Source organism: Paraburkholderia hiiakae, from assembly GCF_904848665.1.
Taxonomy (GTDB): domain Bacteria; phylum Pseudomonadota; class Gammaproteobacteria; order Burkholderiales; family Burkholderiaceae; genus Paraburkholderia; species Paraburkholderia hiiakae.
This window is the reverse complement of sequence record NZ_CAJHCQ010000025.1, coordinates 1-115,343: the sequence shown is the minus strand read 5'-3', so window position 1 is coordinate 115,343 and position 115,343 is coordinate 1. Positions and strand designations below refer to the sequence as shown.

The following is a 115,343-nucleotide window of genomic DNA, read 5'->3' as shown; positions in this document are numbered from 1 at the left end:
CATTGCCAAACTCCAGCTGAACCTTGTGATGACGCCCGTCGACGCTCGCATCCACGTTGAGGCGGTACGGCAGTGCGCGCGACGGCCGCGCCTTGCGCGCCTGCTGCGGCATGGTCTGCATGCCGGGCTGGGGCACTGGTACGGGCTTGAGGGCATTCTGTTGCTTGTTCAACGCGTCGGCGTCGGCTTTCGTCGGTGCGGAAAACGTCTGTACCGGCTTTTCGTTCGGTGTGCTGAAGTTGAATGCCGAGGTGAGATCACCGAATACGGCACGCCGCCACGGGCTGATGTTCGGCTCGCGCACGCCGAAGCGCATTTCGATGAAGCGCAGCACCGACGTGTGATCGAAGACTTCGGAGTTCACATAGCCGCCCGTGCTCCACGGCGAGACGACGATCATCGGCACGCGCGGCCCGGGCCCGAACGGCAAGCCGTCTGGCTTGACCGGCTTGCCGTCGCCGGGAGGGTTCGGCATGGTGAAGTATTCGTGGCGCGTACTGGCGGTGGATTTGCCCGCGTATTCGCCGTCCTTGATGGGCGAGGGCGGGCAGGGCGGCGGCATGTGATCGAAGAAGCAATCGTTCTCGTCGTAGTTCACGAAGAGCACGGTCTTGCTCCAGATGTCCGGGTTGCGCGTGAGCGCTTCGAGCAGCTTCTGGATGTAGTAGGCGCCCTGGCCCGGCGTCGAAACGGCGGGGTGTTCGGAATAGGCCGGCGGTGCGATGATCCAGCTCACCTGAGGCAACTGGTTCGCCGCGATGTCGTCATTGAGCGCCCGCAGGAAGCCGCCATCGGGCATCGTATTGCCGACACCCTTATACAGGGGCTCGCGCGCGTCGAGCGCCTGGGTCCACGGCACGTTGGGCGAGCCTTCGATTGCTTCGAGAACCTTGCGATAGCTCGCAAACCCCACGAGCGGATTGTCCGTGTAGTTGTCGGGCTGATTCTCATACACCTTCCACGTGACACCTGCGGCCTGCAAGCGTTCCGGATACGTGGTCCATTTCAGGCCCGTGGCCGGCGCGGCGATGTTGTCCCAGCCATTGTTGTCGACCACGGCATAAGGCGAGGCCGTGGGGCCATTGGTGCCGGTGAACAGAAAGAGCCGGTTCGAGTTGGTGCCGCCGTGCAGCGAGCAATAGTAGGCGTCGCAGATCGTGAAGGCGTTGGCCAGGGCGAAATGAAACGGCAGGTCGGAGGCCTGAAAATAGCCCATCGAGGCGTCGCCCTTGAACTTGGGCCAGTGCGTCATGCGGCCATGGTCCCACGCCGCGTGGGCGTCGGCCCAGTTGTGCGCGCCACCCGCGAGCAACGCGTTGCCCTTGCGGCTGTCCAGGTAGAACGGCAGCAGCGTACGCGAGCCGTCGCTCTGCTGCCAGACATTGGCGCCGTCGGGCAGGGGAATCGTGATGCGGTCCGAGAAGCCGCGCACACCGGGCAGCGTGCCGAAATAGTGGTCGAACGCGCGGTTTTCCTGCATGAAGACGACGATATGCTGCACGTCTTCGATCGTACCGGTTGCGTTGTTGGCGGGAATGGCCAGCGCCCGCTGGATGGCGGGCGAAGCGAGGCTAAGCGTCGCGCCCGCGGCGGCGGCGCGAAGGAAATCACGGCGGTCCATTGAAGTCATGGTGTGTTCGCGTTGTTGTCGTTGTACTCGCGAGCATTAGCATGACACGTTGGCGCCGCCGCGGGCGCTCGATGAACGTTTGTGTGTGCGCGTGCGCGCGCGTCAGAGCTTCACGCCGCCGGCTTCCGGCGGCTCGCGCCCCGGCTCGTCAAGCGGCAGGCTCGCGGCGTCGTCGCCCCAGTACGGCTCGCGGCCGTAGTACTGATGCACGGAACTGGCCCAGGTGCGATCGGCCATCGAGGGCCACTCGCCTTTGTCGAAGCCCGGTGCGTTCTTCACGCGCTCGGAGTTGAGTGCGATCACGAAGCATTTGCGTGCCGCGTCGAGCGTGAGGGCATTCCACGGCACCGCGAGCAGCTTGTCGCCGATGCCGAGAAAGCCGCCGCTCGACATCACCATGTAGGCAATGCGGCCGCTTTCCACGTCGAGCATGATCTCCTTGACCTTGCCGACTTCGTCGCCGTCCGAGCTCAGCACGCGGTCGCTGTCCAGCGTACTGGCCGCCATCACGTCGGGGCCGGGGCCAGGCGTCGCCGAGCGATCGCGGCCGACAATACGTGCGCCGTCGCCGCCGCGCGGCGCCGAACCGATTGGGGTTTGCGAGTAGGCCATGATGCTCTCCTTGTTCATGATGAAACGCGCACGCCGGTGGTCTCCCGTGCGCGGCGCGCGCCGGTTATCCAGCAGGTTGCGCAAGGTGAGGGCGCAACGATGTGTCCTGACGGTTGTAGCGGCGTGAAGAGGGATTCAGTCGCTCTTGCCGCCGCCGTCCAGGCCCGCGCCTTTGCGCCACACTTCCTTGCCTTGCTCCGAAAGCTCGCCGCTGCTGTGAGTGGCGTCCGGCTCGGTGCCGTGCACGGCCATATCGCCGCCTGGCGGCTCCGTGGCGCCCTTTTTCTGGCGCTTACGTTGCGCTACGCGCTCGTCGTGCGAGCGGCCTGCGTATTCGCTCATTTCGACCTCCCTTGGGTTATGCACATCGCATCACGACGCGATGCGGCTTGAGGGTTCGATCCCCTGCCGGCCCGGAATGGACTGGCCACGTCGATTCCACAGCATCGGTCATGCCGTGGCGCGCCAGCGCAGGCTATCGATCAGGAACCCGAATCAAGGAAGGCCGCGCGAGTCGGCGACTCGTGCGCTGGTGCGCCGCTGCGCCGCGTAAGCCGCTACAACGGTGATGTAAATCGTTCATGCCGTGCACGAGGCACGAACGTGTCAGGGCGCGGCGAACCGGTGGAGGATGTCGAGCAATTGCGCAACCGCGAAGGGCGTGCGCAGGAAGCCCGCGACGTCGGCGTCCGGGGGCGGGGTGACGAGTGCGGAGACGAGCACGAGCGGCACGCGCGCCAGCTTGCTGCTGCGCCTCATTTCGCGCATGAGGGAGAGACCGTCCATGCGCGGCATCATGCAGTCGGAGATCACGACATCGGGAGGGTCGTCGAGCGCGCTTTGCAGCGCATCCGCGCCGTCTGCGGCGGTTCGCACCCGATAGCCTTCCTGCCCGACCAGTTCCTTCAGCGCATCGAGCGCGTTGGTGTCGTCGTCGACTAGTAATACGGTAGTCATACGTTTCTTGCGTGAGCGGCCCGGCCGATCATGGCGGCTGTGCCTTTGTTCTTCGCGATCGCGTCGCGGCGGGCCGAAGGCTTCCGGCGCCCCACTGTAGTGCGCAATTTTCGTTCCCGCGCCGCGCGGGCGGGATCATTTTCGGCTTCGTTCGTCACCCTTGCGGCGCCGCGCCCCGGTGAGCGGTGGATTCACGCGCGCGCAGTTGCCCCGCGACGATGAGTGCCGAAACCTCGGCAAAGCTGCCGAACGCCTCGTCGGGCAACTGGTGAAGGGCTTCGACCACGTCGCTCGGCGCGCCGCTGCGCTCGGCGCTTTCGATCAGCGTGGCGGGGTGCGCGGGCCAGGTGACGCATTCGAGCGCGCGCAGCACGCGCCCGGTCAGCGCCTCGGCGTTCGAGCGCGCCTGGTCGGGGGTGTCAGCTCGTGTTGCCTCGCAAGCGGAAGCAGGCTTCATCAGCGTCTCCTTCGAAGAACGCGATGCTTCCCGCAGATGCCATTCCTGGCACCTTTTTACCTGTGCGCGCCCTTTTTTTTCGGACGTGGAAAGGGTGGGGCGCGCTGGCCACGGCGGACAATCTGGAAGGCGTTCAGGCGGGAAGTTTGTCGGCAAGCACATCGGCGTGGCGAATCTGCGGCGGTGCGGCCAGCAGCTCGCCCGCGCGTGCCATCAACGCCGCCGCCACCTGGCCGTTCAGATGCGCGTCGCGGCCGGCTTCGTCGTCGAATGCGTCGAAGATTGCAAACGTCGCTTTGTCGAAGCGCACGCCGAACCAGGCGCGCGTGGCGGGTTCGGCGTCGACCAGTGGCTTCGCACTCGCGAGAAATGCCGCCAGTTCCTCTTCCTTGCCGGGCTGCGCATGCAGCTCGACGTACAACGCATGTTGGGTCATGACATGGCTCCTGTTACGTCGGGGTGTCTCAGGTATGGTCGCGGTGCTTCGGGGCGTTCGTCAAGCGTTGGGACGGTGCGGCCGGTTTTCTTGGGTTACACGTAAGGATTATGGTTTGGACTCCAAATGGAATCGACAAGATCCATGGTTTTTTCTCGTCGAGGCGAGTCACAGCCGCGCTTCGCCCGGCTGGGCCATCCGGTTTCGAATAAACCCTCTACACGGGGCCAGGGCGAATGTTTTTCAAATTGATGCCGTAAACTCAAACATATCTTCAGACCACGCCGTACATGCTAGATCCGGTCAATATTCTTCTTGTGACGGTGCTTTCGAGCATCATGAGCCTGGCCATTCTCGGCTCACTGCGGCCTGCGGGTATTCCCGGTGTCGGGCGGTGGATCGGCGCCTATTTGATGGCAAGCGTCGCGCTCCTGCTCGCGGGCCTGCAACGGCTTGGCTTGCCCATCCTTACCGTCTTCGTTTCGAATACGTTGCTGGCACTAGCTGTGGTGCGCATGCTCGAGGGCTGCCGCCAGTTCTTCGGGCTCAAGCCGCGTGTGCCGCTCGCTTACGCCGGAACCGTTGCGCTCGCAACGGGCATTGTGTGGTGGTACTGGGTGACGCCCAGTCTCGGCGCGCGCGTGGCTGTCGTCTCCGCGTTTCATGGGGCCATTTACACGTCGATCGGCTGGCTCGCATGGCGTTGCCGGCCGCCCGCGCGTCCTGTCTATAGCTACCGGTTCGTTACGCTGGCGGCCTGGCTGGGTGCGTTCGCGCACGCGCTGCGCGGGGCGATGTACGGCAGCGGCATCGTGAAGCAATACGGGCTGCTCGACTTCACGCCGCTCAACGTGGCATGGCTTGCACTCGGCATTCTCGTGTTGCCTGCGCTTTCGATCGGGATGGTTCTGCTCGCGCACGACCGCATGGCCGAGCGGCTCGAACGCCTCGCGAACCACGACGAGCTGACCGGCGCGCTCACGCGCCGCGCGTTTCTAGCCCAGGCGAACGCGTCGCTCGAAGCCGCGCGCGAGACGGGCCAGCGGGTCACGTTCGCGATTGTCGACATCGATCACTTCAAGTCGATCAACGACCGCTACGGACACGCCACAGGTGACCGCGTGCTCGCGCAGTTCTGCCGCGTCGTGAAGGGTGGTGTGCGCGTGGAGGACGTGTTTGGCCGCCTGGGCGGCGAAGAATTCGCGTTGCTCTTCGTCGGGATGGCCCGCGACGACGCCGTGAGGCGTCTCGACGAATTGCGCGTGTTGACCCTCGCCGTGCGCCGCAGCGCCGACGCCCACGCTCGTGAATCCGCGCACGAGGCGCACGACGGCCTCACCTTCAGTGCGGGCGTGGATGAAGTCGAGGCGCAAGACTCGCTCGCCACCTTGATGGCGCGCGCCGACGCCGCGCTCTATGTCGCCAAGTCACGCGGACGCGACCGCGTCGTGGCCATCTGACGATTCTGTCGGTCTCCTTCGCGCAATTTATGCGTTGTGAATCAATGCTCGCGCCCTTTCGCGGCGCGACGCGCAATCCTTATCGAAACTCCATGCGCAACGCATAGTTGCGCTCCGCGAAAGTCTTAACAGCGCTGTTTTTAAACGATAATTATCAATGGCGCGACTGACGTTGCGTGCAGCGTGAAGGCGCTTTCGCTGCATGACGTGCATGGTCCAGGTGGCCTGCGTGGCGCGCCTCAAGAATTTTCGGGCGGGCGTTTCTTCCCTTGTAACCAGTGGCGATCACGCGATGCGGGATTCGTGCGGATATGAAGACGCCTGCTCCCGGCGCTCCGCGCCCGCATTGGTTTTCGAATTCGCTCCGCATTCAAGCGCGCTCTGGCGCCGCCGGCCTGGGCCGCTCCTGCGCTCCCCGCCGCGCGCCGCGACTCACGCGCTCGCCAGTCATTGCATCACCCACATTCAAAAGTCCGCTGACGGAACGCGCACGTCGTGCCTCATCGCGCGTGTCGTTTCGCTGCGGGCACACTACGGGCCTGCCTCCCGGTATCCAACCTGACCAGACAAGTCGCCTCCGGGGAGCGGCCTTTAACCACAAGGAGCCTGAGATGAAAGTTGGCAGCAACTGGCGTAACGCACATAACAACGACGCGGCATTGCCCGCATTCCTCGCAGCACGTGTCGATCGCTACTACACCGAGCGCGTGCAGGAAAGCTGGGCCGGGGGCCACATCATGAAGGGTCGTGTTGCCGATGCTGATGCCTTGCACCTTTCGAGTAACGACTACCTTTCGATTGCGCGCCACCCCGAGATTCTCGATGCAATGTGCATGAGCATCCGATCGGAGGGCAATGGGCTTTTGATGTCGGGTGTGTTCCTGCACGGCGACGACTGCCCGCAACTCGCGCTAGAAGACCGCTTCGCGTCATACATGGGCGCCGAAGCGAGTGTGTTGTGCCAGTCGGGTTTTGCCGCGAATACGGGGCTGATTCAGTCGATCGCCAACGCGCAAACGCCGGTGTACGTCGACATGATGGCGCATATGTCGCTCTGGGAAGGCATCCGCAGCGCCGGTGCGCGCGCGATTAGTTTCTTCCACAACGATGTCGATCACCTCGAACAGCGTATTCAGCGCTACGGGGCCGGGATCGTGATCGTCGATTCCGTGTACAGCACGAACGGCAGCGTGGCGCCGCTCGCGGCGATTGCCGAGGTGTGCGCCGAGCACGACTGCGTGCTGGTCGTCGACGAGTCGCACTCGCTCGGCACGCACGGCCCGCACGGCGCGGGCATGGTGGCCGAACTCGGGCTGATCGACCGCGTGCATTTCCGTACGGCCAGTCTCGCAAAGGCGTTTGCTGGGCGCGCGGGCATTATCAGTTGTTCGCGGCGCTTCCAGGAGTATTTCAAGTGCGAAGCGCTCCCGGCTATTTTCAGCTCGACGCTGCTGCCGCATGAAACGGCGGGCCTCGCGGCGACACTTGACGTGATCGAGCGTGAAGACTGGCGGCGCACGCGTGTCGCGGCCAACGCGCGTTACGTACGCGGGCGGCTTGCCGAACTGGGCTACAACCTGAACGGCAGCGAAACGCAGATCATCGCGCTCGAAGCCGGGCCGGAGCCGCAGACGATCGTGTTGCGCGACGCGCTTGAAGCGCGCGGCATCTTTGGTTCGGTGTTCTGTGCTCCCGCCACGGCGCAGAACCGCTCGCTCGTGCGGATCTCGCTCAACGCGGCGCTGTGCGAGGAGGAACTGGAGCGACTCGTGGATGTGTGCGCGGAGATTCGCGATGAGGTGCAGATGTGGAACTGGCCGTCCACGCGCCGCAACGAGCGCAACGCGGGCCGTGCGCGCGTGCGTCTGCCGCAGGCTGTGGTGAGCATGCCGGCGGTGGCCGTGGCGGCTTGAGCTGGCGTGGAGCGAGGCGGCGAGGCAGCGATAGCGTGAGGGTGCACCCGATTTACGGCCTGCGGAAAACGGATCGCAAATCAGTGCCGTAAATCAGGGTGAGTCCCACGCTGCCTGGATCTCGCGGTCCAGTTGGTCGAGATGCCGGTCGTAGGGCAGCACGTTGTCGAGCGCAAGCCCCGCCGGCTTCTTCACCACTGCGTAGAGATAGCGGCGGTCGCCGTGAAATTCCGATGCGGGATGCATATACGGCTGCCATTCCACGCACTGCGCCGGGTAATAGCCTTCTGTGCGCCAGAAATAGGGCAGGCTGCGACGGCTGTCGAGTTCCGCGAGAAAGCTTATTGGCGCACCTTGTTCGACGGCGATTTCGCGCACGCCGCGCAGCGATTCGTCGGTGTGAATGACGAGCAGGTACGCGGTGCCGACACCGTCGAACATCAGGAGTCCGTGCGGTTGGTACGAGAGATAGTGCTCGACGATGCCCAATGAATCGGCAATGCCTTTCACGTGCGCGGCGAGCGCATGATCCTTGAGGAAGGCATATTCGGAAACGGCGAGTGCGTCGAGCACCGTGCTGCAGCAGCGGTCGAAATACGCGCGCTGCATATCGCCGATCGCCTGGTTCAGCGTTTCCACTGCATCGACTTCATGCTTGCGGATGAAGCGATCGATCAGCCCTTCGTTGAAGCTCTTCACCGCCACGTGCTCGTCGGCTTTGCCAGTCAGGACGATTTTCCTGATCGACGGGTCGGTAATGCGGCGGCAAAACTCCATGCCGTTGAGTTCGGGCATGTCGTAATCGACGACCACGACCGAAACCGACTCGAAGCGCGACGCGTTATGTACGAGACTACGTATCGCATCGACGCGCATGGCGATGACCTGGTGCGCATCGTTTTCTTCGGTGCGGTCCAGATACGGGCTGAAGATGGGCTCCGCGGCCCGGTCTGGCCCGGCGCGGCCATTGAGAAACTTCAGCGCCTCGCCGGGCGAGCTGAACAGGCGGAAGGCCAGGTCGGGGTCGAGTTGCAGGCTCAGGTTCGAAAGGAACGCGGCGCTGTCGTCGACGAATGCGACGGTGGTCGGATAGGAGAACGGCTGGATGGCTTTCGTCATGGCGCGGGGAATGTCAAAACGAACTCGGTGTATTCGCCTTTTACGGAAGAGCAGGTAATTGCTCCACCCATCGCTTGCATGACATCGCGGCAGAATGCCAGCCCGATTCCTGCTCCGAGCGTCACGTCATCGGTGGCGGTTGTCGAAGTATAAAAGCGCGTGAAGATGTGCGGCAATACCTCAGGGGAAATACCGGTGCCCGTGTCGCTGAAAATCAGGCGATTGGCCCGTTGCCCTGATTCAAGACGAATCGAAATCTGCGCGCCTTCGATGCTGCCCATATGCCGGAAGGCATTTTTGAGCAGATTGAAGAGCACGTGAACGGTCAGCATTTCAGATCCGTGAAATTCGAAATCGGGGCGCAGATTGCAGATTACCCGACGTCGGTCGCCTTCGCGAAACGGAAAACGCGCGAGCGCGGCTTCCACGCAATGCACGATCGAGCACGTCGTTGCGTTTTGCATGTTGCCGCCCGTGAAGCGCGCCGTGGCGAGCAGCATGTCGATGATCGCATTCGAATGCAGGGCTTCTTGTTCAATGCGGCCAACCACGCCTTGCAGGGAATGCAGATGCGCCACGCGTATTTTTGGCACGGGCAAGCGGCTGCGCTGGGCGAGCTGATAGGTGTCGAGCAGCGCAGGCAAATAGCGCATGAGCCCTGCCGCGCCCACGCGTATCGCCACGAGCGGGGTGCGCAGTTCGTGCGCCACGCTGCCCGCGGTAGCCAGCATGGCGCGCTCCTGTTCGATCTGAATGCGGTCCTGGTCGTAATTGGCCACCGCGCCGATCGCCACCGCAAACGAAAAGATCGCCAGATGGGTGAAGTAGTTCGGCCCGAGCACGATGGGGTACGTGGTGAGGCAATACGCGATCACGGCAAGGCTGATGCCCACGAGGAACTGCAGCACGAGCATGAGCCAGTCGAGCAGCAGCACCATCACGAACGCCGCGATCAGCGCGCTTTCGACCCACACTTCGTTGCCGTTGTTCTTGAGCAGCATGAACGTGAAAAAAAACGGCAATGCGTAGAGCGTGGCGAAGTACCAGTACCACGGCAGCAGCTTTTTCAGCGCTGCGGGCCAGCGCTCGAACGCCAGAATCGGCACGAACAGAAGCGAGCCGATCAGGCGCAGCGTGAGATTTTCATACGGCTGAGGAAAGAGGTCTTTCCAGACGTAGTAGTAAAGCGGGAAGCCCACGCTCGCCACGACCGCGAGCGGGCGCATGCGGCGCTTCACGTATTGCAGGTTGCGCAGCGCGGGCGCGAAGGCGCGCACGAAGCGCGGACGCATCGACGCCCAGGCTCGTCTCAGTCGCACCGAGGTTCTTGAAACGTTCATCAGGATGGAATCGCTCATCGTTCTGGCCGGCGCGCGCGGTCCGCCGGTCTTCTTGCGTCTCGCTTTTTGGGTTCCCCGTGCTTCTTGCTTTCCTGCCGGCGGTCTCGCGTGGTCGGACCCCGTCTCCACCCGGCAAAGAAAGACAATATCACCAAAGGATTGCAGCGATGAGGCGTGTTGGGTCCCTGAATGGGCTCCGGTGCTGTACTTGAGGAGGAGTTTTATGCGAAGCGCATCGATTCGCTCCTTTTTGGGAGGCATTCGACGGGTGCCGGCGGGGCTTGCGGGGGCTCGGCCGTGCCTGTGTGCGGCCTTCAGGCCGCGGACTTGCGTTGCGCGGAAATGAATTGCTCGATAGCGTCGTCCAGCGGCTGCGGCGCGTCGCGATGTGGAGAATGGCCGCCGTGTGCGAGCGCGTGGACGCGCGCGTGCGGCACGGCCGCGCCAATCGCTTCGACTTGCGCCATGGTGCCGTAATGGTCGTCCACGGCCTGCACGGCGAGCAACGGCGCACGAATCGACGGCAGATCGCCGACGATGTTCCACGCCCGGAACGCGGGATCGAGCCAGATGTCGTTCCAGCCGTAGAACGCGGAATCGACATCGTCGTGATAGCGCGCGAGCTTTTCGCGCAGACGGGTCGTTTCGTACGCAACCTTCGCCTCGCCAATGCTTTCGATGGAGACGTCTTCGACGAACACGTGCGGCGCAATCGCCACTGCGCCATCGAGTGCTTCGGGAAAAGCGGCGGCGTAGAGCAGCGCGATGGATGCGCCATCGCTATGACCGATCAGCCACATGCGCGTGCGTTCGGCCGCGCTTACGCCGAGTGCGTCGAGGAGAGCGGGCAAGACCTCGCGCGCCTGCCCGGCCATGAAATCGACGGGCCATTTCACGCCAGGCGCGCGCGGTGTGGAGCGCCCGTAACCCGGACGCGAATAAACGAGCCCGCGCATGCCGAGGCGCGCGCAAAGCGCGGCGGGCCAATCCTTCCACATCGCGATCGAGCCTAGACCCTCGTGCAGGAATACGGCGAGCGGCGCTTCACCGTCTGCCGCGCCGATCCAGCGATATTCGATGCGCAACGCATCGTGCGCGTCCGTGGCGGGCAGGTCGGCGAATTTGCTTTCGTTCATGGCGCTTATCCCTGTCACGACTGAAACTGCTGACGCAGCCGGAAACGCTGGATTTTACCGGTCGCCGTTTTCGGCAGATCGTCGACGAACAGAATGTCGCGCGGATACTTGTGCGGCGCGAGCCGCGTTTTGACGAACGCCTTCAACTGCTCGGCCAGCGCGTCGTGCGAGGTGTCCGCGGTCGCCTGCTTGAGCACCACGAACGCGCAGGTCTTCACGAGCCCGCCCTGATCGACGCCGATCACGGCGGCTTCGAGCACCGCGTCGTGCTGCATGAGCACCATTTCGACTTCGATGGGCGAAACATACTGCCCGCTCACCTTGAGCATGTCGTCGCTGCGGCCCGCATAGACATAGGCGCCGCCCGGCACACGCCGGTACTTGTCGCCGCTCCTCACCCAGTCGCCGAGGAAGGTCGCGCGCGACTTTTCGCGATTGCACCAGTACATCACGGCCGCGCTCGGCCCGCGGATGAAGAGGTCGCCGATCTCGCCGTCGGCCACGAGCGCGCCGGTCTCGTCGCGCAGTTCGATTTCGTAGCCGGGCACGGGGTGACCCGTGGTGCCGTATTCGACGGCGCCTGGCCGGTTCGAGAGGAAGATGTGCAGCATTTCCGTGGAACCGAGGCCGTCGAGAATGTCGCTGCCGAAGTGCTCCCTGAAGCGCTCGCCCAGTTCGCGCGGCAGCGCTTCGCCCGCGGAGGTGCACACGCGCAGCGCGACATCGATGCGCGCAGGAATGTTGGGCGAGGCCATCATGCTCGCGTAGAGCGTGGGCACGCCGTAGAACACCGTGGGCCGATGCTGCACGAGGCGCGCGAATACGGCGTGGGCGGTGGGGCGTTCGGCCATCAGGATCGTGGTCGCGCCTACCGACAGTGGAAACGAAAGAGCGTTGCCGAGACCATAGGCGAAGAACAGCTTGGCCGCCGAAAACACGATGTCGCTTTCGCGTATGCCGAGAATGGGCTTCGCGTAAGTTTCGACGGTCCAGTAGAGATTGGCGTGCGTATGCACCGTGCCTTTGGGTTTTCCCGTCGATCCCGAGGAGTAGAGCCAGAACGCGATATCGTCGCAGGCCGTTTGCGCGGCGCGCGTCGCGGGCTCGGCGCGCGCGATCAGATCGGCGAGAACGGGTCGTGGTTCAGGTGAGACAGGCTGTGAAACGGGCCGTGAAGCGATTAACTGGCAGTCCTCACATTGTGCTTCGGCCAGCGCTGCGTTCACCGCGGGCAGCACCGCTCCCGACGCGATCACCACGCGCGCGCGGCTGTGCGTGAGCATATACACATAGTCGGCCGGCGTGAGCAGCGTGTTGACGACCACCGGGACGATTCCCGCATAGAGTGCGCCGAGAAATGCAATGGGCAGCTCGACGGTGTCGAGCATCACGAGCAGCACGCGTTCTTCCGTGTGGACGCCGAGCGCGCGCATGGCGGCCGCGAAGCGGCGGGCCTGCGTTTCGAGTTCGCCGTAGTTCAGCGTGTGCGTGTCGTCGATATAAGCGGGCTTCGCAGCGCGCGCAGCATTGAGCGAGAACAGGTGCGTGGCGAAGTTGAATTGCGCGGGCGGCGGCACGGCCGCGGCGTGTTCTGGCGATGCCTCGATTTGCACGGTGTTGTCTCCGCTCTGTCTGCTACCGCGATCGGATTTGTCGTCGATCGACCTTTTCGCGGAAAATTAGCGGTTAGCAAAATGCATGTCAAGCACTATAGTACATAAAGACGGATTCAGAGATTCCATAAGATGAAGCAAACTTACATTGCCGAGCTTCCAGCGGAAGCCGCCGACGACGCCGCGCGCGGCGAGCGCGCCGAACGCGATCCGTTCCTGACCGCCATGGGCGAGCGCGTGCGCATGCTGCGCGCGCGGCGCGGCATGACGCGCAAGACGCTGGCTGCGGAAACCGGGCTCTCGGAGCGGCATCTGGCGAACCTGGAATCCGGGGTGGGGAATGCTTCCGTGCTGGTGTTGCGGCAGATTGCGAACACGCTGAACTGCCCGCTCGCCGAGGTCATCGGCGACGTCACGACCTCGTCGGCGGAATGGCTCTTGATCCGGGAGCTGCTGCAGGGGCGTGATCCAGCTGCCTTGCAACGCGCGCGCGTGGCGCTCGCCGAGATGTTCTCGCAAACCAGCGCCGATCCGCATCGCAACGAGCGTATCGCGCTCATCGGCCTGCGCGGGGCCGGCAAGTCCACTCTGGGGCGCATGCTCGCGCAGGAGCTGAAGGTGCCGTTTGTCGAACTGACTCGGGTGATCGAACAGCTGGCGGGTTGTCCGCCGTCGGAGATTCATTCGCTGTATGGCGCAAGCGCGTATCGCCGGTATGAGCATCGGGCGCTGGAGGCCGTGGTCGCGGAGCACCCGCGCGCCGTGATCGCCTCGCCGGGCGGCCTCGTTTCCGAGCCGGCCACCTTCAATGTGCTGCTCGCGCATTGCTTCACCGTCTGGCTACAGGCCGCGCCTGAGGAGCACATGCGCCGCGTCGTGGCGCAGGGCGACCTGCGCCCCATGTCGGGCAACTCAGGCAATAGCGAGGCGATGGACGACCTCAAACGGATCCTCGCGGGCCGCAGCGAACTGTATGGTCGCGCCGACATGACCTTCGATACCAGCGAAAAGACGCTCGCCGACGCCTACCTGCAACTGCGCGACCGGCTCGCCGCGCGCCTCGCCGCTGAGGCGCCCCGCATCGAATAACGGGCGGCCGCGTACGGCGGCATTGCGGGTTTACACCTGACATGCACTAAAATGCACTAATGTGCTTTACATGAGTATTCCATTGCACTATCGTTGTTTGAAACGAAGTGCAGAAAGGAGACGCTCATGGCCGCAGTCGAAACCGCCGTCGCCCCGCAGCGGGTCGATTACCGCACCGAACCTTCGCAGTACCGGCACTGGAAGCTAACGTTCGACGGCGCCGTGGCGACGCTCGGCATGGATATCGCCGAGGATGGCGGCATTCGCGACGGCTACAAGCTGAAGCTGAATTCATACGACCTCGGCGTCGATATCGAACTGCACGATGCACTCCAGCGCATCCGCTTCGAGCATCCGGAAGTGCGCACCGTCGTGCTGACCAGCCTGAAGGACCGCGTGTTCTGCTCGGGCGCCAATATTTTCATGCTCGGCCTCTCCACCCACGCGTGGAAGGTCAACTTCTGCAAGTTCACCAACGAGACGCGCAACGGCATGGAAGATTCGTCGCGCCATTCAGGCCTGAAGTTCATTGCGGCCGTGAACGGCTCCTGTGCCGGCGGCGGCTATGAACTGGCGCTCGCCTGCGACGAGATCATGCTCGTGGACGACCGGTCCTCCTCGGTCGCGTTGCCGGAAGTGCCGCTGCTCGGCGTGCTGCCGGGCACGGGTGGCCTCACGCGCCTCACGGATAAGCGCAAGGTGCGCCACGACCGCGCCGACATCTTCTGCACCGTGGTGGAAGGCATTCGCGGCGAACGCGCGAAAGCCTGGCGCCTCGTGGATGAGGTCGTGAAGCCGAATCAGTTTGGCCAGGCCGTGCAGGCGCGTGCGCTCGAACTAGCGGCCGCGAGTGATCGGCCAGTTGTCGCGAAAGGCATTGCGCTCACCCGCATCGCACGCGTGGAGAGCGACGGCGGCCTGAGCTACGCAACCGTCGACGTCACGATCGACCGCGCGAAGCGCACCGCGACGTTCGCGGCGAAAGCGCCGACCGAAGCACCTGCTTCGGAGATCGAATCAATCGTCGCCGCCGGCGCGTCATGGTGGCCGCTGCAGTTCGCGCGCGAGCTGGACGACGCGATTCTCTGCATGCGCACGAACGAACTCGACATCGGCACGTGGATCCTCAAGACCGAAGGCGACACGCGCACCGTACTCGCCGCCGACGCCGCGCTGCTCGCGCACCGCGACCACTGGTTCGTGCGCGAGACCATCGGCATGCTGCGCCGCACGCTGGCGCGCATCGATGTCTCTTCGCGTTCGCTGTTCGCGCTGATCGAACCGGGCTCGTGCTTCGCCGGGACCTTCGCCGAACTCGCGTTCGCGGCTGACCGCACGTATATGGCCGCGCTTCCCTCGAACGAAGACGAGGAACCAGCCATCACGCTCTCCGAAGCGAATTTCGGCCTCTATCCGATGGTTACGCATCAATCGCGCCTCGCGCGGCGTTTCTATGAGGAGACCGAACCGCTCGATGCCGTGCGCGCAAAGATAGGCCAGGCGGTCAAGCCGGTCGAGGCGGAGCGTCTTGGCCTCGTGACGGCCTCGCCCGACGACATCGACTGGCCCGACGAAATCCGTCTCGCGCTGGAAGAACGCGCGGTCATGTCGCCCGACGCGCTCACCGGCCTCGAAGCGAACCTTCGCTTCAACGGCCCGGAGACGATGGAAACGCGCATCTTCGGGCGGCTCTCCGCGTGGCAGAACTGGATCTTCAACCGGCCCAACGCCGTGGGCGAGAAGGGCGCGCTCAAGGTGTACGGCAAGGGCAGCAAGGCGCAGTTCGACGTCGCCCGCGTCTGATATCCGTATCCGCCGCCGCATTTGGCGCGTGCGTCGAATTTGCCGCAAGGAACCGCAATGTCCACGATCAACTACAGCGAAAAGATCCCGAACAACGTCAACCTCGCCGACGACCGCGCGCTGCAGCGCGCCCTCGAACAGTGGCAGCCCAACTTCCTCTCGTGGTGGGGCGACATGGGCCCCGACGGTTCGCACGGCTATGACGTCTATCTGCGCACGGCGGTGAGCGTCGACGCGGGCGGCTGGGCGCACTTCGACCATGTGAAAATGCCCGACTATCGGTGGGGTATCTTCCTGACGCCCGGCGACGCGGATCGCAAGATCCATTTCGGCGCGCACAAGGGCGAGGCCGCATGGCAGGACGTGCCGGGCGAGCACCGCGCGAATCTGCGCCGCATCATCGTCACGCAGGGAGACACGGAGCCCGCTTCCGTCGAGCAGCAGCGTCATCTCGGCCTAACCGCCCCCTCCATGTACGACCTGCGCAACCTGTTCCAGGTGAACGTGGAAGAAGGGCGGCACCTGTGGGCGATGGTGTATCTGCTGCATCGCTACTTCGGCCGCGACGGTCGTGAGGAAGCCGAAGCATTGCTGGATCGCCGTTCGGGTGACGACGACAACCCGCGCATTCTCGGCGCGTTCAACGAGAAAACGCCCGACTGGCTGGCGTTCTTCATGTTCACGTATTTCACCGACCGCGACGGCAAGTTCCAGCTTTCGGCGCTTTCCGAATCCGGCTTCGACCCGCTCGCGCGCACGACGAAATTCATGCTGACCGAAGAAGCGCATCACATGTTCGTCGGCGAATCGGGCATCTCGCGTGTCGTGCAACGCACCGCGCAGGTCATGAACGAACTGAAGACCGACGACGTGAACCGCCTGCGCGCCGCGGGCGTGATCGACCTCGAAACGATTCAGCGCTACCTGAATTTCCACTATTCCGTGACGATCGATCTGTTCGGCGCCGACCACTCGTCGAATGCCGCGACCTTCTACAGCTCGGGCCTGAAGGGCCGCTATGAAGAGACCAAACGAGACGACGACCACCAGCTCGAAGGCCAGCAATACCGCTTGCTCGACGTGCAGGACGGCAAGCTCGTGGAGCGCGAAGTACCGATGCTCAATGCCATGAACGAAGTGCTGCGCGACGACTACATCAAGGATTCGATTGCGGGCGTGAACCGCTGGAACAAGGTGCTGGAAAAGGCTGGCATCGATGCCCGGCTCACGGTGCCGCACAAGGCGTTCAATCGCCAGATCGGCACCTTCGCGGGCGTGCGGGTTTCGCCGGACGGCCGCGTGATCGGCGAGGCGGAATGGGCCGCGAACGAGGCGAAATGGCTGCCCACCGCGGAAGACCGGGCCTACGTGGCCTCGCTCATGGGGCGCGTGATCGAACCGGGCAAGTTCGCCAACTGGATCGCGCCGCCGGCCATGGGCATCAATCGGCAGCCAATCGATTTCGAATACGTGCGCTTTAACTGAGGGGAGCGGCGGCGCGAAGCGACGAGTTCGCGCGCCGCGGTGGGAGACAATCATGAACGGTCCGCTACCCGTGGAAATTCTCAGGCAACACCTGATCGACCCTGAAATCTGCATACGCTGCAATACGTGCGAGGAAACCTGTCCCATCGACGCGATTACGCACGATGGCACCAACTATGTCGTGAAGGCCGATGTCTGCAACGCTTGCATGGCCTGCGTGCCACCATGCCCGACCGGCGCGATCGATAACTGGCGCAACGTGCTCAAGGCCGAGGCGTTCACCATTGACCAGCAGTTCACGTGGGACGAACTGCCCGCACAGAATCCGTCGGTCGCAGCGCCGGTCGTCGCGCAAGCATCGAGCGATGGGCCCAGCGAAGCACAAGCGGCACCGAATGCCTCCGATGCACCCGTCGGCGGCTCCGACATGGTGCGCGGCTCGACCGTGCCGCCGTGGTCGGCGGCGCGGCCCTATGTCCAGCTCTACACGCACAAGGCGCCCACCACGGCGAGCGTGGTCGGCAACTATCGCCTCACCGGCGACGCCACCGAAAGCGACATCCATCACATCGTGCTCGACTTCGGTGCCATGCCGTTCCCGGTGCTGGAAGGCCAGTCGATCGGCATCCTGCCGCCGGGCGCGACCGCGGAAGGCCGGGCCCATCATGCGCGCCAGTATTCGATTGCGAGCCCGCGCGACGGCGAGCGTCCCGGCTACAACAACGTCTCGCTCACGGTGAAGCGCGTGACGCGCGATCACAGCGGCAACGCAACCGATGGCGTGTGCTCGAACTATCTCTGCGACCTGAAGAAGGGCGACGTGGTGACCGTGATCGGGCCGTTCGGCAATACCTTCCTCATGCCGAACCATCCGAATTCGCATCTGCTGATGATCTGCACGGGCACTGGTTCGGCGCCCATGCGCGCGATGACCGAATATCGCCGCCGCCGCAGGCTCAAGGGCGCGACCGGCAAGCTCATGCTATTTTTCGGCGCGCGCACGCAGCAGGAATTGCCATACTTCGGACCCCTGATGAATCTACCGAAGGATTTCATCGACACGAATCTCGCCTTCTCACGCACGCCGGGTCAGCCTAAGCGTTATGTCCAGGACGCGATGCGCGAGCGCGCCGTGGACGTTGCGCAGTTGCTCAAGGACGGCAACACGCATGTCTATGTCTGCGGGTTGAAGGGCATGGAGGATGGCGTGCTGCAGGCGCTTCAGGAGATCGCCGAGACGCATGGCATGGGCTGGGAGGCCTTGTGGGACCGTCTCAAACGGGAAGGGCGGCTGCATCTGGAGACGTATTGAAACGTCTGGATGCAATGAATCGAGGCCTGAATCGAAACGCGTGAGAAGCCCGCGATAATTTAAGCACGATCGTTCTAAAGGCGTTACGATGGCGAATCGCAAAGGCGCGCGCGGTGGCGCGTCAAACGTTGGAGTCGCCTCGATGAATCTCGTTGCTGAAATGCCCGCTGGCCTGACCGGCGTCGAACAGTTGCAGCACATGCTGCATGGGAGCCGTGGCCCGGCCATTGGCGAAACGCTCGGCTTCAGACTTGTCGAAGTCGAGGAGGGGCGCGCCGTGTTCGAAGGCACGCCCGGTCTGCACGTGTACAACCCCATCGGCACGGTGCACGGCGGGTATGCCGCTACGCTGCTCGATTCCGCGTGCGGTTGCGCCGCGCACTCGCGGCTCGGCCCGAATCAGGGCTACACCACGCTTGAGTTGAAGGTCGCGTACCACCGGCCCATGACCGCCGATACAGGCGTTGTGCGCGCGGAAGGGCGCGTGCTCAGCATTGGCCGCCGCGCGGCCTTCACGGAGGCCAGCATCACGGATGCGCAGGGCAAGCTCTACGCATCCGCTACTTCGACCCTGCTCGTGTTCGACCGCTGACGCATGGAGACCGGCGCGTGACCGGCGCGCGAGCTAGATCGCCGCGCGCGCCTTGTCCTCGATGAGCCGTACAAGCGTTTGCAGCATGCGGTTCGCAGGCGTGGGTACGCCAAGCGCCGCGCCGCGTTTCACGACGTAGCCATTGAGGTGATCGATCTCGCTGAGTTTGCCGCGCGCGAGATCCTGCGCCGTGGACGAATACTGGCCCGGCATGGTCTGCGCGATGCGTGTCACCGCGCTGTCCATGTCCGGCGGCAGCGTCACGCCGTCGGCCTGCGCGACGGCCACGCATTCGCCGACGATGTCGTGCATCGTCTCGCTCACGCCCGAGCCTTTCACGAGACGCCCATAAGGCAATTGCGTGATCGCCGAGAGCGCGTTGTACGCGCAGTTCACGATCAGCTTCGCCCAAAGCGCGCCGCGCACATTGGGCGAGATTTCCGTGGGCACGCCCGCGTCGATGAGCGTGCGCGCGGTGGCCTCGCTCGCGCGTGAAGGTTCGATCACCAACTCGCCGCGCCCGTGATGGCGCACGTGGCCGGGCCCCGCCATCTCCGTGGCGACATACACCACCGCGGCCGCCACATCTTGCGCGATCACGGTGCGCAGGCGCTCCGCGTTATCCGCGCCATTCTGCAGCGTGAGCACGAGAGTCTCGGCGCCGAGATACGGTTTGATCGCGGCACCCGCGCCTTCGGTGTCGGTCGACTTCACGCAGAACAGCACGAGGTCCGCGCCCGCCACGGCAGAGGTTTCGGTGCTGGCCGTGAGATGTGGCGCACCGATGCGCTCGTCGAACTGCTGCGCTTCGAGGCGCAGCCCGTCGCGCGTAATGGCCTCGACGTGCTGGGGCCGGCCGATCAAGACCACATCGTGTCCCGCGCGCGCGAGCATGCCGCCGAAAAAGCAGCCTACTGCGCCTGCGCCCATGACGGCGACTTTCATTTGCGTTTCTCCTGTGTGGCGTGCGGCTTTCGTTGCCTGCAACGTTACCTGTGAGATTCAGCGGCGTGCCGGTGCGTTCAGCGCAACTCGAAGCCGAGCGCGCTCAGCGCGTCGCGCAAGCGGTCGCGGCCGTGCAGCGACTCGCGGCTGCGCCAGCGCGCGAGCGAGCGCACGGTCCAGCCCGCTGCGCTCAATCCCTGGGCGGTCTGGAAGCCGCCCATCACTTCGTCATACTGTGCAATCGCCGCCGCTTGCGAGGGCGCGTCGTATTGTTCGCGGTGGAGCACGACCTCTTGCGGCAAGCGCGGTTTCACATCCGCGGGGCGCGTTTCGTCGGGATAGCCCACGCACAGGCCGAACACGGGGAGCACGCGCGGCGGCAGGCCCAGTTCCGCGGCCACCTGCTCAGGCTGATTGCGGATGCCGCCGATATACACGGCGCTCATGCCGAGCGATTCGAGCGCGACCACGGCGTTTTGCGCGGCAAGCGCCGCGTCGATCATGCCGACGACCAGCGTCTCCATATAGTGCAGACCTTCGACGCTTGCCCCGCTGCGCGCGCCAGCCGCTTCGAGGCGCGAGAGGTCCGCGAGCCACACGAGAAAGAGGGGCGCTGCGCGAACATGCGACTGGCCGCCCGCAAGCTCGGCGAGGCGCGCGCGGCGCTCGGGGTTCTCGATGGCAATGACGCTCCACGTCTGCAGGTTCGACGAGGTCGAAGCCGATTGCGCCGCTGCGATCAGCGTTTCGAGCGTGCCCTCAGGCAGTGGACGATCCGCGTAATTGCGCACCGAGCGATGCGCGAGCAGCGTGTCGAGCGTATCGTTCCAGGCCGGCAGCGGCGCGGACCACGGCGTGCCATAGCGCGCTTCGAGGGCGCGCATGGCATCGGCGATTTCGGCAGCGGGGTTTGCGGGCGTGGTGACGGTGGACATCGGGTTTCTTCTCCGGCAGGTGACTGTTGTATCGAGGCGCGCGGAAATCGATCGCTGCGCCAAGCGCCGTATGGTACATGGGTCGGACGATTGGCGCAGGTGTTCATCGGCACAGGTTCACGGGCGCGTCAGCAGAGTTCGTGCGTGACCGGTATCATCGGAACCTGCGCATGCGTTCGCTCCGGGCGGCGGCGCCATCTTCTGCTTTCCCCCTGTCTTCGGCAGCCTTGTCTGCCCCTTCTTCCGGGAGGCTATCCCATGTCCGTTGATTCCCAGAATACTTCGCCGGTCTGGTTCGTGACCGGCTGTTCGACCGGCTTTGGCCGCGAGCTTGCCCGTGCCGTGCTCGCGCGTGGCTGGCGCTGTGTGGCAAGCGCGCGCAACAAGGCGTCGCTCGACGATCTCGCGCCCGAGGCCAGCGATCGCCTGCTGCCCGTCTCGCTCGACGTGACCGATGCCACGCAAATCGACGCCGCCGTCGCGGCTGCACAAAAGCAGTTCGGCGCGATCGACGTGCTCGTCAACAACGCGGGCTACGGCTATCAAAGTTCGATCGAAGAGGGCGAGGAACACGAGATCCGCGCGCAGTTCGACGCCAACGCATTCGGTCTGTTCGCGCTCACGCGCGCGGTGCTGCCGGGCATGCGCGCGCGCCGCAAGGGACATGTCATCAACATTACGTCGGTGGCGGGGCTCGCGGGTTTTCCGGGTTCCGGCTACTACGCGGCCTCAAAACACGCCGTGGAGGGATTTTCCGATTCGCTGCTGGCGGAAGTCGGCCCGCTCGGCATCAAGGTGACCTGCGTGGAGCCGGGGCCGTTTCGCACGGACTGGGCAGGCCGCTCGCTCGTGCAGACGCCGAGCCATATCGACGACTATGCCGAAACGGCGGGCGCGCGCATGAAGCGCACGGCCGAGGGCAGCGGGCATCAGCCGGGCGATCCGGTGCGCGCGGCGCAGGCGATGATACACATCGCGGAAGCAGAAAAGCCGCCGCGGCATCTCGTGCTGGGCGCATTCGGCGTGGATGCGGTGGCGAACCGCTTGCGCGCGGCGCTTGCCGATATCGAGGCGTGGCGCGAGTTGAGCCTTGGCACCGATTATCCGGCAGGGAGCTGACTCAGCGGCTCACGCGGTCGCGATCATCAACGTGCCTGTCGCCACGAGCGCCCCGCGCCAGAGCCAGTCGAAATTGATCCAGCCGCGCCGCAGCACGCCAAGGCCGAGATACTCGTAGGCGAGCAGCGCGATTGCCGCCGTGGTGGCGAGCGTCGTGATCGTATGCAGTGCGGTGAACGCAAACGAAAGCGCAAGCGGGTTCGCAAGGCCCGCAGCGCCCCCTGCGCCACCGCACAGCGGCAGCATGGCGGGCATCAGCATGAGCCCCGCGCCGTGCAACGTGGCCATCAACGCGGACCACGCTGCAAGCCCGACAAAGCCCACAGTCATCCCCACGCGCACGCGGTGCCGGTGCCCATACGCGTGCTGCCAGGCGGCCCACGCGATCAGCAGTGCACCCAGCCCCCAATGCAGCGCGGTGGCTGGCAGGTGCGCGCCCAGCGCTGCCGTGGAGCTCGTGAACAGCAGAATGGACGCGGCATGACCGAGGGCAATGGGCGGCAACGCGAACAGCAACGCCGTACGGCTTCCGCGCTGCAAGCCGAGGGCGGTCGCGAAAAGCCAACCCATTGCCGGGTTCACGCCGTGAAAGACGCCGCTGCCCACCACGGCTGCCCAGGCGCCCCAGTGCGCGCCGAAGACTTCCTCCATACGATGCTCCGCGATTATGGGTAGCAGTACGAATCAGATGAGCAATCGCCGCCTTCGAGCCGGATCTGGTGCGGCCGGTGCGACTTCGGCCATTCGACAAAGAAGCGCTCGTCGAACTCGAGGCCGCCTTCGGGCGCGGCGTCGAGTTTCACCATCCAGCCATCGATGCCTTCGGGATAGAACTGCGCGTCGATCGCACCATAAAGCGAGTTGCTGAAATAGACGCGCCGGCCGTCACGGCTCACTTCCACCATTTGCGGGCCGCCGTTCAGCTTGCGCGCGGGCGCAAAGGGATGCGCCGCGCCCGCCGCAATGCCGCCGATGCGCACGCAACCCGTCAGGCGCGCATTCTCGGGGTCCGACACATCGTACTGCCGCAAATCCCCCGTGCCCCAGCACGCCGCGTAGAGGAAACGGTCGTCGAGCGAGAGCGCGATATCGGTGACGAGCGGCGGCACGGCCGCAAAGCCCTTGAGCATGGGCGGCAGATGCTCGGGATCGGCTGGCTCAGCCGGAATTTCGATGATCTTGCGTGCGGCCCACTGGTCGCCGTCGAGATACCACTGCCAGATCGACGCCGAGAGATCCTTCAGGCTGATCACGGAATTCACGAAGCCATAGGGCCGCGTGGGGTTGTGCGCGGGGCGCAGCTCGAACACGAGCTGGTTTTCCGCGCCGAAGTCGAGCACTTGTTTGTGCTGGCGCGTGTGCAGATCCCAGAAGTGCAGGCGATGGCCATACTGGCCGCCTAGCAAAACTTCGGGCACGAGGCCGTTCTCGAAGGTCGCGGGCAGGCCCCATTCGCTCGTCACGAGCGTGTCATAGCCCAGGTGCCACCAGCCGTCGTAGGCGAGTTGTTGCGGGCCGCGATCGATCTCCCACTGGCCGAGAATGTCGAAACTCTCGTGGTCCATCAGGAAGACGCCGCCGGGCGCTTCGCCCTGCGCGTTCGCAAGCGACGTCACATAAATGCCATCCGGCCCGCAATGCACGGTGTGGGGGCGCGTGTAGCCCGCGCGCTGCGCAACGCTCTCGGGTTCGTGCACGCGCGTGATATGGGGGCGGCGCGCGTCGGGCTTCGTGTCGACGATATGAATGCGCGAGGAGCGCAGCCCGGGCACGACGAGATAGCGGCGCTCGGTATGCGCGTGTGGAGCGTTGGGGCACAGACACGAACTGCAGGCATTCCAGCCAAAGTGATGGAGCTCGTCGCCGACGTTGGGCATGGCCAGCCGGTGCACGATGCGCCCGAATTCCGGCGAGCGCGGGTCCAGATCGACCACGTCGAGCGAATCGGGCACGCGGCTCGTGGGGTCGAAGCTGGCGACGTACGCCAGTGTCTCCGGCGGGGCGCCGCCTGCCAGGCGCGCAGACGGATAGAAGGTCGGGTCCGGTTGCCACGTCGCCATTGCTGCCCCCTCATCGAAGACTCGGAAGAGCTCCTATCATGCATCAGAGTGGAACAGTGCGTTGCACATATGCTCCATATTCCATCCGGATAGAAGCTTATGCACTTCGAGCAATGAAAGCGGATTATCAGCTCTGCGAGAATAGTAAATTCGCATTTGCGGCATTTATTCGCAAGGCTAACGTTCCTAGACTTGTACTCAACGGATGCAGACAAGCAACTGCGCCGATTCGATCAAGTTACTGGAGGTTAGTCATGAGAACACTTATCAAGGCCATTGCGATCGCTGCCGTGCTTGCAGTGCCGGCCATTTCATTCGCACAGTCGCAAGGCAGTAATGGTCCTGTGACGCGTGCTCAGGTGCGCGGTGAACTCGTGCAACTCGAAGCCGCGGGTTATCGTCCTTCGGTGAACGATCTGTATTATCCCGACGATCTGCAACGAGCCCAGGCACGCGTGAACGCGCAAAACGGCGGTGCCGCTGCGCAGGCTACCGGCTACGGCCCGGCCACGAGCGGCTCTTCGGAAAGCGGCTCGCGTACCGATGGCGCGGTGAGCAGCTATTCGCCGCCGGTGTATAACGCGCATTGAGTTTGACGCCGGTACGAAGTCGATTCGTGCCGCACAGTGAATATCAGCCCGCGACGGCGCGAAAGCGTACCGCGGGCTGATTTATTTCCCGCCTGCTCACACAGCACATTCAGCCGCCACTCTCAGTTTTGTGGCGCTTCACGCTCGCCAATCCAGGCGCGTGTGGACGTGAGGATCTCGTTCGATAGCGCGGGATCGTCGCACAGCCGCGCAAGCACGACCGCACCCACCATCGCGGCCCAGCCGCCAATCGCCGCCTGACGCGCCGCTGCGGCGCCTGCGCCATGCATGCCCGCACTCAAGCGTTCGATTTGTCGCTCGAGTCCGGCCGCCATGATGGCGCGCGCCTCGGGTGTTTGCCGCGCCGTTTCAGCGGCGAGCGCCGCGGTCGGACAGCCGCCCGCCACGTTGTCGCGATGCTCGGCAGAGAGGTAGCGCGATGCATAGCGCGCCAGATCGGAATCGCCACCTTCGCCCTGTGCAAAGACGTGGGTCAGCGTTTGCGCGATCAACTCGTCTTTCGACTTGAAATAGCCGTAGAACCCGCCGTGCGTGAGCCCGGCTGCGCTCATCACGTCCGCGACGGTCACCGCATCGTAGCCGTGCTCGCGAAAGAGCCGGCCGGCGGCTTCCAGGATCTGCTGGCGGTTCATCTCCACCTGTTCGCGACTGACCCTCATTGTTCTCTCCCGTTTCCTTCGATCGATGCTTGACATTATACATGATGATCATCATGATTCAATTTACATGACGTTCATCATGTAAACGGAATTCATAAGGAGAAGTTTCGATGTCTGCTAAACCTGCTGTCCTGATCACTGGCGCATCCACGGGCATCGGCGCCGTGTATGCCGACCGTTTTGCCAAGCGCGGTCATGACCTCGTGCTGGTGGCGCGCGATCGCGCCCGCATGGAAGACCTCGCGGCGCGCCTGCGCGAGCGCGATGGCGTGAATGTGGAAATCGTTCGCGCCGATCTGGCTTCGCATGCCGATCTTGCGCTGCTGGAGTCGCGCCTCGCTGAAGACTCACGCATCGGCGTGCTGATCAATAACGCCGGTGCGAGCCTGCCGGGCACGTTCGTCGAGCAGGGCCCGGATGCAGTGGGCGGCCTCATCGGTCTGAATGTCACGGCACTTGCGCGCCTCGCGGCGGCGGTCGCGCCGCGTCTTGCGCGTGAAGGCAAGGGGGCGATCGTGAATATCGGCTCCGTCATTGGACTCGCGCCCGAATTCCGCTCGAGCGTGTACGGTGCGACGAAGGCGTTCGTGCTGTATTTTTCGCAGTCGCTGAATCTGGAACTCGGCGCGAAGGGCGTGTACGTGCAGGCCGTCGTGCCCGGCGCCACCCGCACCGAAATCTGGGAGCGCTCCGGAAAGGACGTGAACGCATTGCCGGCCGTGATGGAAGTGGACGATCTCGTCGACGCGGCACTCGTGGGCTATGACCGGCGCGAGGCGGTGACGATCCCGCCGCTGCACGACGCGCAGCAGTGGGCCGATTACGAAGCCGCCCGGTCTGCAATGTTCGCGAACTTCGGCCAGTCGCAGCCGGCGGCGCGGTATCGCGAAGCCGCGTAGTTCGATCACATAGTGCGATGTATTGCGAGCGGCCACCGGCCGCTCGCGTTGCATGACGAGCCGCGAGGCGTGGGAGCCGTCACAGCGCGCCTTCACTACGCACCGTCGCCATGTCTTCACACCATCTCTCACCGGCTAGCGTTCGCAAGCCGCACTAGCGTATTCCCCGCGGTCCTCCCTTCGCATTAGCGCGTTCGCAAATTCAGCGGTTTCCGATATCGCCGGTTGCCAGGTCGCGGCATGCTGCGCGCGGGCGCTCACGTTCGGCGCGAGCCCCCCCGCGCGAGCGCGTGGCCGGCCATCTCCGGCGCGCGAGCGCGCGGCGCCCTGTACCATTCACCGCACGCCGCACGGCAATGGCCGCGCGGCGTGCGCGCAAACGAGGACCGGTCGATGCAACGAATAACACGAAAAACTGGCGGGTGGTGGACGTTGGCGCTAGCCCTGATGCTGGGCTTATGCATGGTCTGGGCATGGCGCGCCTATGCCGCGCGCGCGGTGAGCGTATCGCCGCAGGGGACCGTGGCGCAGGTGCGCCAGGTGGTGGTGAAGTTCGACGAGGCCATAGTGACGTTCGGCGCACCCGATGCGAAGGACCCCGTGCGTCTTCAGTGCAGCAACACGGCGGCCAGAGCGGGCCAGGGCCGCTGGATCGACGGCAAGACGTGGGCCTACGATTTCGCCGCCGATCTGCCGCCCGACGTGCAATGCAGCGTCACGCTCGCCGATGGGCTCAAATCGCAGGCGGGCAACGCAGTGACGGGCGCGCGGCGCTTCACGTTCTCGACGGGCGGACCGTTTCCGGTGAGCGTGCGTCCCTACGGTGGCGAAATAGAGGAAAACCAGGTATTCGTGCTGAAGCTCAATGGCCCCGCCACGCCGGCTTCCGTGCGCGAACACGTATGGTGTGAGTCCGGTGGACTCGGCAACCGCATTCCGGTGCAGCCTGTCGATGCGCCCACGCGCGCGGCGCTCCTCAAACATTTCCGGCTCGAAAAGGACAGCGCGAGCGTGCTCACACTCGCCTGCCAGCAAACGCTGCCCTCCAGCGCGAAGATGCAACTCGTGTACGGAAAGGGCGTACTGGGACCGAACGGCACGCCCAACGACGTGGAGCGCCGCTTCGATTTCACGGTGCGCGCGCCATTCACCGCGAGCATGAGCTGCGAGCGCGAGAATGCGAAGGCTCCATGCACGCCGCTGCGGCCCGTGCGCGTCGATCTGAGCGCACCCATTACGCGCGCCGACGCGCAGAAATTCCGCCTGCAAGGGCCGAAGGGCGAAGTCGCGCCGACCTTTCGTGCAGACGACAAGGACAACGAAGTGAGTTCGATCTCATTCGCCGCGCCCTTGCCCGATCACGCGACGCTCACGATCACCGCGCCCGCGGGCCTCAAGGACGTAAGCGGGCGAGCGCTCGCGAATGCCGATCTGTTCCCGCTGCATACGGCGACCGCGCCGATGCCGCCGCTCGCGAAATTTCCGTCTTCGACCTTCGGCATCATCGAGCGCTATGCGGAGCCGGGCACGCCGCCGCTCGTGCCGGTCACGCTGCGCAACGTCGAGGCCGACCTGCACGTGCAGGGGCTCAACGCGAACGAGGCGAAGTTCGCAAAACTCGCGGTGCAGTCCGATTCCGATATGCGCCGCTGGATGCGTCTCGTCGATCAATTCGACAACTTCGGCATGAGCGAAACGTCGATCGACAAGCTGATGCCGGGGCTGCTCGCGCGTGCGAAGTCGCCCGTGATGATTCCGCGCACGACCGGTGAGGGCGACGACGACGCGAAGGCGCGCATCATCGACGTGCGCTCGCTCTCGCTGCTCGAAGGGCAGCCGGGCGTGCAGACGCTCACGCTGCCCAAGGCCGATCCCAAGGCGCTGCGGCCGTTCGAAGTGGTGGGCATTCCCGTGCCGAAGCCGGGCTTCTACGTGATCGAGCTCGCTTCGCCAACGCTCGGAACCTCCTTGCTCGGCAAGCCCGCGCCCATGTACGTGCGCACGACCGTGCTCATCACCAATCTGGGCGTTCACTTCAAGCAGGGCCGCGAGAACAGTCTGGTGTGGGTCACATCGCTCGACAAGGGCGAGCCGGTAGCGGGCGCCGATGTGCACGTATCGGATTGCAACGGCGAGACCCTCGCCACGGGCAAGACGGATTCTCACGGACTGCTGACGATCGACGGGCCGCTTTCGAACCGCCGCGACTGCGGCGAAAACAGCTATAGCGGGCTGTTCGTTTCGGCGCGTATCGACGACCCGAAAACGGGTCCCGACATGGCGTTTGTGCAGTCGGACTGGAATCGCGGCATCGAGTCGTGGCGCTTCAATGTGCCGACCGACACGAGCATTCAGCCCACGGTGCGGGCGCATACCGTGTTCGACCGCACGCTGCTGCGCGCGGGCGAGACGGTGTCGATGAAGCATTTCATCCGTGCACAGACGATGCGGGGTTTCGCGTTCCCGCAGCATTACCCCACGCGCGTGACGATACGGCATGCCGGCAGCGGGCAGACGTGGCACCTGCCGCTCAAGTGGGCCGCCGACCATACGGCTGATTCGACCTTTGCGTTGCCGCCCGAAGCGAAGCTCGGCGAATACGACGTTTCGCTCGACGACGGCGACGCGAACGCGGGCACGGCTGACGAGGGCAACGAAGAAGCCGACAACAGCGCGGACGCCATTCACATGAGCTACGACAGCGGCAGCTTCCGCGTGGAGGCATTCCGCTTGCCGGTGCTCAAGGGCACGATAGCCGTGCAAAACGAGAAGACTTCGCCGCTCGTTGCCGCCACGCAGGCCGGCGTCGCGGTGCAGATCGATTATGTATCGGGCGGCGCGGCGTCGAATCTTCCCGTGCAGGTCTCGGCGCTCGTGAAGGACACGACGCCGTCATTCGCTAGCACGTACAGCGATTTCAGTTTCACACCGTATGTGAGCGCAAGCGCGGCCGATAACACATCTGAAGACGAAGACAGTGGCCCACAGGAGGACAACGAAGTCGCGAAGCTGGTGGCCGACAAGGAGCCGCTCACGCTCGACCGCAACGGCGCGGGCACGCTGGTGCTGAAGAACCTGCCGAGCGTGGATGCGCCGAGGCGCCTTGCGCTCGAAGCGACCTTCGCGGACCCGAACGGCGAGGTGCAGACCATCAGCGGCGCGGCCACGCTTTGGCCAGCGGCCGTGGTGGCGGGCGTCAAGTCGGGGCATTGGGTTTCCGTGGGCAAGACGGTTCCGGTAACGGCGATTGCGCTCGACCTGCAAGGCAAGCCTCACGCGGGCGTGAAGCTAGAAGTGCGTGGCGTCGCGAAGATCACGACCACGTCGCGCAAGCGCATGGTGGGCGGTTTCTACGCCTACGACAACCACACGGAGACTCGCGATCTCGGCACGCTGTGCAGCGGCACGAGCGACGATCATGGCTTGCTGACGTGCGACGCGAAGCTCAAGGAAGCGGGCAACATCCAGCTCGTGGCCACGGCGCGCGACGGCGACGGCCATGCGTCCACGGCGACGACGTCGGTCTGGGTCACGCGCGAGGACGAACTCTGGTTCGGCAGCGAGAACACGGACCGCATCGACGTGTTGCCGGAAAAGACGAGCTACGAACCCGGCGAGACCGCGCGCTTCCAGGTGCGCATGCCATTTCGCTTCGCGACGGCGCTCGTGGCCGTGGAGCGCGAAGGCATCATCGAAACGCACGTGGTACAGCTCGACGGGCGCGACCCGACGGTCGAGTTGAAGGTGAGCGACACGTGGGGGCCGAACGTCTACGTTTCGGTGCTCGCGCTGCGCGGGCGTATTCACGAAGTGCCGTGGTATTCGTTCTTCACCTGGGGCTGGAAAGCGCCGCTCGAATGGGCGCGCGCGTTCTGGTACGAAGGCCGCCAGTACGAGGCGCCCACGCCGCTCGTCGATCTTTCCAAGCCCGCTTTCCGTTACGGCCTCGCGCAAATCCGTGTGGGCGACGCGGCGCACCGCCTGGCGGTGAGCGTGACGCCCGATGCGAAACGCTATGCGGTTCGCGCAACGTCGCACGTCCAGTTGCGCGTGCAACTTCCGGGCGGGCAGCCGGTGCCGGCGGGTACGCAGATCGCCGTGGCGGCCGTGGACGAAGCGTTGCTCGAACTCATGCCCAACCGCAGCTGGGACCTGCTCGATGCCATGCTGCAGCAACGCGCGTACGGCGTGGAAACGGCCACGGCGCAGATGGAGATCGTCGGGCGTCGTCACTTCGGGCGTAAAGCGGTGCCGGCGGGCGGTGGCGGTGGCCATGGCGCGACGCGCGAACTCTTCGACACGCTGCTCTACTGGAACCCGCGCGTCACCCTCGACGCGAAGGGGGCGGCGCAAGTGGATGTGCCGCTCAATGACTCGATCACGCGCTTTCGCATTGTTGCGATCGCGGCGAGCGGGGTGGCGCGCTTCGGCACCGGCAGCGCGACGATCGAGAGCACGCAGGACTTGCAACTGATCTCGGGCCTGCCGCCGCAAGTGCGCGAAGGCGACACCTTCCGCGCGCAATTTACGCTGCGCAATACGACCCCGCGGGCGATGAAAGTGCTGGTCACGCCGAACGTGGCGCCGCTCGCGCTTGCTGCGCAGACGGTAGACCTCGCGCCCAATTCGTCGCGCGAGATCGCGTGGACAGCCACGGTTCCCGACGATCTCGCCGAGGCCGAGCGGCCCGCGCTCGTCTGGAACGTGAGCGCGGCGGAGCAGGGCGGTGCGCATGCGGCGGACGCGGTGAAGCTCGCGCAGCAGGTGAGCGCGGCGATACCTGTCACGGTGCAGCAGGCCACGCTCGCGCAAGTGGACGGCACGCTCTCGATTCCCGTTGCGCCGCCGGCCAATGCGAGCGTGACGCATGCAGGCGTGGTGCGAGGCGGCATCGCGGTGTCGCTGCAGCCGAAGCTCGCGGATGGCTTGCCCGGCGTGCGCCGCTGGTTCTCGCGCTATCCGTATTCCTGCCTCGAGCAGCAAACGTCGATTGCGATCGGCCTGCGGGACCCCGCGCGCTGGCAGGCGGAGCTTGCGCGCATGCCCGTGTATCTGGATCGCGACGGCCTCGCGAACTACTTCCCGCCCACTGACGACAGCGCGAGCCATGGCAGCACCGCGCTCACCGCGTATCTGCTCACGGTGAGCGACGAGGCGTCGAAGCTCGATGCGCGCTTCGCGCTTCCCGATGCCTTGCGCAGCAAGATGGTGGAGGGCCTTACGCGCTTCGTGGAAGGCCGCATCGAGCGCAATGCATGGGCGCCGCGCCGCGACCTCGATCTGCGCAAGCTCGCGGCCATCGATGCGCTCTCGCGCTACGGCGCGGCGAACGCGCGCCAGTTCGGCTCGATCGAGATCGCGCCGAACCAGTGGCCCACATCGGCGGTGATCGACTACGCGGAAAGTCTCTCGCGCATGCGTGACGTGCCGGATCGCACGGAGAAGCTGGCGCAGCTCGAGCAGTTCCTGCGCTCGCGTCTCACGTGGCAGGGCACGCAGCTTACGTTCTCCACAGCTGCCGAAGACGATCTGTGGTGGCTCATGACGGGCACGGAGGTCAACGCGGCGCGCCTCGCGCTGGCGTATGCCGACAACCCGGCGTGGAAGGATGAGATGCCGCGGCTCGTGGCGGGCCTGCTCGCGTTGCAACGCAACGGCGCATGGAGCACGACGACGGCGAACGCATACGGTTCACTTGCGGTCGAGCGCTTCTCGCGCGTGTTCGAGCGCGATCCGGTGACGGGCGCGACGAAGATCCAGCTCGGCGATACGTCTCGCGTCGTCGACTGGAACGCGGCGTCGCAAGCCGCTGCGCAAGCGGCATCGAGCGCCAGCGGGGCCACCGCGGCGACGCGAAACGCGCCCGCGCGCAGCACGCTTCTCGCATGGCCCAAGCAGAACGCGGCGGCGACCCTCACGCTGACTCAGGAAGGAACCGGCAAGCCCTGGGCCACGGTGGAAAGCCTCGCGGCGGTCGCGTTGCGCGCGCCGTTCGCGGCGGGCTATCGCATCACGAAGACCATCACGCCGGTGAGCGCCGCGGTGAAGGGCGTGTACACGCGCGGCGACATCGTGCGCGTGCGCCTCGATATCGACGCGCAGACCGACATGACGTGGGTCGTCGTGAATGACCCGATCCCCGCGGGCGCGACGATCCTCGGCTCAGGGCTCGGGCGCGATTCGGCCGTGGCGACGCAAGGCGAGAAGCAGGACGAGAACGGTCCGTGGCCGGCATTCATCGAGCGCGGCTTCGACGGCTATCGTGCCTACTACGAGTTCTTGCCGAAGGGGAAGGTTTCGGTGGAGTACACAGTGCGGCTGAACAACGTCGGCGCGTTCGGAATGCCGCCCACGCGCGTCGAGGCGCTTTATGCGCCCGCGACGTTCGGCGTCGCGCCGAATGCGCCGGTGGTCGTGAAGGCGGCGCAATGAGCCGCTCACTCGCGCCACGGCACCGCTCCACGAGGGCACTTGGCGTTGCCGTGCTGTGCGTCGTGCTGGTGCCGTTGCCCGCGTTCGCACTGCCGACTTTCGATGACGTGCGCGACCAGTGGCAAAGCTCCGACTGGGTGCTGCTCGCGCGCGACGGGACACCGCTGCAGCGCACGCGCGTGGAGCACACCGCGCGGCGCGGCGACTGGATCGCGCTCGCCGACGTTTCGCCGGCGTTGCGCGAGGCGATCGTCGTTTCGGAGGACAAACGATTCTACGAGCACAGCGGCGTGGACTGGCGCGGCGCGGCGGCCGCCGCGTGGGCGAACCTGTGGAATACGCGCACACGCGGGGCCTCCACGGTCACGATGCAGCTCACGGGCCTGCTCGACGACGACCCGAAGCACTCGGGCCAGCGCTCGCTCGCGCAAAAGGCCGTGCAAGCGGTGGACGCGCTGCGGCTCGAACGCAGTTGGCGCAAGGACCAGATTCTCGAAGCGTATTTGAATCTCGTGCCGTTCCGTGGCGAGTCCGTGGGGCTTTCGGCACTTTCGCAAACGTTGTTCGGCAAGGCGCCATCGGGGCTCGACGAACGCGAATCGGCCGTGGCCGCCGCGCTGATCCGGGCACCCAATGCGCCGTATGCGAAGGTCGCCACGCGCGCGTGCCGCATTCTGCGCGACATGCGCGCCGCGAGCGTCGATAGCGGCTGCCCGAATCTCGGTGCCTTCGTGCAGATGGCCTTCGCCCGCCCGTCCATTGCCGCCGATGATCCCTCGTTCGACGGCCGCAGCGAAAACTCGCCGCAGCTTGCGCCGCACTTTGCACGCCAGATCGCGAACGCCGTCCACCCCGCGCCCGGCATGCGCGTGCGCTCGACGCTCGACGCGAACCTGCAACGCTATGCGCGCGACACGCTCACGCGCACGCTCATCGAACTCAACGCGCGCGCGCATCCGCGCAACGTGCAGGACGGCGCGGTGGTCGTGCTCGACAATGCGACGGGCGAAGTGCTCGTCTGGGTCGGGTCATCAGGAGGCCTATCGAAGGCGCGCGAGGTCGACGCTGCGCTTGCGCTGCGCCAGGCGGGCTCGACGCTCAAGCCTTTTCTCTACGCGGAGGCCATCGACGAGCGCCGCGTGACGACCGCTTCGTTGCTCGACGACGCACCGCTCGATCTTGCGGCGGGCGGCGGCCTCTACATGCCGCAGAACTACGACAAGGGCTTTAAAGGTTGGGTGAGCGTGCGCACCGCGCTCGGTTCGTCGCTGAACGTGCCGGCCGTGCGCACGCTCGTGATGGTCACGCCACACCGCTTCGCGAAGACGCTCACGTCGCTCGGCCTGCCGCTCACGCAGGCCGGCGACTACTACGGCTTCAGCCTCGCGCTGGGGAGCGCGGACGTGAGCCTCGTCACGCTCACGAATGCGTATCGTGCGTTGGCTAATGGCGGCGTCACGAGCCCGATCGCCGAATTGCCTGCGCCTGCGAAGACCGCGTCAAATAGCGCGTCAAAGCGCGTATTCAGCCGCGAGTCCGCGTTCATCGTCACCGACGTCCTCGCCGACAACAACGCGCGCACGCGTACCTTCGATTTCGACAGCCCGCTGGATACGCGCATGTTTTCCGCAGTCAAGACGGGCACGAGCAAGGACATGCGCGACAACTGGACCGTGGGCTTCACGTCGCGCTATACGGTGGGCGTGTGGGTCGGCAACGCGGACGGCTCGCCCATGTGGGACGTTTCGGGCGTGAGCGGCGCGGCGCCGGTATGGGCGGCCATCGTCGGCTATCTGCATCGGCGCGTGCCGAGTGTCGCGCCTGCCGCGCCGCCTGGCGTCGAACGCGTGCGCGTGCAGTTCGCCGATGCCGTGGAGCCGTCGCGCAACGAGTGGTTCATCGCCGGCACGTCTACGCCGCTAGTGGGCCTCGCCTCGAACGCCGCGGATCTCGCGCGCGGCCCGGCGCAGATCGGTAGCCCCGTGGACGGCACGATTTTCGCGCTCGATCCCGACATTCCCGCGCCGCGTCAGCGCGTCTGGTTCGAGCGCGCGACGGGCTCGAGCGCGCGCGTGAGCTGGCGCCTGGACGGCAAGGCGTTGGGCGGCGCCGCGCGCGTGGCGTGGCTGCCCTGGCCTGGCAAGCACACGCTCGAACTCGTCGATGCGCGAGGGCAGGTGACCGATACCGTGCGCTTCGAGGTACGCGGCGCGCTTGCCAGGCCGCAGAAGTCGATGCACGCCGACGCCGCGCAAGGCAGCGTGGCGCGCCCAAGGGCAGGCGAGCGCCTTTAGTTCGCGGGCGTGGGCGAAGTCGCCGCGGCCGCTGCCGGCGCGCTTTGGGCTCCCTGCGCACCTTGCTGCTGCAGCGTTTGCCGATTGCCTTCCCAGCCGCCGCCAAGCGCGAGGAACAAGCGTACCTGGTCGAGCGCAACCTGGCCTTCGGCCGCCGCGACCTGCGCATGCACGCTGGTCAGGGTGCGCGTGGCGTCCAGATCGGAGAGGAACGCCTGGCGGCCCGCCGCATAGAGGCGATGCGTTTCGTCCGCCGACTGCTGCGCGGACGTGTAGGCCGTGCGCAGCGAATCGGCGCGCTGGTCGTCGGCGGCGTAGGTCGCGAGGCTCGACTGCGTTTCGCGCAGCGCGTTGAGCACCACGCCGTCGAAGTGCGCGAGCGCGCCGCCCGTCGCGGCCTCTGCGGCGCGCACGCGGTCGCGTTGGCCATTGACCGGGAAGGTCCAGTTGATCAGGGGGCCGAATGACCACGCATTGGTCGCGGGGGTGAACAGATCGCCGGTCACGCCGATCGTGCCCACGCCCGCGCCAAACGTGATGTCGGGGTACATCTCGGCGATCGCCACGCCAATGCGCGCCGTCGATGCCGCAAGCTGGCGCTCGGCCTCGCGCACGTCGGGCCGGCGCTTGAGGAGCGCGGCGCCGTCGCCCACGGGAATCGGCTGCTTGAGCCTGGGCAGGCGGTTGCACGCGAGCGCGGCGGGCGGCAGATCCTTGGGCGCGCGGGCGAGCAGCATGGCGAGCTGATACTGGGCCACGCGGCGGCGTCCCTCGAAGCGCGGGATATCGGCGGCGAGTGTGTCGACCTGAGTCTGCCCGCTCGTCACGTCGGGTTGGTTGCCGCGGCCCGCGTCGCGTAGGCGCTTCGTGAGCGCCACGCGCTCTTTCTGCAGCTTGAGCGATTCCTGCGCGACCCCCAGTTCCTCGGCTGCCGAGCACGATTCCACGTAAGCCTGCGCCACGCTGGCGACCACGGTGATGCGCGCGAGATCGGCGGCGGCTTCCACGGCCGCGTCGTCGGCGCGCGCGGCTTCCACCCCGCGCCTGAGCTTGCCGAACAGGTCGAATTCGTACGATACGTTGATACCAAGGTCACCCAGGGTCGCAACGGGCACTTTTTCGAACAGGAGGTACTGTTCGCCCGACACCTGCGCGCGCTCGACGGTGGCATGCGCGCCGCCCGAGAAACCGCCCTGTGCGTTGGCGACATCGACCACCGCACGCGAGCGCGCGAGGTTCGCAGCCGCCACGCGCAGGTCCGTGTTCGACTTCAGCGCTTCCTGCACGAGCTCGTTGAGCGTGGGGTCGTCGTAAAGCTGCCACCAGTTGGCGGGCACGCCCAGTTGCGAGACGGGCGCATGGTCCGCGCCTTCGATCGGCCCTTGCGCAAGCGGCGAATTGACCGCGGCTTCCTGCGGCACGTGGTAGTTGGGGCCGAGCGTGATGCACGCGCCCAGTGCCAGCGTGAGCGGCGCGAGCGCGAGGTTGGGCCAGAAGCGGCGGCGCCAGAGACTGCGGCGTGTCATTGCGAAGCTCCGGCGGCCTGTGAAGTGGGCTGTGAAGCGGGCCGTGAAGCGGCAGGGGCGCTCGCAAGCGCAGCGGGCTGCGAGGCGACGGCGCCGCTTGCGTTGCTCGCGCCTGCGGTCTGGCGGTCGTTGCTCGCCTCCGTGCGCACGGCCACCGTTGCCGTGCGGCCCGCGATCATGCGGAAATCGGCGGGCACTTCGTCGAGCGCCACGCGTACCGGAATGCGCTGCGCGAGCCGCACCCAGCTGAACGCCGGATTCACGTTGGGCAGCAGGTTCGGCGTCGCCTGGCGGTCGCGGTCCTCGATTGCCGCGACGATGCTCTGCACATGACCCCGTAGCGGGCGCGACTCGCCCATCACCGTGATCTCCACGGGTTGGCCGATCTGAATGCCGTGCAGGCGCGTTTCCTCGAAGTAGCCATCCACGCGGAACGAATGCATGTCCACGACGGCGACCACGGCGCGGCCCGCCGTGACGTATTCGCCGACACGCGGCGCGCGGTCGTTCAAATAGCCGTCCACGGGGCTCACGATCGTCGTGCGCTGAAGATTGAGCTTGGCGGTGTCGACCTGGACCTGCGCGTCGGCTGCGGCGGCTTCGTCCTGATCGACACGCGTGCGGCTTTCCTCGAGCGTTTCCGCCGCGACGAGATTGCCGAGCGCAATGTTGCGCGCGTATTCGCGCTTTGCCTGCGCGAGCGTGGCCTTGCGCTGCTCGAGCGTGGCCTGGGCCAGGCGCAGCGCGAGCGCGTAGCGCGCCTCGTCGATCACGAACAGCACCTGGCCTTGCTTGACCTGCTGGTTGTCGACCACATCGACGCCGGTGATGAGGCCGCCTACGTCGGGCGCGACCTGGATCACGTCGGCGCGCACGCGGCCGTCGCGCGTCCACGGCGAGAACATGTAGTAGTTGACGATGCGCCACAGCACGAGGGCGGCGACCACGACGACGATGAGCGTCAGCAGGATCTGTCCTGCGGAGAACCAGGTTTTTTTCACGTTAACGTTATTTCACGAAGCGATGCGACACGATGACGACGGCAGCCAGCACAAAGACATAAATGCCGAGATCGAAAATGGAACGATGCCACACGAGCCGGTAAAAGCCCACGCGCGTGAGCACCTTGCCGATCACGACATTGATGAGGTACGCGATCAGCATCAACACAAGCACGGCGGGCACGAACACGCCAAAGATATCGATTTCGCCGATCATGATGCGGGTTTCGAAAAAGGATAAGAGGAATGCGCGCTCATACCGTGGCGTCCGGGTTGGAAGGCGACTGCGCCGACGAAGCCGGGTAGAGCGCGAGCCGCATGCCCACGAGCGCATGCAGCGTGTTGCTCAACCAGCGCTGCGAGACGAGCGCGCGCGGCGCGCTCTGGGCATCCGCGTCGGCCGCGGTGGCGCCCGGCAGTTGCGCGCGGGCGTGGGCCGCGACGCGGCGCATGGCGTCGTCGATGTTCGCCATCAGTGCGGGCGGCGCGCTCTGGCGCTCGCTTTCGCGCGCGCAACTTGCGTAGTGGTCGCTCACGCCAGCGAGTACGCGGTCGATCGCATCGGTCACGTCTGTGTCGAGCTTGCGCAGCGAGCGGCGCAGATCGAGCGCATTGAGCGCGATGCGCAGATCGCGAAAGCTCTCGACCGACGGATGGCGATGGTCGTCGGAGGCCGCGAGACGCGGAATGAGCTGCATCAACCGGTCGAGCATGCGCGAAGTGAGGTTGCGCTGATCCGCGATGGCCGTGTGCGAGGCCGAGAGCGCGACGTCGCTCCAGCTCGAGCGCAACAGGCGCCGCGCCGCGAGTTCGGCGCCGAATGGGCGCGTGGCGCGCGTCCACAAGTAGGCGAACAGCAGGCCCGCCACGCCCGCGATATTGCTGTTGAGGAACACGAGGAAGTCGGCCTCGTAGGCGCTCTGCACACTGATGAAGGTCGCCGTGTTCACGGCCACGAGCATCGTCACCATATTGAAAGCCGGGCGCGGAATCAGCGTGCCGATCAGGATGAACGGCCCCGCGAACAGCAGCACGAGCATGGCGAAGTCATGCACGTTGGGCAGCGCGACGAACAGGTACAGACCCGCGAACACCACGCTCGCCGCCGTGGCGAGGAAGAAGCGGAACACCATGGGCGCGGGCTCGTCGAGCGCCGCGAAGAAGCAGCAGGCCACGGCCGCGAGCGTCACCGCGCCCGCGCCGTCGTGCCAGCCCGAACTCACCCACAGCCAGCAGGCCACGAGGATCGCGCTCACAGGCACTAAACATGAGAACAGCATGAGGCCGCGGTCGTAGAAGCGCTCGGTGCCGCCAAGCCGCCAGTGTCGATAGCGCGGCCGCCATGTGCTGCTCGTTTCGTGCGCGATGAGCGCGCGCAGCGCGCGGCAGTCCTGCCAGACATCGATCACCTGGCCGAGGCGCCAGAGCGCATTGGAGAGCAGCGCGCCTTGCCAGCTCGCGAGCGCGTCGCGCGGGGGCTGCAGCGCAGCGATGCGTTTGCGCAGGCTTTCCGCGGTCGCGTCGCCTGCGTCGTCGTGCATGTCGGCGGCGCGCGTGGGCAACGGCTCCTCGAACCAGCGGGCCGCATCGTCCAGCAGACTGTCGAGGCCTTCGGGCCACACGTGCAGATCGCGGCGCAGCGCGATGAGCGGGTCGGCGAGCGCGGAAATCATCGGCAGAAAGAGCAGCATGCGCCCGCGCAGCGACTCGGTGCGCGCGAGGATTTCCGGGCGCGTGTGGTCGTAGCTCAACTGGCTCAGCAGGAATTCGAGCTGGTTCACCGTGGCCGCCATGCGCTGGCGGCAGGCCGAAAGCGCGTTGCCCGCAACATGGCCCGAGAGCGTTTCGCTGCCGTACCAGGCGGCGTCGCGGAACCACGCGTCGGCGCGTTCGATCAGCGTGGGCGCAAGGCGGCTCGGCAGAATGTTGCTGCCCACCACGCTCGCGCAAATGATGCCGAGCGTGATTTCTTGCGTCCGCGCGATGGCCACGTCGAAGATCGTGGTGGGATCGGTCACGGTGGGCAGCGCGATGAGCGGCATGGTGTAGCCCGCGAGCATGAACACATAACTGCGCGCGGTACGGTCCGAGATCGCCAGGTAGAGCAACGTGCCGGTCCACGTGGCGACGATCACGCTGAAAAGCAGCGGCGTTTCGACGAAGGGCGGCACGAGCAGGATTGCCGCGCCCGCGCCGAGCGCCGTGCCGAGCGCGCGGTAAAGCGCCTTCGAGCGCGTGGCGCCCACGAAGGGGTTCGAGACGATGTACACGCTCGCCATCGCCCAGTAGGGACGCGGCAACTGGAATACGAGCGCGATATAGAGCGCGAGCTGCGACGCGGCGAAGGTCTTGACCGAAAAGAGCCAGTCGCGGATGGAGGGGTAGGTCATGGGTCCGCTTTCTGCTTTCAGTCGTGTAAGGCTCGGTCAGCCTGGTCTGCGGCGGGCGCTGCATTGAAGGCGTTGAGCACGCGCAGCGTCGCTTCGAGGTCGGCGCGGCTCACCCCCTTGAGCACACGCGCACGCAGCGAGCGCAGTTCGTCCTCCATACGCTCGGTCACGGCGCGGCCTTCGCTCGTTAGCGAGATCGTTTTTGCGCGGCGGTCGTCGGGGTCTTCGTCGCGGCGCACGAGGCCCGCGGCGCAGAGCTGGTCGAGCAGGCGCACGAGCGAAGGGCCTTCAATGCCCACGTGCTCGGCGAGCGTCACCTGGCGCACGGCTTCGCCAAGGCGCCCGGCGGTGAGAAGCGGCGCGGCGCACGCTTCGGAGACGTTGTATGCGGTGAGGGCGCCGTGCGTCGTGCGCCGCCATTTGCGTGCCGCCACAACAAGCGTGCTACTAACCGCAAGGCGTAAGGTATGAAGATTCGACATCGGCGGATGATAGCCCAAAGCGATTCGATAGCAAACTATCTTATTCTTTCGCAGCGCCACGACTCGGATGGTATGCGACTCGTGGGCGGGCTGCTTTCTATGTGATGCGCGGTGATGCGTGGGGCCAACAATGCGGGAAGTGTGCGGCTGTTGGCCGTTTTTTATACGCGCTTAACGATTTGACCAGCCGGCAAGCAGGGCGGGAAGCTGCACCATGTCGGTGAACACGTGCGCAACGCCCGCCTCGAGCAGTGCCTGTGCGCTGCTGTGGCCGGGCTCGGGCGGGCTGTAGCCGAACACGATGGCGCCTGCGGCGAGGCCCGCGCGCGCGCCCGTGACCGTGTCCTCGATCACGGCGCAGCGCTTGGCCACCGCGCCGAGACCTGCCGCCGCCGCGAGATAGACGTCCGGATGCGGCTTGCTGCGCGGCGTTTCGTGGCCGCTGTAGATGTGACCTTCGAAACAGTCGAGCAGGTTCACCTTGCGCAGTTGCAACTCGACCTTGCGCCGGTCCGCACCCGAGGCAACGGCGATGCGCCCGTTCATTGCCGCGTGCACCGCGCGCACAGTCGCGGGCGCGCCCGGAATCTCGACGAGATCGCGCTCGAGCGCCTCGTTGCGGCGCGCGCGAAAGCCTTCGAGCCAGGCATCCGTAATCGTGAAGCCCGTATGCGCCTCGATGCGCGCGGCTTCGTCTTTCACGGCCTTGCCGACGAAGATCCGCATGGCTTCGTCCACGGAGAGCGTCCAGCCGAGTTCGCCCAGCATCTGCGTGAGCACAACGTGCGTAATGCGTTCTGAGTCGACGAGAACGCCGTCACAGTCGAAAAGGATGGCGTCGAAAGGGATGGGGGACATCGTTTGCCTGCGGTTGCGGTTGCGTCATGCGGCGCGCATCGGAATCGCATTCGGAGGACGGAAAGCGGGATCGCGCACGCAAGAGCGCGATGATAACCGGGGTCGCGTTTGCGTGGGATTTTCGCGGGCAAATGACCGAGGCGGGCGAGGGGCGCGCCAGCGCGGCACGCCCTGCGGGTTGGGGTATCAGCGGTACTGGCCAGCGTATTTTTCGACGAGCGCCACGTTGCTGCGCGTGACGAAGCCGGGTCCTGTATCGACGCCCTCGGGCGTAAAGCGCGGGGTCAGGCCGTACATCTTGATGCGCTGCTGAAATTGCGCGTTGGCCTGCAAGGCCGCGACGGCCCGGTGGATGTCATGCGCCTTGTCCTGCTTCATGATCGCCAGCAGCGCGACCGGGATATAGCCTTGCAGGTAGGGCTGTTGATCGATCGCGAAGGCGACTGTGCCCGCCTCGATCCCCTTGTCGACCTCGGGCGTGAGGTCGAACGTCGCGAAGAAGATCTTGTTGGTGAGCCCGAGCTTGGCGATCGCGCGCATGGCGGGCACCGCCGACGTAGGTCCGAGCGCGAGCACGGCCTGCGTGCCCGGACGCTGGCGCAGCGCGGCGAAGACCTTGTTCTCGACTTCGGTCGGATCGTTGCCGGAGTCGAGCATCGATTCCTTCGCGTTGGCGCCGATCGCCTCGGCAAACCCGCGGCAGCGCTCGAACGACAGGGGATTGGTCACGTTGTTGTTCACGCACAGAAACGACTTGATGCCTGCGGCCCGTGCGCGCAAGCCGGCTTCCTTACCCGCTTCGTATTCCGGCTGGCCTATGTGCAGCAGCGCGCCGAGCGCGGCGTTTTGCTGCGAGGTCCCCGAGTTGAATGTGATGACGGGAATGCCCTTGTTCACGATGGTTTTGACGCGGCTTTGAACCACATCGAAGTCGGCGATCGTCGTCGCCACGCCGTCGTAGTTGTGGGCGGCGGCCTGCTCGAGCAGGCGCACCATGTCAGAGAGGTCGCCGTTCGGCGGATTGCGATAGTCGACCGTGACGCCGAAGTCCTTCTGGGCGTCGGCGATGCCGTTTTTCACGACGTTCCAGAACGGATCCGCGTCGGGTGCATGCGATATCACCACGAATTTGCCGTTCGCCGCCAGTGCGCCCGCACTGATTGCCACGAGCGCCATTGCGGCGATCGCGCGCGCCACTCGCTGTGTCAGTCGTCTCATGCTCGTCTCCATTGATGTTTTTAACGCCCGATCAAGCGGTCCGGGCGTATCTGCATCGTAGGGCTGAGCGGCGCCAGCGCCCTGGCGCGAAAGTGTCCAGTCTGGTTATTTCCCGCTACATCAACAGAGTTCGATGACGATGCGGCGCCAGCCGCCCACGCGTTCGTCCGTGACGATGCGCCCTGCGGCCATAGCCACGCCGCGCGCTTCGCTGGCGGGCAAGCGGATTTCCACGGACGCAGGCGTGCGCGGCATAGACCCGGTCGCTTCGACGGCGAGCGTGAGGGTGCTCGCGTCGCCTTGCGCGCAGACGCTCCACTCCCCGAACGCCCCATGCCGCCACGCCTCGGATTCGCCGTCGTCCTCTACATAGCGGCGGCAAGCGCGTTTGCCGTCCGCGAAAGGCACCACGATGAATGCGCGCTGGTCGCCGCGATGCCCGAACTGCTGCCCGGCGACGTTCAGCGCAATCACGCTCCCTTCGCGCACCAGCATGACGGGCCGGTCCCACGGCGCGGGCAGCGTCACGCTCTGTCCGCCCTCGAACTGTTCGCCGCTCCAGTAGCAGGTCCAGCGTACACCGGTTGGGAGCCACACTTCGCGCTGCGTTTGGCCGGGCTCGACCACGGGCGCCGCGAGCAGCGAAGCGCCGACCATCATGTCGTCGGATTCGGCGTAGCAGCGCGCGTCGTCGGGAAATTCGGCGAAGGTCGGGCGCAGCACGGGGTCGTAGTGCATCGTCGAGTCCCAGAGCAACTGATACAGATAAGGCAGCAGCCGGTAGCGCAGTTTGAGCAGTGCCGAAACCTGGGGCGTGAGCGACGGGTACATCCACGGCTCGTTGACCGTGCCGTCGTCGTTCCACGAGTGAATGGAAAAGCGCGGCATCCACACGCCGAACTGTATCCAGCGGATGAACAGTTCCGGCTCGGGCGCGGGCCCAGAAAAGCCGCCGATATCGTGGCCGATGTTCGACACGCCCGAAAGCGCCAGTCCCAAGCCCATTTTCAGGTTGTAGCGCAAGGTTTCCCATGAGGTGGAGTTGTCGCCCGACCAGGTCTGCACGTAGCGATGCATGCCCACGCCGCCGGAGCGCGAAACGAGGAAGGGGCGCTTGTCGGGCGCGTGCTCGCGCTGCGCGTCGCGCGAGGCGCGCATCATCAGCAGCGTTTGCAGGACCTTCGCTTCACGCGCGGGCCACGGCGTGCCGAAGCCGTGGGCCATGGCCTGGGGCGACCAGATCTCGAACTCGTTGTTGTCGTTCCAGGTGGCGGCGATGCCATAACGCAGCAGCGCGTCTTTCACGTGCTCCTTCCACCAGAGAGCGGCCGCGGGGTTCGTGAAGTCGATATACGCGCCTACGTCGTCCCAAAACTGCACCCACGCCGGTTCGCCGTTGCGGTCTTCGATCAGCAAGCCGTCGCGCGCGGTTTGTTCGAACTCCGGATGATCGCGCAGCAAGCACGGCTTGATATTCGCGCACAGCTTGACGCCATTTTCCAGGTAATCCTGAACGAAGCGCGTTATGTCGGGAAACTTCTCGTGATTCCAGTTGAACACATAGCGCTTCGCGCCGATCGACGTATAGCCCGACGACAGATGAAACGAGTCGCAAAGCATATCGTGCTCGCGGCAACGCTCGAGGAATTCGCCCATGCGGCGCTGCGCGTCGGGCGCATCGGTGTAGCTCATCGTCGAGCCGGAGTAGCCGAGGCCCCACTTCGGCATGAGCGCCGGCCGGCCCGTGAGCCATGTGAAGCGCCGCACGGCCGCAAGCGGCGTTTGCGGCGAGGCGATGAAGTAGTAGTCGAGATCGCCGTGGTCGGCGACGAAGTGGCGGTAGGGGCCGTGGTAGTTGTCCAGCTCGCGGCCCATGTCGAAGGTGCAGTCCGCGAGCGTGTCGTAAAAGAGGCCAAAACCGAGCCGCGTATCGCGTTGCCAGGTCAGGTAGAACGGGATGTGCTTGTAGAGCGGGTCGGTCGTTTTCGCGCTGTAGCCCATCGCGTCGACATTGGTCATGCGATAGCTCTGGTTCGCGCGGTCGAGCGAGCCGGCGCGTTCGCCGAGACCCAGATACATCTCGCCCGGCTGGCGGCGCACGTAATGGTAGATACGCTCGTCCCACCAGCCGAAGTTGTAGGCTTGCGTCGCGCGGTCCTGCAGCACGCAGTGCCAGCCGCCGTCGCGACGCATCTCCCACGCGCAGTGGCCACCGGCCAGAGCGATGGTGAGCCGGATCTGCGAGGTCTCGACGCGGATCTCATCCGGATTCGAAAGGATACCGAACGAAGGCAGTGTGAAGCCGGTCGCATCGAGCCGGTCGCGGCCTTCATACGGAACGTCGTCGAGCCCTGGCGCGATGGCCCACGTGCGCGGCCCATGCGCACGGCCGTCTGGCAACACGCGTACGCGCACGATGTCTTCTTCGAGCACGAACACGTCGATCGTGGCGCCCTGCGCGCTTTCGAGGCGCAAGTGATGCCCGTCGTGTTTCGCGAGCGCGAACCTGGGGGGATGGAGGAGCGTCGTCATGGGTATGCCTTGTTTGTCTTGCCGGGCGCTGTCATGCATGCGCCAGCTTGTAATCGCTGCGGGATTGCCCGCGGATGAGCCACACGAGGAGCGCGGCGCCGATCAGGTCGAATGCGCCCAGGCTCGCGAACAGCGGGCCGTAGCCCACCTTGTCGGCGAGCGCGCCGACCACGAGCGAGAAGCTCAGGCCGCCGGTCCATGCGGCCATGCCCGCGAAGCCGCTTGCCGTGCCCACTTCGCGCGGATCGAATACGTCGGCGGCGAGCGTGTTGACGAGTGCGGAGATCATCTGGTGGGCGAAGCCGCCGACGCAAAAGAGCGCGATGGCCATATACGTCGAGGCGACGAACCCAATGCACGCGGGCCCGATCATCATGAACGCGCCGAGCACTACGCCCGCCACGCGTGACCACAGCAGCGGCAAACGGAAATGGCGCATCAGAAAGGGCGAGAGATAGCCACCCAGAATGCCGCCCAGATCCGCGGCGACGAAGGGCAGCCATGCGAACGCGGCGATCTGCTTGAGGTCCATATGGCGTTCCGTGGCCAGATAGAGCGGGATCCAGAAGCTGAAGGTCTGCCAGGCCGGTTCCGCGAAGAAGCGCGGCAGGGCAATCGCCCAGAAGCGCCGCGAGGTCACGACCTCGCGCGTGCTCGCCTTGCCACGCGCCACCGGGCGGTGTTGCCCTTCCATGATGAACGCGCGCTCGCCCTCGCTAATGCGCGGGTGAGCGCCGGGCGCGCGATAGAGCGCGTACCAGGCGGCCGCCCAGATGAATCCGACCGCGCCCGTCACGATAAAAGCCGTTTGCCAGCCAAAGCGCAGTGAAAAGAAAATGACCACGGGCGGCGCGAGCACGGCGCCCAGCGACGTGCCCGCGTTGAAGTACCCGACTGCCACCGACTTTTGCCGGTCGGGAAACCATTCCGCAACGGCTTTCATGCCCGAGGGAATGGCGGCGGCTTCGAACAGGCCGAGCAGACCGCGCATGGCGCCAAGCGTTAGCCAGCCCGTGGCGAAGCCGTGCATGACGCCCGCTGCGGACCACAACGCGGCGAACAGCGTGAAGCCGATGCGCAGCCCGAGCAGGTCGACGATGATGCCGCACACCGGCTGCATGATGGTGTAGCCAATCTGAAAGGCGGCGACGATGTACGAATATTGTTGCGTGCTGAAGTTCAGCACGTGCCGGAGCTCGGGCGCGAGCACCGCCAACGAATTGCGCGCGAGGTAGTTCAGGATGGTGCCCGCGCAAACGAGGGCAATGATCCACCAACGCAGGTTTTTGACTGTCTTCAAGTTTTGTCTCCTCCTGTTTTTCGGGCGCAGTGGCGCGTTGCGCTTCGAAATCAGTTCACAGTACTAATTAAATACGGATTTGCATGTAGGCGCTCAATGTCGCGCACGCCAGGTTGTGTTCGTTATTAGTTATACGACAACGCACATCTATGTGTTCGTTGATGCTAAGTTTGCCGCTGGCGAGTGTCAAGATACGCAGGCCGGGCAGGTAACGTCACCACAAGCTTCAAGCGCTTTATATTTCGCCAGTTTGAGCGAAATCACATCTTTGTTATAAAGGCTCACGTGTCGCGGGAGGTGCGCTTGACGGCAGGCAGCCGCAAATCTACGATGACTTCGCCTTTTTGCGATGTCAGTTGTCGGATGACATAGCGGATCATCCACTTCATTCGGCTGGCCAGTCCGTTCAATAACATAAGGAGACCTGATGAAAACACACGCTACGCTGCGCGCCTTTCTGCTTGCGGCTGCAATCTGCGAGGTGGCGCCCGTTCAAGCGCAATCGAACGTGACGCTATACGGCGTCGTTGACGATGCGATCAGCTACGTCAACAACCAGAACGGCAGCTCAAACGTCTATCTGCGGCAGGGAAACCTCTACGCCTCCAAGTTCGGACTTCGCGGCAACGAGGATCTGGGCGGCGGCACCCGCGCGTTCTTCGATCTTCAGGCAGGCTTCGACGCGAACACGGGCGCAGCATCGTCGGCCGGATTGCTATTCAATCGCCAGGCCTACGTGGGCCTCGCCAACGACACCTACGGCACCCTGACGATGGGCCGCCAGTACACCCCTTATATGCTCTTCGTCGGGCCGCTCGCTTCCAGCAACTGGCTCACGGGCGCAACGGGCGCGCATCCCGGCGACTACGACAGCCTCGACACGACGGTGCGCATCAACAATGCGCTCACCTATACGTCGCGGGTGTTCAAGGGTGTGAGCGCGAGCGTGCTGTACGGGTTCAGCGGCATAGCCGGCAGCCCGGGCGCGGGGCAGAGCCTCAGCGCCGCGCTGCGCTACACGGGAGGCCCGCTGAGCCTCGCGGCCGGTTATCTGCGCTTGAATAACACGGGCCGCACGCAGAACTTCGACCCGAACGCGTCGGGCTCGTTTGCCGTTTCGGCGGTCAATCGCGGTTATGCGTCGGCGCGCGCGGTGCAGAACATCGCCGCCGCCGGCAATTACACACTGGGCGATTTCACTTTCGGCTTGAACTACACCAACGTGCAGTATCTGGCGGGCGGCACCGCGGCGTTCGCGAATACGGCCGTGTTCAATACGTATGGCGCCCTGGCGGCATGGCGCGCGACGCCGGCGGTCGATTTCGCGGGCGCGTTCTCGTACACCATGGCCGCGAAGGCGAACGGCATCGCGAACGCGGCGCGCTACCAGCAATATTCGCTGCGCGAGTCGTGGCATCTTTCGAAGCGCACCACGCTCTATGCGTTGCAGGCGTATCAGCGCGCGAGCGGTCAGACGCTCGGCGCCGCAGGCGCGATCGCCGGCGCTGTGGCGACCGTGGGTGACTCGCAGAACGCGACGCCTTCGTCGACGAACGCACAGGTCGTCGGCATGGCGGGTATTTCGGTGCTGTTCTAGGCTGGCCCGGTAGGTCCGGCCGGGTAGGTCCGGCCAGGTGCGGCATTGGTCTGCCGGTGCGAAACGATGGACAATAGCGTACCCAACCGCCATCCAGCCGCTCTCATGTCCACCGACGACAAAAACTCCACCCCAGCGTCCAACGAACTTCCCGGCCGCGCCAGCTACACGCAGTTCGCGCAACGCTACGCCGAGCAGGCTCCCGTCAAGCCGCACAACGCGCTCTACGAGCGGCCTGCCACTCGCTCGCTGCTAGGCGCGGTGGCGGGGCTCGACGTGCTCGACGCGGGCTGCGGGCCCGGCATCGTGAGCGCGGAGCTGGCGGGCGACGGCGCGCGCGTGCAAGCCTTCGACGTCACGCCTGCGATGGTTGAACTGGCGAAGACCCGTTGCGCGGGCCTCGCAGTCGACATCGTGCAGGGCGATCTCGCGCGCCCGCTCGAATGGCTCGCGAGTGCTTCGGTCGACCGCATCGTGTGCTCGCTCGCGCTCGATTACGTCGAGCACCTCACGCCGACGTTTCAGGAGTTTCACCGTGTGGCGCGCCCCGGCGCACTGCTGGTGTTTTCGATGTCCCATCCCATGCGCGACTGGATCGATACGCGCACGCGCGGTTCGCGCACCTACTTCGAGACGACACGGTTCGGCCTGCATTGGGGCGGCTTCGGCGAGCCGAAGCCTTGGGTGGAAGCATTCAGGCGCCCGCTTGCCGATATCTTCAACGCGCTCATGGAAACGGGTTGGGCCATCGACCGCGTGCTCGAGCCCGTGCCACAACCGGAAATGAAGGCGGTATCGCCAGCGCTGCACGCGGAACTGGTGCAGGCGCCGGCGTTCATCTGCGTGCGCGCGCGGCGCGTTTGAGTTTTCGAGCGGCCGCGTGGCGCTGTAAGCGCTTAACGTCGCGCTTCGCGCGAGCCGGCCGAAAGCGACTCCTCGAGCGCGGCAACCCCAGCGGGCAGATCGACTTTCACGCCGAGGTCGCTCATCGTGCGGCCAAGCGCGTGCACCGTGCGAAAGAGATTGTGCTCGCGGCACTGCTCGCCCATCTGCCCGATGCGAACGATCGGGAGACCGAACGATCCGGCAATCTCCACCTGGTATTGCTGCGAGATATGGTTGCACACCGCGCGCGCGGTCGCGCCCTCGGGCAGCTCGATGCCGACCACGGAATTCAGGCGGCACGTCTGCGGCGTATAGAGCGCGAGGCCCAGCGCAGTCACGCCGCTTTGCAGCGCGAGCGAGCAGCGCTGATGGCGCGCAAAGCGCTTTTCGAGCGTTTCCGTGCACACGAGGCGCAGCGCCTCGTGCAGCGCCAGCACGCCCGAGACGGGCGCGGTGTAGTGGTAACCGGCGTTGTGCCAGAAGTTTTCGGCGAGCATGGCGTCGAGGCACCAGTGCGTGTTCGGCACGGTGCGCGTGCGCACGCGCTCCCATGCGGCGTCCGAGAAGGCAATGAGCGAAACGCCGGGGATCGACGAAAGGCCCTTTTGGCCGCCCGTGATCACGACGTCGATGCCCCAGGCGTCCATTTCCAGCGGCATGGTGCTCAGCGTGCACACGGCGTCCACCACCACGAGCGCACCGGCGGCCTTGGCGATCTGCACGATTTCCTTGAGTTCGCGGTTCCAGACCGTGTTGGACGTTTCGCCGTGCACGATCGTGACGACGGCCGGTCGCGTGCGTTCGATGGCCTGCGCCACGGCTTCGAGCGAGGCGATTTCGCGGTTGGCCACGTCGAGCGTGGTGACTTCGGCGCCCACACGGCCCGCCATTTCGGCCATACGCTGGCTGAAGAAGCCGTTAACGATGGAGAGCACGCGGGTGCCGGGCCAAGCGAGGTTCGAGATCGCCATTTCCATCGCCGCCGAGCCCGGGCCGGCCACGCCGAGCACCCAGTTCGAGCGCGTCTGGAACACGTAGCGCGCCATCGTCTTCACCTGTTGAATGACGCGCGCCATGGTGTCGCCGAGGTGATTGATGACGACCGTATTGGCCTTGGCCACGGCGTCGGGAATCGGCACGGGGCCCGCACCCATCATGAGGAGCGGTTCCTCGGGCAGGATGCGATCGAGCGTATCGACAGTGGGGCAAGGCACGGGCGCGGCCCCGGCCGCCGCCGCCGCCGCCGAAGTGCGCGAAGTGGTCAGCGGATCGGAGTGGAGCGCGTTGTCGTTCATCTTGGGTACCTTGATTTGCCGGGAAGTGGGTTGCGTGAGAGGCGCGGTTGGGGCGCCTTCAGCCAGTGTTGTGCGGCGCGGCAGCGCTGGCCATGTACAGTTGCGCGGAAATTCGCTGAACAGTCGTTCGGGCGGCGTTGCTGCGCTGCGGCCTTTGTACAGCCACCCTATAATCAATCGCATCGCCAGATAATGCAAGGAAGACCGTGTATGTCGCAATTCGCCGTGGACAATCCGTTTCTTGAAACGCTCGGTGTGAGCGTCGCGCAGTGGCGCGACGGTTACGCGGAGCTTGTCATGCCCATCGACGCCTCGAAGCTCAATCGCCAGGGCGTGCTGCAAGGCGGCGCGATTGCCACACTGCTCGACGCCGCGGCCGGCTATGCGGGGTTGTTCTCGCCGGTTGGCGACCCTGCGCGCCATGGCTTCACGCTCTCGCTCACAACCAACTACCTCGACAAGGGCCTTGGGCAGTTCGTGCGGGCGAAGGGGTTTCTGGAGCGTGGCGGCCGCTCGATCTTCTTTGCGCGCGCCGAGGCGTGGGTGGACGATCGGTTGCTGATCGCGAGCGCGCAGGGGACATTCAAGTATTCGTACTCGAAGAAGGCCTGAACGATGGTCGTGCCGGTTTGAACCGGTTTCCAGACGCGAGGGGGCTGCGATGCTATTCATCGTTCAGTGGTCCGGTCCCGCTATCGTGAGAAAAGCCGCGGTCGAACGCTTTAAGCGTCATGTCGACCGTTCTGACCAGTTCGGCATGCTAAGTATTGTCGGCGATGTCACCGGCGATCAAGGGAGCGAACCGGTCGGCGAGTGAGGCGTTGCGCTAGATCCATTTCGCGGCCTCGTCATAACGGTGTGCTGCGAACAACTGGGCCCACGCGCACAGGGTCGCGAGTATGCGTCTGCGCTAACTATGCGTCGGTAATTGCTTCGCTATCCGGATCGAATGCAGTCCCGAGAAACAGCCCGGAAAAAGGAGCGCAAGCCTACCGTTTTCGCTTCCCGCATTCGTTGATATCGCTTAACTATCGCGCCGATGGACAGGCATGCGCGCCTGGATGGACCGCGATCGTCCCTGAGCGTGCGTGCGGGTTTCCTGATTTATCTCAAAATTGACAACCGTCAAGTTTTTGCGGCTGGCGGCGTCTTATGCTTGTCACCCAGTTAGCCCGGAATGACACAGCCGGGAAGCGGGCGCAGTGCGGAGCACTCGCGTCGGAAGCATGGCGAAGACATGCAATTACTTAGTTATCCATATAAATATACCGTTACTCAATGCCTTGCTGTTCACGTTGCTCATTGGCTCGACTCTGCATTCCCGTTGGTATGAACCGCGATGAAATACCGATGCTCGACCTCGAAATCCACGATCGTCTTCGCATTCGCAAAGGCCAGGTGCTGTATCGGCAAGGCGACGCGCTGACGTCCGTGTACGCGATCCGCTCCGGGACGATGAAGTCGCATACCAGCACGGAGGACGGCAGGGTCCACGTTACGGGGTTTCACCTGCAAGGCGACGTGATCGGACTCGACAGCCTCGACGAGCGTCGCCACGCATCGGATGCGACCGCGCTCGAGGACACCGACGTCTGTGTCCTTCCCATGGACAATCTCGCGCTGATGGCGGCGCGCACACCGTCCTTGCAGAACCAGTTGCTCAGGATGACGAGCCGCGAGGTCAAAAAAGACCACGCCATGATGCTCACGCTTGGCTCGATGAATGCTGAAGAGCGACTTGCCGCCTTCCTGCTGAGCATGTCGGAGCGGCTATCCGCGAGGGGCTATTCCGGCAGCGAGTTTTACTTGCGCATGACGCGCGAGGACATTGGCAATCACCTGGGCATCAAGCTCGAAACGGTGAGCCGCCTGCTCTCGAAACTCATGGATCAGAAGCTGATTCACGTTCGCTATCGTTACGTGAAGCTGCTGGATCTGGCCGGATTGAAGGCGCTGAGTCAGTACCGGGGGGAAGCCGATCGCAGAATGTTTGCGATCGTGCCGGCATGCGACTGTCCCGAGCAAGACCGGTGAGGGGGCGAAAAAAAGCGCGCACAGGCGGGGAACCATGGCGCGCGAAACGATGGAAGCGCGGGGATCCATCGTGCGGTCTGGCGAGGGTCAGACCGTTGGCTGGATTATTCCCCGTGGGCAGCGCTTTGAGCGCGACGCCCGCCCCGTGTTTTTGACAAAATCCAATGTTTGATAACGCAGGCGTTCCGCATGATTGACAGCTATTTGTAGGGATTGGCCTACACGAGATCTGAAAAGTCTTATAGAAACTGGCGCCACGCGCCGATTTCGCACCGGCGCATCCTGATCCACACTCCAAGGCTGTCATACGACCGCACGGAGTTTGCGATGTTCTACCAGGCGCCGCCTGAGGCGGCCACGCCATCTTTCTTTCGCAGCGGGCTGCCACTGCCGATGCTCACCGAAGCGGGTTCGGGCGCGATGAAGCGCACCATGGCGCGCTGCTCGGGTTGCGCGAGGCGCTCCGTGTGCATGCCCCTCGATCTCTCCGCCGCGCAAATCTCGCGGCTCGACACATTCGTGCGCGAAACACGCCCCGTTAGCCGTGGTCAGCCGCTCTATCTCGCGGGCGACCGCTTCCAGAACTTCTACGCGATCCGCACGGGCTCGTTCAAGTTCGTGACCGTGAATCGCGATGGCCTCGAGCAGATCAGCAGCTTCTTCGTGGCGGGCGAGACGCTAGGCCTCGACGGCGTCAGCAGCGGCAGTCATGCTGGCGAAGCGGTCGCGCTCGAAGATAGTTCGGCTTGCGTCATCCCGTTCGCCGCGCTGGAAGCGTTCTGCGCGGAAAGCCGCGCGATGCAGCGCCACCTGCATCGCTTGATGAGCGAGGAAATCGTGCGGCAAGCGGCGCTCGTCATGTTGCTCGGCACGATGAAGGCCGAGCAGCGCGTCGCGGCCTTTTTGCTGAACCTCTCCGAGCGGGTGGGCCGCCAGGGTTACCCGCGCTCGGAACTGGCGCTGCGCATGAGCCGCGAGGAGATCGGCAACTATCTCGGGCTCAAGCTGGAGACGGTCAGCCGCATGCTCTCGAAGCTCACGCGTCAAGGACTCGTGGAGATTCGCGCCAAGCGCATCCGTATCGTCGATTTCGGCGCGCTTGCGCGGGTGTGAGGTAAGCGCTTCCCGGCGCGGCAGTGCCGGGCGCTGGCCGGCAGTCCGACCCGGACGCTCGGGACGCTCGGGACGACCCGGGCGAACCGCAACGCTGCAACGCAGCACACCTGCGCCGGCAGGGCGGTGCGCAGCATGCGGTTGCGCCCCGAGATGCAGTGGTAGCATATTCGTTGCACCGCGACTGCTTTGGGAGGCGTGCGTGAACAGCACTGCACCACAACAGTCGGTGCTCAGCGAAGCACAACTGATGAGCATCGTCAGTTCGGCCCAGGAAGCGATTATCACGATCGATCAGTCCCAGCGCATCGTTCTCTTCAACCCGGCCGCCGAGCGCATTTTCGGTTGCCCGGCCGCAAGCGCCATCGGCGAATCCCTCTCCCGCTTCATCCCCGAGCGCTTTCGCGCGGCGCACATCGAGCACGTCGCGCGTTTCGGCTCGACGCTCGCAGGCAAACGCCCGATGGGCCCGCAGCGTCTGCTGTTCGGGCTGCGTGCCGACGGCGCCGAGTTCCCCATCGAGGCGTCGATCTCCAGCGCGCACGACGGTGCAGGCAAGTTGCTCACGGTCGTACTGCGCGATGCGACGGCGTTCGTTGCCGCGCAAGAGGCGCTGCTGCGCTCCCACGAAGCGCTGCGCAATCTCTCGGCTAATCTCCAGCAGGTGCGCGAGGAGGAGCAGATGCGCATCGCGCGCGAACTGCATGACGACCTCGGCCAGCAACTCACGGCGCTCAAAATGGACGTGTCGTTCATCGAGCAGGCGCTCGTGGCGTATCCGGACGCAGCCGAACTGCGTGGCCGCGCACACGCGATGCGGCGGCTCATCGACGCGACGGTGGCGTCCGTGCGGCGCATCGCAGCCGATCTGCGCCCGACGCTGCTCGACGATCTCGGCCTCGTCTCCGCGATCGACTGGCTGCTCAATGACTTCGCGAGGCGCTACGGTATCGCAGTCGAGAGCACGATCGAAGTCGATGACGATCACTTTTCGAACTGCGCCGCAACGGCGCTGTTTCGCATCGTCCAGGAGGCGCTGACGAACGTGGCGAGGCACGCGCAAGCGAGCGCCATTACGCTGCAGCTCTACCGGCGAGGCGAGCGATGCGTGCTGCGCATCCAGGACAACGGGCGCGGAAGAGACACGTCGGCCGAACCGGGCCAGCGATCGTTCGGTCTGCTTGGCATACGTGAACGGGCGCATGGTCTCGGCGGCGAGGTGACGATCGAGAGCGCAGCAGGACAGGGTTTCGCCATCGAAGCCGTCTTTCCCGAAGCGTCGCTCGTTGGCGGGGAGGCATCACGATGACAAGAGTGCTGATCGCCGACGACCACGAACTGGTGCGCGAGGGCCTGCGGCAGATTTTCCAGCGCTCACAGCGATTCGAGGTGGTGGGCGAAGCCGCCGACACGCCCGCCACGATGGCGCTCGTGCGTTCGACGCCGGCACAGGTGCTCGTGCTCGATCTGTCGATGCCGGGACGAAACGGCATCGAGGTCATCAAGGAGATTCGCAGCGCGCAACCGGGCTTGCGGGTTCTGGTGCTGACCATGCACGCCGAGCAGCAGTACGCCGTGCGCGCGTTCAAGGCCGGTGCGTCCGGCTACCTCACAAAGGAGAGCGCCAGCGCGGAATTGCTGCTGGCAGTCGAGAAGGTGGCCGCGGGCGGTGTGTACGTCAGCCTCGCGATGGCCGAGCAATATGCGCAAAGCCTGCAAAAGCCGGAAGAGACGTTGCCTCATCAGCAGTTGTCCGATCGCGAGTTCGACGTGTTTCGGCGCATTGCCGCGGGCGACACGATCACCGAAATCGCCAACGCGCTGAACCTGAGCGCGAAGACAGTGAGCACCTACAAGGCGCGCATTCTGGAGAAAATGCAGATGCCCCATGAAGCCGCGCTGGTGCGCTACGCTGCGCGCCACCAGCTCCTCGACGACGACTTGTGAGCGCGGGGCACTACGCGGAGGCGCTGCTCACCGCGCCCGCCGCCGGCAGGCGGAACACCATCACTTCATGCTTCATACGGTCCGACTGTTCCTGGAGCGACTGAGCCGCGGCCGCCGCCTGCTCGACCAATGCGGCGTTCTGCTGCGTCACGTCGTCGATCTGCGTGATCGCCTGATGGACCTGTTCAATGCCTTTGCTCTGCTCGTCCGAGGCGGTGGAAATCTCGCCGACGATATCGGAGACCCGTCGAATGGCATGGCTCACGTTCCCCATGGTTTCGCCCACGCCGGCTGCCTGCTGCTCGCCTTGCCGAACCTTTTCCGACGACGCGTCGATCAGCACCTTGATTTCCTTGGCCGCCGCCGACGAACGCTGCGCGAGCGCGCGTACCTCGCTCGCCACGACTGCGAAGCCGCGTCCCTGGTCGCCGGCACGCGCGGCTTCCACCGCGGCATTGAGCGCGAGGATGTTGGTCTGGAACGCAATGCCTTCGATCATGCCGGTGATGTCCGCGATCCTCGCCGAGTGGGCGCTGATCTCGGTGATCGTCTCCATCATCTGGCCGACCGAGACGTTGCCCGTGTTCGTCATGTCGCGCGCTTCGGCGGCGAGCACGTTGGCTTCGCGCGCGTTGTCGGCGTTCTGCTTCACGGTTTCCGTCAATTGGGCCATGCTGGCGGCCGTCTGTTCGAGCGATGACGCCTGCTCTTCGGTGCGCGCCGAGAGGTCCATGTTGCCTGCCGCGATTTCGCTCGCGGCGAGCGTGACCGACTCGCTCGCGTCGCGAATGCCGCCCACGGTGAGCGCGAGGCGCGCTGCCATCGATTTGAGTGTGGCGAGCAGGACGCCGAACTCGCCAGGCGCCACGGTCGCGATTTCGCTGTCGAGCCGCCCCTCGGCAATCTGGTTGGAGAACGACACGGAGCGCGTCAACGGTTCCATGATCGCGCGCAGGAGATAGACCGCCGAGCCGATGCAGACGATCGCCCCGCACAGGCCAATTGCGCTCGCGATCCAGGTCAGGCGCGCGGCAAGGGCCGCGCTCGTGGTGTCGCTGTCGCGCGCCTGGTCACGATTGATGTCGAAGTCGTTCTGCGTCAGGTCGGTGAGCGAGTCGCTGATGCCCGCCACGCTGCTGGCGTGCCATTGGTCCGCGCCAGCGACGTCGCCGCGTTCGAGCATGTCCAGTTCCTTGGCGACGGCTGAGCGAAATTGCGGGAGTTGCGTGTTGAGTTTGTCCGCCACGACGCGCTCGGCATCGCTCGAAACGCCGTCGGGATAGTAGTGCTTCCACGTTCTTTCGATTTCCGCCTGTTGCTCGCGGATCGCCTGCGAGTGACGCGCGTCATTCTGGATGCGCATGCGCGTGAGGCGGTAGCGGATGTTCAGCACGTCGACGCGAATCGCCGCGACATCCGCCATGGGCGCGAGATTGCCGCCGTACATGTCGTGCAGCGCGCCCTTGAGGCTGGCAATGCCGTACAGACCAAAACCGCCCACGGCGAGCGTGATTGCCATGCAGGCCGCGAATGCGAGAACGACTCTCGCGCGAACCGTGCCAAGAAACTGTTTCATTAGAAGACCTTTAGATGTCGACGAAGCCAGCGTATGGGTGACGCGTATTTACCCGGTTGTCTCTCGAAATTCGATGCGCGGCCACATGATCGGCTGCTTCTGTGAGTCATATCGGCAGCGCGAATGCAATCCTGGCGCCGACACGGCCTGACAAAGCGTCGAAAGTTGACGGATATCAATTTGATGTCGCCCTAAGCGGGCGGCGTTCAGGTCGGGGCGGATGGCGTCTCAAAATTGATAATCATCAAAGTTGGACTTGGGCCGCGCAGTTAGCATTCATCGCACTGCGAATCGTGCCGCACCCAGTCGGCCGCACGACGCTCGGACACGGGATTGCCCCGAATGCGGTGCGCGCGACGACTCGAATTTCCTTGCTTCCCTATGAGCCATTTCATTCATACGATCCGCTTCAGGATCATGCTTGCGTTCGGCGTGTGCGTTGCGCTCATGCTGACGCTTGGTCTCTTCAGTCTCTATGGCATGTCGGCACTTAGCGGCAACATGAGCAGCTCGTACGCCGGTAATACGGTGCCGATCGGTCAGCTCGCAAACGTGCGAGCCAATATGCTCGACACGCGCCGTGTGCTGTGGATGATCCTGGCTACTCAGGATACCCAACAGATAGAACGCGTGCGTGACGCGCAAACGAACGGGGCGAAGCTGTGGTCTTTGTATTACCCGAGCGGCGTCTCCAGCGGAGGCGAGCGTGAGCTTGCGGGCCGCATCGATGCCCAGATCAGCCGGTTCAACACAGCGGTGAATGAGGAGCTGGTAATCGCCGGGAAGGGCGATTATCAGCAGGCCATGGTGTTTCAGAAGACCGTGGTCGCCCCGCTTGGCGACCGCATGATCGAATTGCTCAGCGAGGACGTGAAACTGAACACCGATCAGGCGAAGCAGTTCGTCGACGATAGCGAAGCCACAACCCACCAGCTGATGTGGGTGGCGGGAATGCTCGCTGGCCTCGGCATCGTGGTCGCGATCGGCACGTCGATCTATCTGTCGAAAGCGATCGCAACGCCGCTTGCGAAATCGGTCACGCTCGCCAACGCGATCTCTGCCGGCGACCTGAATGCGCAGGCCGAAGCGGTTTCGAAAGACGAGTTCGGACCCTTGCTCTCAGCGATGCAGCACATGCGCGGCGAGCTGGCCACGACGGTGCGCGGTATCCGCTCGTCGAGCGAATCGGTTGCGCTTTCGGCGCGCGAGATCGCCACCGGCAACATGGACCTCTCTGCGCGAACCGAAGAGCAGGCGTCGTCGCTCGAGGAGACCGCCGCGAGTATGACCGAACTGGCGCAGACCGTCATGCAGAACGCCGACAACGCGCGCCAGGCCAACACGCTCGCCGCCAACGCACGCATCACGGCTGACTCGAGCAACGCCGCCGTGCAGGCCATGGTGCAGACCATCGGCAATATCGCCGAGGGCTCCGCGCGCATCGCCGACATCACGACGATGATCGAGGGCATTGCGTTTCAGACCAATATTCTCGCACTCAACGCAGCGGTGGAAGCCGCGCGTGCGGGCGAACAAGGGCGTGGCTTCGCGGTCGTGGCCGGCGAGGTGCGCTCGCTCGCGCAGCGCTCGTCGGCGGCGGCCAAGGAAATCAAGGAGCTCATCGACGCCTCGGTCACGCTCGTGAAGGCTGGCGCGGAAAAAGCCGACGTGGCCGGCTCCTCGATGGCTAACGTGATTCGCGGCATCCAGCAGGTATCGGACATCGTGAACGAGATCACGGCCGCATCCGAGGAGCAGAACCGAGGCATCGAGCAGGTGCATCAGGCGATCAGCCAGATCGACTCGGTGACCCAACAGAACGCGGCGCTCGTCGAGCAATCGGCGGCGGCGGCCCAGTCGCTGGGAGAGCAGGCGGCGCAAATGAATCACGCCATCGCCGTCTTCCGGCTATCGAATGACCGCTGAGCGCATACAGTCCGTTTCGGTCGCGCGAACGGCGGCCGGTTGAAACAAGGAGCAGCAAATTGAACAGGCGTCTGGACCATGACGCGCTCATGGCGGAAGGAGCGGGGGTGCTTGGCATTGCGAATGAAACGCGGCAAGCGCGCGAAACGCGCGATTCAGCGCCGCCGGAAAGCGACGATCAGTCGCTCACCGAAGCGCTCGCAGGTCTCGCGGGCGTGCAGAGCAACGCTTTGCTCGAATATGGCGGCCGTCTGATTGCGGTGCGGGAGCTTTGCCAGGCGGTCGTGGCGCTGCTGCCCCCCGATTCCCGGGCTCAGGTGAAGCAACATTTTCGTGATCGCATCGAGCGCGTACTCGAACTGCTCGACGAAAGAGCCTTGCCCGGCGAATCGCAGAGCGCGTTTCTCGGCGAGGTCAATTATTTCCTACGTGCACTGGAGCCGGGCGGCCCGGCGTAGATCGTCGTCTCGCCGGATGATTGAAACCACAACAAACGAACATCATGCTCAATCGACTCGCGGGCCCAACCGGCGACGCTGAGGCCGCTGAGGCCCAACCGGTGAACGACGAACTGGCGATCTACGGTGAGGTGCATCGCAAGTCGCTCGAGGCGCTTTCTGCGTTCCTGAGCGCGTCGGCAGCCGACATCGTGAGCCGCTTTTACGCGGGCGTGAGCAAGCGCCCTGAATCGAGGCGCATGCTTGAGCGGCTATCGAAGGCGGAGCGTCATCATCTGGAGGTGCAGCAGATGCGCAATTTGCTGCGCCTCGCGAGCCCGGATCTCACGGCCGCGGATCACCGCGATCTGGCGCTCAAGGTCGGCGGCATTCACGCGACGCTCGGGCTCGATCACGAAGATCTGGTACATAGCCAGGCGCTCTTCGCCAACGCCATTTTCCGCAAGGTCGATCGCGACTTGCACGGCGACGCGCTCGCCGTGCTCAATCAGCGCTTTGCGCGCGATCTCGCGATTCAGACCGAGGTGTACCAGCAGATGCAGAGTGCACGTTCGGAACTGGTGCTTTCGATTGTGCGCATCACGTCAGAAGGGAAAAGCTACGCAGACCTGATGGATGGCGTGGTGAGCGCGATCGGACAACTGGGCGAAGTCGCGGGCTGCGCCGCTGGGCGGCTTGGCGCCGACGGGCACTTCCATTATGAAGCCGTGGCCGATGGTCCGCTGCACGACTGCATCCACGAGATGGTCGGTATCACGGCCGGGCTCGCACAGCACGGCGCCGCCGCGCGCCGTGACGGCCCGGCGACGCTTGCGTGGCGCACGGGCGCGGTTCAGCGTGCAATCAACGTGGCGACGGATGCCGGCGTCGAGCCGTGGCGCGATGCGCTGCTGCGCGGCGGATTTCGCTCCCTCGTGGCGATCCCGCTATGCCGCATCGGCGACATGCCGCAGGCCGTGCTCTGCATCTTCAGCGCCTTGCCAGGCGGATTTTCCGGCGCGGAACAGCAGGACTTCATCGCGGTCATCCGAACGCTCATCGAGTTCGCGATGACGCGTATCACGCACGTGGAGGGCGGTACGCACGCGGTCTCGTTCTCGGAGCGGCAGCGTTGGAGCGCGTTGCTACGCTCCGACGCGTTGCAGATGCACTACCAGCCTATCCTCGACCTGAAGACGCGCAGGGTGGCCAAAGTCGAGGCACTGGCGCGCCTGCAGGACGGCGCCCGGCTGCTTGCGCCGGGGCTGTTCTTGCCGACATTGTCGCGCGACGACTTCTTCGAACTGTTCGCGCGCGGCTTGCATCAGGCGCTTGCACAACGCAATCAGTGGCTGCGCGACGGGATCGACCTGGACATCTCGCTCAATCTGCCGCCGATAGGACTGAGCGATCCGCGCTACTTCGAGGCGACACGCGACGCGCTGAGGCATCACGCGTGCGCGCCGCAACGGCTGACGCTCGAAGTGCTCGAGACTGAAGAGGTGCAGGGCGCCCAATCGTCGAATGGCGTCGCGAGGTTCAAGGCGCTAGGCGTAAGCCTCGCCCAGGATGATCTGGGTGCCGGCCACAGCAGCCTGAACCGTCTACGTGCGCTGCCGTTCGACTACATCAAGATCGACAAGGAGATCGTTCGCCTGGAGGGCAACGACAGTTCCGACATTCTTCGCTTCGTCTATCAGATCACGCGGCTCGCGCATTCGCTCGGCAGAACGGTCGTCGTCGAGGGCGTCGAGGACCAGGGCCTGGTCGATGCGTTCGTCGTGCTTGGCGTGGACCTCGTGCAAGGCTACGGCGTCGCGCGTCCGATGCCCGCGCAGCAGTTGCGAGACTGGATGAGAACGCATGCGGCCCCGTTTGCCGCCCGCAGCTCGGCTAGCCGCCTTGGCAATCTGGCGCGCCTCCTGATCTGGGAGGAGACGGTTTATCTCGATTCGGAAGTGCGTCGAGCGACGTCGTCGGGCATCGGTGGCCGGTCGCGGCGCTCCGTGAAAGCGCGCCGCGTGGGCATTCCGTTTCAGGACTCGTCGATCATGCTGGATCGCGTGCTTCCCGGCGTGGCGCATTCGCCTGCGCGGCGCGCGCTACTGGATGCGGCCGAGCACCACGGCGTGGGCAGCAAGGCCTATCAGTCGGCCCGCAGCAGCCTGATAGCCGAAATATGAGCGCTGCAACAGGAGCCCGGAGAATTGACAGGGTGTGTGCGGCTGCGGCGTCCCGTCGCACAGGGCAACGGGTATCCGTTTTTTGACAATCCTCAATTCTTCGGCCGGCGTATCTCAATAAGATGTCGTCGATCCGGCAATGTCGCCGAGCGTGAATCAGCGTGGACAAGCTGAGAGATGAAGAGGGTATCTTGAACAACAATGGACTTCTCCATGAGATCCGGGAGATCAACCTGTCGTATCTGATGCTGGCCCAGCAGATGGTGCGGGAAAACCGTGCCGAAGCGATGCTGCGCCTCGGCGTGAGCCACGAAATCGCCGAGCTGATGGCGACGCTAACATCTGCACAACTGATGAAGCTTGCGGGATCGAACATGTTGCTTTGCCGTTTCCGCTTTGACGATCACATGCTGCTCTCCGCGCTCACGCACAACGTGAGGCACGAGGATGCCGCCATGCAGACGGTGATCCTGCTTGCGCAGCAACCCGTTGAGGCGATCCAGTGAGCGCGGTCGTTCAGCGTGCGGCAATGAAGAGCTTGCTTGACGAAGCGAAACAGACGCAGCTTGCGATCCGGATGATCGGCTATGGGGCGCGCATGCAGGTGCTCGAAGCGGAAACGACGCTGTCTCGCGATCGTCTCATCCGGCTGTATAAAGAGTTGTGCGGGAAATCGCCCTCCAAGGGCATGTTGCCGTATTCCGCCGACTGGTTCGTCACCTGGCGACCCAATATTCACGCGTCGCTCTATTATTCGTTCTACCGCTTTCTGCTGGACGTCGCGCAAGAGGAGCACGTCGATGCGTTCCTGAGCGCGTACCAGCTCTATCTCGAGCACACGTCGAATTCGGGCGAAGTCGTGCTGACCTTCACGCGCGCGTGGACACTGCTCCGCTTCGTCGAACGCTCTGTTCTGGGTCTTTGCACTTGCACGCAATGCGGTGGGCAATTTGTCTCGCACGCGTACGAGCCTGCCTCGAATTACGTTTGCGGACTCTGCCGTCCGCCTTCACGAGCGGGAAAACTGAACACGACATTTGGACACGCTGCGCAGGTGGCGCAGCCGCTGGGGGCGGCGGACCGGGGCGTTCTGCACGCGTATGAAAAAGCCCGCCGCCTCGATCGAGGGGCGGGCCTGGCTTGAGCGGCGGTTTGCGGCCGGAGGGCGTTATCCCAGCAGCAGCGCGTCGTCGTCGAGCTTCTCGTGGCGATTCTGCTCGAACATGCGCAGCAGGTCCGGCACGTCGAGTCCGCGGCGCGCTTCGCCCGAAACGTCGAGCACCACCTGACCCTGGTGCAGCATCACCGTGCGCTGGCCGTAGTCGAGCGCCTGGCGCATGCTGTGCGTGACCATCATGGTCGTGAGCTTCGCCTCTTCCACGATACGCGCTGTCAGTTCCAGCACGAACGCGGCCGTTTTCGGATCGAGCGCTGCCGTGTGCTCGTCGAGCAGCAGGATGCGCGAAGGCTGCAGCGACGCCATCAGCAGACTCACCGCCTGGCGCTGGCCACCCGAAAGCAGGCCGATGCGATCGCTCAGACGATTTTCCAGGCCCAGATTCAAGAGACGCAGCTTCGCGCGAAACAGTTCGCGGTCCTGCTTTTTCAGCGCGGGACCGAAGCCGCGGCGCTTGCCGCGCGCCATCGCGAGCGCCATGTTTTCCTCGATGGTGAGCGCCTCGCAGGTGCCGGCCATCGGGTCCTGAAACACGCGAGCGACGAGATGCGCGCGATCCCATGCCTGCTTCTTCGTGACGTCCTGGCCGTCGATGGTGATGGTGCCGGTATCCACCCGCTGGTCGCCGCTGATCGCGTTGAGGAAAGTGGACTTGCCCGCGCCGTTCGAGCCGATCACGGCCACGAACTGGGCGCTGGGGATTTCGAGCGTGAGACCGCGCAGGGCGCGCGTTTCGATCGGCGTGCCGGGGTTGAAAGTCAGTTTGAGGTCTTTGGCGCTGAGCATCTCATGCCCTCCCGTTCTTGCGGCCGAACAGCTTCTTGCGCGTGGCGGGCAGCACGAGCGCGATCGTCACGAGCACGGCGGTGACGAGATTCAGGTCCTGCGCCTTGAGGCCGATGAAATCGCTGTTGAGCGCGAGCGCAATGAAGAAGCGATAAAGGATCGCGCCGAGCACGGCGGCGAGCGTGGTGAGCACGAGCCGGCGCGCGGGCAGGATGCTCTCGCCGATGATCACGGCCGCAAGCCCGATCACGATGGTGCCGATGCCCATCGAAATGTCCGAGCCGCCTTGGGTCTGCGCGAAGAGGGCGCCAGCCAAAGCGACGAGCGCGTTGGAGAGCGCCATGCCGGCGAGCGTTGCACGGCCCGTGGCGATGCCCTGCGCGCGCGCCATGCGCGGGTTCGCGCCCGTTGCGCGCAGCGCGAGACCGTATTGCGACGAGAAGAACCAGTCCAGACCGAACTTCGCGGCCAGCACGACGACCAGCAGCGCGAGCGGGCGCAGCACGTAGTCGGGCAGCCATGCGGGCTGAATGATCGTGAATATCGTGGCTTCGGAAATGAGCGGCACGTTCGGCGCGCCCATCACGCGCAAGTTGATCGAATAGAGCGCGATCATCATGAGGATGCTGGCGAGCAGATCCATGATCTTCAGGCGCACGTTGAGCCAGCCGGTGATGAAGCCGGCGATTGCGCCCGCAACGATCGCGCACGCGGTGGCGAGAAACGGATCGTGGCCTGCGGCGATCAACGTGGCCGCCACGGCGCCGCCGAGTGGAAAGCTGCCGTCGACGGTGAGGTCGGGGAAGTTGAGGATGCGAAACGAGATCAGCACCCCGAGGGCCACGAGACTGAAGATCAGCCCGATCTCGAGCGCGCCCAGAAGCGAGTAGAGGGACATGAGGAAGAATCCTGTTGCGGTCTGCGGCGGCGGTGCGCCGGAGTCGACGCGCGGCGAGCCGCCCGGATGGGGCGGCTCGCCGTTGCGCACCGTCGTTACGCAAATGAGCGGCCTTTATCGGGCCTGGCAGTGTGACTGCGTGCGATGCGCCACGGCTGCGGCTTACTTCACGACCGTGGTCGCGTCCTTGAGCAGGTCGGCCGAGAGCGTCACGCCTTGCTTTTGTGCGGCGGCCGGATTCACGAACAGTTGCAGCTTGCTGCTGGTTTCCGAGGCGATCGCGCCCGGCTTCTCACCCTTGAGAATACGCACGACGACCTTGCCCGTTTGATGACCGAGGTCGCTGTAGTCGATGCCGAGCGCTGCGATGGCGCCGCGCTTCACGCTGTCCGTATCGGAAGCGACGAGCGGGATCTTCGCATCGTTGGCGACCTTCACGAGCGCTTCGTACGCCGAAACCACGTTGTTGTCGGTGTTCGTGTAGATCACGTCGACCTTGCCGATCAGGCTCTTCGCAGCCGGGCCGATGTCCACGGTGCGCGGCGCGGCGGCTTCCTTGAGCGCCATGCCCTGCTGCGCGAGCAGTTCCTTGAGCGCCTTCACGACCACGACCGAATTCGCTTCACCCGGGTTGTAGACCATGCCGACGGTTTTCGCGTTCGGCACGATGCGTTTGATGAGCGCAACCTGCTTGTCGAGCGGCAGCTTGTCGGAAACGCCCGTCACGTTCGTGCCGCTCGGCGTCCACGTCTTGACGAGCTGCGCGGCCACCGGGTCGGTCACGCCCGAGTACACCACGGGCACGGACTTCGTTGCGGCCACAACGGCTTGCGCCGAGGGCGTGGCGATCGCAACGATCGCGCTCGGGTTGTCGCCCACGAACTTGCGCGCGATCTGCGCGGCGGTCCCCGTGTTGCCCTGCGCGCTCTGGTATTCCCACTTGAGATTCTTGCCGGCGTCGTAGCCGGCGGCCTTGAGTTCGTCGCGCACGCCGTCGCGGATCGCGTCGAGTGCCGGGTGCTCGACGATCGACAGCACTTCCACGGTCGCGGTTTCGGCGGCGCGCGCGGCGCCCGAAGTCAGCGCGAGCGCGGCGGCGCTGGCGATGAGGGAAAGGGTGGCGGCAATGGCTGCCTGCTTGAAGGTCTTCATGCTGTTTGATCTCCCCCGAGTGCTGGGTTCTTGCGGTTTTTTCGGAGCTACAGGGTGCGGCGTCGCCGGCTTCACGCGTGGCGCGAGAGCACGCGGCATGCGCCTCAGTGGTGCATGCGGGCGCGGCGAGGGAGCGAGGATACCACCGACTCTTGCGGGGCTGGAACGCGCTGGCAGGTCAGTGAGGCGGCCGCGCGACGGTGTCGCGAAGATTAATTCGAGACTGCGCGATCCGATTATGGGAAAACGCCGAGCTTTAGCGAGAATTTTATCGCTTTCGGATTGAGAGGCGGAGATGTGGGTGAAGCGAAGGTGATCCAGATTATGTGGCGGATTCAAAGATAAAAATTTAAGGTTATTGTAATATTTATCCTTGTAAATCAATGATTTGGCGCATTGTGTATTTAGGGTATTCCCGGTATTTAGATAATAAGACTGGCGATTTTGGAGTGACTATTAATTAACATTGAATTTATTTGTCAGATACGATTCGCCGATCAGATTCTGTGGAAAATTAAAATGACGATCAATATCACGTAAAAATCAAAAATCAAGGTATTCCGTACGCCCGGGCCAGCCGGCCACCTTGGCCGGAATAGTGGTCCACAGCCCTCATGAAAGGCCATTTTCCCGAGCTTTTTCAAGCGCTTTCCAGTATTCCCCTCAATTGACCGATGTCAAAACTCGAATCGATATCCGAAAAAACCCTTAGTTGCCGTAAAAATGGATTATTGATAGCATCCGCGGGTCGCTGATTCAGGCCGGTCCACCTTTCCGGTATGAATTGCAGCGAACGGGGCAGGCGGATCGCTTGCGCAACAGAGTCTGTAACTCAGCAGTCTCTCCGAACTCAGCCGCCTACCAGGGCGCTGATACACGCCGGGCCCCGTCACGTCTTTTTTTTCTGGTGCTCGCCGTGGTTGTTCCCCATTGAAGGTCATTGGGGCGCTGTTCGTTTGCGCAGGTCATTCCGTCTGACCGGTTGACCCGAAAACAATCGAGGAGCTCCTGATGATGTTGTCCCGCCTTACCGCTGTTTCCGTGGCCGCCGCGCTGCTCGCATTTGGTGCAAGCGCGAACGCCGACACCGTGAAGATCGCCATTGCCGGCCCGTTCAGCGGCCCGGTCGCCCAGTACGGCGACATGGTCAAGGCGGGCGCGCTGACTGCCATCGAGCAGATCAATGCCGCCGGCGGTGTGAACGGCAACAAGCTCGAAGCCGTCCTGATGGACGACTCGTGCGAGCCGAAGCAGGCTGTCGCCGTCGCCAACAAGATCGTTTCGCAGCATATCCAGTACGTGGTCGGCCACGTCTGCTCGGGCTCGACGATTCCCGCTTCGGACATCTACGAGAACGAAGGCGTCGTGATGGTCACGCCGTCGGCCACCGCGCCGCAGCTGACCGAAGGCAAGAAGCGCCAGTTCATCTTCCGCACCATCGGCCGCGACGACCAGCAAGGTCCGGCAGCCGCCGCCTACATCATCAACAAGGTCAAGCCGAAGAAGGTTGCGATCCTGCACGACAAGCAGTCGTACGGCCAGGGCATCGCCACGTCGGTCAAGGCCGCGCTCGACAAGGCGCATATTCCTGTCGTGGTGTTCGAAGGCATCAACGCCGGTGATTCGGACTACTCCGCAGTTGTCACGAAGCTCAAGTCGCAGGGCGTGGACTTCGTCTACTTCGGCGGCTATCACCCGGAAATGGGCCTGCTGATGCGCCAGTCGCGTGAGCAGGGCGTGAGGGCCACGTTCATGGGTCCGGAAGGCGTGGGCAACAAGGACGTGACCGCCATCGCCGGCCCGGCTTCGGAAGGCATGCTCGTCACGCTGCCCGCCGACTTCGCATCGGACCCCGCCAACGCCAAACTCGTGAAGGCATTCGCCGACGCCAAGCGCGACGCGAACGGCCCGTTCCAGATGCCGTCGTACGCCGCGGTTGAAGTGATCGCCGACGGCATTGCCGGCGCGAAGAGCACGGACCCGACCAAGGTCGCGGCCTACCTGCACAAGAACGCGTTCAACACGCCGATCGGCAGGGTCGAGTACGACGCACAGGGCGACCTGAAGTCGTTCCGCTTCGTCGTCTACACGTGGCACAAGGACGCCACCAAGACCGCCGCGAACTGATCCCGGCGCTGCACGCCGCACACGCCCCGCCTTCCGTTGTGGCGGGGCGTTTTCATGGCCGTTGTGCGCGTAACAAAAAAGGGTTGGTACGGTTCCAAAGGTCTCTCATCGGCTTCACGGCCGCGGGGCTTACGCATGAATGATTTTCTTCCTCAGTTCACCCAGCAGCTCGTCAACGGGCTCACGCTGGGTGCGATCTATGCGCTGATCGCCATTGGCTACACGATGGTCTACGGCATCATCGGCATGATCAACTTCGCTCACGGCGAGATCTACATGATCGGCGCCTATGTGGGCCTCGTCACGCTCACGGCCATCGGCACCTCGGCGGGTTACCCGCTGCCGCTCGTGCTGGGCGCGGCGCTCATCGTCTCGGTGCTCGTCACCGGGCTCTACGGTTTCGCGGTCGAGCGCGTGGCGTATCGGCCGCTGCGCGGCGGGCCGCGCCTCGTGCCGCTCATTTCCGCCATCGGCATGTCCATCTTTCTGCAGAACTACGTGCAGATCGGGCAGGGCGCGCGCGACGTGTCCGTGCCGATGCTCATTTCCGGCGCGCTCGACTTCAACATGGGCGGCAACTTCGAAGTGACGATTCCCTACGCGCGCATGCTGATCGTCGGCGTGACGCTCGTGCTGATGATCGCGCTCACGCTCTTCATCTCGCGCTCGCGCATGGGCCGCGCGTGCCGCGCCTGCGCGGAAGACATGAAGATGGCCAACCTGCTCGGCATCGACACGAACCGCGTGATCTCGTTCACGTTCGTGCTCGGCGCCATGCTCGCGGCGGTGGGTGGCGTGCTGATCGGTCTCACGATCGGCAAGCTCAATCCGTATATCGGCTTCATTGCGGGCATCAAGGCGTTTACGGCCGCGGTGCTGGGCGGCATCGGCAGCATTCCGGGCGCAATGCTCGGCGGCGTGCTGCTCGGTCTCGCCGAAACCCTCGCCTCGGGCTACATGCCGGCCGAATACAAGGACGTCGTGGCGTTCGGCCTGCTCGTGCTCGTGCTGCTCTTCCGTCCCACCGGCCTGCTCGGCAAGCCGGACGTTGAAAAGGTGTGAGGTCGAAATGAGCCAAACTGTTTCGGTTCGCGCGGCCAGCAATAGCGCACACGGTCAGTCGTCGTCGCAAACGGTGAAGGGTGCGCTTGCCGCCGCCGTCGCGACCATCATCCTCACCGCGCCGATCCTCGGCCTGCAGCTCACGCTGGACGGCTACCAGGTCGTGTTGCAGCAGCACTGGCGCCCCGTGTGGATCGCGGCCGCCGTGGTGTTCGTGTTCCAGCTCGTCAAGCCGATGTTTGTGCGCGCAACGAGTGGCGTGCGTTTGCCCAAGGCGCCCGCGCTCGGCGCACGCCAGCAGCGCGTGGCGATCTGGGTGCTGCTCGCGTTCGGGGCGGTGTTTCCGTTCATGGGTTCGCGTGGCGCGATCGACGTGGCGACGCTCGCGCTCATCTACGTGATTCTCGGCCTGGGCCTCAATATCGTGGTGGGCTTCGCGGGTCTGCTCGACCTGGGCTACGTGGGCTTCTACGCGGTGGGCGGCTATACGTATGCGCTGCTCAACCAGTACTTCGGCTTCACGTTCTGGGAATGCCTGCCGCTCGCGGCGCTCGCCGCGGCCACGTTCGGTTTCGTGCTCGGCTTCCCGGTGCTGCGCCTGCGCGGCGATTATCTCGCCATCGTCACGCTCGGCTTCGGCGAGATCATCCGCCTCTTGCTCAATAACCTCACGAGCATTACGGGTGGCCCGGACGGCATCTCCAGCATTCCCAAGCCGACCGTGTTCGGCTTCGAAATGGCCCGCCACGCGAGCGTGGAAGGCGCGAAGACATTCAACGAGCTGATCGGCATCGAGTACAGCGGCGAGCACATGGTGATCTTCCTGTACCTGCTCGCGCTCGTGCTGGTGGCGTTCACGCTGTTCGTCACGAGCCGCCTGCTGCGCATGCCGATGGGCCGCGCCTGGGAAGCGCTGCGCGAAGACGAGATCGCATGCCGCTCGCTGGGTCTGAATCCCACGCGCATCAAGCTCTCGGCGTTCACGCTGGGCGCTTCGTTCGCGGGCCTCGCGGGCGCGTTCTTCGCGGCGCGCCAGGGGCTCGTCACGCCCGAGTCGTTCACGTTCATCGAGTCGGCGCTCATTCTCGCCGTGGTGGTGCTGGGCGGCATGGGCTCGCAACTGGGCGTGGTGCTTGCCGCGATCCTGCTGACGGCGCTGCCCGAAGTGGCGCGCGGCTTTGCTGAGTACCGCATGCTGATCTTCGGTCTGGTGATGGTGCTGATGATGATGTGGCGTCCGCAGGGCTTGTTGCCCGCTAGCCGTCCGCACGTGGAGTTGCCGCAATGAGCGCACAAGCGTTGTTGAAAGTAGCCGGCCTGCAGATGCGCTTCGGCGGTCTGCTGGCCGTGGACGGCATCGACTTCGACGTGCGTCCGAACGAGGTGTTCGCGATCATCGGGCCGAACGGCGCGGGCAAGACCACGGTGTTCAATTGCGTGGGCGGCTTCTACAAGCCCACCGCGGGCGACATCGTGCTGGAAGGCCACGCCATCACAGGCCAGCCGAGCCACCAGGTCGCGCGGCGCGGCCTCGTGCGCACGTTCCAGAACATTCGCCTGTTCAAGCAGCTCACAGTGCTGGAAAACCTCATGGTCGCGCAGCACCTGAAGGTGAACCGCAACATGCTGAGCGGCCTGTTCGCGACGCCAGCGTATCGCCGGGCTGAACGCGCCGCGCTCGAGCGTGCCGCGTACTGGCTCGAACGCGTGGGCCTGAAGCCGGTGGCGAACCGCGAGGCGGGCACGCTTTCGTATGGCCATCAGCGTCGGCTCGAAATTGCGCGCTGCATGATCACCGATCCGCGTCTTTTGATGCTCGACGAACCCGCGGCAGGTTTGAATCCGCAGGAGAAGGTCGAACTGCAGCAGATGGTGGACGGCTTGCGTAACGAGTTCGGAATCTCCGTACTCCTGATCGAACACGACATGAGCCTCGTGATGGGCGTGTCGGACCGCATTCTGGTGATGGAACACGGCAAGCCGATCATGATCGGCAAGCCCGACGAAGTGCGCAACGACCCGCGCGTGATCAAGGCCTATCTCGGAGAGGACTGATGCTGAAGCTGGAAAAGGTCCATACCCACTATGGCGCGGTGGAAGCGCTGGCGGGCGTGTCGATCGAAGTGAACAAGGGCGAGATCGTCACGCTGATCGGCAGCAACGGCGCCGGCAAGACCACGCTCATGATGACCGTGTGCGGCACGCCGCGCGCCTCTGCGGGGAAAGTGACGTTCGAAGGCGAGGACATCACGCGCATGCCCACGCACGACATCATGCGCAAGGGCATGGCGATTTCGCCGGAAGGCCGCCGCGTGTTCCCGAGCCTCACGGTGCTCGAAAACCTGCAGATGGGTGGCTTCTTCGCCACGCAGCACGAGATCGATGCGGGCATCGAGCACGTGTTCAAGCTGTTTCCGCGTTTGAATCAGCGCGCGAAACAGCGCGCGGGCACGATGTCGGGCGGCGAGCAGCAGATGCTCGCCATCGGCCGTGCGCTCATGAGCAAGCCGCGTTTGCTGCTGCTCGACGAGCCCACGCTCGGCCTCGCGCCGCTCGTGATCGCGCAGATCTTCGACATCATCCGCGCGATTCGCGAGGAAGGCGTGACGGTGTTCCTCGTCGAGCAGAACGCGAACAAGGCGCTGCACGTGGCCGATCGCGGCTATGTGCTGGAGACCGGGCGCGTGGTGCTCGCCGATAGCGCCGACAATCTGCTCGCCAACGACAACATCAAGCGCGCCTATCTGGGCGGTTGATCGTCTGAAGTCGTGCCGCGCTGCGGCCCGCGCAATCCGCGTTCATCGAACGTGTGTTGCGCGGGCCGCTTCTTTTTTCGCACCCCAAACATGAATCAATCGCCGCGTGCAATCGCAAGCTGCGCGATCAACCGCATCAGCTCGGCCTGGCGGCGCGTGGCAGTTTTCGCGAATACGTGGTGCAGATGCGTGCGTACAGTCGAGGGCAGGACCTGCAGCGCCTCCGCCACGTCTTTCGGATTGAGGCCCTTGCCGACTTCGCAGGCCACGCGCGCTTCCGCGGGCGTGAGCCCGAACAGCGCGACGAGACGCGTTTCCACGCCGCGCCGCGACGACTGCGGATCGATCACGATCAGCATCGCCGTGCCGGTGCGCGCGGTTTGCGCGAAGTAGTCGGCGCGGCTGTGCGCGCCTAGCGGCGAAATCAGCGCCTGGAGCGGCTCGTCGGGTGGCTGGCGGGCGATCAGCATCGCGCCGCCCGTGCGGCCGCGTACGTCGCGTCCGGCTGCGCGCGCGATCAGCGCACGCAACTGCTGCGTGGCGGCGGACGTGGTGGCGCTGAGCGCGGCGTGCTCGGTGCGCAGCCCGTTTGCGCGCGCGAGCTGCGCCGTGGCGGCGCAATTCGCGAACACGATGTGCGCGTCGGCATCGACGATCAGGACGCCGTGCGCGAGCGCGTCGAGTGCGTCCGCGGGGGCATGCCCGCTTTTGTCGTGCGCGGCGAGGGTGCGCGCAGTGTGCCGCTGCACGCGCAATGCATTGCGCAAATGCGGCAGCAGGTCGCGCAGTGCGTCCAGCTCGTCTTCGCTATAGAAGCGCGTTTCGTGGCGCAGGGCGCCGAGCACGGCGGCCATGTCGCCTTCGCGCAGGACGTTCGCGAAGGCCACCGTGTAGAAGCGCTGCGGGCGCACCCACTCCTGCACGAAGGCGCTGTGTTCCAGACTCCCCTGCGGGTGGATCATCGTATCGGTGACGAGCGTGCCGGCCGCCCAGCGGCGCACCTGTGGCACGAGCGGATCGAAGCCGCCGTAGTGCTGCGCATACGAATGGGCAAACGACGCGTCGATGCCGTCCCACTCGGCGAGCGAGAACGTGCTTTCGGGCGGCAGCATGGTGAGATTGACGTGTTGCGCGCCGATGCGCTGCGCAATGCGCGCACAGACATCCGGCCAGCGTTGCGCGTCGAACCCCGCGTCGTAGATCGCGTCGATCAGGCCGCCCGTTTCATCCGGCTCGGAATGCCTCACGCGCGCGCTGTGTGCAACGGTATCGATAGCCGCAGCGTGCGCGGCCGTTGTGGGCCCCATGATGGTCTCCAGGCTGGATTTTATTAACGGCAGAAGGCCTCAGGGCATGCCTTGCGACGTCGCATATAGGGCCATGTGGCACTGCAACGACGCCGGCGGCGCTCAGGGCGTAAATCCACGTTTGCAAACGGCAGGCGCGAGGGGATGCGCTGCAACATCCCGGGGTCCCTATTCTGAATGAATAGACGATAAAGCCTACGATTCGCTTTCGTCAGAGGACATTTCGGGTTTCGTTACATCCGATGTATTTCGGGTACTGGACAAGCGCGCCGCGCTCACGATAATTGAGCGTCCCAAATCGGGCGCGCCGCATGGGGGAAAAGCGGCGCGCGTCGTCGCGAGAGCAGCGAGAGCGAACGGCGGCAGGACAGCGAATGGTTGAAAGTCAGATAAAGCGGAGAGACTTTGGATGTCTGAAGAGTACGAAGTGCATGGGCCGCACGACCACGCGGTAGAACACGCCGCGGCGGGCCATAGCGGGCACGGCGAGGGCGATGCGTTCCCGGGCCGCATGGCGGTGATGACGGCGATCCTCGCTTCCATTGGAGCGATCTTTGCCTACCAGAGCGGTAACAGCGAGAACCTGGCGCTCTATTACAAGAACGAAGCGGCGATTCGCAAGACCGAAGCCGCGAATCAATGGGCTTACTATCAGGCGAAAGGCGAGAAGCAGAATCTGGCGGAGCTGGGCGCGCAACTCTCCGCACTCGCGCCGAATTCGGACGCCGCGCAGAAGCGCTTCGCCGCCGATGTCGAGCGCTATCGCCAGCAGAAAGAGCCGATCCGCGCGAAGGCGGAGGCGCTCGAAAAGACCGTCGAGCAGGACGATGCGTTAAGCGAGCAGGTGCTGCACGGCCATCATCGCTGGGCGCAAGCCACGACGCTCATTCAGATCTCGATCGCGCTCACGGCAATCACGCTGCTTACGCGGCGCCGCTGGCTGCTCAATACGTCGGTGGGCGTGGCCATCGTTAGCGTAGGCCTGGGCACGCTGGCGTTTTTCGGCGGCTGAGTGTTCATCCGCCGCACACGATCGCCGTGAGCAGCAGCGGCACGACCGGTTGCACTTTGGCGTCGCTGTTGGCTTCCCGCAAGCGCGAGCGCACCTTCTCCGCAGGCGCGGACACGACGACGCCATAAAGCGGCGAGGCGATCTCCTTGCCCGCGCCGCGCTTGAAGAGCGAGTCATCGCGGTCGTAGCCGAGTACCACGTAAATGGGAAAGCCGAACGCGCTCAGGCGGGTGCCGGGCACGGGGTTGAACGCGTTGACCGAATTCGATTCGACGCGGCTCGGTTCGGGTTCGATGGATCGATCGTCGATAAGCGACGAAATGAACGTGTGGGGATCGGACTTGCAGTCGAACTGCTGGTCGTGCGTACTGGATTGCGCATGCGCGACCAGCGGCGCCAGCAGGGCGGCAAAAGCGGCAAGGCCGCTAAGCGCGGCCCGCAACGTACTGGCCGGGAACGCGAATATCACGGAAGTTTGGCGCTTGGTCATAGCTACGAGCGGCAATGCCGAGAGAAGACCGGTTGACTCCATTCGACACCCAGACTTCTTTCGTGTTCAAAGCTTACGGCACATAAATTGCGCGGGACGTGCGCCCGCACACATCCGCATGCGCGATCGTGGTCCTGTTCGGGACCGTTACAGCATCGATTTCGCCTGGCTCAGGATCTTGTCGCAGACCTGTTTCGTGGCCTGCTCCTTGAGGCCGCTGCCAGTGAGGTCGAGCTTCTGGCCATTGCCGCCCGTGAGGATGCCGCTCGTGCCCTGCGTATAGCCGCTGTCCGTGGTGTTCGCGCCGCCGGGCAGCTTGCTGAGCAGCGAGTCTTTCACGTTGCTCGCGGCGTCGGCGTTCAGGTAATTGTTCTTGATGCAGTACTGCAGCACGCCGGTGACATTGCCGAGACTGTTCGAGGTGAGCGAGGACGCGGAAAGCGAGTTGCCGAGTCCGCCCAGATTGCCGAGCGCACCCTGCGCCGAACCGCTGTTGCTGCCGCCCTGGTTGAGCAGGTTGCCGAGCTGCGCCTGTGCGGCGCCCCAAGGGGCGAGCAGGGCCAGGGTCAGGGTGGCCATCAACGCCGTGGCGATGCGTGGGACAGAGGTTTGCATACACGACTCTCCGTGGTGGTTCAGTGCGTCCTTACTATAGACGGATTCGTTTGCGCGGCTTCGCTACGTGACGCCGCACGAGCGTTCGGTCAGCGGCGGTGCAACCTGTGCGAAGCACGATCGCTGCGTCTCGCCGTGACCGTTTCATGATGCATCTGATGATTTCATCGACATGTCATTTGTTGCGGGCACAACGATAACGGCGCAGGAGCGAACGAGGGCGTTTGAAGAGGGGGTATGTCTCAAGTGGTATGCATGCATTCGGAATCGTGTAGGGCGCGGGTCACGCGTCGACCACGCAACGAATGAACCTGTTACAAGTGTATCGACGCTGTAAAACACCACGTTTACAGGGCTTTTCTGGCAGTATTCCCGACGATTCAAGGTGGAGATTGTTTCTAACCGTAACACTTATTACGGCCCTCCTCATCGGCTGGTTTCAGGTGGTATGCTTCCTGCACAAATTCTCCCTTGCACGAGCGAGACCACGTGTATTGCGTCAATACAGTGAAAGAACGCACTGCCAGAGTGCGCATCGCGACGCAAATGAACACGTCTTATAAGCATATGGTGCAACCGAGCTAGCCAACGCGGACAACAAGATCCGCAAGCCAGTGCTCCGTCACTGCAGCCCCGGTCCGGCTGCGTGGAGAACAGCATGAATTTCGAAGAACTGAGCGACGACGAGTGGGTGCAGGTGTCCTCGCTCGTGTCAGATGAACCTCCTATTAGACTCAACCGGCGCGGCCGCCCTCGCGCCGAGCCACGCGTCGTGGCCAATGCCGTCCTCTGGATTCTCACCACCGGTGAGTCGTGGTCGCGGCTGCCCGCGCGTTATCCGTCCGGGCCCACCTGCCGCCGTCGTTTCGAGGAATGGCATGGCAGCGGCACGCTGATCGAACTGGTCGAGTTGCTCTCGCAGCGCGGCCGCAAGTTCGTTTATGTGCCGCAGCCCGCGCAGGCCGATGCGCAACCCGTTGCAGTCGCAGTCGAGGAAGTCGTCGAGGACGACGGCCAGCCGGCCGTGTTCTGGAAGAGTCCCGAAGCCTGGCAGGCGCCCGCCGCGCTCGCCGACGCGCCGCTTGCCGATCCCATGGAAAGCATGATGCGTCAGCTCGCTGGCGGCGAACCGGTATTGCCCGCTGCGATCGACGCGCCTGTCGTGTCTGGCGCAACGACGGCAACCCCGGCGACGAGTGCGGCGACCGTTGCGAGTGCGACGCGTTCACAAGCCGAAACGCCGTTCGGACCGTTCTCGCCTTCCCGCGTGAGCAAGCCTGTTGCGACTCGCGCGATGCCGCGCGACGCGTCGCATCGCGGCGCGCACCCGGCGGCCGGCGTGGTGCAGGTCGCGGAATGGCGCGGCTATACGATGAGCCTGACCGTGCAGCCCGTGCGCAACCGCATGTTCCGCGGGGCCGTGGAAATTCTCAAGGATGGCAAGCGCATCGAGCGCTCTGGCCTGATCGGGCCGCCGTTTCAGGATCGCGAATCCGCGCGGAATTTCGCCTTCGACTGGGCGCGTGAATGGCTCGATCGCGAAGGCTCGGCCGAGTCCGTGTCCGGCGTTTCATGGCCGGGCTCGCATCTCGCGAGGCACGCCTTGTCGAAGGGCGCTGCACAGGGCGGTTCGCAAACCGCGTTGCCGAGTGCCGCACCGCACGTGTGCGCCCAGAGCGCAAGCGCGACGCGTGGCGACCCGTCGAATGCCGCTGCCGCCCGCGCGTTGCCTCCGGCCGCGCCGGGCAGTGCGCGGCGCACACCGCTGCAACCGCCGGTCCAGCGTTACACCGCCACGGGCGCGCTGCTGACGGGCAGTGAGGCTCGCGAAGCCAATACGGCGTCGTCCAGCACTGCTGAACGTCGCACTGTCGGCACCACGGGAACGCGCTTCCGCACGCTCTCGCGCTGATCTTGCAAGGCTGCGCGCGCGATGCGCGCAGCCTTCCTGCACGGCCTCTACTGCTTTCCTCACTGCCTGCCGTACTGATCGTCGAGACGCACGATATCGTCCTCACCGAGATACGAGCCCGACTGCACCTCGATGATCTCGAGCGGCATCTTGCCCGGATTTTCCAGCCGATGCGACACGCCAAGCGGGATATACGCTGACTCGTTTTCCGAAACGATGAAGCGTTCTTCCCCGCGCGTGACGAGCGCCGTGCCGCGTACGACGACCCAATGCTCGGCGCGATGGTGATGCATCTGCAGCGAGAGGCGTGCGCCCGGTTCGACCACGATCCGCTTGACCTGGAAGCGCTCGCCGCTGTCCACGCTGTCGTAGTGACCCCACGGACGATGCACAAGGCGGTGCGCCACGGCTTCCGTGCGGCGCTCCTGCTTCAGGCGTTGCACGATCTTTTTGACGTCCTGGGCGCGCGAGCGGTCGGCAACGAGCAGGGCATCGGGGGTCTCCACGATCACGAGGTCCTTTGTGCCGAGGCAGGCCACGAGGCGGCCGTCCGAATGCGCGAAGGTGTCGGTCGCGCCTTCGAACATGACGCGTCCGTGCGCGACGTTGCCTTCGTCGTCCTTCGGTGAAACTTGCCAGACGGTGTCCCATGAACCGAGATCGGTCCAGCCGGCCGTGAGCGGCACGACCACGCCGCTTGCCACCGACGGGTCGCCGGCGAGTGGCTCCATCACCGCGTAGTCGATCGAGTTCGAAGGCGAACGTGCGAACGCTTCGCTATCCACGCGGAAGAAGTCGCCGTCTGTCTTGCCGTGCTCGATCGATTCCGCGCATGCGGTGTAGATGGCCGGATGGAAATGGCGAATTGCCTTGAGCCAGGTCGATGCACGCACGATGAAAATGCCGCTGTTCCACCAGTAGCGCTGCGAAGCGACGTATTGCTGCGCCAGCTCGAAATAGGGCTTTTCGACGAAACCGTTCAGACGCCGCGCGCCGGCCGGTTCGGCGCTCGCGAGCGGCTCGCCCACGTGAATGTAGCCATAGCCCACTTCGGGGTGCGTGGGCACGATGCCCATCGTCACGATCTGGCCGTTCGCCGCATGACGCACGCCTTCGGCCACCGCGTTCTGGAACGCTTCGAGGTCGGCGAGCGCATGGTCGGCCGGCATGACCACGAGAATGCCGTCCTCCTGCGAGGCGACCACGGACATCGCGGCGAGCGTGAGCGCGGGCGCCGTATCGCGGCCCACGGGCTCGAGAATCAGACGCGCATGTTTGCCCGCCGCGCGAACCTGGTCGGCGGTGGTGAATCGATGTTCTTCATTGCAGACGATCAGCAACTCCTCTGCGAGCGTCACGCGCTCGGCGAGCGCATCGAGGCGGCCCGCAGTGTTGGCAAGCAGCGACTGCTCGCCCACGAGGTTGATCATCTGCTTCGGATATTGCTCGCGCGACAGTGGCCACAACCGTGAGCCCGCGCCGCCCGCAAGCACCACAGGGCATACCTGCAATGCACTGCGCGTTTCGGCACGCGTCTGCGACGCTTTTGCCGATGCCGTAGCGGAACCCGTATCCGTCATCTCGCTCTCCTGTAAAAGGTATCGGTGATGCGATTTGTAGCATGCTTAAAATCGACATAAATAGATTCGTAAAGAAGAAAACGGAAAATATTCAAATTAAATTTAAATCACGCCTCCGTCATGTCGGAATATCGATAAAAAATCAATAAAAATTCCGCTGTCAATCACCGTAATTTCTTGTCGGAACCCAAAATCTGGCATCCGGACAGGAAAAATCTGCCGGAATGACCGGGGCTGCGAGGCAATGTGGGAGCAGAGCCCGGCAATCTTTTCCGACAAAATTCGCAAAAAAATGATCTGAAAGGGGCGAAACAATTGGAGATACTTTTGAGGCTTGCAGCCGGAATTTTTATCGCGCCTTATTAGGGTTTATTCGGATCAGAATATGCGACGCCATGCGTTCTTTTGCGGCGGCGCAGTCCCAGAAATTTTTGAAGCGAGCGGCCATGACGCGCAGTGCGTGGCCGTGATTCCTTTTTTAAACCCGAGGTGCCGGACATGCTCAGCGTTCTAGCCAGAATATTCGACGTTGCCGCCATTGCCGCTGGAGCGTTGCTCGCGGCCGTCTTGCACCGTGGCCAACTCGTGCCGCTCACCGACGCAGAGAGCGTGGCGCTCGCGTTCAATTGCGTGCTCGCGATCTGGATGTTCCCGGCATTCGGCATCTACAAGTCGTGGCGCGGCAAGTCGCTCTACGCCCTCTTTGCCCGCGTGTGCGCCGCCTGGCTCGCCGTGGAGGGCACGGGCATCCTGATGAGCTTCAGCCTGCACCGCGCCGATTCGCTCTCGCGCCTGTGGCTCGCGTACTGGGTCGTCGCCTCGGTGGCGTTGCTGATCGTCTCGAAGGCGCTCGTGCACATGGTGCTGCGTGGCATTCGGCGCGAGGGCTACAACCAGAAGGCCGTGGCCGTGGTGGGTGGCCCGCGCTATGTGCGCTTCCTGATCGAGCACATGCGCTTTCACCCGGAAGCGGGCTTTCACCCGGCGATCGTGTTCGACGAGGACAGCGACGCGGAAGGCGCCGCCGCGATCGACGGCGTGCCCGTGGAGCGCAACCTCCAGGCCATGCTCGAGTTCGTGCGCGAGAACGAAGTCCGCGAACTGTGGCTCGCCTTGCCGATCACCAAGGAGCGCACGATCCATCGCATCGTCACGGCCCTGCGAAACGACTTCGTGAACATCCGCTTCATTCCGGATGTGCGCAGCCTCTCGTTCTTCAGCCAGCCCGTAGTCGATCTGCTCGGCGTGCCGGCCATCAATCTCGCGGCTTCGCCGGTCACGGACCTGAGCGTGCTGCCCAAGCGCGTGTTCGACATCGTGTTCGCGGGCGGCGTGCTGGTCGCGCTGGCGCCGCTGCTCGCCGCGATTTCGCTCGCCGTGAAGCTCACGTCGAAAGGCCCGGTGTTCTTCAAGCAGCGCCGCAAGGGGCTGGATGGCAACGAGTTCGAGATCTACAAATTCCGCTCGATGAAGGTCCATGCGGAAGTCGCGGGTCAGATCACGCAGGCGCGCCGCAACGATCCGCGTGTGACGCGCGTGGGCGCGTTCCTGCGCCGCACGAGCCTCGACGAGCTACCGCAATTCATCAACGTGCTCAAGGGCGAGATGTCGGTGGTGGGGCCGCGTCCGCACGCGCTTGCGCACGACGACATCTACAAGGACCTCGTGCGCGGCTACATGGCGCGCTACCGCATCAAGCCGGGCATTACCGGCTGGGCGCAGGTCAATGGCTTTCGCGGCGAAACCGATCGCGTGGAAAAGATGCGCGACCGCGTGCGCTTCGATCTGCACTACATGCAGCACTGGAGCTTCGCGCTCGACCTGCGCATCGTGGCGATGACCATGTGGAAGGGCTTCGCCGGCCAGAACGCATATTGAAGCGAAGCGAGTGCGCCCGCTGCTTGTGTGCGCAACGTTTCGCATGACACGAAGAACCAATCACTTTTGAGGTGGGCATGAATCTGACGATTATTGGCAGTGGTTATGTGGGTCTCGTGACGGGCGCTTGTCTTGCCGACATCGGCAACGACGTGTTTTGCCTCGACGTCGATGCGCGCAAGATCGACCTGCTCAATCAAGGCGTCGTGCCGATTCACGAGCCGGGCCTGAAGGAAATCATCGAGCGCAACGTGCGCGCGCGCCGGCTCAAGTTCTCGACCGACGTGGAAGCGGCGGTCGCGCACGGCGACGTGCAGTTCATCGCCGTGGGCACGCCGCCCGACGAGGATGGCTCGGCCGATCTGCAATACGTGCTGGCGGCCGCCCGCAATGTCGGCCGTCACATGACGGGTTTCAAGGTGGTGGTGGACAAGTCCACGGTGCCGGTGGGCACGGCGGCGCTCGTGCACGACGCGATCGCCTCCGAGTTGCGCAAACGCGGCGTGAGCCACATGTTCTCGGTGGTCTCGAACCCCGAGTTCCTCAAGGAAGGCGCGGCAGTCGAGGACTTCGCGCGGCCGGATCGCATCGTGCTCGGCTGCAGCGACGACGTGCCCGGCGAACGCGCGAAAGAGGTCATGAAGCGGCTCTACGCGCCGTTCAACCGCAATCACGAGCGCACGCTCTACATGGACGTGCATTCGGCGGAATTCACCAAGTATGCGGCCAACGCCATGCTCGCCACGCGCATTTCGTTCATGAACGAACTCGCGAACCTGGCCGACCGCGTGGGCGCCGATATCGAGGCCGTGCGCCGCGGCGTGGGCTCGGACCCGCGCATTGGCTACGATTTTCTCTATGCGGGCTGCGGCTATGGCGGCTCGTGCTTCCCGAAAGATGTGAAAGCGCTCATGCGCACCGCCGAGGATTTCGGCGAGCCGCTGCAGATCCTGCGCGCCGTGGAGTCCGTCAATGAAGCGCAGAAGCAGGTGCTTGCACAGAAGATCGTCACGCGCTTCGGCTCCGACCTCACGGGCCGCACGTTCGGCGTCTGGGGTCTCGCGTTCAAGCCGAACACCGACGACATGCGCGAGGCGCCGAGCCGTACGCTCATCGCCGAACTGCTCGCGCGCGGCGCCACGATCAAGGCATACGACCCGGTCGCGACCGCCGAGGCGAAACGCGTTCTCGCGCTCGATCTCGCGCACGCGCCGGAACATCAGGCGCGGCTGTCGTTCGTGAACGATGCGATGGAAGCCGCGGGCGACGCGGATGCCGTTGTGGTCGCAACGGAATGGAAAGTCTTCAAGGCACCCGATTTCGAAACGCTCAAGTCGCAGCTGAAGATGCCGATCGTATTCGACGGCCGCAATCTCTACGAGCCGTCGGCATTGAAGGAACTCGGCATCGAGTACCACGCCGTGGGCCGCGCGAGCGCGACGCAGGCAAGCCGCGTGCGCGCCGAAACCGCCGCGACGCAGGTGCTGGCCTGAGCGTTGCCGGGCTACGCATCGCGCATGTCAAGGAAGGGAGTCACGCGACCATGATCAAGAACGTGCTCATCGTTTGCCACGCCAACGTCTGCCGCTCGCCAGCGGCGGAGCAGCTCTTTCGCGAGCGTCTGCGCGAACAGAAAGGCTCACGGGCGGAATCGTTTCAATCGGCGGGCCTGCGTGCGCGCGACGGCGACGACATGGACCCCGTGATGCAGTGGCTGCTTGCCGAGCGCGGCATGAAGGTGGGCGAGCATCAGTCGCGCCGCCTCACGAGCCGCCTGGTGCGCTCGGTAGACCTCGTGCTCGTGACCGAGCGCCGCCAGGTCGCCGCTGTCGAGCGCATTGAACCCACCGCGCGCGGCAAGGTGTACGCGCTCGGTAACTGGGAAAACTCTGATGTCAGCGATCCGCACGGACTGCACGAGTCCGCGTATCGCCAGAGTCTTGAATTGATGGATCGTATGGTAAAGGGATGGTTGAGCCGAATATGCCAATGACAAAATTGAAACTGACGGCGGTGGTCGCGTTGAGCGTCTTCGTTTCCGCGTGCGCAACGGCGCCCGGCAACTATCTCGACACGTCGAGCTTGAAGGAAGCGCCGAACAACCAGCCGCAGCAGCAATTCAACGTGCAGCTCATCACGCAGCAAGTCGTGCTGCAGCAGGCGCAGGCGGCCGCGGCCGCGCCGAAAGCGCCGCTGCCGCCCTCGAAGTTCACGAGCGCTGCCGACTACGTCTATCACATCGCGCCGCAGGACATTCTCGGTGTGACCGTGTTCGACCACCCGGAACTCTCGACGCCGCAGGGCTCGACCTTCTCCACGGGCGGCAATACCACGCAGACCGTGGGTCAGGCGCTCACGCAGCCCTATACCAACGCGCTGCCTGGACAGGCCGACCCGTACGGACAGACCGTCGCCAAAGATGGCACGATCTTCTTCCCGTTCGTGGGCCGCATCATGGCCGCGGGCAAGACGCCCGGTCAGATCCGCGACCAGCTCGCGGCCGGCCTCGGCCCCTACGTGAAGAACCCGCAAGTGGACGTGCGCGTGCTCGCGTACCGCAGCCAGAAGGTGCAGATCACGGGCGACGTGAAGACGCCGGGCCCGCTCTCGATGAGCGACGTGCCGCTCACGCTGGTGGACGCCATCACGCGTTCGGGCGGCACGACCGACAGTGCCGACATCAACCGCGTGCGCCTCACGCGCAACGGCAAGCTCTATATCCTCGACGCGAACCGCATGCTAGACGGCGGCGATTCGACCCAGGACGTGTTGCTGCAGAACGGCGACGTCATCAATATTCCGGATCGTTCGGATAGCAGAATATTCGTGATGGGCGAAGTGAAGACGCCCCTGCAGACGAACCTCATTCGCGGCGACCTCACGATTGCCGACGCGCTCACCCAGGCAGGCGGCATTCTCGATACCGACGCGAACCCGCGCCAGATCTTCGTGATGCGCGGCATGAAGGACAACCCGACGCAGCCCGAGATCTACCGTCTCGACATGACCAAGCCCGACGCGATCATGCTTTCGTCGCAGTTCCAGCTCAAGCCGCTGGATGTGGTGTACGTGGGCACGGCCGCTTCGACGACCTTCAACCGTGTGTTGCAGCAGGTGCTGCCGACCATCCAGACCGTCTTCTATCTGAAGCAGATCGCGAAGTAAGCGCGGGAATCGACGCGCTTCCAGAGAAGACGTAGGAGCAACACCTAAACAACGGGATTGAATCGTGACCATACAAGCCAATAGCCAGGCGGCCCCGGCGGCCCGCACCGAGGAAGAGGACGTCGTTCTCGGCCAGTTGCTGCGCGTCATCATCGACGACATCGGCTGGCTCATCGCGATCGCGGCGGCGGTGATCGCCATGGCCGTGTTTTACTGCTTCATCGCCAAGCCGGTCTATACGGCCGACACCCAGGTTCGCGTGGAGCCTTCCGACTACACGTCGCAGGCCCTCACGCAAACGCAAACGGGCGCGAACATTAGCTCTGGATCGTCGACGGGCAGCTTGCCCACCGACGCCGAGATCCAGATGATCAAGAGCCGCAGCGTGGTCGAGCCGGTGGTGCGGCAGTTCAAGCTGAACACCACCGTCACGCCGGTCATGCTGCCCTTGATCGGCAGCCTGTCCGCACGCCTCGCGACGCCGGGCACGCCCGCGCGTCCGTGGTTCGGGCTCAGTAACTGGCTCAGCAGCTATGCGTGGGGCGGCGAGGTCATCAACATCGACTCGGTCGAGGTCACGCCCGAGCTCGAAGGCAAGAAGCTCACGCTCACCGCGCTCGATAACGACCGCTACGTGATCTCGACGCCGGACGGCGCGCGCCTGCTCGAAGGCAGCGTCGGCCAGGTCGAACAGGGCGGCGGCGTGAAGCTGCTCGTGAGCAAGCTCGTGGCTCGCCCGGGCACCCGCTTCAAGGTTGTGCGCCTGAACGACCTCGACGCGATCAGCGGCTTCCAGAACGCGATCCAGGTGCAGGAGCAGGGCAAACAAACGGGCGTGATCGACATCTCGCTCGAAGACAACGACCCCGAGCATGCAGCAGCGATTGCAAACGCGGTGGCGCAGTCGTACCTGCGCGAGCACGTGGCGACCAAGCAGGCCGACGCGAGCAAGATGCTCGACTTCCTGCGCAGCGAACAGCCGCGCCTGAAGTCGGACCTCGAGAATGCCGAAGCGGCGCTCACGGCCTACCAAAGCAAGTCGGGTTCGATCAACGCGAGCGACGAAGCGAAGATCTATCTCGACGGCAGCGTGCAATACGAGCAGCAGATCTCGGCGCTGCAACTGCAGATCGCGTCGCTGCAGCAGCGTTTTGGCGACCAGCATCCGGTGCTGATCGCGGCGCGCCAGCAGCTTGCACAACTGCAGGGCGAGCGCGCGAAGTACGACACGAAGTTCCGCGACCTGCCGGCCACGGAAGTGAAGGCCGTGCAACTGCAGCGTGACGCGAAGGTGGCCGAGGACATCTACGTACTCCTGCTCAACCGAATTCAGGAGCTTTCGGTGCAGCGCGTGGGCACGGGCGGTAACGTGCATATCATCGATCCGGCGCTGCGCCCCGGTAGCCCCTCGAAGCCCAAGAAGCTGCTGATCGTCTCGGCGGCGTCGCTCCTTGGCATCATTCTCGGCACGGGCTTCGTGCTCATGCGCCGCAACATGTTCAAGGGCATTATCGATCCGGACCAGATCGAGCGCTCGTTCCAGCTGCCTGTGTACGGTCTCGTGCCGCTTTCGCCGGAACAGATGGCGCTCGAAAAGCGTGGCCCGGTGCGTGGCGGCACGCGCCTGAGCGAAGTGCTCGCCAACGCGCGGCCCAAGGACCTCACGGTCGAAAGCCTGCGTAGCCTGCGCACGTCGCTGCAGTTCAGCGTAATGGACGCGCGCAATCGCGTAGTCATGCTGACGGGTTCGGTGCCGGGCGTGGGCAAGAGCTTCCTGACCGCGAACCTCGCCGTGCTGCTCGCACATTCGGGCAAGCGCGTGCTCATGATCGACGGCGATATGCGTCGTGGCGCGCTCGAACGCTATCTGGGCGGCCCGCAGGAAAACGGTTTCTCCGAGCTGCTCTCGGGGCAGATCGCGCTGGACGAGGCCATTCGCGCGACCGAAGTGGACAACCTGCACTTCATCTCGTGCGGCCGTCGTCCGCCCAACCCTTCCGAGCTGTTGATGTCACCGCGCCTCGGCCAGTATCTCGAGGGTCTTTCGAACCGCTACGACGTGCTGCTCATCGACACGCCGCCGGTGCTCGCCGTGACCGACGCCGCCATCATCGGCGGACATGCAGGCTCGACGTTCCTCGTGCTGCGCTCGGGTCTTCACACCGAAGGCGAAATCGCCGAGGCGCTCAAGCGTCTGCGCAACGCCGGCGTGCGCGTGCAGGGCGGTGTGTTCAACGGCGTGCCGGCGCGCACGCGCGGCAACTATGGCTATGGCTATGCGAACGTACGCGAGTACCTGAGCGCATGACGCCTACGCACCCATCCAGCACAGCAAAGGAGAACACGCGATGAAAGTGACCGTGCTCGTGCCGACGTATCGGCGTCCTGATGATCTGTCGCGCTGTCTTTCAGCGCTCCTGCGCCAGCAGCGCGCGCCCGATGAAATCGTGGTGGTGGCGCGCGCCGACGACGCGGCAACGCACGCGTGCCTGGCCGACCACGTCACGCCTCGCGTGCTCAACGTGGAAGTGGCCATTGTCGAGGAGCCGGGGCAGGTGGCGGCGCTCAATCGCGGCATCGAGGCTGCGACGGGCGACGTGATCGCCATCACCGACGACGACGCCGCGCCGCGCGCCGATTGGGTCGCGCGCATTGCGGCGGCCTTCGAGTCCGACCCGAAACTCGGCGCGCTAGGCGGCCGCGACTGGGTGCACGAAGACGGCCGCATGATCGACGGCGAGCGCACGCTCGTGGGCAAGCTGCAGCGCTCGGGCCGCATCGTTGGCAACCACCATCTGGGCGCGGGCGGCGCACGCGAAGTCGATCTGCTCAAGGGCGCGAACATGAGCTATCGCCGCGCGGCGATCGGCGACCTGCGTTTCGACCGGCGCCTGCGTGGCACCGGCGCGCAAACGCATAACGACATGGCGTTCAGCATGAGCGTGAAGCGCTTGGGCTGGAAGCTCGTGTACGACCCGCTCGTGGCCGTGGACCATTTCCCCGCGCCGCGCCCGGGCGAGGACCCGCGCAACGCGCAGACGCTCGCCTCGATCCGCAACGCCGCCTACAACCTGCATCTCATCCTGCTCGGCCATCTCACGCCGCTGCGCCGCGAAACCGCCTGGTGGTGGTATGCGCTCGTCGGCACGCGCGTGTATCCGGGCCTCGTGCATACGGGCCTGAGCGCCGTGCGCGGCACTTCCGCAGGCGCGGCGTTCGCACGCTGGCGCGCGGTGCGTGGCGGCGCACGCGAGGCGCGCCGCGCGCTCGTTTGAGCGGCGCGGCCAACGACTACACGGAGGACCCCGAATGAGCGGTACGCAAGTCCACGTCCACCTTTTCTATGGCGCCGATCCGCGCCGCTATCGCAAAGGCGAGAATATCGGCAGCCTGTACGGCTACCATCACGCGGAATCTGCGGAATTCGCCCTCAATTACGCGCAGGATGCGAGCGAGAGCACGCCCATGCGTTTTATGCGCCGCGGTCTCAAGGCGGCGTTCGGTTTCGATTTCATTCATGCCTGGCGCAATCGCCGCGCCATTCTGCAGTCCGACGTAATCTGGACGCACACGGAACAGGAGCATCTGGCCGTGGCGCTGGTGCTGCTGATGAACGCGAAGAAGGGCGGTGCGCGCCCGCTGCTGCTCGCGCAAAGCGTGTGGCTGCTCGACCGCTGGCCGGGCTACGGCACGCTGCGGCGCGCGATGTACAAGCGGCTTCTCAAGCGTGCCGATCTGCTCACCACGCTCGCGAGCGAGAATGCCGCGCTGTGCGGCGAGTATTTCGGGCGCGAGGCGCGCCACGTGCTCTATGGGCTCAATACCAACGATTTTCCGCTGCGCCCGCCTTCGGAGTGGAAGCCGCATACGCCGGTGCGCGTAGCCGCGATCGGCAACGACCGCGACCGCGACTGGACCACGCTCGTCAGCGCGCTTGGCAACGATTCGCGTTATCACGTGCGTATCGCCACGCGCAGGCGCATGCCGGCATCCGCGCGCGCGGACAACGTCGAAATCGTCCGCGTTTCCGGTATCGAGCAACAGCATGCGCTCTATGACTGGGCGGACATTATTGTCGTGCCGTTGCGTCCCAACACGCACGCTTCTGGCATCACGGTGATGCTCGAAGCCGCGGCGCTCGGCAAGCCGATGATCGCGACGAAGGTCGGCGCGCTCGAAGACTACTTCGACGAAAAGGCCGCTTCGTACGTCGAACCGTTCAATGTCCAGCAGTTGCGCGACGCCGCGAATGCGCTCGTGGCCGATCCGGCGCGTGCGCTCGAACAGGCGCGCGAAGCCGGCGAGCAACTGCGCACGCGCGATCTCACGACGCAGCACTTCGCGCGCCAGCACGCGCAGCTCACGCGCGAGATGCTGCATGAGCGCGACGCGCTCAATGGCGAGACGATCGCGAGCGAACCCCGAGGCCGGGGCGTCGCTGCGCGCGGGATGTGATCATGGATGCGACGACCGCTATCCCCACACCGGCGCCGCAGCAGTCGAGCCCGCAACGCGCTCGCCGGGGAGGCCTGCGCAGTCTGTTCGGGCGCGATACGCTGCCGCCGCTCGCCTTGTGGCTGCTCACGGCGCTCCTGATCGGCGCGCACCAGGGAACGGTGCTGACGCTCGCATTCCCCGTGCTTTCGATCGCGGTGGGCTTTTGGCTCTACTTCGTGAACCCGGTGCGCTATATCGGCTTCATGTGGTGGCTGTGGTTCCTGAGCCCCGAAGTGCGCCGTCTGGCCGACTACGGCAAGGGCGGCTTCACGCCTACGAGCCTCATTCAGGTCGCGCCGCTCGCTGTGACGATGATCAGCGGCATCTCGCTGCTGCGCTACTACCCGATCCTCGGGCAGCGGCGCGGCCTGCCGCTCTTGCTCGCGCTGCTCGGCATCGGCTATGGGTTCGTGGTGGGCGTCGTGGGCAGCGGCCCGGCGGCCGCCGTCTATGACCTCGCAAACTGGATCTATCCGTTCCTGATCGGCTTTCACATCATGGTGCTCACGCGCCAGTATCCGGAGTGCAGCAAGACCATCATCAACACCTTCATCTACGGCATGCTCGTGATGGGCGCGTATGGTCTCGTGCAGTTTTTCATCATGCCGCCGTGGGACGCCATGTGGATGATCGGCTCGGACATGAACTCGCAGGGCGACCCCGTGCCGCTCGGCGTACGCGTGTTCAGCACGATGAATTCGTCGGGCCCGTTCGCGTTCGCGATGATGGGCGCGATGGTGTTCGTGATGGCCGCGAAGCATCGCATACGCTGGATCGCGGCTGCGTTCGGCTTCTTCTCGTTCGCGCTCTCGCTCGTGCGCTCCACCTGGGGTGGCTGGGCGATCGCCATGATCATCCAGTTGATGAAGTCGAGCAACAAGGTGCGCATTCGTATCATCGTGAGCGCGGTCGTCCTTGCGGGCGTATGCGTGCCGCTGCTCACTTTCGGTCCGGTGGCGGACCGCATGCAGCAGCGCCTGAATACGCTCGTGAACCTGAAGGACGACCAGAGCTACGAGGCGCGTAACCAGTTCTATGCCGACTTCGCGAAAAAAGCCTTCACCGACGTGACGGGCGAGGGCCTCGGCGCGACCGGCGCATCGACGAAGCTCTCCAGCAATAACGGCCAACTCGGCCAATACGGCAGCTTCGACAGCGGCGTGATGAACATTCCGTTCGTGCTTGGCTGGCCCGGCACGCTGCTCTATATGTCGGGTGTGTTGTGGCTGCTCGTGCGTGCGGTGCGCGTGTCGTTTCGTCTGTCTGAAGACCGCTACGTTTGCGCGTGCCTGAGCCTCGCGATTTCGATCTTCGCCATGCTCGTATTCACCAACTCGCTCGTGGGCACCGGCGGCCTGCTGCTCTTTTCGAGCGTGTTTTCCATTCTCAGCGCGGGGCATTGGGCGAAGCTTCAACGCCAGGCCAATGTCCGTATCACGGAGGTCTCCGATTGAGAGTCGCAATCGTCACGCATGTCGTGCGCCACAATGACGGCCAGGGCCGCGTCAATCATGAAATCGCGCGCGCCGCGCTCGACGAGGGGTTCGAGGTGACGCTGGTTGCCTCGCATGTCGCGCCCGAACTGCTTGCACACCCCAAGGTGAAATGGGTGAGCGTGCAACCATCGCGCGCGTGGCCAACCAATCTGCTGCGCCAGCAGGTGTTCGCGCTAAAGAGCGCGTTGTGGCTGCGCCGCAATCGGCGCGCATACGACGTGCTCCATGTGAACGGCTTCATCACCTGGGCGCATGCCGATGTCAACACCGCGCACTTCGTGCACGGTGGTTGGGCGCGCAGCAAGTATTACCCGTTCGGTCTCACGCGCGGCGCGTGGTCGGCTTATCAGTTCGTCTATACGCGTGCCAATGCGGTGCTGGAGCGCTGGGCGTACCGGCGCTCTCGCGTGATTGCCGCAGTCTCTCGCAAGGTCGCGGACGAAATCCGCGCGTCGGGCGGCAACCCCGTGGAGCGGCTCGACGTGATCTACAACGGCGTGGACACGCGGGGTTTTTCGGCCGCGAGCGCCGACCGCGCGAAGTTCTCGCTGCCCGCTAGCGCGTTCCTGCTGCTCTTCGTGGGCGACCTGCGCACGCCGCGCAAGAACCTTGGCACGGTGTTGCATGCGCTCAAGCAGATGCCCGACAACGTGCATCTGGCCGTGGCCGGCTACCTGCCGGGCAGCCCGTATCCCGATCTCGCGCGCGAGCTTGGCATCGAGTCTCGCGTGCATTTTCTCGGCCTCGTGCGTGAGATGCCCACGCTCATGCGCTCCGTCGATACCTACGTATTTCCTTCGCGCTACGAAGCAATGAGCCTGTCGCTACTCGAAGCGATGGCGGCGGGATTGCCCGTCGTGACAGCGCGCACGGCGGGCGGCGCGGAAATCATCACGCCCGAATGCGGCATCGTGCTCGAAGATCCCGACGACGTGCCCGCGCTCGCCAACGCCGTGCATACGCTCGCCACCGACACGCCGCGCCGCCTCGCGATGGGCGAGGCCGCGGCGGAGCTTGCCACGCAGTTCGGCTGGGCGCGTATGGCTGCGCAGTACATCGCGCTCTACCGGCAACTGGCCGGCGACGCGAGCGCGGCCGTGCGACGCGAAGAACCCGCGTTCGCCGCCGCGACGCTGCCGGGCGGTCAACCGCTCCAGCGCGCAGAAACCCCCTGATAACCGCATACGTGCAGAATAAGGACACGCGATGACCACACAATCCATTCAATCGCTGCAGATCGGCATGCACTGGTTTCCCGAGCGCGCAGGCGGGCTCGACCGCATGTACTACTCGCTGGTTGGCGCGCTGCCGGGTGCGGGCGTGCGCGTGCGCGGCGTCGTGGCTGGCTCGCCCAAGGTGGCCCAGGACAGCGGCGGCGCGATCCACGGCTTTGGCTCGGCTTCCCGCTCGCTGCCGTTTCGACTCATGGACGCGCGCCGCGCGCTGCGCAGTGAGATTCGCCGCCACCGTCCCGACGTGATTTCCTCGCACTTCGCGCTTTACACCTTCCCAGGGCTCGACGTCACGCGCGGCATTCCGCAGGTTTCGCACTTCCAGGGACCGTGGGCCGACGAAAGCTTCGTGGAAGGCGCGGCCACGCTGAGCCAGCGCATCAAGCACTCGCTGGAGCAGTCGGTGTATGAGCGTGCGTCGCGGCTCATCGTGCTTTCGAAGGCGTTTGGCGACATTCTCACGCGTCGCTATGGCATCTCGCCCGAGCGCGTGCGCATCGTGCCGGGCTGCGTGGATACGGCGCATTTCGACCCGGCTTGCACGGTCGCCGAAGCACGCCTGAGGCTCCAGCTGCCGCAAGGCCGCCCGATCATCCTGGCCGTGCGCCGCCTCGTGCGCCGCATGGGTCTGGAAGATCTGATCGACGCGATCAAGATGGTGAAGCAACGCCATCCTGACGTGCTGCTGCTGATCGCGGGGCGAGGCCGTCTGGAGTCCGAACTGCAGCAGCGCATCGACGAAGCGGGTTTGGCCGATAACGTGAAGCTTCTCGGCTTCGTGCCCGACGCGCATCTGCCGTCGCTCTATCGCGCGGCAACGCTGAGCGTGGTGCCGACGGTCGCGCTGGAGGGCTTCGGCCTGATTACGGTGGAATCGCTTTCCGCAGGCACGCCGGTGCTGGTGACGCCGGTTGGCGGCCTGCCGGAAGCGGTGGCCGGTCTGTCACAGGACCTCGTGTTGCCGGCCACGGGTGCGAACGCGATCGCCGATGGCATCGACGGAGCACTTTCGGGGCGCATCAAGCTGCCGGATGAAGAGGCGTGCAAGGCGTATGCGCGCGAGCATTTCGATAACGCGGTGATCGCGAAGCGCGTGGCCGGTGTTTACGCGGAAGCGATCGCCGCGCACTGAAGCGGGTCGTTAGAGCAAAAGAAAACCGCCGCTCGGGAGAGCGGCGGTTGATGTGTAGAAGCGAGAAAGCAAGCAGGGGGTTACTGCGTTTCGAGCACGCGTTCGCGGGCTTCTTCGTACATCCAGCGTAACGTGTCCTCCAGGTACTTGCGCGCGCTGTCGCCGACAATGGAACGCAGCTTCGCGTTAGACCCGATCAACTGACGCACTTCGTTGGCGCGCACGAAGCGCGGATCGACGTGCACCTCGATCTCGTAGCCGGCGATGCGCGCAAGCATGCCGAGCAGCGCGCCAAGCGTTTGGCCACTGCCCGAGCAGACGTTGACGGTGGCGCCGCGCGGCGCGACTTCGATGAGCCGTGCGTAGGCGTTCACTACGTCGCGCACATCGGAGAAGTCACGGGCCACGTGGAGGTTGCCAAGCGAAATCTGCTTTTCACCGCGTGCATAGTGCTCGACGATCTTCGGGACCAGGAAGTCCGGCGACTGGCCCACGCCCGTGTAGTTGAACGGGCGCGCGATGATGATCGGCAATTGCGCCTGAAAGCGCTTCGCGACGTATTCCATCGCGAGCTTGCTGACTGCGTAGTCGTTGGCGGGTTGGGGCTCGACGTGCTCGTCGATCACGCCGTTCGTGGCATTGCCGTAGATATTCGCGCTGCTCGCGAGCAGCACGGCACGCGGCACGTGCTTCTGCTGCGCGAGGGCTTCGAGCAGGTTGCGCGTGCCGACCACGTTCACGACGTAGGTGCGCGCAACGTCGCTGTCGGCCACGTGGGCCACCGCGGCGAGATGCACGACCACGTCGGGTTGCACGGACTCGAGCGCGTGCGCGATGGCGCCGCGCTCGAGCAGGTCGGCTTCGATCGCCGTGGCGCCGAACGGGAAGGCCTCCTCGCTTAGCGATTCGCCGGCCCGAACGGTGCCCCAGACACGGTAGCCGTCCGCCGCGAGGCGTGCGGCCATATAGCGGCCCGTAAAGCCGCCGATGCCCGTGATGAGCGCGCGCGGACGGCTAGCGGGATCAGAAGGTGTCATGGCGTTCGTTGCGCGCAAGGTCGGCCGCGACCATCATCTGGCAGAGGTGCTCGAGCGAAGTCTGTGGCTGCCAGCCGAGCTTTTTCTGCGCCTTGGTCGGGTCGCCAATGAGCAGATCGACTTCGGCGGGGCGGTAGAAGCGCGGGCTCACACGCACGAGCGTGCGGCCCGTGGCGACGCAAATGCCGGTTTCTCGCTCGCCCTTGCCCGACCATTCGAGCTGGATGCCGGCCGCCGTGAAGGCCATCTTCACGAAGTCGCGCACGGTTTCGGTGCGGCCCGTGGCGAGCACGTAGGTGTCGGGTTCATCGGCCTGCAGCATGCGCCACATGCCTTCCACGTATTCGGAGGCGTAGCCCCAGTCGCGCTTGGCGTCGAGGTTGCCGAGTTCGAGCAGGTTGAGCTTGCCGAGCTTGATCTTGGCGACGCTGTCGGTGATCTTGCGCGTGACGAATTCGCGCCCGCGCAGCGGCGACTCGTGGTTGAAGAGAATGCCGCTCGTCGCGAAGATGTCGTAAGACTCGCGATAGTTGACGGTGGACCAGTGCGCGAACAGCTTGGCCACGCCATAGGGGCTGCGCGGGTAGAACGGCGTCTCCTCGCATTGCGGGATCGCTTGAACCTTGCCGAACATTTCGGAGGTCGAAGCTTGATAGAAGCGCGTTTTCGGATTCACCACGCGAATCGCTTCGAGCATGTTAAGCACGCCGATGCCAGTGACTTCGGCGGTCGTGGCGGGCTGGTCGAACGACACGCCCACGAAGCTCTGGGCCGCGAGGTTGTAGACCTCCTGCGCTTGCGCACGCTCGACGAGACGCAGGGTCGAGCCCGCATCCGTGAGGTCGTGCTCGACGAGCTCGAGTGACGGATGGTCGAGGATCCCCAGCTCATTCATGCGCCAGAAGTTCACAGAGCTGGTGCGGCGATAAGTGCCGGTGACGTTGTAGCCCTTGTCGAGCAGAAGGCGCGTGAGGTAGGCGCCGTCCTGGCCGGAAACACCGGTGATGATCGCTTTGCGACGTTCGTTCATATGATGTGCCTTTGAAGTAGCGAACGGGATTCAGGAATTACGATTGCGGGCTCGACTGGCTCACGCGCGCGGTGATGTCCACCGGCTCGAGCGCTGGGCGGCGGCGCGGGCCGCGCGTCAGGCGGCGCTCGAAGAGCAACCAGCTCGCGCTCGCATAGGCGAGCGTGAGGACGAGCGCGATCGCGGCGCTTTCGATGCGGCCGTAGTGAAGCGACCACACGGCATAGAGAATCGTGAGGTGAATGAGATAGATCGTGTAGCTGATCGTGCCGATATACACGAGCACCGGGTTCGACAGCAGGCGCCGTACGATGCCTTTCGATTGCAGCGCGAACACGACGATGGACGTGCAGAGTACGAGCGAGATGCTATAGAGCATCGCGTTCGAGAGCGGCGTATTCATGGCGCGAAAGCGCGGGTAGTGCAGATGCAGCCAGGCCAGCACGCCGAGCGCCGCGAAGAAAAGCACGGCGGCGGGCCACTTGAAGGGCTCGAGCGCGTTGCGGTCGCGGCGCACGAGCACGGCGAGCAGCGCGCCGGCGGCCAGCAGGTCCATGCGGAACGGCGTGAGATAGTAAATCGGCCAGTAGGTATCGAACCACGGCGTCGCGACGGCGCGCAGCACGGGCACGAGGAAGATGAGCGTGGCGGCCACCACGGCCATGAGCCGCTGCGGCAGGAGCAGCACGACGAAGGGCCACACGATGTAGAACTGCTCTTCCACGGCGAGCGACCAGAGAATGTTGAGGCTGTCGTGCCCGCTTTGGCCGAGCGCGTCGCCGATATTGGTGGCGAAGAACGCATACCACGGCCAGTAGTGCGCCCAGCCGAAGCCGAAGAGCAGCGACGACACCACGAGCAGCAGCACGTAAGGCGGCAGGATGCGGCGCACCCGGCGTGCATAGAAGTAGCTGAAATACGATTGCCCGCGCGCTTTGCGCTCGAGCAGGATGCCGGTGATGAGAAAGCCGCTCAGCACGAAGAACAGGTCGACGCCCATCCACAGCGGCGCGTGCAACGCGTGCTGCGCGAACACGGCGAGCACGGCGAAAGCACGCAGGCCGTCCAGCTGGACGATGCGGTGGGAATGGTCGGCGGGGCCTGGCTGATTGACTCGGCGGCTAACGGTCATCGGTTCTCCGGTGGGTTCATGCATGCGCGATTGCTTCGCGATTCATTCTAGAAAGAATTAAATATTCAAAAAAGCCGAAATATATTGGTGATCAATTTTTAAATTGAAATGCCGGAATTTGCGCGATATGAAATCCGCGTGGCTGTCTGGAAACCGGCCTAGTTCCCGCCGCATCTGGCTTAAAGGCTTTACGACTGAGTTCTTGGATTTATTTCCAGATCACTCAGAAATGGGTCATAAATACTGAATTGTTTTGAATTATTTTCCATTTTTTAGGGGCGATTTTTCATACGGTTTGTGCGGCATGATCCTGGCAGATTGCCGTCATCAGACCGGAGGAATTGCCTTGCCGTTATCGAATCCCGATCGCCGCTTGCGCAGGACGTTGGCACTAGCCGCGATGTGCACGTTTATCTGCACGTCTTCGGTTCAGACCATCGCCGCGCCGCAACTCAACGTGACGACCTCGTGGATCGGCAATACCTTTGGCAACGGCCAGGGCGCGTGGATGCAAATCAACGTCACGGCCATTGCCGTCACACCCGAAGGCAAGGTGTTCACCAACGCGCCGTGGGACGAGAGCGGCGCCGAGATCAGCGCGTACCAGGACGGCAAGCCGCTCGGCTTTGCCGGCGGCACGCATGGCTGGGGCGGCGCCGGCGGCAATGCCGTGGCCGTGAATCATCGCTATCTGTATGCGGCGGTTGGCGTGGGCAACGAGAAGGGTCATCTCGTCGGCAGCGGTATCTGGCCTGCGAAGGGCAGTCAGTGGTATGGCATCACGCGCCGGCCGCTCGACGAGCCCAAACGTGCCGCCGCGTTTCAGACTTCGCCCGATCCGATCAATCCGCATGCGCAGCTTTCCGCGTCGTTCCTGAAGATCAACGAAGTGCCCGTGGGCACACATGCCGATATTGGCGGACTCGCCGCCACGGATTCGACGCTCTACGTGAGCAACACGCCGATGAACCGCATCGAGGTGTACGACGCGAACTCGATGCAGCGCAAGACGCAATGGGACGTGCAGGCGCCGGGCCGTATCGCGCTCGCGGCCGATGGGTCGGTGTGGGTGCTGACTGGCGCGGGCAGCGCTCACCCGCGCATCGAGCATGATTCGGCGGATGGCAAGCGCCTCGACGACACGCTCGCGCTGCCCGACGATTCGTTACCCGTGGATCTCGCGTTCGATCCTCAGCAACGCCTGCTGATCGCCGATAACGGGCCGCGCCAGCAGATCCTCATCTTCACGCGCAACGGCAAGACATGGACGCAGAGCGCCACGCTCGGCGAGCGCGGCGGCATCTTCTCGGGCGTCGCGGGCCGGCCGGGGCCGGGCCGGTTCAACGGCCTGACGGGCGTCGGCACCGATGCGCGCGGCAACATCTATGTCTCGACCAACGGCGTCGGGCCGCAGCACGACGATAGCATCGGCGCGGGTCTTGGCGCGACGCTGGAGGCGTATACGCCTGCGGGCAAGCGCCTGTGGAATCTGGAAGGCCTGCTCTTCGTGGATGGCGCGTGGGTGGACCCGCAGCGCCCCAACAGCGTTTATACGGGCAACAAGCGTTTCGAACTCGATTTGTCGAAGCCACCGGGGCAGGACTGGAAATATGTCGGATTCCTGTCTAATCGATTCCGCTATCCCGACGACCCGGTTTTTCACACTGACCAGTGGCCGGGTTTGCCGACCGCGCGCGCGTTGAACGGGCACACGTTCCTGTTCCTGACCGACATGTACGCGGACCACCTGAAGATCTATCGCTTCGACGCGCAGCGCGACGGCGAGACCGCGATTCCCTCGGGCTTCATCGCGGGGCGCGGCCGCGGGGTGCAGAACGTGCCCAACGCGCCGCCAGGCGGCGACTGGATCTGGCGCGATGCGAACGGCAACGGTGCCTTCGACGCCGACGAATTTACGCGCAATCCGGGCCGCGACCATCTTGCAGGCGGGTGGGGCTGGTGGATCGACACGCGCGGCGACATCTGGCGCGCGCGCGACGACAAGGGTATCTGGCGCTTTCGCTTCGGCGGCCTCGACGCGAAGGGCAACCCGATCTACTCGTACGACAAGCTCGACAAGTACGCGATTCCTGCACCGTTTACCGAGGTGCATCGCGCGATCTACGAACCGCAGACCGACACGCTCTACGTGACGGGCTATACGGCCGACGCCCCGCATGATCCCGGCTTCTGGAAGGAAGCCGGGCGCGTGTTGGTGCGCTACGACAAGTGGTCGAGCGGCCACCCCGAGCAGCGCTACATGCTGCGCCTGCCGTGGGACCCGAAAGCGAGGCCGCCTGTCACGCCCGCGGGGCTCACGGTGGAAGGCCAGTACGTGTTCGTGGTGGAACCCGCGGGCAACGTGCATGTGTACGACAAGGACAGCGCGAAGGAGATCGGCACCTTCGGGCCCGGCGCGGAAGTGGGCAACACCTCGGGTTGGGTCGACGTGCCGTTCGGCATCACCGCGCATCGCGAAGGGAACGGCGAATACCTCGTGTTCGTCGAGGAAGACGCGCGCGGCAAGGTGCTCATGTACCGCTGGAAACCGGCCTGACCCTCACGGGCCACGCAACTGGATACCTAATGGATAAAGGAATACTGCGCAACGTCGCAATCAATCTGTTCGGTCTCGTGCTGCCGACCTTCGTGTCGCTCGTCACGGTGCCTTCGTATATTCGCCTGCTCGGCGTGGAGCGCTACGGCGTGATCGCGCTCGTGTGGACCTTGATCGGCTACTTCAGCGTGCTCGATCTCGGCATGAGCATGGCCGCGCAGAACCAGATCTCGAAGGCGTATGCGTCCAAAGACGCCGACGCCTGCGAGCGCGTGTTCTGGAGCGCCTTCTGGCTGAATTTCACGACCGGCGCGATTGGCGGCCTGCTGATCTATTCGGGCGGCGCACTCTATACCGCGTATTTCACGCACGTCACGCCCGAATTGCGCCACGAGGTGTATCTCGCGCTGCCCTGGCTCGCCGTGGCGATTCCAGTGGCGAATGTCTCATGGGTGTTTGCGGGCGCGATCAACGGCGCGGAGCGCTTCGGCATCTACAACACGAACCAGACGCTCGGCACGTTCCTGTTCCAGTTGCTTCCGCTCGCCGCGGCCTGGGCGTACGAGCCGAATCTGCAGACTGTGCTGGCCGCCGCCGTGTTCGCGCGTCTCGCGGCCGCCATCCTGCTCGGCCGCTCGGCGCTGCGCGTACTCGGCATTCGCAAGGTGCGCGGTCCGCGCCTCGATACCTCGAAGGCACTGTTCAATTTCGGCGGCTGGATGCTGGTCGCGAGCATGACGACGATGGTCGCGGATTCGCTCGACCGCATGATGCTGGGTGCGGGCCTTGGCGCGCGCTTCGTCACGTACTACACGGTGCCGCAAAACCTCGTCACGCGCCTGAACATGGTGCCCAATGCGCTCGTGCGCACGCTGTTTCCGCGCCTCTCGGCGCTGGGCCGCGAGCATGCGGATGAAATCGCCGCGCAGTCGCTGCAATTTCTCAATGCCGTATTCACGCCCATCGCGATCGGCGCGATCGTCGTGCTCGAGCCCTTCCTGCATGCGTGGGTGGGGCCCGTGATCGCGGAGCATGGTGCGCCGGTCGGGCGCGTGCTGATCATCGCGGTATGGCTCGTCGGGCAGGCGGGCGTGACGCGCATTCTCATCCAGTCGCAAAACAATCCGGCTGCCGCCGCGCGCGTGGGGCTCGTGGAACTGCCGCTTTTCGCAGGCCTGCTATGGCTCGGCATTTCGCGTTTCGGCTTACCCGGTGCCGCCGCCGCCGTGCTGTTTCGCGCGTTGTTCGACTACGTCGTACTGCTGTGGCTTTCGCGCATTCATAGCCGCACGATCATCGTCGATATGTTTGCACACCTGAGTTTTCTCACCGCTGCGCTCGGTCTTGCGTGGTGGCTGCCGGATGCGCTGTACGCAATCGGCGCCGGTGTCGTGCTTGCGCTCGCCAACGTGGTGTGGTCGGTTGCGACCACGCCCATGCTGCGCGGCTACGCCCGTTCCCTTCTCTTTCGACTGAATTCACGGAAAAGCGCATGAGTCACGAACTGATCGACGAAGCGGCGCCGTCCGAAAGTGCTGCCGCGCCCATTCAACGGCGCGACGCCACCCAACCGCGACGCGCCGAAACGGGCGCTGTCATGCCGCTGCGGCCCTTGCGGCCAAGCCTCGCCGCAGGCCGTGCGCCGCGCGTGGCCATCGTGCACGACTGGCTCGTGACCTACGCGGGCGCGGAGCGCGTGCTCGAGCAGATCCTAGCCTGCTTCCCTGACGCGGACCTGTTTTCGGTCGTCGACTTCGTCGATTCGAAGGACCGCGCGTTTCTGCGCGGCAAGCGCGCCACGACCTCGTTCATCCAAAAGCTGCCCGGCGCGCGCAAGCGTTATCGCGCGTACCTGCCGTTCATGCCGCTCGCCATCGAGCAGCTCGACGTATCCGGCTACGACGTGGTGATTTCGAGTAGCCACGCGGTCGCCAAAGGCGTGCTCACGGGACCGGACCAGTTTCACATCAGCTACGTGCATTCGCCGATTCGCTATGCATGGGACCTCCAGCATCAGTACCTGCAGGAGTCGAGCCTCACGCGCGGCCCGAAGTCGATGCTCGCGCGCCTGATCCTGCACTACATCCGCAACTGGGACGTTCGCACGGCGAATTCAGTGGACCAGTTCGTCGCCAACTCGGAGTTCATTGCGCGCCGCATTCAGAAGGTGTATCAGCGCAAAGCCGAGGTGGTTTATCCGCCCGTGGATATCGACGCGTTCGAGCTTGAAACGCAAAAAGAAGACTTCTATGTGACCGCCTCGCGCCTCGTGCCGTACAAGAAGATCGACCTGATCGTCGAGGCGTTCGCGCGCATGCCCGAGCGGCGCCTCGTGGTGATCGGCGACGGTCCCGACATGAACAAGGTGCGCGCGAAGGCGACGCCCAACGTGGAAGTGCTGGGCTATCAGCCGTTCGCGGTACTGCACGACCGCATGCGGCGCGCGAAGGCCTTCGTGTTCGCGGCGGAAGAGGACTTCGGCATTTCCGTGGTCGAGGCGCAGGCTTGCGGCACACCCGTCATTGCATTCGGGAAGGGCGGCGCGCTCGAAACGGTGCGCGATACCGGTTCGCGCCCCACGGGCCTCTTCTTCGAAGAACAAAGCGCAGACGCGATCATCGCGGCCGTCGATTCGTTCGAAAGCGATCCGGGCCGATTCCGCGCCGAGGATTGCCGCGCGAACGCCGAGCGCTTTTCTTCACGGCATTTCCGCGAGCAGTTTTTCGCACGCGTGGCGAAGGCGGTGCCGTCGATCTCACAGGTGGGCTCCGCTCACGGCGCGCCGCCGTTCGATATCGATGCGAACGCAACGAAAGCGTCGCGCGTGCTCGCGATCGACCAGAGCGGCGTGCTGGGCGGCGCCGAGCTATCGCTGCTCGAAGTGGTGAAGGGATTGCGCTCGCGCATCGATGTGCTGCTCTTCAACGACGGGCCCTTCAGGGAGGCGCTCGACAAGGCCGGCGCGCGCGTGGAGGTGCTTGATTCGGGCGCCTTGAGCAACGTGCGCCGCGATGGCGGCGCGGCACCGCGTCTGGGCGTGCTCGCGGGAATTGCCGCGCTGGTGCGCGAGACGCGCCGCCGCGCCCGCGAAGCCGACGTGCTCTACGCCAACACGCAACGCGCGATGGTGATCGGCGTGCTCGCGGGCAAGCTTGCGCGTAAGCCGGTGGTCTGGCATTTGCGTGACATCGTGAGTGACGAGCACTTCGGCCGCGTTCAGCGGGCCGTGATCAAGGGCTGCGCGAAGCTTGGGCTCGCGCATGTGATCGCCAATTCGCACGCTTCGGCGAAAGTGTTCGCGCAACTCACACGTTTCGACGCGAAGCGCATCGACGTGGTGCATAACGGCGTGGACGAATCGCCGTTCCGTGCGCTTGCGCGTGTGCCGCAGGCGCAATTGCGCGCGCAAATCGGGCTGCCAGAGGACGCGTTCCTCGTGGGTGCGTTCAGCCGGCTCGCGCGCTGGAAAGGTCAGCATGTGCTGCTCGAAGCGTTGCTCGACGAGCCGCGGGCGCATGCGGTGTTGGTGGGTGCACCGCTGTTCGGTGAGGATGCCTATGCTGCGGAACTGCGTGCGTTCGTCGAGGCGAATGGGTTGCAGGCGCGCGTGCATTTTCTTGGCTTTCGGCATGACATCGCGGCTTGCATGCGTGCGGTCGATGTGATCGCGCATACGTCTATTACGCCTGAGCCGTTTGGCCGTGTGGTCGTCGAGGGTATGCTGGCGCAGCGGCCGGTGGTCGCCTCGCGGGATGGCGGTGTGATCGAGATCGTCGAACACGGCAAGAGCGGGTTGCTCTGCACGCCGGGCGATGCGAAGGATCTGGCTGCGACGATTGCCAGGCTGCACGATGATGCGGCGTTGCGGGAAGGGCTTGCTGTGCAAGGGCTTGCTACCGCGCGGGAGCGGTTCGGTAAGCAGCGGTATGTCGATGCTGTCGAGCGTGTGCTTGACGGTGTTGTTGCGCGTGGCAGGTAAGGGGTTGCGGTTCCTTGGCGCTTTGGCCTTTCCTTGATTTCGCGTCGGTATGCAAGCGTTGCCCCTGTGCGGGGCGGCACCTACTTTTCTTTGCAGCGGCAAAGAAAAGTAGGCAAAAGAAAGCCGCTCAAACCGCCAGCGCCTGCCACAGTTCACCTCTGGCCGTACATGCCAGTGGCTCCGGAGCGTCTGTCACCACTCGCCCACAACCGGAGTGACAAGGCGCTCATCCTTCCGGCGGCGCTCCGCGCCCCGAAGGGCATAACCAAAAGCCATCGGGGCGCGCGAGTTCTCGCCCACCTCATCCATACCGTTGGTTTCCGTTGCAAACCCGGCCGCTGCATGCGTAGCGAGCAGCGGGATGAATGAGCCCTTTGTCACTAACCTGGGTGGTGCGAGGCGACAGACGCTCCGGAGCCACTAACTGTGGTGGCGCGAGATGAACCGTGGCAGGCATTGGCGGTGTGAGCGGCTTTCTTTTGCCTACTTTTCTTTGCCGCTGCAAAGAAAAGTAGGTGCCGCCCCGCACAGGGGCAACGCTTGCATACCGACGCGAAATCAAGGAAAGGCCAAAGCGCCAAGGAGCCAAACGTCAGGCGCTGACCCGTTTCCTGAGCCGCGCAGCGGCATAAAGCGCAGGCCGCTCAAAGAGCCGATAGAACACCCAAGCCACCGGAATCACGACAAGCGTAAAACCAAACGACGGCCAGATCGACGTCTGCAGCCCGGAGCGGAACAGCAGCGATCCGAGCAGCACGAAGAGAGGCAAATGGATCAGATAGAGCGAGTAGCTGAAATCGCCGAGTTTAGAGAACAGCGAGTGCAGCACGCCGAAAGACACGGGCGCGGGCTGCGCGAGCGCCTTCACGAGATAGCAGGCAAACGCGCAGGCCCAGAGCTGGAACGCGCCGAACTGACCGAAGTGGAACGCCACGCAACCGGCCACAGCGAAAAGCGCCGCAGCAGAGTAGGCAAAACGGAAGCCGGACGAGCCACGCAAGCGCACCTCGGCGATCCACGCACCGAGCATCCACGAGAACCAGTACGACGTGAAGACGACGATGTCGTGCCGCTCCAGTGTCAACGCAGATACGACGTTGACGAGCGCCACGGCGGCGAGCACGACATTCAGGCCAAAACGGCGGCGCGCGGCGAAGAGCAGCGGGTAAAGCAGGTAGAACTGCACTTCGAGCGAAAGGGTCCAGAGCGCGCCGTTCGAGCCATACGTTTTACCGGCCACGCCTTGCAGGGAGAACAGATTGACGAAGAAGTCGCGCGCCCCGATGCCGTTGATCTTGTGGCTCACAGGAAGCAGCGACAGGCTGATCGAATCGACAGCCAGCGTGAGGAGCAACGCGGCGAGCAGCACCGGATAGATGCGCACGAAGCGGCGCAGCCAGAACTGCCGCGCGTCGAGCCGGAAATTGGGGTTCGCATTCAGGCGCGCGGCGCCGCTGCGGTGAATGCAATAGCCGCTGATGACGAAAAAAATCGGCACGCCCGCCGATCCCCATGCAATCGGAAACGTGAGCCACGCGGCGATAGTGCCGGGGCTCGCAAGGCTGGCGTGCAGCTGGTGGAACGCACCCATGCCGATCCAGGTGACCTGGCGGCAATGGAAATACGCCACCAGCAGGGCCGCAAAGCCGCGCAGAGCCTCGATCAACTGGTCGCCTGCAAGCTCGCGGGCCGCGGTCGTGGGCCGCGCTGCAGTGGTCGCAGCGGCGGCGGGCAGCGCGGAGGCAGGCGGCATGGCGGTTTGGAGTACGGGGTCGCTCATCGGTGTCAGCCGGTCCTTGGGGAGGGTACCCGGCGATCTTAGGGGCGCGCGCGCGAGTGAAGTAAGCAAAAGATTTTCAAAATGTATTCGCGAGCATAAGAGAAATGGAGAAATAAATGGATTGAAAAACAAAGCGATTTATTTATGGAATTTGGAATGCTAGTTTGAGTGTGATCGACTATGGTCGCTGGAGAATCCGATGAACCTGCACTTGCTGGCCGGCGTGGCCGTGCTGTTGATACTCGTGGGGGTGTCCGCGTATCGTGAGGCCTTGCGCAATGAGCCCATCCGGCGCGCACGCACGCGCTCCGGCGCCTTGCCGCCCACCGACGAAGCGGAGTAGACTGCGCCCGAACGAGACGCGTCATTGACACAAACCGGATCAGGAAATTCATGCCGGTTTGCTTGAAATTATTCAGAGTGAATGGCAATAATTTCCGGTGTTATGCTGGAATTACACAATCTGGATTTACTGGCTTTTTTTATTCATTAAAAGACGGTAAACAATCCTGTTCAATACAAGAATCTGCCAAGGCAGAACCTCGGGGAAGTCGGCTTGCCTCGCTGCGAGACCGAGACTCAAACGAACGATCTGGAAATGGACATCATGCTCAAAGTAACCAAAGCGGTATTTCCTGTTGCAGGCCTTGGGACGCGCTTCTTGCCCGCCACCAAGGCGAGCCCGAAGGAAATGCTGCCGATCGTCGACAAGCCGCTCATTCAGTACGCGGTGGAAGAGGCGATCGCTGCGGGGATTACCGAAATGATCTTCGTGACCGGCCGCAGCAAGCGCGCGATCGAAGACCATTTCGACAAGTCATACGAGATCGAATGCGAACTCGAAGCCCGCAACAAGCAAAAGCTGCTCGACCTCGTTCGCAGCATCAAGCCGGCCAATGTGGACTGCTTCTACGTGCGCCAGGCCGAGGCGCTCGGTCTGGGCCACGCCGTGCTGTGCGCGGAAAAGCTCGTGGGCGGTTCGCCGTTCGCCGTGATTCTCGCGGACGACCTGCTGTACAGCCCCACGCCCGTCATGAAGCAGCTCGTGAACACGTTCAATCACTATCACAGCTCGGTGGTCGGCGTGGAATCGATCGCGCGTGAAAACAGCGCGTCGTACGGCATTGTCGATGGCCGCGAGTGGGAAGAGGATGTGTTCAAGCTCTCGGGCATTGTCGAAAAGCCGGCGCCGGAAGTCGCGCCCTCGAATCTCGGCGTGGTGGGCCGCTATGTGCTGATGCCGACAATTTTCGAACATCTGCGCGCGCTGAAGCCGGGTGCGGGCGGCGAGCTGCAGCTTACCGATGCATTGCAGTCGCTGCTCACCGAAGAGCAGGTGCTCGCGTACCGCTACATGGGCACGCGTTTCGACTGCGGTAGCAAGCTCGGTTATCTCAAGGCGACGGTGGAGTTCGCGCTGCGCCATCCGGAGGTGAAGGAGGAGTTCGAAGCGTATCTGCAAACGCATCTGCCGGCCGCGCTGGCTGCCGCAGCATAAAAGCGCGGCATAAAACGCCATCGCGGCGCAACCACGCTACGGGCAATTCGAAGCGCGCGGGCGTAGTGCCCGCGCGCTTTTCGCGCATCTCGCACTCCCCCCAACGACCTGCGCGACGTGGCTTGGCGCCTGCGCCCGGAGAGATTTGCAATCGTCATCGGTGTATAACGATCGTGGCGGGCACGCCGAATGCGCACACTGCCTCGTTTGCATTCGCGCTGCGCCGCTGGCCGCTCGTGCGATGGCGATGCTGCGTGAATATCCCAAAGATTTGGTACGGCATGCCGGGGCGGGTTGGCGCGCGGAACTCCGGTCATTCAACGCGTGTTCGAGCGCCAGAATCCCGACACACGCATGCGCTTCACGAAGGAGAAACCGGCCATGACCAGGCAGCTTCCCGTGGCAGGCAGTGAACATCCCGCGCCCGCTGGCGCGCAGTGCGTCGGCGCTTGCGATCCGGCGGAGCGCTTCAAGATCGTGCTGATCCTGCGGCGTCAGGCGTCGGCCGAATTCCACGAACTGGTGGACAGGCTCACCGCGAACGATCCCGCCGCCAGGCCGGTTTCGCGCGAGGACTATGAGCGGCGCTTTGGCGCTAGCGCCGCCGATATCGAGCGTGTCGAGCAGTTCGCGAATGCGCACGGCCTCGCCGTAGAAGAGGCCGATGCCTCGGCGCGCCGGGTCGTGCTCTCGGGCTCGGTGCAGCAGTACAACGCGGCCTTTGGCATCGACCTGCAGCGTTTCGAGCATCAGGTCGGCAAAACCACGCATCACTATCACCAGCCGAGCGGCCCCCTGCATTTGCCGGACGACATGCACGAGGTCGTCACCGCCGTGGTCGGGCTCGACAATCGCGCGAAGGCGCAGCCGCACTTTCGCTTCGTGCCGACGAATCAGGCCAATGCGCCGGCTACCGCTGCGCAGACCCTGGCAGGCGTGCCAGGCGCCCCGATCCGCCCGCCAATCCGCGCCGCGCGCGCGGTGACCAGGTCGTTCACGCCTTTGCAACTCGCGGAGCTTTACAGCTTTCCCGCGGGTGACGGCAGCGGCCAGTGCATTGCCCTCATCGAAATGGGTGGCGGATACGACACGGCGGACCTCACCGCGTATTTCAAGGAGCTTGGCGTGAGCGCGCCGCGCGTGGAGGACGTCTCCGTCGATCAGGTGACGAACGCGCCGACCGGCGACCCCAACGGGCCCGACGCCGAAGTCACGCTCGACGTGGAAATTGCGGGTGCGCTGGCGCCTCGTGCGCTCATCGCCGTGTATTTCGCGCCGAACAGCGAGGCCGGTTTCGTCGATGCGGTGAGCGCGGCGCTGCACGACAGCCAGCGCAAGCCATCGGTCATCTCGATCAGCTGGGGCGCGCCGGAGTCGGCGTGGTCGCAGCAATCGCTCGGCGCGCTGAACGACGCGCTGCAAACGGCCGTCGCGCTCGGCGTGACCGTGTGCGCGGCTTCGGGCGACAGCGGCTCGTCGGACGGCGTGAGCGACGGCGCCGATCATGTCGATTTTCCCGCGTCGAGCCCTTATGCGCTCGGCTGCGGCGGCACGCACATCGCGGCGTCGAACGGACGCATCTCGCAGGAAACCGTGTGGAGCGACGGCGAAGACGGCGCGACCGGCGGCGGCGTGAGCGCGACGTTCGCGCTGCCGGACTGGCAAAAGGGCCTGCGCGTCGTGCGTGGCAGCGGCGGGGCCGGCGCACTGGTGCGGCGCGGCGTGCCCGATGTTGCCGCCGACGCCGACCCGGCTACGGGCTACGAGGTGCGCGTGGCCGGCACGGATACCGTGGTGGGCGGCACGAGCGCCGTGGCGCCGCTGTGGGCTGCGCTGATCGCGCGTATCAACGCGGCGCGCGGCACGCCCGTGGGCTTCGCGAATGCGAAGCTCTATGCGCAGCCCAGCGCCTTCAACGACGTGACGAGCGGCAGCAATGGCGACTTCTCGGCGGCGCCCGGCTGGGACGCCTGTACGGGCCTCGGCACGCCGGTGGGCAGCAAGGTGGCAGCGGCGCTCGGCTCGGCGTAGGATGAGCGCGGCATGCCGCCGCGACGAGAAGGAAGGGGCGGGCGCGATGCGGGTTGCATGAGAGGTTGCATTCGAAGTTGCATTCACTGTCTCAAACGCGAACACACAGAAAGTGGAGACGACATGAACGACGAAGCGCAGTCCACCAAGGGCAACGGCGGCGCTCAAGGGGCCGGCCCCGCGAGCGGCAACGGCAAGCATCGCTCCCAGACCGACCAGCCTTGCTTTGATCCCATCGCTTACGGCAACGGTCCCGACGACTTCGTCACCGACGTGACCGAGAACGCCGCGATCACGCACCACGCCATTCAGATCGGCAAGGAAGTCATCGCCTATACGGCAACGGCGGGTCATCTCGTGACGGTCGACCCGAGTAGCTCGCAGCCCAGTGCCAAGATGTTCTACGTGGCGTTCACCAAGGACGGCGTGCAAGCGCAGGACCGTCCCGTCACGTTCTTCTACAACGGCGGCCCGGGCTCGTCTTCCGTTTTCGTGCTGCTCGGCTCGTTCGCGCCCAAGCGCATCAAGACCTCGATGCCGGGCTTCACGCCGCCCGCGCCCTATGCGCTCGAAGACAATCCGGACAGCCTGCTCGACAAGAGCGACCTCATCTTCATCAATCCGGTGGGCACGGGCTATTCGGCCGCGATCGCGCCGCATCACAACCGCGACTTCTGGGGCGTGGATCAGGACGCGGATTCGCTCAAGCAGTTCATCAAGCGCTACCTCACGGCGAACGATCGCTGGAATTCGCCGAAGTTTCTCTATGGCGAATCGTATGGCACGGCGCGCAGTTGCGTGCTCGCCTACCGGCTGCATGAGGATGGCGTGGATCTGAACGGCATCACGCTGCAGTCGTCGATACTCGATTACACGCAAAGCGGCAATCCGGTGGGCGCGTTGCCCACGGCGGCCGCCGACGCCTGGTACCACAAGCGCCTTGGCGTGACGCCCGCGCCGAAGGACTTGCAGGCGTTCGCCACGCAGGTCGCACAATTCGCGCGCACCGATTATCTTCAGGCGCTGTCAAAGTTTCCCGATCCTGGCGACAAGAGCATTCCGGCTACGCTCAAGACGCTGTCGCAATACACGGGCATCGACACGCAAACGCTGGAGTCGTGGAATCTCGACATCGCCTCTTACGACAGCCGCGGCAATTCGCTATTCCTCACCACGCTCATGAAGGATAAGGGCGTGGCGCTCGGCTCGTACGACGGCCGCGTGACCGCCATCGACACGGGTATTGCCGGCAACATCGACCCCAACTCGGGCGGCAACGATCCCACCATGACGGCGGTGAGCGGCGTCTATACGGCGATGTGGAACAGCTACCTGAACGAGCAGCTCAAGTTCCGCACGAACTCGTCGTTCACGGACTTGAACGATCAGGCGTTCAAGAACTGGGACTTCGGGCATATCGATCCGACGGGCGCGCAAAAGGGCGTGGACGCGCAGGGCAATATCGTGCTCTACACGGCCGGCGATCTCGCGGCGGTGATGGCGCTGAACCCGGATTTGCGCGTGCTTTCGGCGAACGGCTACTACGACTTCGTCACGCCGTTCTACCAGACCGTGATTGACCTGCAGAAGATGCCTCTCCTCGACCAGAAGGTGCGCAACAACCTGAGCGCACGCTTCTATCCCTCGGGGCACATGGTGTATCTCGACGCGGGCTCACGCACGGCGCTCAAGGCCGACCTCGCGAAGCTCTATCAGGTCGCCGTGACGGATCGCCCCGCGGTGGCGCGCATTCGCGCCCTCCAGCGCATGAGCACGATGAGCACCATGCATCATTGAAGCGCTCGCTTGCGCAAACGCCCGCGCTGTCATCGCGTGCGCCCCTGCGCCATCGCGTCGAGACACGCGCGCGCGTCGCCTTGCACGAGACGCGCTGCGCACGCGATCATCAGGTTCCTGGCCAGGCCGAAATCTTCCACCAGATAGCCGCGCTCGCACACACGCCCCTGCGCGTCGGGCACGGATGGCACGCGTTCGATGAGCGTGCCTTCGTCGGACGCGTAGGCCCAGATTTCCTTTCCTAGTGCGGCTGCATAGCCGATCTCGAAGGCGGTGCCGGAGTCGGGCTCGCCGGGGCCGCGAAAGTCGTTGACATTTGCCATCACGATATCGGCGGCGCGGATCGCTTCGACGTTTGCGCGATAGATCCATGCGGCCTGGCGCGGACCGTCGAGGTTCGAGGGCACTTGCGCGTCGAGCGGATAGACGCCCTCGAAGCCATATTCCGCACACGCGGCGACGAGGCGTGCGCCGTGCTCGAGCGCGTCGCGCCGGAAGACGTCGAAGCCGGCGAGATACACGCGCGGGCGGCGGGGCAGCGGGGTCGAATTCATGGCGCGCGGTCCTCCATGCAAGGGGTTTGTCGAGAGTGAGTTCGACGATTCTAGCGCTTGGCTTTGGGGCGGCGAGATTTCGATGATGCGCTTTGCGTGTTGCCGTGCGGAATTGTGAGCCGCGCAGTCGCACGCCCTGTGATCAATGAGGTTCGCGTCGGACGTGCGGTCCCGCGCCGCGCAATGCGATGCCGGGGCCGCGCATGTGGCTTGGTGGCGGGTGTGGCTTGCGACATGTCAAAACCGGTATGTCGGCCCTCGTGGTCGGCTTGGGCGGCGTGGCGCTCTGTTGCGCTCATCCGTGACGCGCGCCACGCAAACACGCCAAAACGCCCCGCAACCGGATTGACCGCAGCGCCACTGCCGCGCCTGAGGCGATCGGCGGCATGCCGACGAAACGGCTCGCATCGGGCGGCCTGGCTGAACGGGACGACACGACGCGACACGGGAAGTACAAACCTCACCGAGCCGGTTTTGCGCTCCAGCACCCGTGAGGATTCACCGGGTGACGGCGAGACTCGGGCTCGCGGGCTGTACGCGCATCGTTGGCAGATTTGCGGCCCGTCAAGCCGTTGCAATTTTCTGACCGGAGCCTATTGAGGCGGGATTGCGGCAGGCGTAGAAAGCGGGTTGGGCTGTATGAGCCCCACGCCGCGGCCTTTCTACCCTTTGCAGTCCTAACGCACCAGGCCGCGTCTCCCACGACAATCAGCAAGGAGGCCAGGCCTGTGGCAGATCTGCAAGACGTATTGCTTGCCATCCCGGGAAGGCAGGCGTTTCACCTGGACATGCCAGCTACGCCCGCCGCGGCAGCGCTCTCGGTGGTGTCGTTCAAGGCAACCGAGAAGATGGGTGCCGCAAGCGAAGTGCGCATCGTCGCGACCCACCCGCAGCAGCTTGCACGTGCCGATTTTCTCAATCTGGATGCCGTTTTCACCATCGTGCCAGACGATGGCGTCCCGAGAAAATTCTCGGGATTCATCGAGCGCATTTCAAACGTGAAAACTTCGAAAGACCTCTCGCAATACGAGATAGTCCTGAAGTCCCATTTCGGCCGGCTTGCCGCAGTCCACGATACCCGGATTTATCAGCACCAGTCGACTCCCGACATCATCGCGGCAATCCTGCGTCGTCACGGCATCAAGGATCACCAAATGTCGTTCCGGCTCAGGAACCGGTATCTCAAGCACCTGTTTCGCTTCCAGTACCGTGTCGACGATCTGGCATATGTCCAGATGTTGATGCAGAAATCCGGTATCTACTGCTACATCGTCGAGACCGAGTACGGCGACCAGGTCGTCTTTGCAGATGACATCGATCACTATCTCTACGATCCCAGGCTGATCGTGCCGTACCGCGAAGCGGCGGGGCTCGAAGCCGGCGGTGTAGAAGCGATCACGTCACTCAAGACGCACAACATCGCGGTGCCGCAGTCCTTTACCGTCGCCGATTACAACCCGGAATCCGCGTGGGAGAGATTCAGAGATAGCGCGAATCTGGCGCCGCAGGACCCGACGACGTACGGTCAACCATACATCTATGGGACGAATCACCTCGATCAACAGGGCGCAAAATGGGAGGCGCAACTGCGCCACGAGGCGGCGCTCGCGCGGCAGGTCGTCTACGAGGGCGAAAGCAATGTGCTGGAGCTGCAGTGCGCGCGCTTGCTCGAGACGGACATCGTCCTGCCAGATGCGCCCAACGGCCAGGTGATCGTCGAGATCGCGCACAGCGCCGCGCGCGACAAGCCTTACACCAACAGCTACAAGGCGATCCCTGCTGACCGGCGCTTCCGTCTTGAACTGAAGCCGGAAGGCTGGCCCAAGATCGCCGGCACACTCAGTGCAAGAATTTGCACTCCTGACAAATATACCTACGGCTATCTGAATTCTGTCGGCTATTACGTCGTCCGGTTCGATGTGGATTTTGCTGACTGGCCGAAGGGTGGCGAAAGCGTGCCATTGCGCCTCGCTAAACCGTTCGCTGGAAAGCTGCAGACCGGCATGCACTTTGTCGCCCTCGATAACGACGAGGCAGTGATCTCATTTCGGGATGGGGATCCCGATAAGCCTGAAATCACCGCCTTCCACCACCACAGCCAGGCGCGCGACCTCATCACAAATGATCGCCGCTGGCTCTCGCGCAACATGATCCGCACGCAGAAGAACAACAAGCTGCGCATGGAGGACTGGGTGGGCCAGGAAGGCATCAAGCTCAGCACCGAGCACTCAGGCAAGTCGCAGCTCAATCTCGGCTATCTGGTGAACCATAAGCTCGAATACCGGGGTGAGGGCTATGAGGTCCGGACATCGGGCTGGGGCGTCCACCGCGCAGGCAAGGGCCTGTTCCTGACGGCATACGACCGTCCCGCTGCCACAGGCAAGCAACTGGACATGCAGGAGACCATCGCGCAGCTCGAAAGTGCGCTGGAAATGGCGAAGGCGCTGGCGGCATCCGCCAGCAGCGCGAAGGCCGAGCCTGCCGACACCGACGCGCAGCAGCAGATGAAGGAGGATTTCGACGGCCTGAAGAAGCCGGGGCTGCTGATGGGCACGCCTGCCTCGGCGGGCATTGTGGCGGGTCAGGGCATCCAGCTCGCGGCACAGGACAGCATCTCGACCGTGGCCGGGAAGAACGCCGACTGGAGCGTGCTGAAACGCTTCACGGTCGCAGCGGGCGAGAAGATATCGCTGTTCGCGCAGAAGTTTGGCATCAAGATTCTTGCAGCTAAAGGTCCGGTCGATTTTCAGGCGCAGGACGGGCCGATGTCGTTCACTGCTGACAAGGATGTGAACGTCGCCAGCGTCAATGGAAAGGTCAACCTGGCAGCGGCGAAGGAAATCGTCCTCGAATGCGGTGGTGCGTTCATTCACATGAAGGACGGCAGCATCACGCTCGGTGGTCCATTCGATCTGTTCATCAAAACCATTACGATCCAAAAGCAAGGTAGGGCATCGTTATCTATTCCGCCTTATTTGCCCAATCAATCCACCCTCGACCAGTTCGTTGTGCGCCTGTCTCGGCCTTATGAGAAATCCACCTTCGCAGGCAAGCCTTACACCCTTAAGCTCGGCGCGCAGACCTTCCAGGGAGCGGTGCCTGCCGACGGCATCATCAACCATCCGATGGCCAAAGGGGTGACCAAAGGCAAGTTGACTGTGTTCCCCTTCGGGTCAAACAGTCACCCGTGGATTTGGGACCTTGAAGTGTGCCAACAGATGCAAACCAATGAACATAAGGGCATTCAATCGCGGTTGAAGAACTTGGGCTTCTACGACGGCATGGTCGACGGCGATTTTGGTCCCAAGAGCCAAGTGGCATGGAAACGCTTTCAAGATGCGTCTGATAGGCAGTCCCACGCAGATCTAAAACCGGATGTGTTGACGGCCTTAGGTTCAGGTCACGACGTTTAAGGTGGGGTAGAAATGGATTTGTACGGTGACTTTAACTTGCAGCGCGACGACCACGATGGCAGCCCTAATAAAAATCATCCTCCGCGCTGGGGCGGCATTGAGAATCCGCCACCGCCTGCTGGCACATCTGCCCAGACCCCTCAGGACGCGAGTGGTGCGACATTTACCGTGCCACAGTATGTGCAGAAGTTGCAACGAGACTTGCGTTCTATTGGATTTCTGATTATTCATGAGGCGAACGGAAAATTTGATCGGTATACTGAATGGGCTGTAAGGGAATTCCAGTGCTACGCGCGCATGAAAAACGTTGCCAGGTTGAACGCTCAGCGTTTGCAGCAATACTCACCGAAAACCGGGCAATCAGCAGTTGATGTTTCCGCACTCGGTGCGAGACCAGGGGCTAACCCACCGGAGTCCTACTACGTCGGTACCCTAGACTCGGTATCCAACGATGCTCGGTATATTGGGCCAATCAGTGGTATCGTAAATGCGCGAACGCGAAGAGCCATTGACCACTGGCTTTCCAATAATTTTCGGTGCCCTGTCGTCATCGAGGCGTGGGGAATAGATCGGCAGGGCCAGCGCACATCCTTATTTGCACGCGGCGTTAATATCTGGAGGAGCGACCAGATAACAGATGTTCGTCCCCGGATGTATTACCGAGATTTCTCGAGCTACTATTCCTATCCAAACGGTTGTAATCCGAACGAATACCATGCTTTGGGAAGCTACTATCGCTACCCCGGATACGGTGGGCCTGCGAGCGAAGTACCCAAACAGACATGGCGGCAAGCCGAGATGACACCAGATCGTTTGATTGGCCCGCCAACTACCTTGGCCTCCTTGCAAGCAGACCAAAACAGCGCCACAACTTCTACGTACCGCGTCGTACGTGCGGCCGCAGAACAGGAGTGCATGGGAGCATTTGACTCGGTCAATGCATACGACGACGCACTGACCTCCTTGGGACCTTGCCATTGGACGATGGGTTTGATGCCTCAGCATGGATACCACAATGGTGAGTTGCCGGGCTTCTTGGCGTACGTACTTTCCAAAGATCAAGATAGTTATCTGTTAGCCTTCGGTAACTTCGGCCTATATCCTTCGAATTTGTGGAAGCGATCAAGTGAGTGGACAGCTACCGACCGAGGGACGTTGTGGAACGCCCATCAGCGGACATTCAATGGTTGGATAAAAACCCATAGCGACAATACTGATCCTGTGCAAGCTCCCAATGACATTCCGAATCTTACTGACATGGATCGGGCCGCAGATGAAGCCAACTATTTTAAAACATGGCACTGGTTCTTCAGAATGATAATGGCCGGGCGCACCGTCGCTCAAGTTCAGCGGGCAATGTGGGATATGGTGCGGTATCGGCTCCGAGACGTTCTTGACGTTCCGGTACATGCAGGGTCGGGGCCTTCAGCAATCGTATCTACGCTTGGTCGTATATTCACTTCCGAAAAGGCGGTAGCCATATTGCTTCGATGGCACATCTACCGGCCGGCGCATGTTACTGGGCATCGGGTCAGCAGTTCGATACAAAGCGCGATCAATGCTAATCCGACGCTTGCGTGGACACTTCCGTTGGCGCAATGGACAGATGCACATGAGAGGGCGCTGACGTCACAACTTCTCTCCGACGCAACGGCAGTGAACGCCACGCAGGCGAACTTGGCCGCATGGCCCAACTACCCTAATAGGGCCGATCGACACTATGCGTTGGGGAATGAACTAGGTAGCCTACGGGACGCCAGAAATTCCTTTAGCCTTGATTCGGGAGGCCTATAAAGTATGAAGATGGTAACTCGGGATTTTCTTTTAGGCATGGTTCTCGGCGCATGCAGTCTCGCCGTCCAGACAAGCTATGCAGTGACTGGGGTAAGTAGCGAGTGTGCAATAGGCGTTGCTGGCAAGTTTGCCATCAAAGAATATAAAAACAAAATGGTAAGTGTATGCCCCGCCGACGGTGGTGGAGACTGCCTATATACGGTGACGTATGGGAAAACATTTGTGGACAGCCGTATTCATCTCAATTCCGATCACTTGAATGACTATGTGATTAAAGATTTTTCAACGGGTTACGGGAACGACGACGTGGCACATTTCATGCTGTTTGCGCAATGTCGTGATGGAAACTTTGTGCAGGTTGTGGATGATTTTTTCACTACCGTTAAGCCCGATGCGATGGACAGAATGACGGGTTGGCTAAAGCTTCGTGTCACACGTGATTGCTATAGCGAAAGCATCGGCGATACGCAGGAGCGCAGCTATACGATCGTATTCGACCCGAAAAGAAAGAAGTATGGCCCCCCGGATTCCAATCCGAAACTGACGCACTACTGCAGTGACGCAGAACTAGCTTTGCCCGCAGACTCCGCAAGTACACCCGAGTAGATCAAGTAAGTATTGCGAGCAGTCTCAGTCATATATCACTGGTTTGGTTGGACCGCGCCACGGTCGATGCTTTTTATGGTCCTGGTCTCACCAGACTCTGCCGGCCAGAAACGACATCGCGCAATCTGCTTGCCGGTGCGAGTTAGGTCAACCCCCAGGCTGGAGTTCATCCACAGACTGGTCTAGTTCGACAGGGAGATTCGGGTGGTATGACTCCGCATGCCGATGGCCCCATGCTTACGTTGGTCCCATAACAAGTGCGCCGGTAATTTCTGCCCCAACGCCTGGGCCGTTTGCGCAGCCACGCGTAGTCGGGACGGTGGAGCAGGTTCATGTTGACTGGCTAGCTACACTTGCGCCGACCTACGCAACAGGTCAGGGTTCTTGTTCGATGCCACCATATGCAAATTACCGTTAAAGATGAGTGAGATAGAAGATGATATTTCTGATCTCAGGAGGGACTCGATGAGTCGTGAATTTACATATTTCACGTTGCTTTTTTTATCATTTTCTATTTGCTTGAATGTTGCGGCGAAAGACATTGAGGTTCCCCCGGTTTTTCGCCTTCCAGAGGTCACGGGTTATGCAGCCGCATCCCTTGTCCGCTGAGCCACAAGCCAGTCTTGCATGAACTGGGTTGGCGACATGAAACC

At 64.1% G+C, this 115,343-nt stretch carries 90 protein-coding genes (1 of these 90 running past the window's edge); 52 read left to right on the top strand and 38 right to left on the bottom strand.

Going from position 1 to position 115,343, the window contains the following annotated elements; all coding sequences use genetic code 11:
* The 6 genes from JMY28_RS33435 to JMY28_RS33410 all read right to left on the bottom strand — a co-directional run.
* A protein-coding gene (locus JMY28_RS33435) for a phosphocholine-specific phospholipase C (protein WP_201700158.1) crosses the window boundary here: on the bottom strand, positions 1 to 1,630 show its 5' portion. 503 nt of this gene lie to the left of the window's left edge; 1,630 of the gene's 2,133 nt are visible here — the first part of the coding sequence; the start codon lies at positions 1,628 to 1,630; its stop codon lies off the left edge, out of view.
* Positions 1,631 to 1,732: 102 nt separating this feature from the next.
* Positions 1,733 to 2,242, bottom strand: a complete 510-nt coding sequence (locus JMY28_RS33430) for a PRC-barrel domain-containing protein (protein WP_201700157.1) — start codon at positions 2,240 to 2,242, stop codon at positions 1,733 to 1,735.
* Between the two features lie 135 nt (positions 2,243 to 2,377).
* Entirely contained in the window at positions 2,378 to 2,584 is a 207-nt protein-coding gene (locus JMY28_RS33425; protein ID WP_201700156.1) for a hypothetical protein, read from the bottom strand.
* Between the two features lie 264 nt (positions 2,585 to 2,848).
* Complete coding sequence (locus JMY28_RS33420; protein WP_201700155.1) at positions 2,849 to 3,199, bottom strand: response regulator; 351 nt, start codon at positions 3,197 to 3,199, stop codon at positions 2,849 to 2,851.
* 154 nt (positions 3,200 to 3,353) lie between these two features.
* Positions 3,354 to 3,656, bottom strand: coding sequence for a DUF2795 domain-containing protein (locus JMY28_RS33415; RefSeq protein ID WP_201700154.1), 303 nt, complete (start codon positions 3,654 to 3,656; stop codon positions 3,354 to 3,356).
* 133 nt (positions 3,657 to 3,789) lie between these two features.
* Entirely contained in the window at positions 3,790 to 4,092 is a 303-nt protein-coding gene (locus JMY28_RS33410; protein ID WP_201700153.1) for a putative quinol monooxygenase, read from the bottom strand.
* A 290-nt stretch (positions 4,093 to 4,382) separates the two neighbouring features.
* Between JMY28_RS33410 and JMY28_RS33405 the strand changes: the two genes are divergently transcribed.
* Positions 4,383 to 5,552 carry a GGDEF domain-containing protein gene (locus tag JMY28_RS33405; protein WP_201700152.1) on the top strand — a complete coding sequence of 390 codons (1,170 nt, stop codon included), beginning with the start codon at positions 4,383 to 4,385 and terminating at the stop codon, positions 5,550 to 5,552.
* Between the two features lie 611 nt (positions 5,553 to 6,163).
* Positions 6,164 to 7,465, top strand: a complete 1,302-nt coding sequence (gene cqsA / locus JMY28_RS33400; protein ID WP_201700151.1) for an alpha-hydroxyketone-type quorum-sensing autoinducer synthase — start codon at positions 6,164 to 6,166, stop codon at positions 7,463 to 7,465.
* Between the two features lie 93 nt (positions 7,466 to 7,558).
* Here cqsA and JMY28_RS33395 read toward each other — a convergent pair whose 3' ends face one another.
* From JMY28_RS33395 to JMY28_RS33380, 4 genes are all read right to left on the bottom strand, one after another.
* Positions 7,559 to 8,584, bottom strand: coding sequence for a response regulator (locus JMY28_RS33395; protein WP_201700150.1), 1,026 nt, complete (start codon positions 8,582 to 8,584; stop codon positions 7,559 to 7,561).
* Positions 8,581 to 9,942 carry a sensor histidine kinase gene (locus JMY28_RS33390; protein ID WP_236597160.1) on the bottom strand — a complete coding sequence of 454 codons (1,362 nt, stop codon included), beginning with the start codon at positions 9,940 to 9,942 and terminating at the stop codon, positions 8,581 to 8,583. The genes JMY28_RS33395 and JMY28_RS33390 overlap by 4 nt, the downstream gene beginning before the upstream one ends.
* 296 nt (positions 9,943 to 10,238) lie before the next feature.
* Positions 10,239 to 11,060 carry an alpha/beta fold hydrolase gene (locus JMY28_RS33385; protein WP_201700149.1) on the bottom strand — a complete coding sequence of 274 codons (822 nt, stop codon included), beginning with the start codon at positions 11,058 to 11,060 and terminating at the stop codon, positions 10,239 to 10,241.
* A gap of 14 nt (positions 11,061 to 11,074) precedes the next feature.
* On the bottom strand, positions 11,075 to 12,667 hold the full coding sequence (locus JMY28_RS33380) for a benzoate-CoA ligase family protein (RefSeq protein ID WP_407945569.1): 1,593 nt from the start codon (positions 12,665 to 12,667) through the stop codon (positions 11,075 to 11,077).
* A gap of 138 nt (positions 12,668 to 12,805) precedes the next feature.
* Here JMY28_RS33380 and JMY28_RS33375 point away from each other — a divergent pair, with 138 nt between their 5' ends.
* The 5 genes from JMY28_RS33375 (at position 12,806) to JMY28_RS33355 (ending at position 18,954) form a co-directional block, all read left to right on the top strand.
* On the top strand, positions 12,806 to 13,762 hold the full coding sequence (locus JMY28_RS33375; RefSeq protein ID WP_201700147.1) for a helix-turn-helix transcriptional regulator: 957 nt from the start codon (positions 12,806 to 12,808) through the stop codon (positions 13,760 to 13,762).
* 126 nt (positions 13,763 to 13,888) lie between these two features.
* A complete protein-coding gene (gene boxC, locus JMY28_RS33370) occupies positions 13,889 to 15,565 on the top strand; it encodes a 2,3-epoxybenzoyl-CoA dihydrolase (protein ID WP_201700146.1) in 1,677 nt (558 codons plus the stop codon).
* A gap of 57 nt (positions 15,566 to 15,622) precedes the next feature.
* Positions 15,623 to 17,050, top strand: coding sequence for a benzoyl-CoA 2,3-epoxidase subunit BoxB (gene boxB / locus JMY28_RS33365; protein WP_201700145.1), 1,428 nt, complete (start codon positions 15,623 to 15,625; stop codon positions 17,048 to 17,050).
* A 52-nt stretch (positions 17,051 to 17,102) separates the two neighbouring features.
* Positions 17,103 to 18,362 carry a benzoyl-CoA 2,3-epoxidase subunit BoxA gene (gene boxA / locus JMY28_RS33360; protein ID WP_201700144.1) on the top strand — a complete coding sequence of 420 codons (1,260 nt, stop codon included), beginning with the start codon at positions 17,103 to 17,105 and terminating at the stop codon, positions 18,360 to 18,362.
* A 142-nt stretch (positions 18,363 to 18,504) separates the two neighbouring features.
* Entirely contained in the window at positions 18,505 to 18,954 is a 450-nt protein-coding gene (locus JMY28_RS33355) for a PaaI family thioesterase (protein WP_201700143.1), read from the top strand.
* A 33-nt stretch (positions 18,955 to 18,987) separates the two neighbouring features.
* On the opposite strand, the gene JMY28_RS33350 is transcribed toward JMY28_RS33355, so the two are convergent.
* Both JMY28_RS33350 and JMY28_RS33345 read right to left on the bottom strand, forming a co-directional pair.
* Positions 18,988 to 19,899 carry a ketopantoate reductase family protein gene (locus JMY28_RS33350; RefSeq protein ID WP_201700142.1) on the bottom strand — a complete coding sequence of 304 codons (912 nt, stop codon included), beginning with the start codon at positions 19,897 to 19,899 and terminating at the stop codon, positions 18,988 to 18,990.
* 77 nt (positions 19,900 to 19,976) lie between these two features.
* Positions 19,977 to 20,834, bottom strand: coding sequence for an NADPH-dependent oxidoreductase (locus JMY28_RS33345; protein ID WP_236597159.1), 858 nt, complete (start codon positions 20,832 to 20,834; stop codon positions 19,977 to 19,979).
* 258 nt (positions 20,835 to 21,092) lie between these two features.
* Between JMY28_RS33345 and JMY28_RS33340 the strand changes: the two genes are divergently transcribed.
* Entirely contained in the window at positions 21,093 to 21,953 is an 861-nt protein-coding gene (locus tag JMY28_RS33340; protein WP_201700141.1) for an oxidoreductase, read from the top strand.
* A gap of 9 nt (positions 21,954 to 21,962) precedes the next feature.
* Here JMY28_RS33340 and JMY28_RS33335 read toward each other — a convergent pair whose 3' ends face one another.
* Both JMY28_RS33335 and JMY28_RS33330 read right to left on the bottom strand, forming a co-directional pair.
* On the bottom strand, positions 21,963 to 22,604 hold the full coding sequence (locus JMY28_RS33335) for a hypothetical protein (protein ID WP_201700140.1): 642 nt from the start codon (positions 22,602 to 22,604) through the stop codon (positions 21,963 to 21,965).
* Positions 22,605 to 22,618: 14 nt separating this feature from the next.
* Positions 22,619 to 24,013: a selenium-binding family protein gene (locus JMY28_RS33330; protein WP_201700139.1), complete on the bottom strand. Its 1,395-nt coding sequence runs from the start codon at positions 24,011 to 24,013 to the stop codon at positions 22,619 to 22,621.
* Positions 24,014 to 24,267: 254 nt separating this feature from the next.
* Between JMY28_RS33330 and JMY28_RS33325 the strand changes: the two genes are divergently transcribed.
* On the top strand, positions 24,268 to 24,603 hold the full coding sequence (locus JMY28_RS33325; protein ID WP_201700138.1) for a DUF4148 domain-containing protein: 336 nt from the start codon (positions 24,268 to 24,270) through the stop codon (positions 24,601 to 24,603).
* Between the two features lie 122 nt (positions 24,604 to 24,725).
* Here the strand turns inward: JMY28_RS33325 and JMY28_RS33320 are convergent, their stop codons facing one another.
* Positions 24,726 to 25,283, bottom strand: coding sequence for a TetR/AcrR family transcriptional regulator (locus tag JMY28_RS33320; RefSeq protein WP_201700137.1), 558 nt, complete (start codon positions 25,281 to 25,283; stop codon positions 24,726 to 24,728).
* Positions 25,284 to 25,393: 110 nt separating this feature from the next.
* Here JMY28_RS33320 and JMY28_RS33315 point away from each other — a divergent pair, with 110 nt between their 5' ends.
* The 3 genes from JMY28_RS33315 to pbpC all read left to right on the top strand — a co-directional run bounded on the left by JMY28_RS33315 (position 25,394) and on the right by pbpC (position 34,908).
* Positions 25,394 to 26,182 (top strand): SDR family NAD(P)-dependent oxidoreductase, encoded by a 789-nt coding sequence (locus JMY28_RS33315; RefSeq protein WP_201700136.1) that lies wholly within the window; start codon positions 25,394 to 25,396, stop codon positions 26,180 to 26,182.
* A 393-nt stretch (positions 26,183 to 26,575) separates the two neighbouring features.
* Positions 26,576 to 32,614, top strand: coding sequence for an Ig-like domain-containing alpha-2-macroglobulin family protein (locus tag JMY28_RS33310; RefSeq protein ID WP_201700135.1), 6,039 nt, complete (start codon positions 26,576 to 26,578; stop codon positions 32,612 to 32,614).
* Entirely contained in the window at positions 32,611 to 34,908 is a 2,298-nt protein-coding gene (pbpC, locus tag JMY28_RS33305) for a penicillin-binding protein 1C (RefSeq protein WP_201700134.1), read from the top strand. The genes JMY28_RS33310 and pbpC overlap by 4 nt, the downstream gene beginning before the upstream one ends.
* Here pbpC and JMY28_RS33300 read toward each other — a convergent pair.
* The 9 genes from JMY28_RS33300 to JMY28_RS33260 all read right to left on the bottom strand — a co-directional run bounded on the left by JMY28_RS33300 (position 34,905) and on the right by JMY28_RS33260 (position 46,215).
* The gene (locus JMY28_RS33300) at positions 34,905 to 36,434 is read right to left on the bottom strand and encodes an efflux transporter outer membrane subunit (protein ID WP_201700133.1); all 1,530 of its coding nucleotides are present in this window, start codon (positions 36,432 to 36,434) and stop codon (positions 34,905 to 34,907) included. The two genes, pbpC and JMY28_RS33300, sit on opposite strands and share 4 nt — an antisense overlap.
* The gene (locus JMY28_RS33295) at positions 36,431 to 37,435 is read right to left on the bottom strand and encodes an efflux RND transporter periplasmic adaptor subunit (RefSeq protein WP_201700132.1); all 1,005 of its coding nucleotides are present in this window, start codon (positions 37,433 to 37,435) and stop codon (positions 36,431 to 36,433) included. The genes JMY28_RS33300 and JMY28_RS33295 overlap by 4 nt, the downstream gene beginning before the upstream one ends.
* A 7-nt stretch (positions 37,436 to 37,442) precedes the next feature.
* Entirely contained in the window at positions 37,443 to 37,652 is a 210-nt protein-coding gene (locus tag JMY28_RS33290) for a DUF1656 domain-containing protein (RefSeq protein ID WP_201700131.1), read from the bottom strand.
* Positions 37,653 to 37,689: 37 nt separating this feature from the next.
* Positions 37,690 to 39,825 carry an FUSC family protein gene (locus tag JMY28_RS33285; protein ID WP_201700130.1) on the bottom strand — a complete coding sequence of 712 codons (2,136 nt, stop codon included), beginning with the start codon at positions 39,823 to 39,825 and terminating at the stop codon, positions 37,690 to 37,692.
* A gap of 17 nt (positions 39,826 to 39,842) precedes the next feature.
* Complete coding sequence (locus JMY28_RS33280; RefSeq protein WP_201700129.1) at positions 39,843 to 40,307, bottom strand: MarR family winged helix-turn-helix transcriptional regulator; 465 nt, start codon at positions 40,305 to 40,307, stop codon at positions 39,843 to 39,845.
* Positions 40,308 to 40,478: 171 nt separating this feature from the next.
* The gene (locus JMY28_RS33275) at positions 40,479 to 41,165 is read right to left on the bottom strand and encodes an HAD family hydrolase (RefSeq protein ID WP_201700128.1); all 687 of its coding nucleotides are present in this window, start codon (positions 41,163 to 41,165) and stop codon (positions 40,479 to 40,481) included.
* Positions 41,166 to 41,351: 186 nt separating this feature from the next.
* Positions 41,352 to 42,383, bottom strand: a complete 1,032-nt coding sequence (locus tag JMY28_RS33270; RefSeq protein ID WP_201700127.1) for a sugar ABC transporter substrate-binding protein — start codon at positions 42,381 to 42,383, stop codon at positions 41,352 to 41,354.
* A gap of 120 nt (positions 42,384 to 42,503) precedes the next feature.
* Entirely contained in the window at positions 42,504 to 44,915 is a 2,412-nt protein-coding gene (locus JMY28_RS33265; protein ID WP_201700126.1) for a glycoside hydrolase family 31 protein, read from the bottom strand.
* A 31-nt stretch (positions 44,916 to 44,946) separates the two neighbouring features.
* The gene (locus JMY28_RS33260; protein WP_201700125.1) at positions 44,947 to 46,215 is read right to left on the bottom strand and encodes an MFS transporter; all 1,269 of its coding nucleotides are present in this window, start codon (positions 46,213 to 46,215) and stop codon (positions 44,947 to 44,949) included.
* Between the two features lie 427 nt (positions 46,216 to 46,642).
* Here JMY28_RS33260 and JMY28_RS33255 point away from each other — a divergent pair, with 427 nt between their 5' ends.
* Together JMY28_RS33255 and JMY28_RS33250 are read left to right on the top strand one after the other, a co-directional pair.
* A complete protein-coding gene (locus JMY28_RS33255) occupies positions 46,643 to 47,812 on the top strand; it encodes a porin (RefSeq protein ID WP_201700124.1) in 1,170 nt (389 codons plus the stop codon).
* Between the two features lie 105 nt (positions 47,813 to 47,917).
* Positions 47,918 to 48,676 carry a class I SAM-dependent methyltransferase gene (locus JMY28_RS33250; protein WP_201700123.1) on the top strand — a complete coding sequence of 253 codons (759 nt, stop codon included), beginning with the start codon at positions 47,918 to 47,920 and terminating at the stop codon, positions 48,674 to 48,676.
* Positions 48,677 to 48,708: 32 nt separating this feature from the next.
* On the opposite strand, the gene JMY28_RS33245 is transcribed toward JMY28_RS33250, so the two are convergent.
* The gene (locus tag JMY28_RS33245; protein ID WP_236597162.1) at positions 48,709 to 49,854 is read right to left on the bottom strand and encodes a pyridoxal-phosphate-dependent aminotransferase family protein; all 1,146 of its coding nucleotides are present in this window, start codon (positions 49,852 to 49,854) and stop codon (positions 48,709 to 48,711) included.
* A gap of 348 nt (positions 49,855 to 50,202) precedes the next feature.
* Between JMY28_RS33245 and JMY28_RS33240 the strand changes: the two genes are divergently transcribed.
* The 6 genes from JMY28_RS33240 to JMY28_RS33215 all read left to right on the top strand — a co-directional run bounded on the left by JMY28_RS33240 (position 50,203) and on the right by JMY28_RS33215 (position 55,086).
* A complete protein-coding gene (locus JMY28_RS33240; protein ID WP_201700121.1) occupies positions 50,203 to 50,604 on the top strand; it encodes a PaaI family thioesterase in 402 nt (133 codons plus the stop codon).
* Between the two features lie 49 nt (positions 50,605 to 50,653).
* Positions 50,654 to 50,809 carry a hypothetical protein gene (locus JMY28_RS33235; protein WP_201700120.1) on the top strand — a complete coding sequence of 52 codons (156 nt, stop codon included), beginning with the start codon at positions 50,654 to 50,656 and terminating at the stop codon, positions 50,807 to 50,809.
* Between the two features lie 461 nt (positions 50,810 to 51,270).
* The gene (fnr, locus tag JMY28_RS33230; protein ID WP_201700119.1) at positions 51,271 to 52,026 is read left to right on the top strand and encodes a fumarate/nitrate reduction transcriptional regulator Fnr; all 756 of its coding nucleotides are present in this window, start codon (positions 51,271 to 51,273) and stop codon (positions 52,024 to 52,026) included.
* Between the two features lie 327 nt (positions 52,027 to 52,353).
* Complete coding sequence (locus JMY28_RS33225) at positions 52,354 to 53,139, top strand: helix-turn-helix domain-containing protein (protein ID WP_407945567.1); 786 nt, start codon at positions 52,354 to 52,356, stop codon at positions 53,137 to 53,139.
* A gap of 202 nt (positions 53,140 to 53,341) precedes the next feature.
* Positions 53,342 to 54,448: a PAS domain-containing sensor histidine kinase gene (locus JMY28_RS33220; RefSeq protein ID WP_407945566.1), complete on the top strand. Its 1,107-nt coding sequence runs from the start codon at positions 53,342 to 53,344 to the stop codon at positions 54,446 to 54,448.
* Positions 54,445 to 55,086 carry a response regulator gene (locus JMY28_RS33215; protein ID WP_201700118.1) on the top strand — a complete coding sequence of 214 codons (642 nt, stop codon included), beginning with the start codon at positions 54,445 to 54,447 and terminating at the stop codon, positions 55,084 to 55,086. The genes JMY28_RS33220 and JMY28_RS33215 overlap by 4 nt, the downstream gene beginning before the upstream one ends.
* 10 nt (positions 55,087 to 55,096) lie before the next feature.
* On the opposite strand, the gene JMY28_RS33210 is transcribed toward JMY28_RS33215, so the two are convergent.
* Positions 55,097 to 56,662, bottom strand: coding sequence for a methyl-accepting chemotaxis protein (locus JMY28_RS33210; protein ID WP_201700117.1), 1,566 nt, complete (start codon positions 56,660 to 56,662; stop codon positions 55,097 to 55,099).
* Between the two features lie 381 nt (positions 56,663 to 57,043).
* Here JMY28_RS33210 and JMY28_RS39465 point away from each other — a divergent pair, with 381 nt between their 5' ends.
* From JMY28_RS39465 to flhC, 5 genes are all read left to right on the top strand, one after another.
* Positions 57,044 to 58,588: a methyl-accepting chemotaxis protein gene (locus JMY28_RS39465; protein WP_201700116.1), complete on the top strand. Its 1,545-nt coding sequence runs from the start codon at positions 57,044 to 57,046 to the stop codon at positions 58,586 to 58,588.
* 59 nt (positions 58,589 to 58,647) lie between these two features.
* On the top strand, positions 58,648 to 59,046 hold the full coding sequence (locus JMY28_RS33200) for a hypothetical protein (protein WP_201700115.1): 399 nt from the start codon (positions 58,648 to 58,650) through the stop codon (positions 59,044 to 59,046).
* Positions 59,047 to 59,090: 44 nt separating this feature from the next.
* Positions 59,091 to 61,208, top strand: coding sequence for an EAL domain-containing protein (locus tag JMY28_RS39160; protein ID WP_236597156.1), 2,118 nt, complete (start codon positions 59,091 to 59,093; stop codon positions 61,206 to 61,208).
* Between the two features lie 191 nt (positions 61,209 to 61,399).
* The gene (flhD, locus tag JMY28_RS33190; protein ID WP_201700114.1) at positions 61,400 to 61,714 is read left to right on the top strand and encodes a flagellar transcriptional regulator FlhD; all 315 of its coding nucleotides are present in this window, start codon (positions 61,400 to 61,402) and stop codon (positions 61,712 to 61,714) included.
* Between the two features lie 23 nt (positions 61,715 to 61,737).
* Complete coding sequence (flhC, locus tag JMY28_RS33185; protein WP_201700113.1) at positions 61,738 to 62,352, top strand: flagellar transcriptional regulator FlhC; 615 nt, start codon at positions 61,738 to 61,740, stop codon at positions 62,350 to 62,352.
* 24 nt (positions 62,353 to 62,376) lie between these two features.
* Here flhC and JMY28_RS33180 read toward each other — a convergent pair whose 3' ends face one another.
* The 3 genes from JMY28_RS33180 to JMY28_RS33170 form a co-directional block, all read right to left on the bottom strand.
* Positions 62,377 to 63,171, bottom strand: a complete 795-nt coding sequence (locus tag JMY28_RS33180) for an ABC transporter ATP-binding protein (protein ID WP_201700112.1) — start codon at positions 63,169 to 63,171, stop codon at positions 62,377 to 62,379.
* A gap of 1 nt (position 63,172) precedes the next feature.
* Entirely contained in the window at positions 63,173 to 64,069 is an 897-nt protein-coding gene (locus tag JMY28_RS33175) for an ABC transporter permease (RefSeq protein WP_201700111.1), read from the bottom strand.
* A 162-nt stretch (positions 64,070 to 64,231) separates the two neighbouring features.
* The gene (locus JMY28_RS33170; protein ID WP_201700110.1) at positions 64,232 to 65,221 is read right to left on the bottom strand and encodes an ABC transporter substrate-binding protein; all 990 of its coding nucleotides are present in this window, start codon (positions 65,219 to 65,221) and stop codon (positions 64,232 to 64,234) included.
* 1,011 nt (positions 65,222 to 66,232) lie between these two features.
* Between JMY28_RS33170 and JMY28_RS33165 the strand changes: the two genes are divergently transcribed.
* From JMY28_RS33165 to JMY28_RS33145, 5 genes are all read left to right on the top strand, one after another.
* Positions 66,233 to 67,348 carry a branched-chain amino acid ABC transporter substrate-binding protein gene (locus JMY28_RS33165; RefSeq protein ID WP_201700109.1) on the top strand — a complete coding sequence of 372 codons (1,116 nt, stop codon included), beginning with the start codon at positions 66,233 to 66,235 and terminating at the stop codon, positions 67,346 to 67,348.
* 135 nt (positions 67,349 to 67,483) lie between these two features.
* Positions 67,484 to 68,410: a high-affinity branched-chain amino acid ABC transporter permease LivH gene (livH, locus tag JMY28_RS33160; RefSeq protein WP_028213765.1), complete on the top strand. Its 927-nt coding sequence runs from the start codon at positions 67,484 to 67,486 to the stop codon at positions 68,408 to 68,410.
* Positions 68,411 to 68,417: 7 nt separating this feature from the next.
* The gene (locus JMY28_RS33155; RefSeq protein ID WP_201700108.1) at positions 68,418 to 69,698 is read left to right on the top strand and encodes a high-affinity branched-chain amino acid ABC transporter permease LivM; all 1,281 of its coding nucleotides are present in this window, start codon (positions 68,418 to 68,420) and stop codon (positions 69,696 to 69,698) included.
* A complete protein-coding gene (gene livG, locus JMY28_RS33150; protein WP_028203113.1) occupies positions 69,695 to 70,465 on the top strand; it encodes a high-affinity branched-chain amino acid ABC transporter ATP-binding protein LivG in 771 nt (256 codons plus the stop codon). The genes JMY28_RS33155 and livG overlap by 4 nt, the downstream gene beginning before the upstream one ends.
* The gene (locus JMY28_RS33145) at positions 70,465 to 71,166 is read left to right on the top strand and encodes an ABC transporter ATP-binding protein (protein ID WP_201700107.1); all 702 of its coding nucleotides are present in this window, start codon (positions 70,465 to 70,467) and stop codon (positions 71,164 to 71,166) included. Before livG ends, JMY28_RS33145 begins: the two co-directional genes overlap by 1 nt.
* Positions 71,167 to 71,261: 95 nt before the next feature.
* Here JMY28_RS33145 and JMY28_RS33140 read toward each other — a convergent pair whose 3' ends face one another.
* Positions 71,262 to 72,473, bottom strand: a complete 1,212-nt coding sequence (locus JMY28_RS33140) for a helix-turn-helix transcriptional regulator (RefSeq protein ID WP_201700106.1) — start codon at positions 72,471 to 72,473, stop codon at positions 71,262 to 71,264.
* 409 nt (positions 72,474 to 72,882) lie between these two features.
* Between JMY28_RS33140 and JMY28_RS33135 the strand changes: the two genes are divergently transcribed.
* Entirely contained in the window at positions 72,883 to 73,485 is a 603-nt protein-coding gene (locus JMY28_RS33135) for a DUF4337 domain-containing protein (RefSeq protein WP_201700105.1), read from the top strand.
* Between the two features lie 4 nt (positions 73,486 to 73,489).
* Here the strand turns inward: JMY28_RS33135 and JMY28_RS33130 are convergent, their stop codons facing one another.
* Both JMY28_RS33130 and JMY28_RS33125 read right to left on the bottom strand, forming a co-directional pair.
* A complete protein-coding gene (locus tag JMY28_RS33130; protein WP_236597155.1) occupies positions 73,490 to 73,975 on the bottom strand; it encodes a hypothetical protein in 486 nt (161 codons plus the stop codon).
* Positions 73,976 to 74,122: 147 nt separating this feature from the next.
* A complete protein-coding gene (locus JMY28_RS33125; protein WP_201700104.1) occupies positions 74,123 to 74,590 on the bottom strand; it encodes a DUF2501 domain-containing protein in 468 nt (155 codons plus the stop codon).
* 658 nt (positions 74,591 to 75,248) lie between these two features.
* Here JMY28_RS33125 and JMY28_RS33120 point away from each other — a divergent pair.
* Positions 75,249 to 76,502 (top strand): transposase, encoded by a 1,254-nt coding sequence (locus JMY28_RS33120; RefSeq protein ID WP_201700103.1) that lies wholly within the window; start codon positions 75,249 to 75,251, stop codon positions 76,500 to 76,502.
* A gap of 59 nt (positions 76,503 to 76,561) precedes the next feature.
* On the opposite strand, the gene JMY28_RS33115 is transcribed toward JMY28_RS33120, so the two are convergent.
* On the bottom strand, positions 76,562 to 78,082 hold the full coding sequence (locus JMY28_RS33115; RefSeq protein ID WP_201700102.1) for a mannose-1-phosphate guanylyltransferase/mannose-6-phosphate isomerase: 1,521 nt from the start codon (positions 78,080 to 78,082) through the stop codon (positions 76,562 to 76,564).
* 498 nt (positions 78,083 to 78,580) lie between these two features.
* Between JMY28_RS33115 and JMY28_RS33110 the strand changes: the two genes are divergently transcribed.
* The 10 genes from JMY28_RS33110 to JMY28_RS33065 all read left to right on the top strand — a co-directional run bounded on the left by JMY28_RS33110 (position 78,581) and on the right by JMY28_RS33065 (position 91,482).
* A complete protein-coding gene (locus JMY28_RS33110; protein WP_201700101.1) occupies positions 78,581 to 79,960 on the top strand; it encodes an undecaprenyl-phosphate glucose phosphotransferase in 1,380 nt (459 codons plus the stop codon).
* A gap of 77 nt (positions 79,961 to 80,037) precedes the next feature.
* Positions 80,038 to 81,453: a UDP-glucose dehydrogenase family protein gene (locus tag JMY28_RS33105; protein ID WP_201700100.1), complete on the top strand. Its 1,416-nt coding sequence runs from the start codon at positions 80,038 to 80,040 to the stop codon at positions 81,451 to 81,453.
* Between the two features lie 50 nt (positions 81,454 to 81,503).
* Positions 81,504 to 81,953 (top strand): arsenate reductase/protein-tyrosine-phosphatase family protein, encoded by a 450-nt coding sequence (locus tag JMY28_RS33100; protein ID WP_201700099.1) that lies wholly within the window; start codon positions 81,504 to 81,506, stop codon positions 81,951 to 81,953.
* Positions 81,950 to 83,125 (top strand): polysaccharide biosynthesis/export family protein, encoded by a 1,176-nt coding sequence (locus JMY28_RS33095; RefSeq protein WP_201700098.1) that lies wholly within the window; start codon positions 81,950 to 81,952, stop codon positions 83,123 to 83,125. Before JMY28_RS33100 ends, JMY28_RS33095 begins: the two co-directional genes overlap by 4 nt.
* Positions 83,126 to 83,186: 61 nt before the next feature.
* Complete coding sequence (locus JMY28_RS33090) at positions 83,187 to 85,433, top strand: polysaccharide biosynthesis tyrosine autokinase (protein ID WP_201700172.1); 2,247 nt, start codon at positions 83,187 to 83,189, stop codon at positions 85,431 to 85,433.
* Between the two features lie 40 nt (positions 85,434 to 85,473).
* The gene (locus tag JMY28_RS33085; RefSeq protein ID WP_201700097.1) at positions 85,474 to 86,400 is read left to right on the top strand and encodes a glycosyltransferase family 2 protein; all 927 of its coding nucleotides are present in this window, start codon (positions 85,474 to 85,476) and stop codon (positions 86,398 to 86,400) included.
* Between the two features lie 34 nt (positions 86,401 to 86,434).
* A complete protein-coding gene (locus JMY28_RS33080; protein WP_201700096.1) occupies positions 86,435 to 87,580 on the top strand; it encodes a glycosyltransferase in 1,146 nt (381 codons plus the stop codon).
* 2 nt (positions 87,581 to 87,582) lie between these two features.
* On the top strand, positions 87,583 to 89,076 hold the full coding sequence (locus JMY28_RS33075; RefSeq protein WP_201700095.1) for an O-antigen ligase family protein: 1,494 nt from the start codon (positions 87,583 to 87,585) through the stop codon (positions 89,074 to 89,076).
* Positions 89,073 to 90,293, top strand: coding sequence for a glycosyltransferase family 4 protein (locus JMY28_RS33070; RefSeq protein WP_201700094.1), 1,221 nt, complete (start codon positions 89,073 to 89,075; stop codon positions 90,291 to 90,293). The genes JMY28_RS33075 and JMY28_RS33070 overlap by 4 nt, the downstream gene beginning before the upstream one ends.
* Before the next feature lie 31 nt (positions 90,294 to 90,324).
* On the top strand, positions 90,325 to 91,482 hold the full coding sequence (locus JMY28_RS33065; protein WP_201700093.1) for a glycosyltransferase family 4 protein: 1,158 nt from the start codon (positions 90,325 to 90,327) through the stop codon (positions 91,480 to 91,482).
* Between the two features lie 80 nt (positions 91,483 to 91,562).
* Here JMY28_RS33065 and JMY28_RS33060 read toward each other — a convergent pair whose 3' ends face one another.
* The 3 genes from JMY28_RS33060 to JMY28_RS33050 are packed head-to-tail and all read right to left on the bottom strand — an operon-like array spanning position 91,563 to position 94,681.
* Positions 91,563 to 92,519: a GDP-mannose 4,6-dehydratase gene (locus tag JMY28_RS33060; protein WP_201700092.1), complete on the bottom strand. Its 957-nt coding sequence runs from the start codon at positions 92,517 to 92,519 to the stop codon at positions 91,563 to 91,565.
* Positions 92,506 to 93,549 (bottom strand): GDP-mannose 4,6-dehydratase, encoded by a 1,044-nt coding sequence (gene gmd, locus JMY28_RS33055; RefSeq protein ID WP_201700091.1) that lies wholly within the window; start codon positions 93,547 to 93,549, stop codon positions 92,506 to 92,508. The genes JMY28_RS33060 and gmd overlap by 14 nt, the downstream gene beginning before the upstream one ends.
* Before the next feature lie 37 nt (positions 93,550 to 93,586).
* A complete protein-coding gene (locus JMY28_RS33050; protein WP_201700090.1) occupies positions 93,587 to 94,681 on the bottom strand; it encodes an acyltransferase family protein in 1,095 nt (364 codons plus the stop codon).
* A gap of 400 nt (positions 94,682 to 95,081) precedes the next feature.
* Between JMY28_RS33050 and JMY28_RS33045 the strand changes: the two genes are divergently transcribed.
* The 3 genes from JMY28_RS33045 to JMY28_RS33035 are packed head-to-tail and all read left to right on the top strand — an operon-like array spanning position 95,082 to position 101,217.
* On the top strand, positions 95,082 to 97,238 hold the full coding sequence (locus tag JMY28_RS33045; protein ID WP_201700171.1) for an NHL repeat-containing protein: 2,157 nt from the start codon (positions 95,082 to 95,084) through the stop codon (positions 97,236 to 97,238).
* 29 nt (positions 97,239 to 97,267) lie between these two features.
* Positions 97,268 to 98,734: a flippase gene (locus JMY28_RS33040; RefSeq protein ID WP_201700089.1), complete on the top strand. Its 1,467-nt coding sequence runs from the start codon at positions 97,268 to 97,270 to the stop codon at positions 98,732 to 98,734.
* On the top strand, positions 98,731 to 101,217 hold the full coding sequence (locus tag JMY28_RS33035; protein WP_201700088.1) for a glycosyltransferase family 4 protein: 2,487 nt from the start codon (positions 98,731 to 98,733) through the stop codon (positions 101,215 to 101,217). Before JMY28_RS33040 ends, JMY28_RS33035 begins: the two co-directional genes overlap by 4 nt.
* A gap of 592 nt (positions 101,218 to 101,809) precedes the next feature.
* Here JMY28_RS33035 and JMY28_RS33030 read toward each other — a convergent pair.
* A complete protein-coding gene (locus JMY28_RS33030) occupies positions 101,810 to 102,997 on the bottom strand; it encodes an acyltransferase family protein (RefSeq protein WP_407945568.1) in 1,188 nt (395 codons plus the stop codon).
* 199 nt (positions 102,998 to 103,196) lie between these two features.
* Between JMY28_RS33030 and JMY28_RS33025 the strand changes: the two genes are divergently transcribed.
* The 4 genes from JMY28_RS33025 (at position 103,197) to JMY28_RS33010 (ending at position 108,323) form a co-directional block, all read left to right on the top strand.
* Complete coding sequence (locus JMY28_RS33025) at positions 103,197 to 103,340, top strand: hypothetical protein (protein ID WP_201700087.1); 144 nt, start codon at positions 103,197 to 103,199, stop codon at positions 103,338 to 103,340.
* 264 nt (positions 103,341 to 103,604) lie between these two features.
* Positions 103,605 to 104,495, top strand: coding sequence for a UTP--glucose-1-phosphate uridylyltransferase GalU (gene galU, locus JMY28_RS33020; RefSeq protein ID WP_201700086.1), 891 nt, complete (start codon positions 103,605 to 103,607; stop codon positions 104,493 to 104,495).
* A 381-nt stretch (positions 104,496 to 104,876) separates the two neighbouring features.
* On the top strand, positions 104,877 to 106,526 hold the full coding sequence (locus tag JMY28_RS33015) for a S53 family peptidase (protein WP_201700085.1): 1,650 nt from the start codon (positions 104,877 to 104,879) through the stop codon (positions 106,524 to 106,526).
* Positions 106,527 to 106,649: 123 nt separating this feature from the next.
* Positions 106,650 to 108,323: a S10 family peptidase gene (locus JMY28_RS33010; RefSeq protein WP_201700084.1), complete on the top strand. Its 1,674-nt coding sequence runs from the start codon at positions 106,650 to 106,652 to the stop codon at positions 108,321 to 108,323.
* 29 nt (positions 108,324 to 108,352) lie between these two features.
* On the opposite strand, the gene JMY28_RS33005 is transcribed toward JMY28_RS33010, so the two are convergent.
* The gene (locus JMY28_RS33005; protein ID WP_201700083.1) at positions 108,353 to 108,877 is read right to left on the bottom strand and encodes a nucleoside 2-deoxyribosyltransferase; all 525 of its coding nucleotides are present in this window, start codon (positions 108,875 to 108,877) and stop codon (positions 108,353 to 108,355) included.
* 788 nt (positions 108,878 to 109,665) lie between these two features.
* On the opposite strand from JMY28_RS33005, the gene vgrG reads away from it, so the two are divergent.
* From vgrG to JMY28_RS32990, 3 genes are read left to right on the top strand one after another with little or no spacing between them, the layout of a single operon-like run.
* On the top strand, positions 109,666 to 112,290 hold the full coding sequence (gene vgrG, locus JMY28_RS33000) for a type VI secretion system tip protein VgrG (protein WP_236597161.1): 2,625 nt from the start codon (positions 109,666 to 109,668) through the stop codon (positions 112,288 to 112,290).
* Positions 112,291 to 112,302: 12 nt separating this feature from the next.
* Positions 112,303 to 114,084, top strand: a complete 1,782-nt coding sequence (locus JMY28_RS32995) for a peptidoglycan-binding domain-containing protein (RefSeq protein WP_201700082.1) — start codon at positions 112,303 to 112,305, stop codon at positions 114,082 to 114,084.
* A gap of 3 nt (positions 114,085 to 114,087) precedes the next feature.
* Positions 114,088 to 114,690: a hypothetical protein gene (locus tag JMY28_RS32990; protein ID WP_201700081.1), complete on the top strand. Its 603-nt coding sequence runs from the start codon at positions 114,088 to 114,090 to the stop codon at positions 114,688 to 114,690.
* Positions 114,691 to 115,343 lie beyond the last annotated feature (653 nt).

Coding starts and splice junctions, on each gene's coding strand:
- JMY28_RS33235 (WP_201700120.1), top strand. CDS start 50,654: ATGCTATTCATCGTTCAGTGGTCCGGTCCCGCTATCGTGAGAAAAGCC.
- JMY28_RS33225 (WP_407945567.1), top strand. CDS start 52,354: ATGTTCTACCAGGCGCCGCCTGAGGCGGCCACGCCATCTTTCTTTCGC.
- boxC (WP_201700146.1), top strand. CDS start 13,889: ATGGCCGCAGTCGAAACCGCCGTCGCCCCGCAGCGGGTCGATTACCGC.
- JMY28_RS33330 (WP_201700139.1), bottom strand. CDS start 24,013: ATGGCGACGTGGCAACCGGACCCGACCTTCTATCCGTCTGCGCGCCTG.
- JMY28_RS33040 (WP_201700089.1), top strand. CDS start 97,268: ATGGATAAAGGAATACTGCGCAACGTCGCAATCAATCTGTTCGGTCTC.
- JMY28_RS33265 (WP_201700126.1), bottom strand. CDS start 44,915: ATGACGACGCTCCTCCATCCCCCCAGGTTCGCGCTCGCGAAACACGAC.
- JMY28_RS33385 (WP_201700149.1), bottom strand. CDS start 11,060: ATGAACGAAAGCAAATTCGCCGACCTGCCCGCCACGGACGCGCACGAT.
- JMY28_RS33405 (WP_201700152.1), top strand. CDS start 4,383: ATGCTAGATCCGGTCAATATTCTTCTTGTGACGGTGCTTTCGAGCATC.
- JMY28_RS33325 (WP_201700138.1), top strand. CDS start 24,268: ATGAGAACACTTATCAAGGCCATTGCGATCGCTGCCGTGCTTGCAGTG.
- JMY28_RS33100 (WP_201700099.1), top strand. CDS start 81,504: ATGATCAAGAACGTGCTCATCGTTTGCCACGCCAACGTCTGCCGCTCG.
- JMY28_RS33045 (WP_201700171.1), top strand. CDS start 95,082: ATGTGCACGTTTATCTGCACGTCTTCGGTTCAGACCATCGCCGCGCCG.
- JMY28_RS33240 (WP_201700121.1), top strand. CDS start 50,203: ATGTCGCAATTCGCCGTGGACAATCCGTTTCTTGAAACGCTCGGTGTG.
- JMY28_RS33345 (WP_236597159.1), bottom strand. CDS start 20,834: ATGTCCACCGTCACCACGCCCGCAAACCCCGCTGCCGAAATCGCCGAT.
- JMY28_RS33340 (WP_201700141.1), top strand. CDS start 21,093: ATGTCCGTTGATTCCCAGAATACTTCGCCGGTCTGGTTCGTGACCGGC.
- JMY28_RS33120 (WP_201700103.1), top strand. CDS start 75,249: ATGAATTTCGAAGAACTGAGCGACGACGAGTGGGTGCAGGTGTCCTCG.
- JMY28_RS33350 (WP_201700142.1), bottom strand. CDS start 19,899: ATGAAAGTCGCCGTCATGGGCGCAGGCGCAGTAGGCTGCTTTTTCGGC.
- JMY28_RS33125 (WP_201700104.1), bottom strand. CDS start 74,590: ATGCAAACCTCTGTCCCACGCATCGCCACGGCGTTGATGGCCACCCTG.
- JMY28_RS33245 (WP_236597162.1), bottom strand. CDS start 49,854: ATGATGGGTGCGGGCCCCGTGCCGATTCCCGACGCCGTGGCCAAGGCC.
- vgrG (WP_236597161.1), top strand. CDS start 109,666: ATGCCAGCTACGCCCGCCGCGGCAGCGCTCTCGGTGGTGTCGTTCAAG.
- JMY28_RS33095 (WP_201700098.1), top strand. CDS start 81,950: ATGACAAAATTGAAACTGACGGCGGTGGTCGCGTTGAGCGTCTTCGTT.
- JMY28_RS33050 (WP_201700090.1), bottom strand. CDS start 94,681: ATGACCGTTAGCCGCCGAGTCAATCAGCCAGGCCCCGCCGACCATTCC.
- livH (WP_028213765.1), top strand. CDS start 67,484: ATGAATGATTTTCTTCCTCAGTTCACCCAGCAGCTCGTCAACGGGCTC.
- pbpC (WP_201700134.1), top strand. CDS start 32,611: ATGAGCCGCTCACTCGCGCCACGGCACCGCTCCACGAGGGCACTTGGC.
- JMY28_RS33130 (WP_236597155.1), bottom strand. CDS start 73,975: ATGACCAAGCGCCAAACTTCCGTGATATTCGCGTTCCCGGCCAGTACG.
- JMY28_RS33355 (WP_201700143.1), top strand. CDS start 18,505: ATGAATCTCGTTGCTGAAATGCCCGCTGGCCTGACCGGCGTCGAACAG.
- JMY28_RS33410 (WP_201700153.1), bottom strand. CDS start 4,092: ATGACCCAACATGCGTTGTACGTCGAGCTGCATGCGCAGCCCGGCAAG.
- JMY28_RS33210 (WP_201700117.1), bottom strand. CDS start 56,662: ATGAAACAGTTTCTTGGCACGGTTCGCGCGAGAGTCGTTCTCGCATTC.
- JMY28_RS33290 (WP_201700131.1), bottom strand. CDS start 37,652: ATGATCGGCGAAATCGATATCTTTGGCGTGTTCGTGCCCGCCGTGCTT.
- boxB (WP_201700145.1), top strand. CDS start 15,623: ATGTCCACGATCAACTACAGCGAAAAGATCCCGAACAACGTCAACCTC.
- JMY28_RS33105 (WP_201700100.1), top strand. CDS start 80,038: ATGAATCTGACGATTATTGGCAGTGGTTATGTGGGTCTCGTGACGGGC.
- JMY28_RS33005 (WP_201700083.1), bottom strand. CDS start 108,877: ATGAATTCGACCCCGCTGCCCCGCCGCCCGCGCGTGTATCTCGCCGGC.
- flhC (WP_201700113.1), top strand. CDS start 61,738: ATGAAGAGCTTGCTTGACGAAGCGAAACAGACGCAGCTTGCGATCCGG.
- JMY28_RS33390 (WP_236597160.1), bottom strand. CDS start 9,942: ATGAGCGATTCCATCCTGATGAACGTTTCAAGAACCTCGGTGCGACTG.
- JMY28_RS33080 (WP_201700096.1), top strand. CDS start 86,435: ATGAGCGGTACGCAAGTCCACGTCCACCTTTTCTATGGCGCCGATCCG.
- JMY28_RS33250 (WP_201700123.1), top strand. CDS start 47,918: ATGTCCACCGACGACAAAAACTCCACCCCAGCGTCCAACGAACTTCCC.
- JMY28_RS33285 (WP_201700130.1), bottom strand. CDS start 39,825: ATGACCTACCCCTCCATCCGCGACTGGCTCTTTTCGGTCAAGACCTTC.
- JMY28_RS33035 (WP_201700088.1), top strand. CDS start 98,731: ATGAGTCACGAACTGATCGACGAAGCGGCGCCGTCCGAAAGTGCTGCC.
- JMY28_RS33415 (WP_201700154.1), bottom strand. CDS start 3,656: ATGAAGCCTGCTTCCGCTTGCGAGGCAACACGAGCTGACACCCCCGAC.
- JMY28_RS33180 (WP_201700112.1), bottom strand. CDS start 63,171: ATGCTCAGCGCCAAAGACCTCAAACTGACTTTCAACCCCGGCACGCCG.
- JMY28_RS33010 (WP_201700084.1), top strand. CDS start 106,650: ATGAACGACGAAGCGCAGTCCACCAAGGGCAACGGCGGCGCTCAAGGG.
- JMY28_RS33025 (WP_201700087.1), top strand. CDS start 103,197: ATGAACCTGCACTTGCTGGCCGGCGTGGCCGTGCTGTTGATACTCGTG.
- cqsA (WP_201700151.1), top strand. CDS start 6,164: ATGAAAGTTGGCAGCAACTGGCGTAACGCACATAACAACGACGCGGCA.
- JMY28_RS33320 (WP_201700137.1), bottom strand. CDS start 25,283: ATGAGGGTCAGTCGCGAACAGGTGGAGATGAACCGCCAGCAGATCCTG.
- JMY28_RS33425 (WP_201700156.1), bottom strand. CDS start 2,584: ATGAGCGAATACGCAGGCCGCTCGCACGACGAGCGCGTAGCGCAACGT.
- JMY28_RS33255 (WP_201700124.1), top strand. CDS start 46,643: ATGAAAACACACGCTACGCTGCGCGCCTTTCTGCTTGCGGCTGCAATC.
- JMY28_RS32995 (WP_201700082.1), top strand. CDS start 112,303: ATGGATTTGTACGGTGACTTTAACTTGCAGCGCGACGACCACGATGGC.
- fnr (WP_201700119.1), top strand. CDS start 51,271: ATGCCTTGCTGTTCACGTTGCTCATTGGCTCGACTCTGCATTCCCGTT.
- JMY28_RS33275 (WP_201700128.1), bottom strand. CDS start 41,165: ATGTCCCCCATCCCTTTCGACGCCATCCTTTTCGACTGTGACGGCGTT.
- JMY28_RS33420 (WP_201700155.1), bottom strand. CDS start 3,199: ATGACTACCGTATTACTAGTCGACGACGACACCAACGCGCTCGATGCG.
- JMY28_RS33135 (WP_201700105.1), top strand. CDS start 72,883: ATGTCTGAAGAGTACGAAGTGCATGGGCCGCACGACCACGCGGTAGAA.
- gmd (WP_201700091.1), bottom strand. CDS start 93,549: ATGAACGAACGTCGCAAAGCGATCATCACCGGTGTTTCCGGCCAGGAC.
- JMY28_RS33170 (WP_201700110.1), bottom strand. CDS start 65,221: ATGAAGACCTTCAAGCAGGCAGCCATTGCCGCCACCCTTTCCCTCATC.
- JMY28_RS33030 (WP_407945568.1), bottom strand. CDS start 102,997: ATGAGCGACCCCGTACTCCAAACCGCCATGCCGCCTGCCTCCGCGCTG.
- JMY28_RS33430 (WP_201700157.1), bottom strand. CDS start 2,242: ATGGCCTACTCGCAAACCCCAATCGGTTCGGCGCCGCGCGGCGGCGAC.
- JMY28_RS39160 (WP_236597156.1), top strand. CDS start 59,091: ATGCTCAATCGACTCGCGGGCCCAACCGGCGACGCTGAGGCCGCTGAG.
- JMY28_RS33165 (WP_201700109.1), top strand. CDS start 66,233: ATGATGTTGTCCCGCCTTACCGCTGTTTCCGTGGCCGCCGCGCTGCTC.
- JMY28_RS32990 (WP_201700081.1), top strand. CDS start 114,088: ATGAAGATGGTAACTCGGGATTTTCTTTTAGGCATGGTTCTCGGCGCA.
- galU (WP_201700086.1), top strand. CDS start 103,605: ATGCTCAAAGTAACCAAAGCGGTATTTCCTGTTGCAGGCCTTGGGACG.
- JMY28_RS33335 (WP_201700140.1), bottom strand. CDS start 22,604: ATGGAGGAAGTCTTCGGCGCGCACTGGGGCGCCTGGGCAGCCGTGGTG.
- JMY28_RS33315 (WP_201700136.1), top strand. CDS start 25,394: ATGTCTGCTAAACCTGCTGTCCTGATCACTGGCGCATCCACGGGCATC.
- JMY28_RS33065 (WP_201700093.1), top strand. CDS start 90,325: ATGACCACACAATCCATTCAATCGCTGCAGATCGGCATGCACTGGTTT.
- boxA (WP_201700144.1), top strand. CDS start 17,103: ATGAACGGTCCGCTACCCGTGGAAATTCTCAGGCAACACCTGATCGAC.
- JMY28_RS33310 (WP_201700135.1), top strand. CDS start 26,576: ATGCAACGAATAACACGAAAAACTGGCGGGTGGTGGACGTTGGCGCTA.
- JMY28_RS33015 (WP_201700085.1), top strand. CDS start 104,877: ATGACCAGGCAGCTTCCCGTGGCAGGCAGTGAACATCCCGCGCCCGCT.
- JMY28_RS33110 (WP_201700101.1), top strand. CDS start 78,581: ATGCTCAGCGTTCTAGCCAGAATATTCGACGTTGCCGCCATTGCCGCT.
- JMY28_RS33155 (WP_201700108.1), top strand. CDS start 68,418: ATGAGCCAAACTGTTTCGGTTCGCGCGGCCAGCAATAGCGCACACGGT.
- JMY28_RS33300 (WP_201700133.1), bottom strand. CDS start 36,434: ATGACACGCCGCAGTCTCTGGCGCCGCCGCTTCTGGCCCAACCTCGCG.
- JMY28_RS39465 (WP_201700116.1), top strand. CDS start 57,044: ATGAGCCATTTCATTCATACGATCCGCTTCAGGATCATGCTTGCGTTC.
- JMY28_RS33115 (WP_201700102.1), bottom strand. CDS start 78,082: ATGACGGATACGGGTTCCGCTACGGCATCGGCAAAAGCGTCGCAGACG.
- JMY28_RS33085 (WP_201700097.1), top strand. CDS start 85,474: ATGAAAGTGACCGTGCTCGTGCCGACGTATCGGCGTCCTGATGATCTG.
- JMY28_RS33395 (WP_201700150.1), bottom strand. CDS start 8,584: ATGACGAAAGCCATCCAGCCGTTCTCCTATCCGACCACCGTCGCATTC.
- JMY28_RS33140 (WP_201700106.1), bottom strand. CDS start 72,473: ATGGGGCCCACAACGGCCGCGCACGCTGCGGCTATCGATACCGTTGCA.
- JMY28_RS33075 (WP_201700095.1), top strand. CDS start 87,583: ATGGATGCGACGACCGCTATCCCCACACCGGCGCCGCAGCAGTCGAGC.
- livG (WP_028203113.1), top strand. CDS start 69,695: ATGAGCGCACAAGCGTTGTTGAAAGTAGCCGGCCTGCAGATGCGCTTC.
- JMY28_RS33280 (WP_201700129.1), bottom strand. CDS start 40,307: ATGTCGAATCTTCATACCTTACGCCTTGCGGTTAGTAGCACGCTTGTT.
- JMY28_RS33060 (WP_201700092.1), bottom strand. CDS start 92,519: ATGACACCTTCTGATCCCGCTAGCCGTCCGCGCGCGCTCATCACGGGC.
- JMY28_RS33175 (WP_201700111.1), bottom strand. CDS start 64,069: ATGTCCCTCTACTCGCTTCTGGGCGCGCTCGAGATCGGGCTGATCTTC.
- JMY28_RS33215 (WP_201700118.1), top strand. CDS start 54,445: ATGACAAGAGTGCTGATCGCCGACGACCACGAACTGGTGCGCGAGGGC.
- JMY28_RS33145 (WP_201700107.1), top strand. CDS start 70,465: ATGCTGAAGCTGGAAAAGGTCCATACCCACTATGGCGCGGTGGAAGCG.
- JMY28_RS33375 (WP_201700147.1), top strand. CDS start 12,806: ATGAAGCAAACTTACATTGCCGAGCTTCCAGCGGAAGCCGCCGACGAC.
- JMY28_RS33270 (WP_201700127.1), bottom strand. CDS start 42,383: ATGAGACGACTGACACAGCGAGTGGCGCGCGCGATCGCCGCAATGGCG.